The following is a 115343-nucleotide window of genomic DNA, read 5'->3' as shown; positions in this document are numbered from 1 at the left end:
ATTGCAGGGCATAGGACGAATTAAATCGCTTCTTCATCCTGCTCACCAGTACGAATACGCACTACGCGAGAAACATCAAATACGAAGATTTTGCCATCGCCTATCTTACCGGTCTGAGCTGTTTGCATAATCGCTTCGACACAGGTATCGACAATATCGTCAGCAACCACGATCTCAATTTTAACTTTAGGCAGGAAGTCCACCATATACTCAGCGCCACGGTATAGCTCGGTATGCCCTTTCTGGCGGCCAAAGCCTTTGACTTCTGTCACTGTCATCCCAGTGATACCCACCTCGGCCAGCGCTTCACGCACGTCATCGAGTTTGAATGGCTTAATAATCGCGTCAATTTTTTTCATGGTGAATCCCTGTTTTACCAATTCTTGCGGCCAAAGCCTGATGTAATCGGATAGCGTCTATCTTTACCAAAATTGCGGGCAGTAATTCGCGGCCCGACAGCTGACTGACGCCGTTTGTATTCATTGATATCTACCAGGCGGATGACCTTACGCACGATAGTTTCATCAAAACCGTCTGCGACCAAATCGGCCACGGACTTATCCTGCTCGACATAGCCTTCGAGAATGGCGTCCAAAATATCATAAGGTGGCAGGCTATCCTCATCTTTCTGATCAGGTGCCAATTCCGCTGACGGTGGACGAGTAATCACTCGCTGTGGGATCACGTAAGAAACCGTGTTGCGGTATTCCGATAGTTTGAATACCAATGTCTTTGGCACGTCTTTCAGCACATCAAAGCCACCCGCCATATCACCGTACAACGTCGCATAGCCCACAGCCATTTCGCTTTTGTTACCGGTGGTTAATACAATGCTGCGGCGTTTATTGGACAGCGCCATCAACACCACGCCACGGCAACGCGCTTGCAGGTTTTCTTCCGTGGTATCGCGCGCAGTGCCAGCAAACATCGGAGACAACTGCCCCATAAAAGCATCGAACATCGGCTCAATAGAAAGCACATCGAATTCAATGCCCAAAATTTCAGCTTCTTCTTTGGCGTCAGCGATGCTGATATCGGCGGTGTATCGGAACGGCATCATCAATGCCTGAACCTTATCTTTACCCAATGCATCTACCGCAATTGCCAGCGTCAGTGCCGAGTCAATCCCGCCAGATAAGCCCAGAACCGCGCCATTGAAGCCATTTTTAGTGACGTAATCGCGTACGGCTAACACCAGTGCTTCATAGACCTGCGCCAATGGCGGTAATTCTGCAGCCGGTGCCATCATTGGCACGACTTCACACTCATTAAGCTGTAATAACGTTGTTTGCTCAGCGAATGCCGCTAAACGATGAGTCAGGTTACCTGCGGCATCAAAGACTTTAGAACAGCCATCAAAAATCAGCTCATCCTGCCCACCAATCTGGTTGAGGTACACCAGTGGTAAGCCGGTACGCTGACAATGTGCCGCCATCAACGTTTTGCGGATATAAGGTTTTTCACGGTTATACGGGGACGCATTGATTGACAGTAACACTTCTGCCCCCGCCGCTTTCACAGCATCAACTGGGCCGTCGAACCATAAATCTTCACAAATAAGTAAACCCAGACGATAGCCTTTCAGCTCAACGACGCAACTGTCATGACCGGCAGAGAAATAACGTTTCTCGTCGAATACACCATAGTTAGGCAATTGCTGCTTAAAATAGCGCGCCAGCAATTTCCCCTCAGAAAACAGTGATAGGGCGTTATACAGGTTACCGGCCTCACGCCATGGATGACCCACCAGCACTGCAATCTGCTGCGTTGCGGCTTGTAAGCGATCCAATTGGGCTTCACATCGCTGATAAAAATCATCGCGATACAGCAAGTCTTCTGGCGGATAACCGGACAAAGCCAGCTCTGAGAACATCACCAGATCGGCACCCGCCTTCTGCTGCTCATTGAGGGTTTGCAACATGCGTTCAGTGTTGCCTTCGATATCGCCCACTAGCCAATTCAACTGGGCTAACGCAACGGAAAGTGATCTGCTCATTGTATTTAAACTCAGTTATCAGTTTCATACCCGCTATCGTTCAAACTACTATTGGGTATATCAGGGATATAGTGACTACCAATAATGACTGTTACAGCCAGTTATTCTTTAAAATCATTGGCATCCAGTTCATGGCGTGACAACAATTTGTAAAATTCAGTACGGTTACGCCCCGCCATCCGCGCCGCTTGGGTAACATTACCTTTGGTGATTTGCAGTAGTTTACGCAAATAATTCAATTCGAATTGATTGCGCGCCTCCACAAAGGTCGGTAAAGCGGTATTTTCCCCCTCCAACGCCTGCTCAACCAGCGCTTCACTGATGACAGGAGCTGAAGTTAATGCCACGCATTGCTCGATGACGTTGACCAATTGGCGCACATTACCCGGCCAACTGGCCGTCATTAACCGTTTCATGGCATCGGTTGAGAAGCTACGGACAAAAGGTTTATGCCGTTTGGCAGATTCCCGTAGCAAATGATTCGCCAACAGCGGGATATCTTCTGAGCGCTCATGTAGCGCAGGGATTTTCAGATTCACTACATTCAAACGATAGTAGAGATCTTCGCGGAATTCATTTTTCGCCATGGCTTTTGGCAAGTCACGGTGGGTGGCCGAAATCACTCGAACATCAATGCTTAAGTCACGATTACTACCCAGCGGACGCACCTTACGCTCTTGTAGCACACGCAGCAGTTTTACCTGCAAAGACAAGGGCATATCGCCGATTTCGTCCAAGAACAATGTGCCGCCTTCTGCGGCTTGGAACAGCCCCTCTCGGCTACTGACCGCGCCCGTAAATGCACCTTTGGCATGGCCAAAGAGTTCTGATTCGAGCAGTTGTTCTGGTAACGCACCACAGTTAATGGCGATAAAGGCTTTTTTTGCTCGCGGACTGGCAGCATGGATCGCTTGCGCCAACACCTCTTTACCGGTGCCACTTTGGCCGTTAATCAGCACACTGACGTCGGATTGCGCCACCATTTTGGCTTGCTCTAACAGGCGTAGCATCACTGGACTGCGGGTCACTATCTCTTCGCGCCAAGAATCATCGCCAGCAGGAATAGAAAGCTCCAAAGCTGCATCGATTGCTTTATATAAGGCATCACGATCAACGGGTTTGGTTAGGAAGCTAAACACTCCTTGCTGGGTCGCAGCAACAGCATCAGGAATTGAACCGTGGGCTGTCAGGATGATCACCGGCATACCGGGTTGATGTTTCTGGATCTCAACAAACAGCGCCATGCCATCCATTTCATCCATCCGCAAGTCACTGATTACCAGATCAATCTTCTCACGCATTAGCAGCCGCAATGCTTCCTGACCGCTCTCCGCGGTGGTGACATTAAAACCTTCACTGGTTAACCGCATCCCCAACAGCTTGAGCAAGCTGGGATCGTCATCAACCAGCAGTAGATTGGCCGGTTTGCGTTGCGTCATGGGATTCCTTATTTGTTGCAGGAGAGGCATCAGCAGGTGGCACCACTGACGGTGCTGATTGAGGTGCTACAGATTTTGTCTCTGCTGGCTTAGCTTCTGTCGGTTTGGCCTCAGCAGGTTTGGTTTCTGCTGGCTTAGCTTCTGCCGGTTTGGCCTCAGCAGGTTTGGTTTCTACTGGCTTAGTTTCTGCCGGTTTAGCCTCAGCAGGTTTCGTTTCTGCCGGTTTGGCCTCAACAGGTTTCGTTTCTGCTGGCTTCGTTTCTGCCGGTTTGGCCTCAGCAGGTTTCGTTTCTACTGGCTTAGCTTCTGCGGGTTTTACCTCTACTGGCGCTGCTGGCTGAGGCTGAACTTCCGTCGGCTTAGGTGCGGCTACCGCAGGTTTGTTGTCTGTGTCTGTTTCCGGAATTTCATTTTGCAACTGTTTGCGCGATGAAAGCTGCCGTTCAATGTCGGTCAAGTTTTCCAACTTACGGGTGGTATCCAATAAATTGTATTGCAACCGAACTTGGCTTTCCCGTAGACGGTCAATCTGGGTATCCGATTCGTCTTGTAAACGCTGATAACGGGTACGCTCTTCAGCCAGAGAGATACGCAGAACTTGTTGCTCACGCCACAACTGAATCAATGGGCGCACAGCGCCAGGGATGGTTTGACTGAAACTGTTCAGGCGCTCGACCACCTGACGCCGTTCTGCAATTGATGGCTCGGCGCTGCTGATTAAAATCCCCTGCTTAAAGGCCGTGGACCACGTAGTGACCGGTAATGCTTTGGCTAACGCACGAGCCTGCGTAGAGCCAAGACGCTCAGCACAATCCATCGCACGCAACCAGTAAAGTGAGTTTTCCAACGTCTCTTTATCTTCAAGATCCCACAGTACATCACAAGGTAACGTACGATAATCTACGATTTTCGTCTCAGGTATCACCATTTGAACCGCTTGCGAAAAACGGCTGCTTGCTGGGTTATCCGTACACCCTGTGAGTAAAAGTGGGGCCAGCAATAAGGCTCGCCAAAAAATACCCGAACCAAAGCGACCAGCAGGCATCGCTGCCGTAGCGGGTGTCGGGCGTGATAAAAAGGCGGTCTTTTTAATGATGCGACTCATCGACCATTTGTACATTATTTATTCATTCTCGGCAGTTAATGGCAATTCAACACGGAAACAGACTGCGGCGTAATCCACTGACACTAGTTGCAAATCGCCCTGCATCCTTCTGATGCAGTCCTGAGCAATACTCAATCCTAATCCACTGCCTTTGACGGCCCCTTTTCGCTGATGGCTCCCTTGGAAAAAAGGCTCAAAGATCATTGTCTCTTCTGAATTCGGGATGGGTGCTCCGGTATTGGCAATATCAATTTGTACGCGGTTATCGACCTGACGGCTACGAATCCAAATGGTACCGGATTCCTCGCCATAGTGCACCGCATTGGAGTAGAGATTATCTAATACCCGCATTAATAATGTCGGATCTGCCCAACAAATGTCCGCCTGCAAATCTTGCTCGGTGCGGATCATCTTGGCTCTTGCTGGTAAACTGTGCGCAGCAATCACCTCTTCAACCATGTTAGGCAGTTCAACATTTTCAAGCTCGCCAGGGCCATCCGCTAATTTACGGTTATAGTCCAGCAATTGCTCAATCAACAGTTGCAAATGACGGCTGCTATTATCAAGGATTGCCACCACCTCTTTTTGGTCTTGGGTTAGTGGCCCCGCCACTTCGTCAGCCAGAAGTTCGGTTCCTTCACGCATACTCGCTAATGGGGTTTTTAATTCGTGGGAGATATGGCGCAAAAACTCATGGCGTTGTGATTCCAACCAAGCTAAGCGTTCGCTGAGCCAAATAATGCGCTGTGCCAGCGAGCGTAACTCTCTCGGCCCTTTAAAGAGCACCGTATTACCCAACGAACGCCCTTCCCCCAAGCGATTAATCATTCGCTCAATACCTTTAACTGGCCCGATTATCATGCGGGTAAATAGCACAACCAATAGCACACTCACTAAAAACAGTAGCAGAGATTGCCAGCCAAAGAATTGTCCACGTTCAGCGATATCTTTTTGCAACTGCTGACCACGAGAGAAAATCACATCGCGAGTGGCTTGTACCATCTCGACATTCGAACGGGAAAACTTCTCTAAGAGCGTCGCAGCATTTTGTTCAGGACCACTGTTTTTACACTTAATATCAGAAAGTTGTGTGAGAAGCTCTCGCAAATTCTGGTAATAGCGGGGATCGGGCAAGATTGATGCATGCGCATCGAGCATTTGGGCATACTGCTTACGCTGATGCTGGTACAGCGTAGCCAATGTGGGATCATCTAATACACAGTATTGGCGGTAACTTCGCTCCATTTCGAGTGCCACACTGGTCATTGCTTCACTTCGTCGGGCATCTGCTAGCGTGGTGCGGTTAACATCCGCCGCTTGAGTGCTCAAGTGATCCAAACTTTGATATGCCTGATACGCCAGGACCAATAGCGGCAATAGCACCAACAGAAATGCCATGAGCACCAGTTGACGTAAAGATCGGGGGAATAAGCGCCATCTTTTCAACGAAATCATCTCATTACCTATCATTCTGTTGTGATGCTAACTGACTTTGTCAGGATTACAATGCTTGATGCCAAATTACTGCTCATCTTTCACTTGGTAGGGTGTGGGCGACGAGCTTACCACCTATCTGCATCAAGAAATCTATTGGGCATGTGACAAGGTTTGCACCTCTGGGCTGAGATAAAAAAAAAGCACTCGCCGGTGGCTAAGTGCTTTAAATTGAATTTTTTTGGCTCAAAACCGTCAGCATCATTATCAAATCCACCTGTTACACAGTGACGAAATGGCTAACTAAGAATGAGACAACGGGGCAATAAATGCCCCGTCGCAGAATATGTGGATGCCCTTAAAAATCGTCTCCAGTTTGATGAAGCCGAGGCAATCATCGGGAGGATGAGACGAATAGCATCCAGACATGTCCAATATTGATGAATGGTTCATCACAGCAGGACATAGGCGGTGCCTCACTCAACGTGTCGTCCGATGTTTGATAATGTGCATTCACACAATATCGGTTTAGGTGGACGATAGGCACCAGTCTTAGGCATCATTCGGTGGCTTATGAAGCGCATATTCCGCTTAACCGCGGGACTATCATAAAAAGGTGAATGAGCAACTGTATAAGATAATGCAGCTTGCGTGCCAACTTTTACAAGTTAAACTCAATTAATTGATTTTAAATCAAAAAATAATTATTACTCTCAAGATGAAAAACCATACTCAACCAATAATTCAGCAATCATTGACTCTTTGTCGCTTAATCACGACAGCAAAATCCTCATAAAATAAAATATATATAAATCAACAAATTAAGTGTCTCCAATTTGAGACATTCATTTTATGGTTTGTCGCGATTTGCCGACAGTAAATTAAAATAGATTAAATTCAATAAGATGAGACCTTGCTATTGCAGATTAGCATAAAGCTTTATCCAAAATGGCGTAACATCCGTCCGAAAATTTCTATAGTGTTATAAATTATGCTATTTCATTTCCAATACAGATGATTCACGATCCTGCTTGAACTCAAACGCGACGACCAAAAAGAGGTACCCATAATAGTCAATTGACCAAGGATGATGCCGTTTAACCTTAACTTGCAGGTAACATCCATGAAAATAGCTGTCATTACATTTCTTTGTACTCTATTTATCGTTATCCCCTCGTCAGCCACGTTCTCTTTGACACCAAAACCTTACCCTGTTTGGTTTTCCGCCGTCGACTATCAAGATAATGATAACTTTCCAGAGTTTTCCATTGAGGACTTTAACGTGCAACAAAACGTCGCCGGTAGAGAGGCCGAAATTAAGTTCACATTAAAAAGCAATGGGTTGTTGTATTACCATGTATCTCTGAAGGATAAAGATAATGAAGAAATCAAGGATATATCAGGTTTCGTTAACAGCAACAGCCAGTATGTATCACTAAAGAAAACCAGCACTCAGCCTGGAGAATATAAGGTCACGATTGAGTTAGTCGATAACAATAAAATGACAGTAACAAGAAATTATCATATTACGCTGAATTAAAAAGGCTCAGGGGATCACTCCCCTGAGCCTGTTTTTTCTAACTTAAGAGATTAGCCTAGTTGCTTACGTGCATTTCGGAACATACGCATCCACGGGCTATCTTCGCCCCACTCTTCTGGGTGCCATGAGTTACTGACAGTACGGAAGACACGCTCAGGGTGCGGCATCATCACCGTTGCGCGGCCACTGGTACTGGTTACAGACGTAATACCGTTAGCTGAACCATTCGGGTTAGCGGGATATTGCTCAGTGGCTACGCCTTCATTATTCACAAAGCGTAATGCCACCAAGTTGTTTTGTTCCAATGCCGCTAAATGTGCTGCGTCACGTACTTCGACTAATCCTTCACCGTGTGAAACAGCAATTGGCATACGTGAACCTGCCATATCTTGCATAAACAGAGACGGGCTATTTGCCACTTCAACCAGACTGAAACGCGCTTCAAAGCGATCAGACAGGTTACGGACAAATCGCGGCCAGTGCTCAGCACCAGGAATCAGTTCGCGCAGATTAGACATCATCTGGCAGCCATTACATACGCCCAACGCCAAGGTTTCAGGACGATGGAAGAAAGCTTCGAACTCATCACGAACGCGGTCATTAAACAAGATGGACTTCGCCCAACCTTCACCCGCGCCCAGCACGTCACCATATGAGAAACCACCACAAGCCACCAAGGTTTGGAAGGCACGTAAATCAGTGCGCCCGGCCAGAAGGTCACTCATGTGCACATCGACAGCATCAAAACCGGCACGGTGGAAAGCGGCCGCCATTTCAACGTGGGAGTTAACCCCCTGCTCACGCAACACCGCGACTTTTGGTCGCGCTTGCTTGATGATGTATGGCGCGGCAATATCTTGCGCAGGATCGAAGGTCAACTTCACATTTAAGCCTGGATCGCGTTCATCCTTTTTCGCTTCATGTTCTTGATCCGCGCAGGCAGGGTTATCACGCAAACGCTGCATTTGCCAGGTAGTTTCTGCCCACCACAAACGCAGAGTGCTGCGTTTTTCACTGTAAACCACGTCAGTGCCACTGCGAATATCGAAAGTATCCCCTTCCATCGCACGGCCCAAGAAGTGAACGCAGTCTGCCAAGCCGTGGTCAGCCAATATTTTTTCTACTGCAGCACGCTGTTCAGCACGGACCTGAATAACAGCACCCAGCTCTTCATTGAATAATGCTGCCAATGAATCATTACCCTGAGACTGAATATCAACATCTATACCACAGTGACCAGCAAAGGCCATTTCAGCCAGTGTGACCAACAAACCGCCATCTGAGCGATCGTGATAAGCCAGCAACAGCTGATCAGCCACTAAACGCTGCATGGCATTGAAGAAGCCCGCAAGTTGTTGTACATCGCGCACATCTGCAGGTTTGTCCCCTAACTGGCGGTACACTTGCGTCAGTGCAGTCGCACCCAGTGCGTTGTGGCCTGCGCCTAAGTCGATCAATAGCAGCGCATTGTCGCCTTTATCTGTACGCAGTTGTGGTGTCACGGTATGGCGCACGTCTTCAACACGAGCAAAAGCGGTAATAACGAGTGAGAGTGGCGAAGTCATTTCACGCTGCTCGTTACCTTCCTGCCAACGTGTTTTCATCGACATGGAATCTTTGCCCACTGGAATGGTAATTTCCAGCGCAGGGCAGAGCTCTTCGCCGACAGCGCGTACCGCGTCATACAAACCAGCATCTTCACCGGGATGACCGGCAGCTGACATCCAGTTAGCAGAGAGCTTAATGCGTTTCAGCTCACCAATTTGGGTAGCCGCAATATTGGTCAGGGCTTCACCGACGGCCAAACGAGCGGAGGCGGCGAAATCGAGTAAGGCAACGGGCGCACGTTCACCCAGCGACATAGCCTCACCATAATAGCTATCAAGGCTGGCACTGGTCACGGCGCAATCAGCAACAGGGATCTGCCATGGCCCCACCATCTGGTCACGGGTCACCATGCCAGTGACGGTACGGTCACCGATCGTAATCAGGAAAGTTTTCTCTGCGACAGCAGGCAAATGCATCACACGTTTCACGGCATCTGCAATCGAGATATCAGCACGCGCTAGTGCCTCACCTGTTGCCTGCAAGGTTTTCACGTCACGCAGCATTTTCGGGGTTTTGCCCAGCAACACATCTAATGGCATGTCGATAGGTTGATTATCGAAATGGCGATCATTAAGTGTGAGGTGTAGCTCTTCTGTGGCTTCACCAATCACCGCATAAGGGGCGCGTTCACGGCGACAAATCTCATCAAACTGAGCCATTTGCGCGGGGGCGATTGCCATGACATAACGTTCCTGAGATTCGTTACACCACACTTCTAATGGGCTCATGCCCGGTTCATCGTTAAGGATATCGCGCAGTTCAAAACGGCCACCACGACCGCCATCACTGACCAGTTCTGGCATGGCGTTGGACAAGCCACCCGCACCGACATCATGAATAAACAGAATCGGGTTGTGATCACCTAGCTGCCAGCAACGGTCAATCACTTCCTGACAACGACGTTCCATTTCAGGGTTATCACGTTGTACTGACGCAAAATCCAGATCCGCATCTGACTGGCCAGAGGCCATAGAAGAAGCTGCCCCGCCACCCAGACCAATATTCATCGCTGGGCCACCGAGCACCACCAGCTTAGCACCAACGGTGATTTCACCTTTTTGCACGTGATCCGCACGAATATTCCCGATCCCACCCGCCAGCATAATCGGCTTATGGTAACCGCGTAATTCCATGCCGTTATGGCTGTTAACACGCTCTTCATAGGTACGGAAGTAGCCCAAAAGCGCAGGACGACCAAATTCGTTGTTAAATGCCGCGCCGCCCAGAGGGCCTTCGGTCATGATATCTAACGCGGTAACAATGCGTTCTGGCTTACCGAAATTCTCTTCCCATGGCTGTTCAAAGCCAGGGATACGTAAGTTAGAAACGGAGAACCCCACCAAGCCTGCTTTCGGCTTCGCGCCACGCCCAGTCGCGCCTTCATCGCGGATTTCACCACCTGAACCCGTCGCAGCACCCGGCCAAGGTGAAATAGCCGTTGGGTGGTTATGGGTTTCAACTTTCATCAGGATATGCGCCGCTTCCTGATGGTAGCCGTAAACACCGTTTTCTGGCGCAGCAAAGAAGCGCCCAACCTGCGAACCTTCCATCACGGCCGCATTGTCTTTATAGGCAGACAGCACGTAATCCGGCGTGTGTTCAAAGGTATTTTTGATCATTTTGAATAGAGACTTCGGTTGAGCAACACCGTCGATGACCCAATCCGCATTAAATATCTTATGGCGGCAATGCTCTGAGTTTGCCTGAGCAAACATGTACAGTTCAATATCCGTTGGGTTGCGCCCAAGCCCAGTGAAAGCGGCCAACAGATAGTCAATTTCATCCGATGCCAGTGCCAGACCGAGTTTTGTATTGGCCTGCTCCAGTGCACTACGGCCCTGCGCCAGAATATCCACCCGTTGTACTGGGGCTGGCTGGTGATGAGAGAACAGCTGCTCGGCCTGCTGCAAATCAGTAAAGACTGTTTCCATCATGCGATCGTGCAGTAACGCCGATAATTGTTGCCATTGGCTTTCAGACAGACTCGAGCCTTGAATATAAAAGGCTAAACCACGTTCCAGACGCAGAACTTGCGGCAAGGCGCAGTTATGCGCGATATCCGTCGCTTTAGATGACCACGGAGAAATCGTCCCCGGTCTTGGTGTCACCAAGAGTAAACGCCCTTCTGGCGCATGTTCAGGGAGAGATGGTCCGTATTTCAGCAGCCGTTGGAGTCTGGCGTGTTCATCAGCACTCAGTGGTGCGCTAACATCGGCAAAGTGAACATATTCGGCGTAGATATCACTTACCGGTAAGTGAGCATCTTGGCAGCGGGACAACAGTTTGGTAATACGAAAAGCCGACAAAGCGGGCGAACCACGCAGTATTTCCATAATCTTAGTTTCTCTCGTCTTCGAAGCGACTGGAACAGCACTTCATTGGGCGCAACAGGGGAAAACGCGCGCCATTATAGTGAATCTAAGCCGCCGACGAAACCGTTTGCGTAGCTATTATTCATAATTGCGTCAGAAACTGGCGTCTGGGTTATCGGTGGAATACCCAATAAATAAGCTCGTAATAAAGTTGCACACTGACGATTTGTTGCGCAAAATGCCACTCCACTGGGGATTTAACCATGTCGATTTACGTTTCACGACACACCTATAAAGAGCGCTGCCGAGAGATAACTATTTGACGCGCATAAAATTAAATTACTTTGTTATCGGTGTAGTTGCTATGCTTCTGGCCCTCGCGCTGTGGCCCAATATTCCTTGGCGCAGTGGTCAAGAGGGGCAACTCGATCGTATAAAAGCCCGTGGTGAGCTGCGAGTTAGCACAATTAGCTCACCACTGATTTACGCACCCGGAAAAGATGGCCCTACCGGCCTTGACTATGAGCTGGCGAAACGTTTTGCCGATTATTTGGGCGTCAAACTGGTCATGACTCCACGTCATAATATTGACGATCTGTTTGATGCTTTAGATAGCGATGACGCCGATATGCTGGCTGCTGGGCTGATTTATAATCGTGAACGTCTTAATCGGGCGCGCACTGGCCCTGCCTACTATTCCGTCTCGCAACAACTGGTGTACCGCCTTGGCTCGCCACGACCAAAATCATTCAGTGATCTGAAGGGGCAATTGATCGTAGCTTCCGGCTCTGCTCATATGACCACCCTTAAGCAGCTCAAGCAGAGCAAATACCCTGACCTTAACTGGGGTTCTTCTATCGATCGCTCAGGTAAAGAGTTACTGGAACAGGTTGCCGACGGCAAACTTGACTATACCCTCGGTGATTCCATCACCATTGCCCTGCTACAACGTATCCACCCGCAACTGGCGGTCGCTTTTGATGTGACAGATGAAGAACCGGTGACGTGGTATTTTCCTAAAGGCAAAGATGACAGTCTGTATGCTGCCATGCTCGATTTTTATAGTCAGATGGTGGAAGACGGTAGTCTGGCGCGGCTGGAAGAAAAATACATCGGCCATGTAGGTAGCTTCGATTATGTCGATACCAAAACATTCCTGTCTGCCATCGATAATGTGCTGCCAACTTTCAAGCCTCTATTTGAAAAACATGCAGGCGATATCGATTGGAAATTACTGGCCGCGATTGCTTATCAAGAATCTCATTGGAACCCACAGGCCACCTCACCGACCGGCGTGCGCGGGCTGATGATGCTAACCCGCGCCACCGCAGATGGTTTAGGGGTCAAAGACCGAGTTGATCCAGAGGAAAGCATCAAAGGTGGCTCCGTTTACTTGCAGCGGTTAATGCAGAAAGTGCCGGATACTATCCCTGAAGATGAGCGAATCTGGTTCGCACTGGCCGCATATAATATGGGCTATGGGCATATGTTGGATGCTCGTCGTCTGACCAAAAATCAAAATGGCAATCCCGACAGTTGGGTTGACGTCAAAATGCGCTTACCGATGCTGAGCCAAAAACGCTACTACCCGAGTACCACCTATGGCTATGCTCGGGGCCACGAAGCCTATAACTACGTCGAAAACATCCGCCGTTATCAGGTGAGCTTAGTGGGATATTTGCAGGAAAAAGAGAAAAAAGCAGCGCAGCATGCCGCTATCGAAGCCGAACTGGGGAAAGCTTATCCTGTCGTTGGCCCTGGCTGGTCAATCAATAACTAGACTATATAAGTCATAAAGACATAAAGACATTCCGTATGCGGGCTAAGGCTTTTCAGGCATTGCCCGCTGCGCAAGTTTCAACGCCTTCTGCTGCTCGCGGCGTAAGCGAAAGAATGCGCTTAACTGATGTGAGCATTCATCTGCCAGCACGCCTGAGCTGATTTCGACCTGATGATTCATCCCTGGGTGGCGCAAAATATCCACCAGCGAGCCCGCTGCACCAGTTTTGAGGTCATTTGCACCATACACTAAACGGCGTATACGGCTGTGAATCATTGCACCAGCACACATCACGCACGGCTCTAGCGTGATGTACAGCGTAGCTTCCAGCAGGCGATAGTTTTGTACCGCTTGCCCACCTTGGCGCAGTGCCATGATCTCTGCGTGGGCGGTGGGATCATTATCGCAAATAGAGCGATTCCAACCTTCGCCGATCACTTTATTATCGAGCACCAACACGGCTCCGACGGGAACTTCACCTTCCTCTTGCGCACGTAAGGCCAGCGTCAACGCATGCCGCATCCAGTACTCATCACTGTACTCAGCCGTTGTATCACGCTCAGTAGACAAATTATTTTCAGCAGACACATTAACCTCTCTGGCTTTTTTGCGGCCTGCATTATACACAGTTAACGATAGCCTCTACACCCGTTATCCGGCCACCATGACAAGGATTTCACCCATTAGGGGCCGGGCCGATTAGTGAGGCGAATGCAGTCACCCTTGTTACTCTAGCTGCTGCAGCTCGCCCGTTTTACTGACTCGCCAACGATGCTCGCAGAAAAACAACAGCGGGTTATCCTGCTTACTGTCGCTATATCCACTGTACAGTTTTAATGGAGAACCTAGGCGTTGCTCCAATTGAACAACTTTCTCAGGCCCTAAACAACGCATCGGCAATACCCAACCGCCATTGCGCCGTGCCATACGGCTACCCACCAGCCGTAATTGATGAATAAACATGGAGTCATGATATACCTGTTCAACCAACCGCTGTGGCGAACCAGTGATGAGCCAAACCTCTGCGTCATTACTCTCCAGATATTGACGCAACCGCATCACCACCACTGGAAACTCAGTCACTTTCTGGCGAAATTCGTTCACGAAGCGCAATTCCAAATCTTTCAAGTGTGCTTCACGTCGCCCAAACGTAATCGCCCATAGTAGGAGGCTCATCGGCCATCGAGCACAACGCCCGCCCACCAATAATCCCAATCCGATGACGGGCAGCAGTGGGATCACTAGCAGAAGATTCAATGGCAAATGACGTATCAAAAAACGGACAAAACTGCCAAACATATCCTGCTGATGCAAGGTGCCATCTAAATCAAAAAAGACAACACGTTTGTTATCAGCCTCTTGCGGCTCGTTTACTGACTTTGGGTTAATGTCAGCCTGCTCAGTGGCGAATGTCGACTGCTCTACGCTCAAAGGTCACTCCTCAGGATCATTGAATCCCATAAACCAGATAAATAGAAAACTAGGCCGGTATGGTGACAACCCTTATCATTAAATACAACATCACTTTGCCTGTTACGGAGAGAACAAGCAGATCGTAAAGACACCGTGAAATCATCCCTGGTGACTCGATCCGCGCCATTTTCTTGTTGTATTCATCGGTTGATCACAAAAAAAGGGTGCTATGCTTCCTCACTTAGCTTTTACCCCCCAGACGCTTTCGTAAAGAATATGGCGTTGCTGAAAGGCGATGAGCAAACACCAGCACGGAAGATAATAGGTGGATGGGTACTCTTAACTAACACAGCAGAATTTCAGGAACTGATTTATGAGCAGTCTTTTACGCATCCGTCAGCTCTACCCAACTCTGGCACAAAATGACCGTAAGCTGGCCGATTTTCTACTGGCGAATCCTGAACAAGCACGCCATCTGAGTTCTCAGTTACTGGCACAGAAAACAGGTGTCAGCCAGTCTGCCGTGGTCAAGTTCGCCCAAAAATTAGGTTATAAAGGCTTTCCTGCCCTCAAGTTAGCACTGAGCGAGGCTGTTGCCTCCCCAATACAACCTGTCACTCTCCATAACCAAATTTTGAGTACTGACAGCTTAAAAGCAGTGGGCGAGAAGTTATTGAGTGAAAAAACAGCCGCGCTACGGGCGACTCTGGACATCAATAGTGAACAGCGCCTCACCCAAGCGTTAGAGATGCTGCGAGCAGCTAGATGCATAATCCTGACCGGCATTGGGGCTTCTGGGCTGGTAGCCAAAGATCTGGCCTTTAAGTTGCTAAAAATTGGTGTGATGGCGGTATCAGAAACAGACATGCATGCACAGTTAGCGGCCGTACAAGCATTAGATTCGCGGGATTTACTTTTGGCCATCTCGTTCAGCGGTGAGCGGCGTGAGGTCAATCTGGCGGCGGAAGAAGCCCAACGATGCGGTGCCAAAGTACTCGCATTGACCAGTTTCTCCCCTAACAGCTTGCAACAACGCGCTGACCATTGCTTATATACCATCTCCGAAGAACCGGTCATTCGCAGTGCCGCTATCTCCTCAAGCACCGCGCAGTATGCGCTAACGGACTTGCTGTTTATGGCGATGATTCAACAAGATCTTGAAAGTGCACAGGATCACATTAAGCACAGTGCGGCACTGATGAAAAAACTGGTCTAAGGACTTCAGAGGCGTATAATCCTCGGCTGTTGAGAATGCCCGACCTAAGGTAAGAGAACCATGGCCCTGTTGATCACTCGTAAATGTATTAATTGCGATATGTGCGAGCCAGAATGCCCTAACGAGGCGATTTCCATGGGTGCAGAAATCTATCAGATTGACCCGATGCGTTGTACTGAGTGCGTCGGTCATTACGAAACCCCAACGTGCCAGTTGGTCTGCCCTATCGATAACACTATTGCTATCGATCCTGCGTGGGTTGAGTCAAACGAGCAATTGTGGGATAAGTTTGTTCAATTGCATCACGCTGATCGTCTGTAATACTCCCCTGCGCCGCATAAAAAAGGCGGCATTTTCATGCTCGCCTCTTATTTTACTTTTGCCCCGAAAACAGCCAAAACGACGTTAGCTTTCAATAATGACTGTCGCGCAAGCGTAACGCCGTTCATCCGCTAAAGTGACATGCAAGGATTTAACCCCTAGCTCAGCAGCCAATTCAGCCGCACGTTGATGCAGATGGAGTGTCGGTTTACCCAATGCATCGTTAACCACTTCAAACTGATTGAATGCCAAGCCATTACGGATACCGGTACCAAACGCTTTGGCCGCCGCTTCTTTCACCGCAAAACGTTTAGCCAGAAAACGGATCGGCTGCTGGTGTTGTTGATAATGCTGCCATTCTGATGGGCTAAGGATACGCCGCGCCAGCTTGTCACCACTACGCTCAACCACGGCCTCTATTCTTGAGATTTCAACAATATCAGTGCCTAATCCAAGGATAGCCATTAACGGCGCGCTTCCCGCATCAAGACTTTCATATCACTTACCGCAGCGGCAAGACCTGTCATCACAGCCTGCCCAATAATCGCATGGCCAATATTTAGCTCATGAATTTCTGGCAAAGCCGCGATCGGTTGCACATTGTGATAAGTCAGACCATGGCCAGCATTAACTTTCAGCCCTTTATTCGCCGCATAAGTCACTGCTTTCGTAATTCGCACTAATTCGGCCTGACGCGCCAAATCGGTAGTGGCATCCGCATAAGCACCGGTGTGAATTTCGATGTAAGGTGCGCCAACGGTAACCGCTGCATCAATCTGGCGCATATCGGCATCGATAAATAAGGACACCAAAATACCCGCGTCAGCTAATCGGCTGATCGCGACCGTCATTTTATCGATTTGCCCTGCGACATCCAAACCGCCTTCTGTTGTCACTTCCTGACGTTTTTCCGGCACCAAGCAACAAAAATGGGGTTGTAACTCACAGGCAATCCCTACCATTTCATCGGTCACTGCCATTTCCAGATTCATACGAGTCTGAATAGTTTGACGTAAAATACGTACATCGCGATCCGTGATATGGCGACGATCCTCACGTAAATGTACCGTAATACCATCGGCACCAGCCTGCTCAGCAATAAAAGCGGCCTGAACAGGATCAGGGTAGATAGTCCCACGTGCATTTCGTAATGTCGCAATGTGATCGATATTAACGCCCAACAACAAATCAGCCATGACAGCCCTCCAGTTATGGATGCATCTTGAATAGGTCAATAAGCACGCAAAAAGCCTGCTATGAAACGCATTAGTGCTCCGAGTTTACACTGAGTGAGCGGTTTGCGGATAGGTTGCAATAAGTGAAAATTGACGAGGGACAGCTTAAATATTGGAAGGTTGCCCTAAGTTAAGGGTTCCGTTGGCGGCTTAATGACAAATTGACGGAATAGTTCACGACTTTTTAGCGGCTTCCCGCCTAGATAGGGTTTCAGCGCGATACGAGTAAACCGCTTAGCGGCACGTAAAGTATCAGCATCAGGAAATTCGCGGTTAGCCAACGCCAACAATTGCCGGCCAGTAAAGCTGTAATGATCAATAACCAGACTGGCGATAAAACCTTTTTCTTCTCGATATCGGTAAGTCATCGTCTCCGACACTGGCTGCCCGCTGCCAGCACAATGAAGAAAATCAACGCCATAACCAAGATGTGCCAATATCGCCAATTCAAATTGGCGCAAGGCATATTCAGGCGTCCCTTCGCTGCCCGCTAAAGCTTGCAAACAGTGCAGGTAATCGAAGAATAAAGCAGAGTAATTAGTTTGATGTTCCAACACGCGAGAAAGCAACTCATTGACATATAAGCCGCTGTACAACATAGAACCGCTCAGCGGAAGCGCTAACGATACGGCCTCGGCACTGCGTAAGGTTTTCACTTCACCACGCCCAGTCCAGCGGACCAATAGTGGCGTAAAAGGCTGCAAGCAGCCTTTTAAATTAGAACGGCGACCCCGCGCACCTTTTGCTAGCACCCGCATGCGGCCTTCCCCTTCCGTGAATAAATCCAGCATCAAGCTGGTTTCACTGTAAGGTCGCCCATGCAGGACAAATGCGCGTTGCCAACCGTCCATCGGCAGTCTTACTTCAGATCGTCGGTATAGCCTAAGCTGCGCAATGCACGTTCATCATCTGCCCAGCCTGATTTCACTTTCACCCACAATTCAAGATGCACTTTAGCCTCGAACATTTTTTCCATGTCCAAGCGAGCTTCAGTACCAATCACCTTGATTTTTGAGCCTTTATTACCAATAACCATTTTCTTTTGGCCATCGCGTTCAACCAAAATTAGGCCGTGAATGTCATAACCACCACGGTCGTTTGGTACAAACTGCTCAATTTCAACCGTCACTGAGTAAGGGAGTTCCTCACCCAAAAAGCGCATCAGCTTTTCACGGATGATTTCAGACGCCATAAAACGCTGTGAACGGTCAGTGATGTAATCTTCTGGGAAATGATGTTCCGCTTCTGGCATATGCTTGCGCACAATGCTGGCAATGGTATCAACATTCATCCCTTTCTCAGCCGAGATTGGCACAACATCCAGGAAGTCCATCTGCTGACTTAAGAACTGAATATGTGGCAACAGTTTGCTTTTGTCAGTGACGTTATCAACTTTGTTGATCGCCAATAAAACGGGGCAATTCAAGCTGCGTAGCTTATTCACCACCATCTCGTCATCGGGTGTCCAATTGGTGCCTTCGACGACAAAAATAACTAACTCCACATCACCCAGTGAGCTGCTGGCCGCACGGTTCATTAAGCGGTTAATAGCGCGTTTTTCTTCTATATGCAGCCCTGGAGTATCAACATAAATAGCCTGATAAGGCCCTTCAGTATGAATCCCCATAATACGGTGACGCGTGGTTTGCGGTTTACGTGAAGTGATGGAGACTTTTTGCCCCAGCAATTCATTCAGCAAAGTAGATTTACCCACATTTGGGCGACCTACAATTGCAATAAAGCCACAATACGTTTTTTCTACTTCGCTCATTCAAGCTCCAACTGTTTCAGCGCTTGTTCCGCTGCCGCCTGCTCGGCTTTACGTCGGCTTGAGCCAGTACCAATCACTGGTTCATTCAAGCCACTTACCTGGCAGTGGATAGTAAATTCCTGATCATGTGCTTCTCCGCGAACCTGCACAACCAGATAAGAAGGTAATGGCAGATGACGGCCTTGCAAGTATTCTTGCAAGCGCGTTTTTGGATCTTTCTGCTTATCACCGGGGCTGATTTCTTCTAAACGACTGCGATACCAGTCGAGAATCAGCCGTTCAATCATATGTATATCGCTATCTAAGAATATACCGCCAATCAAGGCTTCTACCGTATCCGCTAAAATTGATTCGCGGCGGAAACCACCACTCTTCAACTCACCCGGCCCAAGGCGTAAACATTCACCAAGGTCAAATTCACGGGCCATTTCAGCAAGTGTATTGCCTCTGACCAAGGTTGCACGCATCCGGCTCATATCCCCTTCATCAACACGAGGGAAACGACGGTACAACTCATTGGCGATAACAAAACTTAATATAGAGTCACCCAGGAACTCCAAACGCTCATTGTGTTTGCTACTGGCACTACGATGAGTCAGTGCTTGCAGCAAGAGCTCCTGCTGTTGAAAAGTGTAGCCCAGCTTCCGCTGTAGCCTGTTTATTACGATGGGGTTCATGAGTTACCAATAGATCAAGAATGCGTCAAAAACTACAGCAGACGGAACAGGTCTGATCCACCAAAAAATATCAGGACAAAACTGTTTCGTTTGCAGTGGCCCCCATAAAAGAGCCAACTCTTATCGCTCGAAAAGTTATTCTACAACGAGTGGAAATATAATGCTGCGTTTAAATACCCTGCTCACCTGACTCACCGTAAGATTAATGGTATTAACGCACCCGAATCACGGACGTTTGCCTGTGATTCGGGATTTATTAACTGACTACTTAGCTGCGATAACCATAAATCTAAGTATGGTCATCGTCATTAATGAATGCCACCAATTCGACTTAAACGCACACCTGTTGGCCATTCACCTTCTTGTTTTTCAAAACTCATCCAAATCGCTGTCGCTTTACCAACCAAGTTACGCTCTGGTACAAACCCCCAGTAACGGCTATCAGCACTATTATCTCGGTTATCGCCCATCATAAAGTAATGGCCTTCTGGCACGACCCAAACCCCTAAAGGCTGATTCGGTTGCTGATAATAGCTACCAATCTGGTCCTGACGCCCTGGAACAGTCAGAATGTGATGCGCCACTGTCCCTAGCGTTTCACTACGTTCGCGCAAACGCACTCCGCCATCAGGTACTGCCTGATTGGTTGGGATTTGGAAGAAACCAGCAGACGCCTCGCCATTGCCGCTATAGCGGAATGTCTGCACAAAATCACTTGGCTCAGAAGCACTGTAAGTAATTGGCAACGCGCTATCACAAGAAGTCCCAGTGTGGCACGAAGGTTGAACCGTAACTTCTTTGCTAATTGGGTTATAACTCACCCGATCACCCGGTAACCCTACAACCCGCTTAATATAATCCACACGTGGATCTAGTGGATATTTAAATACGGCAATATCACCACGTTTAGGATGACCAGTAGGAATCAGCGTTGTTTGCGTTATAGGATCTTTAATGCCATATGCAAACTTCTCAACCAATATAAAATCGCCGATCAATAGCGTAGGCATCATTGAACCAGATGGGATCTGGAAAGGTTCGTAAATAAACGAACGCACAATAAATACCAGTGCTAATACAGGGAAAACAGAGGCACAAGTCTCTATCCAGCCAGGTTGTCTTGCTGCCTGCGATAACGTTTTATTATCAGCACCACCAACCGTTTGAGCATTAAGTTCTGCCGTTTGCGCATGCACTGCCGCAATTTTCGCCTTACGGGCTGGGCCCCATTTAAACCGCTCGAAGCACCAGATAATCCCTGTAAACAGCGTTGCTATCGCTAGAATCAAAGCGAACATGTTAGCCATCAAAACTCCTTATTTACTGTCTTTTCCGACGTGCAGAATGGCCAGGAATGCTTCTTGCGGTAATTCGACGTTACCGACCTGCTTCATACGTTTCTTACCATCTTTCTGTTTCTGCAGAAGTTTTTTCTTACGGCTAACGTCACCGCCATAACACTTCGCCAGTACGTTTTTACGTAACTGTTTCACTGTTGAGCGGGCAATGATGTGGTTACCGATAGCGGCCTGAATCGCAATATCAAACTGCTGACGTGGGATCAGTTCTTTCATTTTTTCAACCAGATCACGCCCCCGATATTGCGCATTATCGCGATGAGTAATCAATGCTAAGGCATCGACACGTTCGTTGTTGATCAATACATCAACACGGACCATGTCTGAGGTTTGGAAACGTTTGAAATTGTAATCCAGCGAAGCATAACCGCGTGAGGTTGATTTCAAGCGGTCGAAGAAATCAAGTACCACTTCAGCCATTGGAATTTCATATGTCAACGCAACTTGGTTACCGTGGTAAACCATGTTGGTCTGTGTTCCGCGTTTTTCGATACACAATGTAATGACGTTACCCAAGTACTCCTGTGGCAACAACATATGACATTCAGCAATGGGTTCGCGCAGCTCTTCAATATTATTCAGCGCAGGCAACTTGGAAGGGCTATCAACATAAACCGTTTCCTTATTGGTGGTGACGACTTCATACACTACCGTTGGTGCCGTGGTAATGAGTTCGAGATCGTACTCACGCTCCAAACGTTCCTGAATGATTTCCATGTGCAGTAAGCCCAGGAAGCCACAACGGAAACCAAAGCCCAATGCTGTGGAGCTTTCTGGTTCGTAGAACAAAGAAGCATCGTTTAGACTTAACTTACCCAGCGCGTCACGGAAGGCTTCATAGTCATCAGAGCTAATCGGGAACAAACCGGCATAGACCTGCGGCTTCACTTTTTTAAAGCCCGGTAATGATTTCTCCGCTGGGTTACGCGTTAGCGTCAAGGTATCACCGACCGGCGCACCCAAAATATCTTTGATTGCACAGACCAGCCAGCCTACTTCACCACAGTTCAGGACATCACGGTCAATACGTTTTGGCGTAAAAATACCTAGGCGCTCAGCGTTATAGCTCTGGCCGGTACTCATCACCTTAATTTTATCGCCTTTACGCAATGAACCATTCTTGATGCGGATTAATGATACAACGCCCAAATAGTTATCAAACCATGAGTCAATGATCAATGCCTGCAATGGCCCCTCAGGGTCACCTTCAGGTGGCGGAATGTCACGAACCAAACGCTCAAGGATATCAGGGACACCGACACCCGTTTTAGCCGAGCAACGGACGGCATCTGTCGCATCAATACCGACGATATCTTCGATTTCTTCCGCTACACGTTCAGGATCAGCGGCAGGTAAGTCGATTTTGTTCAGAACCGGAACAACTTCCAGATCCATTTCCATTGCGGTGTAACAGTTTGCCAGCGTTTGTGCTTCAACGCCCTGCCCTGCATCCACCACCAATAAAGCCCCTTCACAAGCCGCCAAAGAGCGGGAAACTTCATAAGAGAAGTCAACATGACCTGGGGTATCGATAAAGTTAAGCTGGTACGTTTGACCGTCTTTAGCATGGTAATCAAGAGTCACACTCTGCGCCTTGATGGTAATACCACGCTCACGCTCCAAATCCATGGAGTCCAGTACTTGAGCGGCCATTTCACGCTCAGTTAATCCACCACAAATCTGAATAATACGATCCGACAGGGTCGATTTACCGTGGTCAATATGGGCAATAATAGAAAAGTTTCTTATGTGCTTCATTTATATGAATTTTCTCTAGTCGTTGTCTTTAATTAATTATTGGTGGACACAGCGATGGACTCAAACCCAAAACTACCCACATAAATATGCAGGCATCTTACACTGTAAGTTAGCCTCGTGAAAGGCATCACACTTAGCTTGTTAGCGGATTTACGCTGTTAAAATGTATCCATACCCTACTGTTCGCAGTCACAATGCGACCTGAACTTGACCTCTTTTGTGCCAGATATCTGATAAAACAGATAATAACCATGGTATTAATAGGTATATAACTTCAATTTATAAACTCTAAAAATGTCTTTACTGAAAATAATCAGTGCCGTAGCGGGTATCGTCCACTTGGTTAAGTAACTCCTAATTCCTAATTTATATCTTTTCTTCCATTAACTCACTTTAGGAAAATACTTATTTACCTCACGTATAAAAAATCTAGAGTATTTATTAACCCAAGTGAAATATTCTCTTGGCGGCAGAAAGGAAAATATTATGATTGATGAAGGAAAAATAATTAGCCGCCATGAATTTAAAAGAGATAACGCATGGCTAACTATCTCAGCAATAACACTTTTATTATTTCTTATATTTTTAATCCTTATATCATCCCTAACAGACTCTATTTTTCCGATACCATCAGTCCTTTCTATTTTATTTGTCATTATTATCGCCATATCATTGAGTATGATAGTTTATTTCCATGTGAATAATAATCGAAAATTTACCTATTTTTTGTATGAAAGAGGCGTGCGTATTTTTGATCATGATAGTGGCAATGTATTTTTCACTCCATTTAATAAAATACAGTACATTCATAAATATCAAACAGGCATAAATCCTAATGGTAAAATTAACACCATGGCATTTCGCACATCAAAAAATAAGCACTGGAATATTATCGTTAATAACATAAATAATGCTTACCCACTGATTAACACAATTATTCATCACCAAATTATACATATTGGCATCATCAGCTTAAATAACTTATCGCTAGGTCAATGTGTTGTCTTTGATCTGATTAAAAACAATAACTACTGGCTAAACTTTCCTATACTCAGCGATCTTTTAAATCTGATGAAGTTGAGATGGCTTCAGATGGATACAGTTCCACTGTCGCTAAGTGCGCACACATTAGTCACGATAGACAGAATTATTTGTATTGAAGATATTTTTCGTATCGAGATCGCCCGTGAAAAACGTCATGACAAAATAAGGCTATTTGACAAAGATGGTAACATACTATTTTCGCTGGATTATTCAGCACTGATAAACGCAGATCTTTTTATTGCGTTGATTGAGCACATGATTCAAAACCGTATTCCAGCCTATTACGAATAGAATAAGATGAGTGCTATTATTCTTGCTGAATACGAATTGCAGTAGGTGGTAGACCAATTTGTAAAACTGTAGGTTGATACTCACTTTGGCTTTCAATTTTACTGGCTAATTTCTTGGCTAATAAAAAACCGACACTAGCCCCCATAAAAGCACCGAGAGCAGTAAAAGTATCAGTGATAAATAGGGTCTGAAATAAGGCTCCACCACCAATTAACCCTACTAGTGGGGTTAAATAAACCAAAGAAGCAGAGCGTAATAAGCTACCTTCACTGATACCAACTTCAACTTTCTGCCCAGGTTCTAGTGGTTGCAGAATTGCGATTTGTAGTTGGTGATCAGTTTCCGGTCCTAATTCATTTAATAGGTGGCTGCCACATCCGCTTCGCGCATGACAACTTCCGCAACCTGCTTGAGGCTCGCAGCGAAGAAGTGCAATGCCGTTATTCCACGAAATAACCGTGGCCCATTCTTTCATCATTTTGCAGACTCCAGAACCACGCTGTCAGCAATACGCTTCGCCGTTGCAGGAGGCAATTCTCCGACGACGGTGATTTCAACATTATTGCGAGCTTCCGTATGAACTGTGCGACGTCCCTGACGCAAAGATTGTTCTGAAGGAACATCTTTACCCAGTGGATTTATGTTCACCGAAAAACTAAATAAGCCATCGCTATACAAACGCGATTCTGTTGGCGTATCCATATTCGGCAGTGTACGGCGACTACGCGAAACCTCAGTAACACCTTCGGGTAACCAACGTAGGGACCAAGCAAAATCCACTTTATTCTTAGCAGGCAATGCCAATAAAGGAGGTAACGACAGTTTGACCAAATCTTTGAGAATCTCTTGGATCGGTTCCCCGACAGCAAAAGAAATCACCCGAAACTGTTCAAGTGTTTCGCCATCTTTGTCTAGCAAGTCAACACGCATTGGAAGTTTGGTTGTTTCATCCATCCAAATAATATAGCTATAACGGGTGCTATCTCGGGATACCACTCGAATAACCTGACAGGGTCTATCCGCGATCCGAGCTCGACCTAGCGCAATGTAGTTATAGTATTTCGACAGTTTTTCAAAATCGGGGAAGACAACAGAAGGCAATGCATCAACGATATGCTCACCGGCAAGGGTGAAAGAATCAAAACCTGGCTCGAAATAACTGATTTCATTTCCACGCTGTAGGATTTCAGTTCGTGGACCATCCATACGCAGTAATTGCGCCAAGGTTTTTTTATCTAAAATAGCATGTCGATAGCGAAGAGAATCAATCCCTTGCTTGTTAACATTGATATACGATAGCTCATAGTTGAGCGACTGGCTGGCATTGCTCATTTCCTGCAACATAGCTATCGGCGTAGTTTCCGCCGAAGCTAGTGTTGGCATGAATAGGCTGCCCGCCAATAAACAAACGGAGAACCAAAATTGCTTCATTACTGCTGTTGCATTCCTAAGGACTGAGTTCCTGGGACTTGAATTGCAGCTTGCGTTGATGTCGAAGGCTGCTGCAACACATCAGTTTGCGGTAAACGACGTTGCAATTCAAAATCTTGCAACTGGGTCATCATATTGACGCGTCTACGTTGCTCTTGAACTTGATGCTGTTGAGATGTTCCGAAAGAACCATCAGCAGGCACACCAAAACTCACAGGTGAGGCTTTGCCCATCATCGGTAATGTATTAAACGCCGGTGACTCAGGCTGTAAATTACCCGATGCAGGTTGGTTATACTGCTGTACCCCAACAATAACGGCAAGCGAAACACAAGCTGCCACACCCACTTGAGTAATCTGGCTGGCCCAAGGGCGAACTTTGTGCCAGAAAGGCATTTTCTGCCAAGTATGTGGTTGTGGCTGAGATTCAGGTACAGCAATAGGAACAAAACGAGTTGGCTCGTTTTTGAGCGCTTCTGCGACACGGCTGGCGATATCTAGGTGCAAGACTTCACCAACGTCCCCCCGCAGGGTGTCACGGATTAAGTGATAGCTCTCCCAGCTTTGCTGCAGCGTTTTATCTTTCGATAAAGACCCCAACAGCTCACTATCAAGAGTTTCTCCGTCCATCAGAGCGGAAAGCTTTTCTTTCTGCATGCCAAATACCCTTTATGTGTCCGCTTATCGCTGAATTAGCGGCTGAACTTTGTTATCGATAGCTTCTCTGGCGCGGAAGATACGGGAACGAACAGTACCCACCGGACAGTCCATAATTTCGGCTATCTCTTCATAGCTTAGACCATCTAACTCCCTGAGTGTAATCGCCATCCGGAGATCTTCAGGAAGTGACTCTATGGTTTTAAAAACTATCTGCCTCAATTCTTCAGACAACATTAAGTTCTCAGGGTTCGATATTTCTTTCAATGCACCCGCATTTTCGTAATTTTCAGCATCATTTGCATCCACATCACTGGATGGCGGGCGCCGCCCCTGAGCGACTAAGTAATTTTTTGCTGTGTTAACAGCAATACGGTAAAGCCACGTATAAAAAGCACTATCGCCACGGAATGATGCCAATGCGCGATACGCCTTAATAAAAGATTCCTGCACAACATCAGGGACATCACCCTGAGGTACGTATCGGGATACGAGGCTCGCAACCTTATGCTGGTATCGAACTACCAGTAAATTGAACGATTGCTGATCACCTTTCTGGACCCGTTCAACCAGCATCTGATCCGTTAACTGCTCGCTCATCCGAGGTGAACTCTCCCGAAATCTATCCCCATGCTAAAAATAGTACTGCCAGCCATAATGTTATTTTCCTGAGCAAGCACACGCTTGGAGTTCATAAAAATTGCAAAGTTCCATGTTGCCAGATTTTTTGTCTGAATATTATTTAGACATCTTATAGCCATAGCTTTTGCGCTGGCAGATAGGCTAACATGAAATTCACTCTTCTTCTGCACACATCATACGATATGCAATCATCATCTGAACACGTTAGCGATGTATTGATCATCGGGAGTGGCGCTGCCGGTTTGTCATTAGCTCTGCGCCTCGCACCACATTGTAAAGTCACCGTTCTGAGTAAAGGGCCACTGAATGAAGGAGCCACTTTTTATGCTCAGGGAGGTATAGCTGCCGTTTTCGATGAAACCGACAGCATCAGTTCCCACGTTGATGACACCCTGATCGCCGGGGCTGGGCTTTGTGACAAAGACGCCGTCGAATTTATTGCCAGCAATGCCCGCTCTTGCGTGCAATGGCTAATTGATCAGGGCGTGCTGTTTGATACTGAAACCAGTGCCAGCGGCGAAGAACGCTATCACCTCACTCGCGAAGGCGGTCATAGCCATCGCCGTATACTGCATACCGCTGATGCGACAGGTAAAGAAGTAGAAACTACCCTCGTAGGTAAAGCAAGTACTCACCCTAACATTTTAGTTAAAGAACGCTGCAATGCCGTCGATTTAATTACATCGAACAAAATCGGCCTAACAGGAACTAAACGTGTTGTTGGCGCTTACATTTGGAACCGTGAACTAGAGAAAGTTGAAACTTTTAGGGCCAAAGCCGTGGTGTTAGCAACAGGTGGGGCTGCAAAAGTTTATCAATACACCACGAATCCAGATATCTCCTCTGGTGATGGTATTGCCATGGCTTGGCGCGCAGGATGTCGAGTCGCCAATCTGGAGTTCAACCAATTTCATCCTACTTGCCTGTTTCATCCGCAAGCACGTAACTTTTTGCTGACTGAAGCACTACGTGGTGAGGGGGCTCACCTTAAGCGCCCGGATGGCAGCCGTTTCATGCCTGATTTTGATTCGCGAGGTGAGCTCGCGCCACGTGATATCGTCGCTCGCGCCATTGACCATGAAATGAAACGGCTGGGCGCGGATTGTATGTATTTAGACATCAGCCATAAACCCGCTGAATTCGTGATACAGCACTTCCCGATGATTTACGAAAAACTGCTGTCATTGGGTATCGATCTGACCAAAGAAGCTATCCCTATCGTGCCAGCCGCCCATTATACCTGTGGTGGTGTGATGGTCGATCAGCATGGACGTACCGATCTTGATGGGCTATATGCCATCGGTGAAGTCAGTTACACCGGTTTGCATGGCGCGAATCGCATGGCGTCCAACTCGCTACTTGAATGTTTAGTTTATGGTTGGTCTGCCGCTGAAGATATTCTCACGCGCTTACCGCATGCCAAGCTAGCTAAGCATTTACCAGACTGGGATGAGAGTCGAGTCGATAACTCGGATGAACGCGTTGTTATTCAGCATAACTGGCATGAATTACGCTTATTCATGTGGGACTACGTCGGTATCGTCCGCACCACGAAGCGCCTAGAGCGAGCCTTGCGCCGAATTAACACCTTGCAGCAGGAAATTGATGAGTATTATGCCAATTTCCGGATCTCTAATAATCTGCTGGAGTTACGTAACTTGGTACAGGTTGCTGAGTTAATCGTTCGCTGTGCAATGGAACGTAAAGAGAGCCGCGGGTTGCATTATACACTTGATTATCCTGAGCAAATAAGCGATCCAAAACCGACAATCCTCCATCCTTAATCCATCTCTGGGCGCAGTCAGCGGATTGCGCCCAACTTACTTTTTATCTCTTCAGCCTTAAAACATCACTAGTAATTAAGATAAAAATCACTGATTAGTGCGCAGAATTCGGGTGAATAGACGCCTTCAGATTGGCGCAGATCCAAATGCTGGAAGTCGGTTGTTCCGGATTGGCGCGATAACGTCAGTAACATCCGGTGCAATGGTTTACCAGGACGATCCCTAATATCAACCCGAGAACGGATAAACCAGTTTCTTTGCTCTGCTAATCGCACAAGTTCGACACCTAAGTCATGAGGTAACACGACACAAAACACACCGTCCTCAGTGAGGAGTTTCTCAGCGCAATCTAGTAAAGCATCATGTGTTAGAGAACCGGTATAGCGTGCGGTATCACGAGCCTCATCGCGACAAGCAACAGCCGGTGCAAAATAAGGTGGATTACTCACAATGAGGTCATATTGATGAAGGTGATTTTTGGCAAACTCGTGTACATCTTGGGCATAGATATTTATCCGTTCAGCCCAAGGTGACGAAGCCACGTTACTGCTTGCTTGTTGCGCTGCTTCAGGTTCCAATTCAACACCATCAATAATAACTTCTGGTGATGATCGTTGTGCAATCATCAAGGCAATTAACCCACTGCCGCAGCCAATATCCAGTGCTTTGCGGGCTTTTTCTACCGGCACCCAAGCGCCAAGCAGCACACCATCAGTACCTACTTTCATTGCACAACGGTCGTGCGCCACAAAAAATTGCTTAAAAGTGAAGCCACCGCCACGCAATACTGGTTTTTTTTTCAATTGTTCGCCCACATTAGTCGCCAGAATCTATAACCGGCGTAGCATAGGGCAATATGATTGAAGGGAAAAGACATCAATACCGCTTAAACAGGTGAAGAATTCGGCTAACCCGTCTATAATCGGCGCCCCAAGTAGAGGAAGACCATGACTGTAACCAATTTTTCCGAACTCGATCTCGATGAACGCCTGATTGACGCACTGCGCGACAAGGGCTATGAGCGCCCAACCGCTATCCAAGCTGCTGCCATTCCGCCAGCTATGGATGGGCGTGATGTTTTGGGTTCGGCCCCAACAGGTACTGGCAAGACTGCCGCCTTTTTGCTGCCTGCTTTGCAGCACTTGCTGGATTTTCCACGTAAAAAATCTGGCCCACCGCGAATTCTGATCCTAACGCCAACTCGTGAATTAGCCATGCAAGTGGCGGATCAAGCGCGTGAACTAGCCAAACATACACAGCTGGATATCGCGACAATTACCGGTGGTGTGGCTTATATGAACCACGCGGAAGTCTTTAGTGAGAATCAGGACATTGTGGTTGCTACCACAGGCCGCCTGTTGCAATACATCAAAGAAGAAAACTTTGACTGTCGGGCAGTAGAAACCCTGATTCTAGACGAAGCTGACCGTATGTTAGATATGGGCTTTGCGCAGGATATCGAAACCATCGCGGCAGAGACTCGCTGGCGTAAACAAACATTGCTGTTCTCTGCGACGTTGGAAGGTGAAGCCATTCGTGAGTTTGCCGAGCGCATTCTCGAAGAGCCGGTAGAGTTAGAAGCCGATCCTTCTCGCCGCGAACGCAAAAAGATTCAGCAATGGTATTACCGCGCAGATAATATCGAGCACAAAACAGCGTTGCTAGTGCACTTGTTAAAACAACCCGAAGTGCAGAAATCCATTATTTTCGTGCGCACACGGGAAAAGGTACACCAACTCGTCAGTTGGCTACGTGAAGCTGGCATTAACGCTTGGTTCCTCGAAGGCGAAATGGTTCAGGCTAAACGTACCGAAGCCGTTATTCGTTTGAGTGATGGTCGAGTCAATGTGTTAGTTGCTACTGACGTTGCTTCACGTGGTTTGGATATCGATGATATTAGTCACGTATTCAACTTTGATCTGCCGCTAACCGCTGATGTCTACCTTCATCGCATTGGCCGCACTGGCCGTGCCGGTCGCAAGGGTGTTGCTATTTCACTCGTTGAAGCGCATGACCATTTATTACTGGGCAGAATCGGACGCTATCTCAAAGAACCGTTGAAGCCACGCGTTGTTGATGAACTACGCCCAACCAGTAAAGAGCCAAGTGCAAAATCAACCGGTAAACCATCGAAGAAAGTTTTGGCTAAGCGTAAAGAGCTAAAAGAAGCCAGCAAAGAAAAAGCGAAGGTAAAGGTACGTCATCGCGATGCTAAGAACGTCGGTAAACGTCGCCAACCAAAGGCAAAATCAGATACCTAAAGCGCCAGATATTTCAATGCAGTGACTAAAAGCCGCTTATCAATTGCGGCTTTTTTATTAACAAAAAAGGGAGCCGAGGCTCCCTTAGAATTTTCACAACATCATCGTTGTGATAAAGAATTATAAGCTTTCAGTGAAAGTACGAGTAATCACATCACGCTGCTGTTCTGGCGTCAAAGAGTTGAAGCGCACAGCATAACCAGAGACACGAATAGTCAACTGAGGATATTTTTCTGGGTTTTTCACAGCATCTTCTAACGTTTCGCGGCGCAGAACGTTAACGTTCAAATGCTGGCCACCTTCAACACGGACAGTCGGTTGCAGTTCCAGTGGAACTTCACGATATTCGATCTGGCCTAATTCACTTGCTGGTACGATCTGGTCCTCTGCATATCCTGATTTGGCACAAACACAGCGCAGCTCATTTTTTTCATTATCCAGCAACCAGAAAGAGTTCAACAGTGCTTCATTGCTAGCTTTAGTAATTTGAATACCAGTAATCATTTGGGGCCTCCGTAATACGGCTAAAATTCCTAAGGGAAAAACCATTTTGGTTATTTGGTAAAACCATTGTTGTCTTATTGTTCTATATACCAGTCACACAGCCGCGATTCCTTGACTTAAATCAACATTTTTACCGCATCAATAAGAACCATAGCGCCAAATTTATGTTTTATATCAATTTTATCAATAGCGACCGTAGCAATTTTTTTTGTAAATTTTCAACATTTTTTATATTTAGCGGTCAAAAAAGCATCATCACGTCACAGACTCAGGTTTAACAGTTTCACTCCTAGGATTGAACCGGTAAGCTAACGCACATCAACACCTTACATAAATCAAGGAGTGTGTTTATGTCCGCCTCCCTAAGCTGGCACGATGTTATCGGCCAGGAAAAAGAACAGCCCTATTTTAAAGATACATTGGCCTATGTGGCTGCGGAACGTCATGCTGGGAAGATTATCTATCCCCCGCAAAAAGACGTGTTTAACGCGTTTCGTCTCACTGAATTAGATAGAGTTAAAGTGGTCATTTTGGGCCAAGACCCATACCACGGACCTAATCAGGCTCATGGGCTATCATTTTCAGTGTTACCTGGCGTCCCTGCCCCGCCATCTTTAGTGAATATGTATAAAGAGCTGGTAACTGACATTCCAGGCTTCGAACGCCCTAATCATGGCTTTTTACAAAGTTGGGCCGAGCAAGGCGTGTTATTACTCAATACTGTGCTCACTGTCGAAGCAGGCAACGCGCACTCTCACGCTAACCTTGGCTGGGAAACCTTTACCGATAAAGTGATTGCAGCGCTGAATGAACACCGTGACGGCGTGATTTTTATGCTGTGGGGAGCACATGCGCAGAAAAAAGGCCGTATCATCGATACTCAACGCCATCATATTCTGAAAGCGCCACATCCATCCCCACTCTCCGCACACCGAGGTTTTCTTGGCTGTCAGCATTTCTCGCAAGCAAACGTATTGTTGCAACAGCAAGGTTTACCGCCAATTGATTGGCAGCCCAAACTGCCTTCTTAAGACGAATGGCCTAACTCACTAATCAGAATCATAAAAAAAGGCACCAAAGAGGTGCCTTTTTTACGTTAGAGCACCTTAAGCTTTCGCTTTAGATACCGCAACCATCGCTGGGCGTAACAGGCGGCCATTCAGCGTATAGCCTTTTTGCATCACCATCATCACATTGTTAGGTTCGTGATCGGCAGATTCAAGCATCGTCATTGCCTGATGAACTTCAGGATTAAATGGAACGTTAGTCTCGCTGACAACTTGAATGCCGAATTTACCGACCGCATCGAGCAATGATTTCAGCGTTAACTCAACACCTTCAATCATCGAAGTCAGTTCGGTATTGGCTTTGTCAGCTGTATCTAGCGCACGTTCCAGATTATCGATAACTGGCAATAATTCAGCAGAGAATCGTTCCAAAGCAAACTTATGGGCTTTTTCAACATCCAATTCAGTACGACGACGGATATTCTCAACTTCAGCCTTGGCGCGTAGCAAGCTCTCGCGCTCACGCTGTACAGCTGCAGCCAACTGCGCTTCGAGCTCGGCAACACGCGGATCTACACCTTCACCCGTCTCTTGTGTTGCTTCCACTTGTTGCTCTGCTGCATTTTCCATTTCTTCCGAGACTTGCTCGTTTGGTGTTTTCTGTTCTTTACTACTCATGGATATCTCCGCGTTTTAGCATTAATCTCGCTACTTGGCTTATTATGGGGATCAAAACCGGGGATTCAAGGGAACCGGTCATAATGTGGGGTAAAAGATGCCCCCAGTAAGGAAAATCACGGCAATGAATAATAAAAGATTCAATTGTATTGGTATTGTCGGTCACCCACGGCACCCGGCCGCACTTGCCACTCATGAAATGCTCTACCACTGGCTAAATACCAGAGGTTATGACGTGATGGTTGAACAACAAATTGCAAAAGATCTCAATTTAACCGGTGCAGTCACTGGCAGTTTGGCTGAAATCGGCCAAAAAGCCGATTTAGCGGTCGTCGTCGGCGGTGATGGCAACATGCTTGGCGCTGCTCGTGTTCTGGCCCGTTATGATATCAAAGTGATTGGCGTCAACCGCGGCAACCTGGGTTTTCTCACCGATTTAGACCCAGATAACGCTCAACAACAACTTTCCGATGTGTTGGAAGGTGAATACATCAGCGAGCAGCGTTTCTTACTGGAAGCCCAAGTCACACGAACAGCTCAACAAAGCCGCATCAGCACAGCCATCAATGAAGTCGTTTTGCACCCCGGCAAAGTTGCACATATGATCGAATTCGAAGTCTATATCGATGATCGCTTCGCATTCTCTCAACGCTCTGATGGCTTGATCATTGCCACGCCAACCGGTTCGACGGCTTACTCTCTTTCCGCTGGAGGGCCTATTCTGACCCCCACACTGGATGCCATCGTTTTAGTTCCAATGTTCCCCCACACCCTAACTGCAAGGCCACTGGTAATTAATAGTAGCAGTACCATTCGCCTGAAGTTCTCGCAAATTACCAGTGACCTGGAAATTAGCTGTGACAGCCAGATAGCGTTGCCGATCCAAGAGGGGGAAGAGGTTCTCATCCGACGCAGTGATTTTCATCTCAATCTGATCCATCCTAAGGACTACAGCTATTTCAATACGTTAAGTACGAAATTAGGTTGGTCAAAAAAATTATTCTAAAAAATGCCCCAAGGACTTTACTGTATATAAAACCAGTTTATACTGTATTCAAATACAGCCATGTGTTTATGTACAGGAGATTTACCATGCTGGCCCAATTAACCATCAGTAATTTTGCAATTGTGCGTGAGTTAGAAATTGATTTTCAACCCGGAATGACAGCAATTACTGGCGAAACAGGGGCAGGTAAATCCATCGCTATAGACGCATTAGGGTTATGTCTCGGTAGCCGTTCAGACGGCAGTATGGTCCGCTTGGGGGCGACACGTGCTGATATTTGTGCTCGCTTCTCACTGGTAGATACTCCCTCAGCCCGTCTGTGGTTGGAAAATAACCATTTAGACGACAGCAATGAATGTCTATTGCGCCGCGCCATTGGAGCAGATGGCCGCTCAAGGGGCTTTATTAATGGTACAGCAGTGCCTTTGTCACAATTACGTGAACTGGGCCAACACTTGATTCAGATTCACGGCCAACATGCCCATCAATTACTGTTAAGGCCTGATCACCAGAAACAATTGTTAGATGCTTACGCAGGTCAATCAATTCTGTTGTCTGAAATGAAAGCAGCCTATCAAATCTGGCATCAAAGCTGCCGTGCTCTGGCACTCCATCAACAACAATCACTGGAACGCAACGCCCGCCATGAGTTATTGCAATATCAGTTAAAAGAGCTAAATTCATTTGCCCCACAAGCAGGGGAATATGAACAGATTGATGTTGAATATAAACGCCTAGCGAATAGCGGTCAGTTGCTATCAATCAGCCAACAAGCTTTACAACTGCTTTCAGACGATGAACAAAATAACATTCTTAGCCAACTTTATTCCGCTAAACATCAGCTAACCGAACTGGCGAGTATGGATGAGCAATTTAATAATCTGCTTAATATGCTGGAAGAGGCCTCAATCCAAATTAGTGAAGCGAGTGATGAGTTACGCCATTATGCAGAACAGCTAGATATGGACCCTAACCGCCTATATGAACTAGAGCAACGGCTATCCCGCCAATTAGCTTTGGCTCGTAAGCATCATGTCGCACCGGAAGAACTTCCACAATTCCATCAGCAATTGCTTGATGAACAAGAACAACTCTCACAACAAGAGAGTGATCACGAACAACTTAGCCATGAAGTTAATACTCACTACCAGCATGCACTCGCTATTGCCAAACACCTGCATGAGGAACGCGAGCATTATGCGAATGAGCTAGCGGCATTAATTACTAAAAGCATGCACGAGTTATCAATGCCACACGGCAAATTCACTATTGATACTCACTTTGAACCAGAACACCTCAGCGCTGAAGGTGCAACTCGGATTGAATTCTGCGTCACCACCAACCCAGGCCAACCGCTGCAACCGCTGGCAAAAGTCGCTTCTGGTGGTGAACTATCTCGCATCGCCTTAGCAATTCAGGTCATTACAGCGCGTAAAATGGACACTCCTGCGCTTATTTTTGATGAAGTCGACGTGGGTATCAGTGGACCAACCGCAGCCATTGTGGGCCGCCTGTTGCGTCAGCTTGGCGAGTCGACTCAAGTCATGTGCGTCACTCACCTTCCGCAAGTTGCCGGTTGTGGCCATCAACATTTCTTTGTGAGTAAACAAACCGATGGCACTGAGACCGAAACGCACATGCACCGGTTAGATAAAAAAGCTCGTTTACAAGAGTTGGCGCGCCTTCTAGGGGGTAGCGAAGTGACGAAAAATACCTTAGCAAATGCAAAAGAATTGCTCGCAGCGTAGAAAAGATTAACTTTTTTCCTTTCTAGAGGTCATACAGGTGCTCTGTAAAGGTTTCCAACTGCTGCAAGGTCTATTATCATCGTCATACTACGCCCTAAAGGAATGTGATTACTATGCGCTGTAAAATGCTGACTGCCGCCGCTGTGATGCTTGCGATGCTTACTGCGGGTTGTTCAACACTGGAGAAGGTGGTCTACCGGCCTGATATTAATCAGGGTAACTATTTATCACCTAATGATGCATCCAAAATCCATAAGGGTATGACCCAGCAACAAGTGGCATATACCTTAGGCACCCCAATGTTACAGGATCCATTTGGTACTAAAACTTGGTTCTATGTATTCCGTCAGCAACCTGGCCATGAGAAAGTGACGCAGCAAACATTGACGTTGACCTTCGATAGCAGCGGTGTACTTACTGATATCAAAAATGAACCAACGCTAGCAGGGAATTGATTTTTCCGAAGATTGCCATTTAAATTGAAGAGACGAATTCTGACTAGGATAGTTACATGTTGAGCCTGCTGGTATTAGTGGCAACGTGTAGTAGAGCCGGTTTGTTCAATAGCAATCAGGGGCAGCAACAAAAAATAAGGCGCAAATGTGCCTTATTTTTTTGCGTGCTCAGCGCGCTGGCGGCGTAGCTCTTTAGGATCAGCAATAAGTGGACGATATATCTCAACCCGATCACCGTCATTCAATTTATCGCTAAGTTTTACAGGACGGCTGTAGACACCCACTTTATTTTTGGTCAGATCGATATCTGAGCGCAACTCAAGCAGGCCCGACGCATTAATAGCGTCCTCGACAGTACTTCCCGCTACAAGTGAAATAGAACGTAGATATTGGCGTTCAGGCAAGGCATAGACCACCTCAACACGAATATCAGACACTATAAACCTCTTTCGCCCGCTGGGTGAATGCTTGAACCATATTCCCAACCAACTCTTTGAATATCTTACCAAAAGCCATTTCGATTAACTTATTGGTAAATTCAAAATCCAAATGCAACTCGACTTTACAGGCGTCTGCACTCAGTGGCGTAAAATGCCACCCGCCCATTAGTTTACTAAATGGCCCATCCACTAGTTGCATATTGATGCTCTGGTTATCAGTTAACGTATTACGCGTCGTAAACGTTTTACTGATTCCAGCTTTGGCAACATCAACGGCTGCTGTCATTTCATTTTCGGTAGCTTCAAGTACACGACTTCCGGTACAACCCGGTAAAAACTCTGGATAAGAACGAACATCGTTAACCAGTTGATACATCTGTTCTACGCTAAATGGAACTAACGCAGAGCGGCTAATCTGTGGCATATCATTTCCTGTGAGACATAATACGCACAGATAATACCATTTATCTGTCACCAGACAAAAAATCTGCTATGCATGCAGTGCAACAAATGAGACAAAATGCATCGGCTTCCTGCGGGAAAGGATTTCATTCGCCTTCACATACAGTATAATGATCAACATTATGACAAAGAAAAAAGCATACAAACCCGGTTCCGCCACCATTGCGCAAAATAAGCGCGCCCGCCACGAATACTTTATCGAGCAAGAATTCGAAGCAGGCCTGTCTTTGCAAGGTTGGGAGGTCAAGTCTCTTCGTGCTGGTAAAGCCAACATCAGTGATAGCTACGTCACTTTTAGAAACGGTGAAGCTTTCTTGTTTGGGGCAACCATCACGCCGCTTAACGTCGCTTCAACTCATGTTGTCTGCGAACCCATGCGTACACGCAAATTGCTGCTAAATAAGCGCGAACTGGATTCGCTTATTGGCAAAGTTAACCGCGATGGTTTTACCGTTGTTGCCCTTTCCGTCTATTGGAAAAATGCATGGGTTAAAGTTAAAATCGGTGTCGCGAAAGGTAAAAAAGATCACGATAAACGCGATGACATCAAAGATCGTGAATGGCAGCTTGATAAAGCCAGAATAATGAAGCACTCAAATCGTTAAGTCACTGGCTTAACAGACGATAGTTCTGGTATACTACCTAAGTTCTTTGGGGCTGATTCTGGATTCGACGGGATTCGCGAAACCCAAGGTGCATGCCGAGGTGCGGAGGCCTCGTAAAAAACCGCAAAAAAAATAATTGCAAACGACTCGCAATACGAATCTGCTGCTTTAGCAGCTTAATCAGCCTAAGAAACTGAAGATTCCCTCTCTCCCTAGCCTCCGCTCTTAGGACGGGGATCAAGAGAGGTCAAACCCAAAAGAGATCGCGTGGACACCTTGCTTGGGGTGAAAGCGTTAAACCCAATCAAGCTAGTTTGTTAGTAGCGTGTCCGTCCGCAGCTAACCGGCGAATGTAATGACTGGACTAAGCATGTAGTGCCGACGGCGTAGTAATTTCGGACGGGGGTTCAAATCCCCCCAGCTCCACCAAATTATCTTCTAAGGACGTCCAAAGAAGACTGAAAAGCCCGCTAACTCAATGAGTTGCGGGCTTTTTTATGTCCTATGCTGTCCTATTTTATCCCACCCAAGCTAATTCCTTTAGGCCCATTGATAGGCCCAACGAAAAGAACTAACATCTTTGTTGGGCCTAAACGCATGCAGATTTTTCATGGCAAGAAAAACTAAGCCATTAACCGATACCGAAATCAAAGCAGCTAAACCGCAGGACAAAGACTATCAGCTGTATGATGGTGATGGACTCACACTGCTAATCAAATCTAGCGGAAGCAAGTTATGGCAATTCCGTTACTACCGCCCTTATACAAAACAAAGAACCAAACAAAGTTTTGGTGCCTACCCTGCTGTCACACTTTCAGATGCTAGAAAACTTAGAGCAGAATCTCGCTCATTACTGGCGAAAGATATTGACCCTCAAGAATATCAAAAAGATCAAATAAGAAACTCTCAAGAGGCCAAAACCAATACCTTTCAACTTGTCGCTGAACGTTGGTGGGAAGTGAAGAAGTCCACCGTAACCGAAGATTACGGTAATGATATCTGGCGTTCACTTGAGCGAGATGTGTTTCCTGCTATAGGCGATATCAGCATTACTGATATCAAAGCGCATATATTGGTCCAAGCAATACAGCCCGTTCAAGCTAGAGGCGCATTAGAAACTGTTCGTCGCCTTTGTCAACGTATCAACGAAGTGATGATCTATGCTCAAAATACTGGATTAATTGATGCTGTTCCAAGTATCAACATTGGTAAGGCTTTTGAAAAACCAAAGAAAAAAAACATGCCAAGTATTCGCCCTGAGCAGTTACCGCAACTCATGCAAACAATGCGTACAGCTAATATTATCTTACCTACCAGATGTTTGTTTATGTGGCAGCTGCTTACCATATCCCGCCCTGCCGAAGCCGCTGAAGCCCGTTGGGACGAAATCAACTTTGAAACCAAGGAATGGAAGATACCGGCTGCTAGAATGAAAATGAACCGTGAGCACACTGTTCCGTTATCTGACGCTGCTTTAGCTATCTTAGAACTAATGAAACCACTCAGTGTTAATCGTGAGTTTATCTTTCCTAGCCGTATCAAGCCGACTCAACCGATGAATAGCCAAACCGTCAATGCTGCATTAAAACGCGCTGGATTCGGTGGTGTACTGGTCTCACACGGCCTACGCTCAATTGCTAGTACCGCTCTCAATGAGCAAGGCTTCCCACCTGATGTGATTGAAGCCGCTCTAGCCCACTGAATCGCCACGGGTTTAACACACACCTCAGAGTCATTTAAAATGACTTGAAGAGAGGTGCCCATGAGCGGTAAGCGTTATCCCGAAGAGTTTAAAACTGAAGCAGTCAAACAGGTTGTTGATCGCGGTTATTCTGTTTCCAGCGTTGCAACATGTCTTGATATCACCACCCACAGCCTTTACGCCTAGATAAAGAAGTACGGTCCGGATTCTTCCACCAACAAAGAGCAGTCAGATGCTCAGGCCGAGATCCGCCGTCTTCAGAAAGAGCTGAAGCGGGTTACCGACGAACGGGACATATTAAAAAAAGCCGCGGCGTACTTCGCAAAGCTGTCCGACTGAGGTACGCCTTTATCCGTGACAACTCCTGTTGTTGGTCCGTTCGTCTACTCTGCCGGGTGCTGAATGTTCATCCGAGTGGGTTTTACACCTGGCTTCAGCAGCCGCATTCACCACGGCTTCAGGCGGATCTCAGACTGACAGGACAAATCAAACAGTTCTGGCTGGAGTCCGGTTGCATTTATGGCTATCGCAAGATCCATCTCGACCTACGAGATAGCGGGCAACAATGTGGGATTAACCGGGTCTGGCGGCTGATGAAGCGTGCCGGGATAAAGGCTCAGGTCGGGTATCGAAGCCCACGAGTGCGTAAAGGTGAAGTCAGTATCGTGACACCCAACAGGCTCCAGCGACAGTTCAACCCGGACGCTCCGGATGAACGTTGGGTAACGGACATAACTTACATCCGAACCTACGAAGGCTGGCTGTATCTGGCCGTAGTTGTTGATCTGTTCTCGCGCAAAGTTATCGGCTGGTCAATGCAACCCAGGATGACAAAAGATATTGTTCTGAATGCGCTTTTGATGGCCGTGTGGCGACGTAATCCCCAAAAACAGGTGCTGGTTCATTCTGACCAAGGTAGTCAGTACACAAGCCATGAGTGGCAGTCGTTCCTGAAATCACACGGTCTGGAGGGCAGTATGAGCCGTCGCGGTAACTGTCACGACAATGCAGTTGCAGAAAGCTTTTTCCAGCTACTGAAGCGTGAACGGATAAAGAAAAAGATCTACGGAACACGGGAAGAAGCACGCAGCGATATTTTTGATTACATCGAAATGTTTTATAACAGTAAGCGTCGGCATGGTTCGAGTGATCAGATGCCACCGACGGAATATGAAAAACAATATTATCAACGGCTCGGAAGTGTCTAGATTATCCGTGGCGATTCAGTATACCGTTGTTTTTCTCCTTCCAGACCTAGCAAGTACGATGCTAAAGATAGATACTGGATGCTGTATTCCACCTTTATATTTGACATCGAACATGTCCTGACAGGACAAAGCCATAACGCCCAACATTGTAGGGAAAATAACCTCAGCTGCTGCGCCTGTTTTAGCATGGATCTCAACAATCAAATCTTGAAAATATTTTGGTAATACATCTAGCTTGAAGCACAGTTCTTTTTTTTGTTTAGACATTTCATACCCCTTTATTAATTCAACTAAGCAATTCGTGAAACTAACCATTTTTCGATAGATGCGTACTGCCATCCCACAGATGCCGCACCAAGCTTGATAGGCTTAGGAAAGTCTTGATCGTAGTATTTCGATCGAGGATTAAGCTTTTCATAGATACTTGATCTGGATATACCAAGCATTACCGTTAACTCTGTCATTCGCAGGATACGTATAGGTGAGTTTGATTGATTTACATTTTCTTTTGGATTCAGCATTTCGTTCTCTCTTATCAGCTTTGTTTACATGCTTCGACTTTGCCATAAGTTATGAGAAAATAACTCGTAAAAATCCCGAGACCAATAGAGAAGAAAATGTATACACACAAGTTTGCCAATATAATGATTGATGTCTGTAAAATTCTAGGGTTACTATCAAAAGAACTTGACAAGAAAGAATTGCGGAACCACACAGATTTTATATCTCATCAAAAATTTTTAGATGATGCTTATAATGGGATAATCGAAATTATCGATCATAATAAAGTGATAAATAAAGATGAAAGGAGGGAATATTTTTATAAATATGAAAAACCATATAATCAACTAAATAGCGAATTTATTTTATCTAAATTGTCAAAAAAAGAAATAATAAAAAACTTACTGAGATCACTATTCCAGCAATTATTGCTCTAGATATGCATATAACACTCAACACTTCATCTAAAGATAACTCCATTCATTTCTATAGTTATATTGAGGCCTTTCTATTCAGTGACTGTTATCCTCACAATTTACATGATCCTAAAGAACTCCCAAAAGGAGTTAGAAAGTATCTTAAAAGAATTATCAAAAACATGAAATTTCCATTAATTATAGATACAAAGCTACTTGAGATCCAAATTGGAAATATCAGAGCCAGTGCAAATCAAAATACAAAAACGTTCATCCAAAAAATAAAAATTTGCAAATCAAATGCAAAACGTGCAAATTTAAACTATGATAATGCGTTTGAAAAAATAAAAATGGCATATACTTCCTTAAATTCAATGCTGACATTTCAAAATGAAACATATTTAGTACAATTAGTAAAAGATAATTATGAAAAAATAATAAATGAAAATACCCCTTTAAGTCATCCATTAAAGTCTTTATATGCATATATATATAAATATGTATATAATGAAGGGAACGTTAAACTCTGTTCAGATGAAATTATTTCTTATGCAAAGTTATCTAATATAAAAGACGAACCACTACATGCTAGATATGTTATTCGAAAAATAAATGAAATAGTTTATGTATATATATTTCGTGAGAATTATACTGAAAATAATTTTCTTAACATTTATAAAAAACTAAGAGAGTGTAAGCAATACCCCATATTTCATACGTATGAACAATTTTTAGACATTTTATATTTACTAAGGCACCAAAATTTAAATGAAGCCTATAGACTTATAAATGGAATAGACTTAGACGAAATCCAATCAAATAAATTAATATCCTCAATATCAATCATAAAGCTTGCACTAAAAATAAAATTAGAGCCAAAAAAATAAAAAATGGTTCATTAATACCATTAATAAATCCTATTTTAAATAATCAAAGTCCGTATTTTAGTTATGCATTCTTAAGGCCAGAACAGCTAAAAAACCCTATTATTTCAAACTCTAACAATATGATAATAATGCGTTCAATTAAATTATATAACGTAATGATAGATAAAATAAGTAGCCTAGATGGTGATAATCCTGATGAGTTTTATCCTCACTCGATTTCAGGTTTTCTCAAAAAAATTAGCATCGCTACAACTAAATTGAACCATGCTATTAATAATCTAAAAGAACCGCTTACAAGCGAAAATCTCGCAAAGTACATTTTACATAATAAAACATTAAAATTACAAGAAGTTACGAACAATTACTTTAATATCATTAAACATTCCAATCTATATAATTGCCTTGATTGTATGTCAGTTTTATTTGATTTATTAAGAGCTAATGGCGAAGGTAATAATTTAAGAAATTTACTTCCTTATACTGATGATATATCAGAAAAAATTTATCAGCGAAAAATTATAATATGCAATGCATTGGTAATAGTAGAAAACGAATTACGTAAAAATATATAAATTTTATTTTTTAGATCTCAGCTACAACTGCTACATGTAGCAGTTGTAGCTGTGGTTATAAGTTATTTTCCTTCTGTTTCCACTAGAAAAACCAGCTAAATATTCAATCCCCTGCACAACCACACTTTATATATTAATTATACTTATCAAATCGCTGAGTGTTTTGGAGTAGCCTAATGTAGGCTAGTAATACTAATTTTTAACTGTAATATTATAATTAATCTAAACAACCTTATTATTTTTATGTTTATAAACAGTAAGTATTTTAACCAACTCCCTAGCAACAGCCTCTACCACTTTAACACATACGGAATTGCCAAATTGTTTATAAATTTGGCCTTGTGATACAGCATCAACAATATAGTTTTTGGGAAAGCCTTGGAGATTCGCACATTCTCTAGGCGTTAGTTTTCTTGGATTTTTACCAAGATGACTTTGGTCAATTAATATCTCAGAACCATCTTTATAATAGCGAGCACTAATTGTATTCGTATATTCGCTTTCGGAATTAAATAATGTATAACCGAAACCATTTCCTTTCATCTTGTGCTCTTCTTTTCTTTTTTTATGTCCATTCCATAGTTGATCAGAAATAGTATATTTGTCTTTACCTATTTTTTTGATCTCGGCTTCTAATTCTTCCTGTGGTTGAAGAATATCGCCAACTCGAGTATCTGATTTTGGTGGAATAGGCCATTTAAATAGGCTATCAAAGTCTATATCTTTAAAATAATCCCTGTCATAGCCTACGATGAAAATTCGTTCTCTATTTTGAGGGATGCCAAAATCTGCCGCACGAAGTATTTTAAAATCAACCCAATAATTAAGTTTTACTGAGAGTGCATGGCGTGATTCTTCACTCATTGGAACATCATCAGGTATAGCCTGATTATGCTTCCCTTGTAATATGTTAATTATAGTTTGTAGTGTTCGGCCTTTATCGTGGCCTTGAAGTTGCTTTACATTCTCTAAGAGAAATGCTTTCGGTTTTTTTTCTGCTAGTATCCGCTGTATCTCAAAAAACATTGTTCCTCGAGTATCGTTAAAACCTTGCTTTAATCCAGCTTGTGAGAATGCTTGACATGGGAAGCCACCTAATAAAATATCATGGTCAGGAATATCTTTTGCTGAGATTTGAGTGATATCTCCGTTCGGCATTTCTCCATAATTCGTTAAATACGTTCTTTGAGAAAATTTATCCCATTCGGATGAAAATACACAATGCCCATTAAGATTTTGGAATGGCAAACGTACCCCTCCGATCCCTGCAAATAAATCAATAAAAGTAAAATCAGCTTCTTCTAAAGATTTTTGTTTGAATGGTGCATTTTTTGAATGTTTGACTAACGATTTTTCTAAATCAAGTATGCTTTGCCATTTTGCAGGTGTTGGTGTATGTTCACCATTCTCCCAACCACGTATAGTTCTTTCTCCTGTCGCATTCATGCCTAGAAGATTTGCCATTTCTGTTGGACCTAATCCAAGTTTTTTTCTCAATAGTCTGATATATTCTGCTTTATCTAGGATTTCAATTGTCATACGTGCCTACTTATCCGGTTTTACTCCCGGTGATATTAGCACTGTATATCTAAACAGGCAAGGTGAATTGTGCTAAAAGATCTGAGTTTAGTGATTGATGAATGCAGAGAATTTTTTGATAACTTGGAATACCGCGGAGATATACGCATTAATAAGGTATTCGCTGAAGCATTGACAGATACGCTGTCTGAAGTAGATGCAGAATCAGAATATGATGTTAGACCATTTTCAATTCATCAAAAAAATAAAGAGGGACTATATACAAACTTATCATCTTCACTACTTTGGTATGGTTTCACTTTCTGGCCTTTAGTTTCAGCTCTAAGTGAGTACCAACAAAAATTAGACGAGTTAAAGAGCCAATTGCAAAGTAAGAAGCATGCAAAAGACAGTATTGATGAATTCTTCAGCCAACTTCCGTTGAAAAAAGTTGATAAATCAGTCTACTCCTCACCAATAGGGAAAGATGTTCAGCTTTTTATCAATAGCTTATCACCACAAGATTCTAACTTTTTTGATAAATTTCTTACTGATAGAGACTGGTGGTATAAACCACTTAAAAAAAGTAAAAGAGAGGTTGGTAAAAAGCTAAATAGAGATGATTTTCCTCAGTCATCTTTTGATCTTGCATCACGAGTCATTGTTGCAAACTCTTCTCGACTTTTTACACTTGTAAAAGCTTTCTCTATTTCTAATGAATTAAGAGACTACTTTTTACAAATAGAAAAGCAGCCAATTACTTTTATAGAAGAAGATAATAAAGCCAAATCATTAGTATCCACCTCATCATCAAAAATAGGAGTAAATTACATCTATTATGGGGCCCCAGGTACAGGTAAAAGCCACCAACTTAATGAGCTAACAGAAGGTAATAGAAAAATTGTTACCGTTTTCCATCCTGATACACAAAATTCAGATTTTATTGGTTCTTTGAAGCCAACAAATGTAAGTGGTTCTGTTACTTATGCTTTCAGACCCGGTCCTTTTACCACAGCATTACTTGAAGCACTAAAGAATCCAAAACAAAATGTTTACCTAGTTATTGAAGAAATTAATCGAGCACCTGCTGCTGCTGTTTTTGGTGAATTGTTTCAACTCTTAGATAGAGAAAACGGGGCAAGTAAGTACGAAATTGATTTCACTGATCCAGATATGCAGGCTTACATTAATGAACAACTTAAAGCTGCGGGTCTAGATGAACGTTCAAAATTATCAATGCCTGCAAATTTGTCTTTACTTGCAACTATGAATAGTAGCGACCAAGCCGTTATGCCTTTGGATACTGCATTTAAAAGACGTTGGTCATTTAGATATATGAAGCTTGATTTTGAGAACCCTGCAGTTAGTTCACAAAACCAGCGAATTATGACTACTCAGGGTGTTTATTATATCACTTGGAAAGATTTTGCTAATAAAGTGGTCAACCATCAACTAAAAGAAATGAAAGTTCCAGAAGATCGCTTAATCGGCCCATTTTTTCTCAGTAGTACTGAATTATCAAATAGTAAGACATCTAATGAAGCAATCAGCGGAAAACTGTTTGTGTATCTCTGGGATGATGTATTACGTCATAAGGGACGGAATATCATTTTTGATAAAAATATTGGCACATTTGGTGAATTGCATGAACAGTTCATTGAGGGTAAAAAACCTGTTTTCAGCGAAGTAATTGAATCTCTAATTATCTCGAATGGCAACACGGCTGATGATACTACAGGGGTTACAGAAGGAGATGAGTAACCTTCAATTTTACAGAGATCGTTCTATCATCAGTCAGTTGCCTGATGAATTGTCTTGTAAGATGCGTGAAATGGGGTTAATAGCCCCAGATCATTATAAGGTTCGTTTTTGTGGTTTCTTTTCTTGGTCTGGGACTACTGCTGTTTTCTTGCCAGTAAACAGCGCGTTAACAGATAATAAAGAGTTAGCCGCTCATTATTTGTTCCAGTCATTAAATCGTTACTATTCAGACAAATTAACAGGTATACAAGATACTGATGGTGATACATTGATTGGGGGAAATTTAATTTTTACTTCAATCAGTATATTTGAAGACTATATAACAAATGGTTTATATGTCAGGAGGCATAAAATTCAGTCGGTTAATAAAGGCAAAACAAACTGGTCCCGTACAGTATCTCGACATATGCCATTTATATCCAACTCATCTCCTGTTTACTTAGAGCTTGAATCATCTCAGATAAAGAATATATCAGATAGTGAAACCGCTAGGATCCATGCTGCAATCATTAGAGACATTAAGAAAAAATTTGGTGTGCTTATAAATGGTGAAGAGATTCATTTTGATGTAAGTCTAGAGGAAATGCCTACCCCCTCCGGCGACCAAGAAACTCAACTCGCTCATTTAAATCGCGAGCTCTCTTTAAGTTATTCTGAACGAGATATTAATTTAATCAGATTATTAAAACAGTATATTGAAAACATGGATGGTACGAACAATAATATACTGATAATAGGCACTCGTCATTTTCAGAATGTATGGGAGTGTATGCTACATAAAGTACTACTCGGAGAAAACGCTTACAATCAAAAATTACCTGTTCCTTATTATCTACAAAATTCTAAATATCATGAGGTTGCAGAAAAAGGGCAAAGAACTGATATAGTCATTAGTGACAAGTCTAATCAACGAGTTGCCGTCGTCGATGCTAAATATTATACCGCTTTGACACCAAAAGATGCCCCCGGTTGGCCTGATTTAGTTAAGCAATTTTTTTATGAGAAAGCGGTCAAATCTACAGTAAATAATGATGTGAAAGTTACAACTCATTTTGTATTTCCTGGAGTAGAACAAAAATTAATATCGGCTCATGTTGGGGAAAGAGGACAAGGGGGAACTGATTTATTTATTGCTGAATTAGAATACCCTGTTATTTATTGCCATTATTGCGAGCCAATATCTGTGATGAAAGCCTATATCAATCATAAAATTTTACATGAATTTAAAAAGCAAATTTTTGAAGCTTAACTGTATGTTAAACTATCGCTTAATTATGATTGAACAATAATTAAACGGAAACTTAAAAAATTTCAGATATATATTATTAACTTGAATAATAACAATGATTCTTTCAAGGAAGTAATATGAACGAACATCCTGAATTAGGAAGGGTTATTTCAGCCTTTCCTGCTTCATTTAAAAATCTGTTTTTCAACCAACTCAACCACCTAATCAACTACTCTCCTACCATCGGCCTGATGGGTAAAACAGGGGCTGGAAAATCCAGCTTAATCAACGCACTATTCCAATCCCAACTATCCCCCGTCAGTAATATCTCAGGCTGTACGCGCCAAGCCCAACGCTTCAGTATGTCGATGAACAACCATACACTCACCTTTATTGATTTACCCGGTGTAGGGGAAAGCCTTGAGCGAGATAAAGAATACCACCAGCTCTATCGTAACTTATTGCCAGAATTGGATTTAATCATCTGGGTACTCAAAGCGGATGATAGGGCATGGTCTTCTGATGAACAGTGTTATCGCTTTCTTACTGGGCAATGTGGTTATCAACCGAACCGATTTCTATTTGTGCTGAACCAAGCCGACAAGATAGAGCCCTGCCGCCAGTGGGATGAACTGTGCCAGCTGCCATCCTCTGAGCAAGCAGCTAATTTAGTTTTGAAGCAACAAGCAGTGATAACAGCATTTAAGCCGCATCATCCTGTGATGACGGTTTCTGCGGCAGAAGGTTTTCAGCTCACTGAATTAGCGGAGCAATTAATACAGGCGTTACCGGCGCAAGCCAGTAGCGGGGTAGCCAGCCCACCAAATAATGATCCGGGTATTACCAGATAAGTCCGGAGAAGTACGGAAAGCCCGCACCCCATTTAGGTTTGCGGGCTTTTTTGTGTCCTCAATTTGTCCCGTGAAGTCAGAAGCCAGCTCATTAAATCCGAACCTTTTAGGCCCATTGATAGGCCCAACGAAAATCTCTATTGCTTCCGTTGGGTCTAAACGCATAAGACTACCCGTAGCAAGAGAAACCAAACCGTTAACCGATACGGAAATCAAAGCCACCAAACCTAAAGGTGCCGATTAAGATAGGAAGTTTTATAACATATTTCTGTGATTTTTTTAGGTGGCAAAATTCAATGCATAATCAATCTATTACGTATCACCTGTGTGGGTTCCCAGTATTCCCATTATGACATTCACAGTTTCTTCAAAAGAATCATTATTTGGGACGGTAAAAACAGGACAGGTTATTTTTTTGAGCCAGTCTGCATGCTTTTGAGCGCTACGACTTACCTCAACATCCGAATCGTAAGCCTCTGCCCAATTCAAGAATATCTGGCTTTTTTGCCACATATTACCGCCAGGATAAATGGCCGAACCGTATCTTTCGGTTTCCCGCTTCCGAAGTCGCTCCATTCTCAGATTTTGATCGACTATGAGCCAGATAACCAAATTAAAGCGAGGTATCAAAAAATCACCCCATCCGCAGAGCGACCCACTGAGGATCCAGGCCCCAGATTCTGGCAGAGCTTCTAACAATAGTTTTTTCCTGTCAGATTCGGGACGGGGTTGGCTGTAGGGTACGAAAGAGTCCTGCCAATAAAAGCTATCTGTATCGAGATGCTGAATGCCTGACAATCTTTCTAGTTCGCGACCAACCGACGTTGTTCCTGAGCCTGATGCGCCTAACAAGTGGATGGCAGTGTTATGTCTCACGTGTCATTTATCCTCACGTAATGGGAAATAACCTCTGGCCTGGGCGGGAGGCAACTGCCAGCATTCGTTACTTCCCAGTTATTCTTATGCAGGTCGTTATTGACAGGCTATTTACCGCAGGTACTTAATCACTGATTCTCTTTGCATCGATATGCAACTCCATCAACCATACACAAACAGGATTCGTTAATAAAATCAGTAAATACAGTCATCCTCGCGGGGTAGAGCCCATCCGTAAAAAATTCAAGGAAAACTTCGCGGGCTATAGAAAAATCATTCTTGTTCTTAAGATAAAGGGTGATTTGAACTAGATCATTTAAGCCCGCATTCGCTGATTGCAGTGTTTTGGTCAAAGCAGTAAGGGCTGCCCTAGTTTGATGCGTTACGTCAGTTGAGCTATGCCCTCCAGCGTGATGAGAAAGGAAAATAAAATCTCCAGCAATAACACATGCAGGACAAGTGTCATCATTACAGTGCGTTTCTATTCGTTTAATCATAGTTAACCCCTCATTTCACATGGTTAATACTACTGTATATAAAAACAGCATTAAGAGTAAGGGGTTATTATCATAACTGTGAGCTTTCACCATGAACTGTTAAAAATGGAGGGTATATTTTTGATTGCGCTGGACTCAAAACCTGAAGCCCAGCAAACAAATAGACGAATCCTTCTATAGATTTGTTCTAGAGGAATCAATACGAAAAGCGGCATTTGCACCCCAAGTTGCCACCGTCAAACTTCCATCAGGCGCGAGTGCCATCCCTACTGGGCTACGCAGACCATCGGCTATCACCGTGCGCTTACCGTTCCTGTCGACGTGACTCACCGTAGTGCCACCATAATCAACGATATAGACTGAATCTGCTCCCGCACGCACGATACCAGGTCCGGGGCTTGCCAGATCGTTGTTAATACTGCGAGCAAGAATATTGTCTGAAACCAAAGAGATACCACCGGCGATATTACTCACCATAAGAGCGCCATCAGGCAATTCGATAGCCCCCACCGGTGTTTGCAGCCCCTCTGCGACCACATCGATTTGACCATCCGGATGAGCCGCTAGAATCTGGTTGGTTCGCCTGTTAGCAATAAGCAAACGGCCCTGCGCATCAAATGACAAGCCAGCCGGTGTGGCAAGCCCGCGGATAAAAACGCTTTGTTTACCGGAAGGTGTAAAACGCCAAACCAAATCTTCACTGTATGAGGCGACATAAATATCCCCATTAGCTGAGATAGCAAGGCCTGAGGGGCCGCGCAGTCCTTTAGCAAAAACGCTGCGTTGACCATCAGGACCAAAGCGCAAAACAGTACCTGCCGACCAGTTGGCAACATAGAGGTTACCACTGGTATCGTAGGCCATTCCAACCGGAGAACCCAACCCGTCATGGATAAGTACGGGAGCCTGCTGAGTCATTGTTTGAGTCGTACTGTCTGTCCGCGCCTGGATAGGCAAGGCCGCAAGAGCCATGCTGGCAATACTGAGAGTCAATACTAGTTTTACGGTCGTATTGTTCACTGAGCTTCTCCTTGCGCGAATACCTCTTTTGCCACTGCCAGCCCATTCAATGCGGCTGGAAATCCCGTATAGACCGCCATCTGCATAATGGTTTCAACAATTTCTGATTGTGTCACACCTACATTAAGCGCCCCTTGGATATGCACTTTTAGCTGAGGTTGTGCATTGCCAAGTGCCGTGAGTGCAGACACGACAGCAATCTCCCGACTTTTAAGATCCAGCCCTGGCCTGGAATAAATATCACCAAATGGGAATTCAATTAAATAGCGAGCGAAGTCTGGAGCGATATCCTGCAAACTTTTCAGTACGTTTTCTCCAGCCTGGCCGTCGATTTCACGCAGTTTTGCTAATCCTTGTTGGTAGCGGTTTTCGGTATTCATTATCATGCCCTTCATCAGAAAACGAATCCGGCGCTAAAGACTGTTCATACGAGCGGTAATACTCGATTTTTGCCTGCAAAGCATCTGCGGACTGGCGCATCACTTCAATTTCTGCAAGAACCTCAGTTAAGTGCTGTTCCAGCATCTGACGTCGCTCCAATACCGTCTGGTCCCCAGCGCCGCGGAGTTTTGCGAACCTGAGCATCTTGCCGATAGGCATGTTTGTGGTTCGCAATCGCAGCAGGAATTCAATCCAGGCCATGTCCGATATCACATAACGCCGTTGACCTCCTGGTGCACGTTGAATTGAAGTAATCAACCCGATACGCTCGTAGTAACGTAAGGTGTAGGCCGTAAGGCCCGTGCGGCGTGCAACTTCATTAATGGTCAGATTGGATTCCATGGGTCATCCTAAAAGTTAGAGTGCGCTCTAAGTCAAGCAATTTACTCCAGATAAATGTCATGCGAAACACTCAATCGTCCTCGGTAAAATGTCTTAAAGTTCAAAATGCTAATATTGACATTAAGGTCAATTTTTTGTGCAGGCGAAATAAGCGTATGCCTATTTTCAGCCAATATTTATGACACAACATTCAAGGTTATTGATCGACTTAGACTTTTATTCCAGTTAAAAGCAGTATATTTATTAGACAGTAAAAATATAAGGAGAAAACCATGTCACAACACGAACAGTTCTGCCAGGCTTGCGGTATGCCAATGTCTGCAGAAGATGCGCGTAGTGCGAGTGATAAATACTGCGCGTATTGCAGCGACAGTGCCGGTAACCTTAAGTCCTGGGATGACGCCGTTTCTGGCCTTGCTGTATTTCTCGATTCTTGGCAAAAGGTCGGTTTAAAGGAAGCGCGTAAACGTGCGAAACGCTATCTGACGGCAATGCCCGCTTGGGCACATAAAGCCGATGACTAATCCATCCAGACATATCATTAACAGTAATGCTGTGGTTTTACTGCATGAAATCTATGGTATCAATGACCATATCCGACGCATACGTGATGAGTGGCTAGGACGAGAGTTCGATGCCCATCACGGGTTTTGTGATGCCGACAATCCCGTATTTGATGATGGGCTTGAGCGTCAGGCATCTGCAAAAGTCAGCACGTTCACGAACACAATTCTCTCAGCAAAACTATTGACTGAATTTGTATAAACGAGAGGCCAACTAGAAGATGCAAACCAATCTGATATTAAGTAAAGATTGCGATGCCGGCTGGTTGCTTAAATGTGAAGCATATTGACTAAGCGGCATCACGATCGTTTATACCGATCAATATGACGTTATTGATCTGCCTAACCCATTGGACGCTATCTATCACGGCACTTATAGTTGCGTTGTACAAACCTCATACCTCCAACACCGGGGAGCAATGTCTTGGTGTGTACTCGGGCCTGCTTGCAGGCCTTTCTTTTATCCCCAATTCTTTCCCACCGGTCTCAGCACCGCAAATATCTTCATACCGACCGAGCTGGGCCTTAACCTCTGTGTTAGGCCTTCTCTAAAGAATGATACACATAGGGGTGCCTGATACGGGGTCAGGATGAATCTCTGCCTCAACCCCAAATACCTGTTTTAGATTTCTCGGTGTAATGACTTCTTCAGGCGTCCCTTCGGCGACAATACTTCCGGCAGACATCATCACCAAGTGGTCACAATAGCGACTGGCCTGATTGAGATCATGCAAGACAGTAATCAGTGTTTTCCCTTGCAGATTCAAGCGTCTCAACAAGGCCATCAACTCAGCTTGATGATTTATATCCAGATAAGTCGTTGGTTCATCGAGTAAAATCATTGGGGTGTTCTGGGCAAGTGTCATTGCGAGAAAAGCACGTTGGCGCTGTCCACCAGAAAGCTCGCTGACCCGCGTTTTAGCGAATTCAATGATATGTGCATCTTCCATTGCCTGCTTAATCAAACGGCGATCGGCACGACTAAGCCGCCCCCAAACACCAAGCCATGGGCTACGTCCGTAGCTGACCAGCTCTTCGACACTTATTCCTTCAGGTATTACATGTTGCTGAGGTAATAAGGCTGAGCCCTGTGCCAGCGCTCGCATTGATAATGAAGTAATATCCTGACCGTTACATGTGATCTGACCTGAAGATGGCGTGACCAAACGCGAAAAACACTTCAGCAGCGTTGATTTACCGCAGCCATTAGGGCCAACCAGCGCTGTTATCTTGTTAGCGGGAAGCTGAAGTGAGATGCCCTTTAAAATAGAGCGATTGCCATAACCGGCATAGAGATTGTCAGCGTTGAGTATCATCGTCAGCGAGTTCTCATGAGTAACCAGAAAAAGTAAGGTGCACCAATCACGGCGGTCAAAATACCGGCTGGAAGTTCAAGCGGAGGGGCAAGTGTCCGTGCTAATAAGTCTGAAAGTAACAAGATTAACGATCCTATGAGCATGCTGGCGGGTAACATCCAACGGTGACGACCACCCACTAGACGACGAGCTAAATGGGGTGCAACCAAACCAATAAAACCAATCGGTCCGCATATCGCCACGCTCACAGCCGCCAACGCGACAGCCAATAGCAGGGACAGTGAAACAACCCATCTGACCGACGTACCAAGTGTCGCGGCGCTCACTTCCCCCAAAGCCATGACATCCAGACTACGGCACAGGCAAAAACTTAGGGGCAGAAGTAATAGTAACCAAGGAAGCGCAACATAAATAAAGCCCCATCCTCGGCCCCAGAGGCTTCCCGTCAACCACAACAGTGCGGTATTTATCTCTAATGGATGGGAAAGCATGATGAAATCGGTGAGGCTGGCATAAAGTGCGGTCAGTGCCACACCAGTCAGTGCAAGACGCACGGGAGGAGATGTTCTACCGGCAGCTAAACGCAGTAGCAGAAAAGCCAAAAGACCACCTACAAATGCCAGCGGAGGTAACCAAATGACTGATAACGCCGGAAATAATGTCAGTGCGATAACGGATGTCAAACCTGCCGCATGATTCACGCCGAGAATATCCGGTGAGGCTAAAGGGTTACGGATAACACCCTGTACCAATACACCAGAAACAGCCAGTGAGGCACCAACCACCAGCGCTAACAGTGTACGGGGCAAGCGATAGTCAAAAAGGGTGAAATGGTGGCTGTCCTGCACGTTAAAGGCTGAGACAATTTGTCGCCATCCTAATGTCTGAGTACCAAAACTAAGTGAGCAATACACCGCGAGTAGAAGCAGCAATACCATGACGCCACAGGTTAGGCTTTGTTTCTTCATCCGCGTGTCCTCACTAGCCATACGAAGAATGGCGCGCCAATCAGCGCCAACATCGCACCTGCGGGCAGTTCCCGAGGCCAACCCAGTGCGCGGGCTAACAGATCGGCTAATAACATCAAAATTGCGCCTAACACCATACTCATCGGCAGGCTTTTTCTGAGGTCATAACCTACCCAGTAACGCGCCATATGTGGGACAAGTAGGCCAATAAAGGCCAGTGGCCCCGCCACGCTTACGCATGTACCGACCAGCAACAAAACGAGCAGATTAATGTAGATCTTTAGTCGCCACAGGTTGACCCCCAGCGAATGGGCACTTTGGTCACCTACTTGCAGCAAATTGATACGACTGGCGAGCAATTGGGCTAGAGGCGCGGCAATCAGTAGCAATGGAAATAAGCGCCAAAACTCAGGCCAGCGAACATTCGCCACACCACCCGCTAACCAATGCAGGATACCGTAGGCATTATCTTCCGAGAGGATAAGCGTTGCTTTTGTCAGCGCAGCACAAAGGGCCGAGACGGCCACTCCAGCTAAAATAAGGCGGCTGCGATCGCCTGACTGAGACCACCCTGCCCCCAATAGCATCACGATACCCCAACTCATGCCGCCACCGATTGCTGCGGCAAGCGATAGACTCACACCGGACATCCAAGCAGGACTAAACGCAGTCAGGATCACCATGCCCAGTGAAGCTCCGGCATTGATGCCCAGCAAGGAGGGTGAAGCCAGCGGATTGCGAGTTAGCGACTGCAAGAGTGAACCGGATAACGCCAAACTTGCGCCGAGCAGCAATGCAACCAAGCTGCGAGGCAAGCGAATGCTACGGACCAGCGTTTGCGGTAATGATGAAGGTTCCCATGGTAGTAATGCGCGTAACGCCTGAGTCGCTGAAATGGGAATGGCCGACCAACAAAATAACGTTAGCCAAAAGACTAGAGCCAAGAGCAGCAAAGGCAATGCCCAGCGCCATCGAGTGGTCAGCCGATGTTGAGTAATCATGGCTCACTAACGACGGCTTGATGGTTAAAAATGTTCACTAGATCGGCAGCAATATGTTCGGCGGCAAATAGACCGCGCATTCTTGCCCAGACGTTGCTGTCTACCGCAGCCACCTGATCTTTTTGCGCCGCAGTCATCGCCTGCCACAATGAATCTTGTTGCCAACGCCGCACCACGCTCTCCTGACGATAATGCGCCACAATCAGCCAGTCTGGATTGATTGCCAGTAACTGTTCTAGGCTGATATTAGCCAGTGGTTGGTGACCCGTTGGACCAACCACATTTAACCCCAGTGCGTTAAGCACGCTTCCGGTATAGGAGTCGAGGGTATGCACATTAAATTGCTGCTCGCGTGAGGTGCCAAACATCACGCTTGTCCCCGCCGGTAAGCGACTGGCAAAGGCTTGCATACGTTGGTGATGCAGAGCCAGTCTTTGCTGCATTGCAGCTGTTTTACCCATAACTTGGCCAATAATGACTGCTGATTGCAGATTTTCGTCATAAGTTTCGGCGCGAGATTTCAACAGCAGTGTCGGAGCGATACCTTGGAGTGTGGTGTATATGCCGGCATGACGACTGCTGTCGGCAATGATTAAATCGGGCTTTAGCGCTGCAATGGCTTCAAGGCTTGGCTGAGATCGCGTTCCCACCGATGCCCATGGCTGAATATGTTGGCGAATCTCACTTAGAATACGTTGAGGGTCATTATCATCCGCCACCCCAACGGGGCTCACGTCAATTGCGGCAAGCGCGTCAACAAATGACAATTCCAATACCACCACTCGCTTAGGGACCGTATTCAGCGTAAACGTACCCTGTTGATCGGTTACGGTGACTGCCTGAGCGAAATTAGCCATCCCGACGGACAAGCAGACTGAGAGGAAAAAGCGAAAAATTAAGGGCACAGTGCACTCCTAGCAATTCTGTCGAAATCAAAAAGCACACCGCTATCTGAACAGCGGTGTGCCTGGAAGGGTCATTCGGCGTTTTAGAATTTCAACGATCCCTGAACATAGATAGTACGCGGCTGACCGGCGTAGATTCCTTTGTTGTTATCGTCATAAGCGCGGGTGAAATAGGCTTGGTCGAAGATATTTTTCAGACCTACAGCAAGATTCAAATTGGCCATCTGTGGACCAAAATCGTAGTTTGCACGCACGCCCCAGAGCATGAAGCCAGGAATACGACCGGTGCTGCCGTCTGCACTTTCGGCGACGGTATTGGCGTTATCAGCAAATTGGCTAGATTGATATTCACTGTTGAGGTTAAAGGTCCAACTGCCTGGCGTGTAGTCCACACCCAGCGTGCCTTTATGCTTTGGCGAAAAGGGGACTTGATTGCCTTTATAGGCACCATCTTCACGGATCACCGCATTGATGTAGGCATAGCTGGCGTAGGCACTGATATTTTCCAGCTTGGGTGACAACGTTGATAAGTCGTAGCGAATCTGACTTTCGAGTCCTGTGTGACGCGTTTTGCCGCGTGCAGTGACGCTGTCCGTCACCTGATTGGAGTCATATTGGTTGTTAAAGTTAATCAGAAACAGCCCAGCTTCAGCTTGAACTTCGCCATTATCAAACCGAGTACCCAACTCCCACGTACGCGCTTTTTCAGGCTCAATATTGCCGCTGTTTACAGCCTTACCAATTTGGCTATATTGCACCGTACCAAATGAACCTTCTGTATTGGCATACAGATTCCATGCACTGTTGAGGCGATAAACGATGTTCAGTGCAGGCAACGGAGCATTGTAGCTAATCTCCTGCTTAGTTTTTTTAATGTAATTATTTTGATAAGACTGAATGTGCTCGTAGCGCATCCCGGGGGTAATGGTCCAATCGCCAATATCAATGCGGTCGTCGATATACCAAGCGTTAGCTTGTGTCCCAGACTGAGTATCGCGGTCATATGGGCTGTTCGTGCTCGGTAGAATCCCGCTTGAGGCGAGGCTGGTATAGCGTAATTCGTGGCTTGATTCGCTGACATAGCGGTAGCCGATCCCCACTTCATGCGCCGATTCACCTAAGTTAAAACTTTGGCTGTAGCGCGGCTCGATGCCACGAACCCAGTATTCACGCGGTGAGAGGGTTAAATTCTTGCCTTGATCCAGAAAACCGCTTCGTAAGGTGTAGGTATAGAAGCTCTGGACATTAAATTTATGTTGGGCGTCAGGTTGGTATTGATAGCCGAAATTAGCCAGTTGGCGGCGGCCCCAGAATTTATCGTATGGACGTGTTGATTGGAAACGATCAGCGTTGTAATCCGCCCGCGACAGGCCGCCAGGCATATCGGCACGACCTTCATAATATTGCAGCAGGCTGTTAAACGTGTGCACGTCGTTGGGTGCATAGCGCGTTTTCAGCATCACATCATCAATTTTGGTTGAGCTGTGTTCACGCCAGTCGCTACCACGTGTGCCAGAGTAAAGTAGTGCGCCGCCAAAACCGTTATCAGCAGTACCACCGATCATCAGGTTGCTGGTGCCTTTGGGGTGATTCTGGCTTGATGATGGGCTGAGTTGGCCTTCCATTCCGGCTTCAATCGCGAAATCTTTCGGGATCGCGCGTGTCACAAAGTTAACGACCCCGCCCACGCTTTGCGGTCCATAACGGACAGCGCCGCCGCCACGTACCACATCGATCGCATCCATATTGCCCAATGAGATCGGCGCTAAAGATAATTGGGGTTGCCCGTAAGGCGCGAAAGGAACCGGGATCCCATCCATTAACACCGTTGAACGGCTAGCCAAACGCGGATTTAGGCCGCGAATACCGAAGTTCATCGCCATATCATGACTACCGGTACCGTTATTCTCTGGGGCATAGACTCCGGGGATGCGATTTAATACGTCGCGCGCCCGAGTGGCCCCTATTTTGGCAAAGTCTTTACGTCGAATAACATCCCGTGCGCCACCATGTTCAAATACATCATTTTCTCGGGCGCTGCCTAACCAGTCACCGACAACGGTCATTGACTCTTCTTTTGCAGCAGGGGTTAACTCTAGCGTAAAGGCATTATTACCCAGCGATTTTGGCTGCAACCCGCTGCCGGAAAGAAGTTTTTCTAACCCACCAGCCACGTCATATTGCCCGATAAGACCGGCGGTTTTTTTACCACGGGTTAACGATGCATCAACTGACAGCGTCATCGATGACTGCGCTGCAAAGTGGTTGAGCGCAGAATCTAAATCCCCTGCGGGTATCTGATACTGCTGTTGAGCGGCTGCTTGCTGTGTAGTGGCTGCTTGCTGTGTAGTGGCCGCATAAGTTGCTGGCACTAGCACCGCCAGCGGAATGATGGCGCATTGGATAGCCAGAACCAAAGGTGTTGTCTTCAAGGTGTGAATTGCGCGAACGCATAAATCAGGCATACCGTCTCCATGAGAAGTTATTTTTATGTGGTGTTAATTAGGAGTCGGATGAGAAATTAAAAAGGACAATCGAGAATGATTTTTTTTATCATCAAGCTGCGGCAACTTTAACCCAATACCGGGTAACTGATTGAATTTTGATAGGAAGTGTTTGCGCGAGCACATCCAATATGCGGTCGGTATCTTTTAGCGGGAAGGTACCACTAACACGTAAGTGAGCCACTTCTGGCGAACAAGTGATACTACCGTGACGATATCGGGCGATTTCTTCAATGACCTGTGAAAGCGGTCTGTCGCTGACGGTCAGTACACCTTGTGTCCAATCAGCACTGTTAGATTCCGCTGCCATAAGCTCGCCGAATCTATCGGCTGTGAAGCTTACCTGTTGGCCTTGAGAAACAATCAATGCCGCCTCGGGCGCATTGCGCAGGCTAACTTCTACTGCGTGCTGTTGTACTGCCAGCACAGTTTCATCCCCAAGGGCGCGGACAGTAAATTGTGTGCCGAGCGCACGTAACTTACCCTGTGCGGTGGAAACCAAGAATGGGCGCGGTATGGAGGACGGATCACTTGCGGTACGAATGGCGATTTCCCCCTGATAAAGCAGGATCATTCTTTGCTGTGCCGTAAACTGAAGGTCGGCGGCAGTGGCGGTATTCATGACCACCAGCGAACCATCACTGAGATGAAGTGGCTTTATCTCCCCCGTTGCAGTACGCAACTCGGCTCGATATCCCAAAGCCGCCGGTGATTGCCATAGTCGCCAACTGGTTCCAACCCCCAACAATACCAGCAAACTTTTCAACACTCGTCTACGCGTCACCGCGACTTGCTGGTTTGCATTGTTAAGCACCTGGTAGCTCATTTTCCCAGGCATAGCTTGTAATTGCCCTTGCAGAGCTTCTACCTTACTCCATGCCCAGCGGTGATCAGTATGCTGCTCGAGCCACCGCTGCCATTGCTGATTCTGCCTCGCAGTGACATCTTCTGCCCCCAGAACAGCAAACCAATACGCCGCCTGACTTAACGCCTGACGCTGGTTCTCAGTGATGATACTGGCGGCCATTAACTGGCCTGCTCGAGGCTGAAAAGCAGACAGTGTTCTGTCGCTTTGGCGATATATTTTTTCACCGAACTCACTGAAACGCCGAGCTTAATAGCAATATCAGCATAAGGCATTCCTTCGAGTTGGGAGAGTAGAAATGCCTGACGTAATTTGCTGCTGAGCTTATCCAGCATGGTGTCGATCTGTTGCAGCGTTTCCCGCCAACATTGCTGTTGTTCGGGCGAAGGGTGTGTTTCTTCCGGCATTAAGGCCAGCATATCAAGCCACGCCTGCTCCAGCGCATTACGACGGAAAAAGTCGATCATCACGCGTTTGGCTACCGTGCTCAAAAAAGCTTTCGGTTCTCGTATCTGCGCGACGGAACCGCCGGTGAGTATGCGCATGAAAGTATCTTGCGCCAGATCCTCAGCATCGAAAGCTGATCCCAGCCTGCGATGAAGCCAGTTTTTCAGCCAGCGATGATGCGAGCTGTACAGACTTGCCAATGGATCGGCTAAAGTGGACATAAGAAGTGACTTTCATCAATAGAGTAGAAACGCAGGATGATAATTGAGAATAGTTATCATTACAATAAGATTGCGCGTTTCTGACTATCAATTTAAGCCACTATCATTCAATTTAAGCCAACCTCTTTCAACTCAAGCCACTCTCTTTTAGCTTTAGCCACTAAGCGTTGAAATCCAGAACACGACCATCAGCTAAGTTGGCCCGCAGGCTATGGGCTGCGATACCGTTGAACGCGCGGTCAGAAAAATTGGCAATCAATACTGAGCCGTCGCTGAATGTCGTTTGTTGTACCCAACCAGCTTGGTCTAACCAGCGAAAATCTGTGAGTCCTTTGTTCCAAAGTATTTGATGCAGAGGACGGAAATTGGCATCTGCTTTGATGATTTCAGGTAAACGCGCATTGAGGGTGCTACGGCTGAGATTGAAAAGCGGGGGCGTGTTGTATAACTGGCTAAGTAACTCACGCGCTATTTTTACGTCACTAAATTTGAGGTTGTCGTAGGTCCAGTGATGTGTGCTGATGACCGAGTCATGAAAAACGGCCTGATACAGAGGAATACGATAGCGTGGGTCAAACTCGACGGTAAGATAAGGCTGTTTCACCTTTGCTGGCTTAAAGAAGGTCGCCGGTTGAGCGTTGGGCCACCAAGCTCCTAGATAGTAAGGCGATTTTTTGTTCTGGCGCATGTCTTTATCACCCCAGCCAAATCCCCAAGTCTCCATGCCGTGTGCAAACATGATGTGACGAGCAGTCACCGCATTACCGTCTTCAGATCCTAACGGTAATTTGAGCGTCTTGCTGTACCAAGCCATACGGGCGTTGCGCGCATCTGCCATCTGAGCAGCGCCGGTAGGATGCTCTGGTTGGTAATCGTCTGACACCATGCCAGTACCGTCAACGTCGAGAAACAGGCTGTTTAGTCCAGCCAATGTTGTTAATTCCTGCATGCGTTGCTGCGAATAAGGGAGGACACAGCCGGGATTGAGGTAGTAACCCTCCCCACCAAAACCCGGTTTTTTATTACCATTAGCTTGTACTATGGCGCATTTTTCCCGAATTTCAGTGGGTAGTTGGGCTGTCAGCCAACTGTCGTTAACACCCAGCGGAATGCCCGTGTCGTAGGAGTCATAACTCGCTATTAGATAACCTGACTTTATCGCATTCGCGACGGCCTCTGGGTGTAAGAACTCAGCAGTCCAGTTATCCGTACCTAGCCATAATCGGGCTAAGCCAGCCTTATGCAATGATTCAATGACCGGCTTAGACAGCCCAAGCCCCCAGCTATCAGGGGAAGTCAGATAAGCGCCAAGCTGAGATTGTGCCAGTTGGCGTACTTTAACCGCTTGCTGTTGTTGTGCCAGCAGGAACGTATCCTGCTCCGGTGAAGCGTTAAGAGGAACCTGTGCGACAAGTGCATTATTGATAGATTCAATCAGTGATTGCTTCTGCCAACCCTCAGGCTCACGCCCTTGCCATTGCTGCAACGCTTTTTGGGCTTCAGCATCTAGGTGCCGCCAAAGGGGTGCCCCAGCGGGCGTTTGCAGATAACTCGCCAGCCCTGCCCAATTTTTTACATCTTCCTGCGCCAGCAACATACTGCCCCACAGATAGATATGCGTTGCACCTATCAGCTTTTTACCCTCGGGCGCAATTTTGATCTTCTCTTCCAGCGAACTGAACTGGCCGCTTTGTTGCAGGTACTCACGATAACGTATCGCACCGGAGAGTGGAGTGGTGCCAACATGCAGTAAAACCTCGAAAGGCTGCTGCTGGTTAAAGCGATTAAACTCATGGCCGCTTTGCATCTGTAAATGCTGGTCGGCCTGACTGAAAGTGACCTGATTACTAAAGGGAGTGAGGTGTAGCCAACTGTAGAATTTCCCGTTCTGTTCTTGACTCCACAGTGGCAATTTCAGATCAAAGTTAGTGTCTAGAGGGGTCTGCTCGTCAACCAGATAGGATTGCCATACGGGGCTATCCAGTGGAATTCGGCTGCCTTCACCCAGAGGGAGCAACAGCACTTTGGCTTGTGACGGTAAGCTGAACCAGTTCAGTATTTGTGGTTGCTCGCTGCTGAAGCTTAAACGAAGGTCATCCCCCTCCAATTTAGCGCTAACATGCATGCGGTGCTGCGGCCAGTACCAGTTTGCCAAGACAGCGGAAGAGGTTAACTCACTCACTTTTTGTGATGTTTGAGGCGAGTTTATCACTGCATCGCCAGCACTAATTTGTAGTGTTGCGGGATCAATATCGAACTGTGCCGTCCCTTGTTGTAACCGAACGGCACTCGCGGGTAAGCAATAAAACAGAAAGAGGCTGGCGAGCGAAGCAATACATAAACAAGACTTTCTCATGACTTTATTTGCACCACAATAGAATGGATTTAATCCTAGGCTACAGTGCAAATTATAAACTGCTCGTTAATAGCGTGGATGTAAATGGTGTTATTGCGTAGCCTCTTTATAGAAACAGACGCTGAGTGATTCATTTATTATTGGCCGGTAAGCGGGATGTCATTCAACAATCCAAATAGGATCCCAATCGATAACCGCGCTGTATGATAGCCTGTTTTAGCGCTGACGAGGTGAGAACATCGAGTTCATTCAGTCGCGGATAGCAGTAACCACTGGTCATCAGGGTTTTATCAACAAATGCCGGGTGGCACATCACTTCTAGCGAACGAAACCCTTGCTGATCCGCCAGATCCAATCGCTGTAAAAATGTTTGTTCCGAGAGATCTTCGCCATAAAAACCCGCATCAAACCAATCAGTGCTGCGTGGCTCATTGAGCGTAATGCCATGTTGCTGTGCTTCGTGACGATCAATACGTAATGCCACTGACTTTTCGCGCGCAAAAGCTTCAACCAATGGGTAAATTTGCGGCAGCATATGGACGTGGTGATGGCTGTCGATGTGGGTTGGCGAGCGGCCAAAAACAGCAACAAATTGATCAAATTGAGCCGCGAGTTCCTGCGCAATTTCAGTCAAATTTAACGCGCCAGCTTCAGCACGCTGCCACAACACTTTACTCAGTAGACCATTGGCATCCACTAACGATGGCATGGCGGTTAGTGGCCGACCGTAGGTCAACACAAAATGCATCCCAATGGGCAATGCTGGATTTTGCCGGCTCAACTCTGCTGCATGATGAATATCCGCGCAGTTCATCATTGCAGTAGTCGATGAGACGATACCATGGCGGAATGCATCAATAATTCCATAATTTTGGCCTTTGCATAGACCAAAATCATCCGCATTAACAATAAGTAACTTTTCCATCAATGGTGCCTTATATGCTATTCCGGCGAGCAAAATCTCACCGGAAACTAATCGGATAACGCCTCTCCGGCGCAGTGGAATTTCTTACGGTAGTTGCCTGGCGTAAAAGAGGTCAATTTCTTGAAGTTTTTGATAAATAACGTGGTATCACTATAACCCGCATCAAAAGCAATATCTGAGACTAAGTAGTTCGTCACTTCCAGTTGGGTTTTAGCAAAATTGATTCTGATCTCATTAATAATTTGCATCGGCGTTTTCTGATAATAACGACGCGTGGCGCGGGTCAAATACTCTTGCGTTTTGCCAGAAAGCTCAATCATATTCACCAAGGCTTTATCACCAAACATCGATTTGTCGTGCATTTTGTCGATACTTGTTTTTAGCCACAGAGGAATATCGTCGTTGACCTCACTCTCTTTGTAGTGACTGATACGGTTGGTGACATAAAAGGTCAGTAACTCGACCAACTCGGTGAGCTCGTCTTGCCTAAAATGCGGGGCAGAAATCGCGGATTCGATATAAGAAAGAAAATCACCTTTCAACCGATAAGCTTGCGAGGCCACAATGGGCTGCGATAGCAAATGAAAGTAATGCTCTTCGAAAAAAGATTTGCTAATACCAACGTTCAATATACGCGTCGCGCCAAATTCATAAGCGCTTTTATGATGAGAACCAATAGGAATGAAAACAACATCACCACGTTCTAAAAAGACCCGTTTGCCATTAATCTCCTGATAGCACATTCCGGTGAGTATCAACGTATATTCATAATAATCGTGCTGATGCAGCCCCGTCGCACTCTCCGTTTTGTTATAGATAAACAGATGGAATTCTTTTCCGTTAAAAAAGTCTTTCTGACGTACTAACCTGACTTCCATCTTATTTACCTTCACTCTCTCGTTCACAATAGCGAATACGTTGTACTAACGTTCATCCTAATTTTTGATGTAATTCAATGAGTTCTGCAATTAACTCTCTGGCCAGCATCGCGTTCATTAAATGATCCTGTGCATGCACTAAGACTAATGTGACACGAGTTTTGCCCTCACCTTGATCGGATTCGATTAACTTGGTTTGAACCAAATGCGCTTCATTGAGTGCAAGGCGAGATTGCGCCATTAATGCTTCTGCTTGAGCGAAATCACCACTTTTAGCCTGCTTCAGCGCCTTATAAGCCAAACTGCGAGCCTGCCCTGCGTTGATAATCAGCCCCATGATGACATCTTCCATTTCATCGGTGGGTGGGACTTCATCAACGATTTTATCTAAATCAAACATACTCTTGCTCCGTTAATTAAAATCATTTTGTCTTGCAATACCTTCAAACCCATCAAGGTCAGTACAGGTTTAAAAAAGGTGACGGCGTTGGGGCTAAGTATACCGTCACCCTTTGGTGATCACTCTCGTCGGTTAAAACTTCAAGCTATCAGCAATTTCTTCTTCACTCTCAGCCTGACGATCAATTTCGTTTTGTGCCTTATTAGCAATAATAACGAACGGCAGATACATCAGTGTAGCAATGCCCAAGTTGAACAAGCTTAATAACATCGCAGCAATACTGCCGTTGGTATTAAAGAATGCCCCCAAACCGACGGGCATGGTCCATGGTGCAATATTGGTGATTGGCGGAATAAAACCTGTGTAATAGGCAATAGAGGTAATGATTGCCAAGACCGGCTGAACCAAAATAAAGGGAATAAAGAACAGCGGGTTCATTATGACCGGTAAACCAAACAGGATAGGTTCGTTAATTTGGAAAATACTCGCCGGTGCGCCCAATTTTGCTACTTGACGATAATCTGCACGACGCGAACCGATAAAGATAGCAATCACAAGTCCTAACGTTGCCCCAGTCCCGCCTAAGAAGATGTAGGAATCAACGAAAGGTTTCGCCCACATATGGAACTCTTTACCTGCGGCTACTGCTGCAGCAACTGAACCATATTGGGTGTAGGTGGCGACGTTTTCTAGCGCAAACGGCATCATGATGCCACTTTCCAGCGCCGATAGGGCCATGGCTCCGTGTATCCCGAAGAACCACAACAGCGAGGAACACATAACATATACCCACCCCACCACACTGCCCATTTTGGATAGTGGTGCTGAAATGGTGTCCATAATGATCTGGTGGAAGTTCGTGCCATACAGCCCTAGGACGTAGGCCAAAACCCCCATGAAGGAAAGAATGATAAACCCTGGGATCAGCGCTGAGAAAGAGCGGGAAACGGACGTTGGCACACTATCCGGCAGGCGAATGATCCAGTTGCGGCGAGTGATAAAGGTAAAGACCTCAGCCACCACTAAACCGATGATAATACCAGAGATAATATTCGCACCACCTAACCAATTAGCCCCCACCGCATAGGCTTCTCCCACGCTATACGGCGTCACGGTCATAAAGGCGGCAATAGCCAGTAACGCCGCAGCAAGAGGGTCGACTTTCTTCTCTTCAGCTAAGGCCATACTGATAAAGAACGGCGTCATTAACGACATAATACCGAGAGTACCGTTATAAACGTTGCCACCGATTGCTTTCAAACCATTGAGCGTAGCGATGGTGTCAGCATCAAGGCGTACGCCCATCGAGAAGAAGAATGACCCCTCACCGAAACTTAAAAACACGTTATTAATCAGAACGAACATCGCCCCTGTCAGGGTCAATGGCATCAACCGAATAAATCCGTTCTTGATAGCATTGATATGTTGCTGTCTGCCAATCTTAATCGCAAAAGGCAAAATGGCCTTTTCCAGAGAATGAATAAATGCGCTCACAGTGCTCCCCTTATTGTTTTGCTTTTTTTATGGCAGCGACAGCCGCTTTTAATACCCCTAAACCATCGACTTTGCCGTACAAGAGCGCATCGATCACTTCAACGGGCTTATGGGGGAACATTTTGGCAATTTCAGGCAACATGTAAGCAATTTGCGGCCCTAATAAAATCACATCAGCCTGAGCGCCATGCTCTGCTGCCATCGCTTCAGGGTAAGCACTGATAACGACGGGTACGTCATATTTTTCTGCTTGTACTTTCATCTTGGAAACCAGTAGCGAGGTGGACATACCGGCAGAACAAAATAGATAAATTTTTTTCTTTTCCATACCCAACACCTTTTGATGTTCAAAAGAAACAAGTTATTTATATGCCAGTGCAATGGTGAATTCCCTTTATCTGTACTTTATCGTGCCCCTTGCCCAGCCCATTGTTTCTGGTTGTCGTCAGTATACGGCGTCGATAGCTAAGCCAGTAATTCACTTCTATCAATAATCGTCTCTAATTGACTTCTGACATTGATGCCCTTCACATTTCTCAGTGATTACAATGTGATGCTTATCGCAAAATTGTTATTTTTTTGCTCGGCGAATTAAGTTTAATTCATTTACATTTCATATGCTTAATTTTATTTGAGAAAAGTAGTCGACCAATCTGCGGCGAAAAAAATGCATTAAAATCAGTGATGAGACAAATTAGTCATGCTTATTGATTGGAGAATTATCCTAGCGAAGTTTTTCACTCTTTGGCAGGGATTGAGTGACAGAGTTTTATGCAGGGAGAGTAGGACATTTTGACGCTTCACATGTTAGTACGTCGTTATCATGGGGTCACAAATACTCAATACGTTGACGCCATTATTAGCTGAATACCCATTAATATTCTAAAGTTAACAGGTGTTTACCTATTGAAGGAGTGACTGATGACGGTATTCGGCAATATCACACCGATCCATAGACGCAGATTAATGTGCGTAGGATGGCAATCATCAACCTTGAAATTCGCAGTATTGGCGTTATTCAGCTTGGTGATTTCGATGTCAGCCATTGCGGCACCCGCCGTGACGGTAACGGAATTACAACGCGGCTTAGATCACCCGTGGTCACTGGCCTTCTTGCCTGATAATGGCGGTATTTTAATTACCGAGCGTTCTGGGCAACTACGTTTGTGGCAACCAGGGAAAGCGATTTCAGCACCGTTAAAAGGGGTACCCACCGTCTATGCCAAAGGGCAAGGTGGCTTATTGGAAGTGGCGCTATCACCTAAGTTCTCTCAGGACCGCCGCGTATACCTCAGTTTTGCAGAAGCAGGAAAAGACGGAAAAGCAGGTACCGCCGTGGGCTATGGCCGCCTTAACCCACAGGGCACGGCTATTGACGATTTCACCGCATTTTTCCGTCAGCAGCCGAAGCTATCTACTGGCAACCACTTTGGTGGAAAATTGGCTTTTGATGATAAAGACCATATTTTTATCACGCTAGGCGAGAATAATCAGCGCCCAACCGCTCAGGATCTGAGTTTGCACCAAGGTAAAATTGTTCGTCTCACACTCGATGGGAAAGTGCCGACAGATAATCCTTTTGCCAATCGTCCTCCGGCAAAACCCGAAATCTGGTCCTATGGCCATCGTAATCCACAAGGATTGGCCTTAAACCCTTGGAGTGGAGTGATGTGGGCAAATGAACATGGCCCTAAAGGAGGCGATGAAGTGAATATCCCAGAGGCAGGGAAAAACTACGGCTGGCCACTTGCGACCCACGGCGTGAACTATTCAGGCTTAGCGATTCCCGAAGCCAAAGGCACGCATGTCGATGGCACTGAGCAGCCCATTTATTATTGGGAGAAATCACCTGGGATCAGTGGAATGGCTTTCTATGATAACCCCCGTTTTCCTAGCTGGCAGCATTCACTCTTTATCGGCGCGTTAGCGCAAGAGGCATTGATTCGCCTGCAATTGGAAGGCGATAAAGTGATTTCAGAGGAACGGTTGCTGGAAGACCGTGGTGAACGAATTCGCGATGTTCGCGTGGGGCCTGACGGCTATCTTTATGTCTTAACCGATGAGCGTGACGGTAAGTTGCTGAAAGTCGGCCTCGACACAAAATAGCCAAATCTTAGCGCTTGTATTTGTACTACAATTATTCTGATTCTAACGAATGGCCATTGAGGGCTTTGTTATGACAGCAATAGATGTAATGTGGGTAGGATTGGGTGGCGGTATCGGTTCTCTTTTACGGTGGTGGATAGGGTTAGGCGTTGGAAAGATATATAAAGGCAATTTCCCACTCGGCACTTTTCTGATCAATATCTCCGGTGCATTTGTAATTGGCTACCTGAGTATTCTATTTAGCGTGGATTGGCGTGATCGTTACGGTGATTTCATGAATGCAGCGATCTTAACCGGCATTTTAGGCGGCTATACCACCTTCAGTAGCATGCAATTAGATGCAGCAAAATTGGCAACTGCCCGCAGTCGAGCCATTGCAGCCGGATATCTGATTATTTCTGTCGTGGTCGGTCTAATTGCCGCAGCATTCGGTGCTTGGTTAGCTTATTGATCGAGTCACGGACTAATTCATAGGAAAATGCTATGCCAAATCTTATTATTCTCGTTTTTGTTGGTGGGGCTTTTGGTGCCATGTGCCGTGAATTCATTATGCTATCAGTACCCAGATTAGCGGATGGATTCCCGATGGATATCTTTGTCGCCAATATCATCGCGGCATTTTTATTAGGACTAGCCACCTCTCTGTTTAAAAAAGATATTATTAATCAGTATGTGCATCTGATGGTTGGTACGGGGATTATGGGGGGGCTTTCCACATTCTCCAGCTTTGTATTTGGTGCTGTGGAAATGATGAAAAACCCGACGGGCGTATTGGTTTCAATCTGCTATTTGGTGATAAGCCTTATTGTCGGTTTTATTGCGGTCGAGCTGGGCTTAATGGTCGGGCCAAAAGAGAAGCCCAAAGATCCACAAGCCGCCGTTGAATAACGCCAATGACTTATTAATCCGCATAAAAAAACACCCGAGACAGCTGATAAAGTGCTCATTGCACAGAGGACAAGCAGATCGTAAAGACGCCGTAAAATCATCCCTGATGGCTCGAGCCATCCTTGGTGCGGACGCTTTACTCTTCTGCCTGCCCTCACCGTTCTAGGTCGAGTCATCGATGTTTGTCAGCATTGACTCGTTCAGAACGGCACTAATCCAACTTCTGACATTTACCGAAGAACATTTCTGTAATCAGCGAGTTATTAATGGTGTCGCCGTTCAGGGTTCTCACTAGAATTTCACTGCCTAATAATGGCAATGAGAAAACCATATCTGGGTTAACTCGTTTTACTTTTTCCACGTTCTGCGTTTCATTGACCAGTGCCAGTGTCTTGGTCCCCTCTCCTGCAATTTCTTTGGCGGCCAGAATAATAAAGGTGTTATCAGCATCGCTGTTGCACAAGGCAATGATATATTTCGCCTTGGCAGCACCGGCCAGCTTCAATGTTGCAACCGAAGAGGGATCACCTTCGATGATATCGGTATGGGGCGGAAAATTATGTTGGCTACCGACGGCACAAACGACCGTGACATCATCACCTCGGTCACGAAGACCATTATAGACATTCAGCGCCAAGGAACCGGAACCAACAATAATAAAATGATTTTTACGTTCCACGTGAGAAATCCTACCTTTGACTATGCGTTTAATATTATTACTGATGATCGGACCGGCAACAGAAGCAATCGACGTCGCAAAGACCGTAATACCAGCAATAATCACCGTAAGAGTAAACATTCTCGCGACAGTAGTATGCGGAATAATATCCCCGAACCCCACTGTGGACATACAAACGATGGCGAAATAAAAGGCCGTCGGTAAATCGGTCACAACAGGCGCGAATTCATCGCCCATATAAAGTGTGCCCAACATGCTATAGACGATTAATGAAAAAATACTCGCGATCGCAAAGAATGTTGCACTGCCGAGACTGTAGTGGTCAAACTCTCGCCAATAGAATATCAGCGCGACAATGACAATAATGGAATAAGTCGTCAGCTTATTCTGATCTTTCAGAATAAAGATATTGATGGCCACCAACGTAAACAGCAATAATACGGTCAAAAACCATGCTGTACGGATCTTCATCGATACTGCGAATGCCATCAGTATCAATAGTAGACCGATGATAAACTGTGGGATCTCAAATAAATCAAGAAAACTTAGCGCCTCCTTCCATGTACTAAAATTCTCTATTGCCTCGGTTGAATGAGTAATCGCCCGAAAAAGCACGGGGCTTAAAACCAAAAGCCCATTAATGGCCACTAAAATAGCCAATAAAAGCGGTATTGATACCTTAGTCTTAATTTCCTGTAATATTTTCATCAATAAAGTGACTAAAATTGTTATAGGTAAATAAAGTATAGATAATAAATGAGATATTTCATCTTAAAAGACTCTTTTTTTGACAAAAATCAAAAGGTAAGTTTATCTAACACTATGATGGAAACATTAACTCATAGTCTTCTAATATTTGCATTGAGAAATCAAAGAGACCAATCATTTATTTAAAGCTAGATTTACAGGTTGTAAAGCCCTCTATACTTATTCAATATTGAAATAATAAGTCAAATAATTGGCATAAGTGCCCATCATGGACAATAATATACTCGCACTCCGGCAGATAATGCTGCTGGCGTTCTCATTGTTGAGTGATATTCATCACCCTTAATTTAATGCTGGAAATATTCAACAGTATTGAAAAGATAAATAAGGAAATAAGCATGTCCTACAAATCACTTCGTAATATTGCATTGACTGGTTTATTACTTTCCGCTGCCGCAACAAGTTTTGCAGCAACCACTAAAGCAACAACAACGACCCCGAGTGATATGACCTGCAAAGAGTTCCTGGATCTGAATCCAAAGTCATTTACTCCTGTCGTTTATTGGGTATTGAATGATAATACTCAGTACAAACAAGGCGATTATGTTGATTTGCATGAAACTGACACTATCGTGACACCGAAAGTCGTTGAGGTCTGTAAAAAGGCACCTGAGAGTAAACTGTCTGAAATTAAGCAAGATATTCTAGGTTTTGCGAAAAAACACATGTAACTTAACACAATAGACTTAATCAATCAGGCGCTTATATCTTGTATAAGCGCCTGATTGTTTTTAGTGTTCTATTTAATTAATCATGAGTTAACGAGTGATACTCAAATTATCATAACCACGAACATAGTAATTAACGGCGGAAATCAACCAGCAGAGAATAAACATCCCAATAATCCAATAGCCTATCTCCCCCATATTCTCGCTAATATTATTGATAGGTGTCCAAATGCCGCCAGTGAGACTCAGTTTATCGGCGATTAATCCCAACGCTTCTATGCCACCAATAAAGAAAGCGATAATAACGGAAGCGGCTGTAATGGTAATGTTGTAATACAATTTCCGTACCGGTTTAGAAAATGCCCAACCATAAGCACCTATCATCACAAAATTATCGAGTGAATCGATCAATGCCATCCCAGCAGCAAATAAAATGGGGAAGACCATAATCGACCATAAATTCATGCCATGGGTCGCACTGGCAGCCGAAATACCTAACACCCCAATCTCAGTAGCGGTATCAAACCCCAAGCCAAATAAAAAACCAACCGGATACATATGCCAGCTTTTATTGACCATATTAAAGACACGCTTAAACAGTCTGGCTAAGACTCCGCCATTATTCGCCACCAGTAAATCGAGCTCTTCATCTTGGTAAACTTTGCCCGCTTTGACTTGCTTGAATTTTTTGTACACTGATATCAGGATGGTCAAATTAAGAAAGGCGAACAATAGCAAAAAGAGGGATGAAACCAAGGTGCCAATCAAGCCGCCCGTTTCATGGAACCACGTCATATTATTTTTAAATGCCATTGCTGTCGCAGCAATGGCTAATGAAGCTAATATGACGATGGTGGAATGACCAAGAGAAAAGAATGTCCCAACGGCGATCGGCGTTTTACCCTGCTGCATCAATTTTCGTGTGACGTTATCAATGGCGGCAATATGGTCAGCATCAACTGCATGACGTAAACCAAAGCTATAAGCCAGAAACGCCATCCCCATCAATACTGCATTATTATTGAATTCAATAAATGCCCAAACCCATGCCAGAGCGTTAACAACCACTAATCCAATCAGTAAGTAGATAGCACGAAGCTTTGTCTCCCGATTGCCAAATGCGCTGGTTCTCTCTATTCCTGTCGCCATGTTTGTACTCCAGAATAATATCGTTATTGTCTGTGCGCCGGCATGACATCTTTATTAGGAACCAGGAATAACCATGAAGCGAGAACAAAAGGCATTGTGAGGGTCGGAATACCGATCGGGGACAATAATATGTTCAGGGCACCCTGCACGATAACCGTGAAAATAACGCCGATAATGGTATAAGCCAATACACGCCAACTGGGTTTATTGAAGGTTGAACCCAGCGCAATTGCAGTTAATACCGCACTGAATGCATACATGCCAGCATCAATACTGCTCGGGTCCGCGCCAAGGAACATGGCAGTGAAAATAGCAAGAATTGAACCGCCGATAGCAAAGACCGCAGCCCAGAGTGATTCCACGGCTAGCCCAATGACAAAGAGAATGCCGCCAACCAAGCTACTGAGTAAGAACACCTCAGAAATACCATTAAACAGGGTGACAAAAATATTAGCACCCGTCGCTGTTCCCGCCGCTAAAACAAATGGGTGCGGGAGTGCAGGCGTGGGTAATCCACTGCTATGCAAACCGGCAAAGGCGTAGCTGGCCAGCAATATCATCCAAGTCGTTAAAACAAAAGGGGCTGTTAATGCTGCGACTTTCCACGTTTTTAAAATGTCGGCAATACAAGCCATGACGATAACCGACACAATGCTGCCCAAGATAATACAGGCCCAAACCACCGGTGTAGCGACCAAAAATGTCGGTAACGCCGCGCCAACTAGGCAGCCGTTATAGCCGTATAATCCAGAGCGCCAAGAGGCGCGATCACGCATGGTGAGCCCAGTGAGTGTCGCCACCGCCGTCCCCAACACACAACCGAAGGCGACTGCCGGATTCCCTTCACCGTAAGCACCCACAAATATAGCGATAAAAAAGAATAACCCCGTCAATGGGTTATTTTGGAACATAACCTGAGCACAGCCGCGCAGTGTTGTATCGATAAATTCAATGAAAACATTCGAATTGCTGAGCTGCGCCCAGCCAGATAAATTGCCGGTTTTAGTATTCATCATGTTTACCTTTCTAACTTAAAGTTGCATGCAGCCATACCGGTATCCATGAAACTGGATACCGTTGGGTTACACTTAGCGCCACAAGAATTTTTCCGGCAATGTCACACCCAGAATTTCCTCACGCGCTATCTTCCAAAATTGCCTGATTTCTTCTTTAACACCTGCGCTATCGATACCCAGTGCTTTAAACACGATGCCGCAGTCATTAGGTAAGCGTGTCGCACCACTGGCAATACCGCCCTTGATATCAAAACGCGCCGGAACCCGCGCTAAAATGCGATCATGATGCTCTTTTGGCGTCAATAAAATCACGTTACCAAAGGCATCAAATGACTGCATAACACCAATGGCATCAAGGCTCTCGGTCTTTGGCTCTAACACATACTTTTCAACAAACAGCTCTTTACCCGCCAAATGGTGAGCAGCGACTCGGGATGAATAGACATCGAAACCGAAACGTTCATCCTCGTGGTGATATTTACGTCCTGATATCAACACTTCTGAATAAATTGCCGTCGCCGTCGGATGAATATTAATGGTGGTATCGGTGATAAACCGTGAATTCCGATGAGGGATCAATGGGTCCGGCATAAACTCCAAATAGCCCCCCTCTTCTACCCTGAAGTTTTGAATTTGTGACGCGTAATTGGCATTCATCATATGAACTTTAGTGGCCGACTGAGTGGTGACATGGGCGCAAGCGCCTGCTTCCACGTGTACATCTGTTGCCAGCCGATCACCTTGCAGAATGCACCCTGATGTTGAAATCATGGTGACACAGGGTAATTCGGGCATTTCTTCATCCCAATACAACGCTTTTTGCACCATCGAGGGCACCCGCCGTTCCATTTCTGCCAAAATACTGCGGTGCTCACGTTTAACAAATCTCAGGTAAAGATAGCCACTTTTTCCTACGGCCCCGCTACGCATTTGCGCCGGTTCGTCCTGATATTCCGCGAGTTCAGGCGCGTGAGTCCCTAATGCGTGAGCACGAACCCGTGAAGGTGTTTCCACGATATTCTGGCTCTGGAATGTCATGCATTCGCTCCTTGCGGTTGTACGTGAGTAAATAAGAAGTCACGCATAATCATGTCCACCAACTCTTCAATGCCCTGCCCAGTTTTGCAGTTGGTCAAAATATAGGGGCGCTCACCGCGGACCACTTTGGTATCACTTTCCATCACATCCAAACTCGCCCCAACGTAAGGTGCCAAGTCGATTTTATTAATGACTAAGATGTCTGCCTGAACTAAGCCTGGACCGTTTTTACGCGGGATCTTTTCCCCTTCGGCCACATCGATAACATAGATATAGAAGTCTGCTAGCGCAGGGCTGAACGTCAGTGTCAGGTTATCGCCGCCACTTTCAATCATAATCAGGTCGCTGTCAGGGAAGCGTTCTTCCATCTCTTCTACCGCGGCGATGTTCATACTCGGGTCTTCACGTACCGCGGTGTGTGGGCAAGCTCCGGTTTCCACCCCGAGGATCTTTTCCTCTTCCAAAATGCCTTTCAGTGTCCGTTTTACTTGCTTAGCATCTTCAGTGGTGACGATATCGTTGGTAATAATGAGTGGCTTAATGCCCCGCTTAATCAAAATAGGGGTGATCACTTCAATAATGGCGGTCTTACCTGACCCCACCGGGCCACCAATACCAATGCGAGTAATCTTTTTGCGTTTATCGGTTGAATGGCTATTCACGGAGTAATCCTCTTCGTTTTTATCTGATATTGCCTATGCGCCAAGTGAACACGTTCACTCAACACTCAGAATTCATTGTGTATCGGGAGCCTCGCCATAAATGGCGGCTCAATTACTAAAGAGACGAACGTGTGCCTTCACATGCACCGCCGCCAACACATCCACAATAGGGACATAAGATGACATCTGATTGATATCGCCAATCTCGGCAATATCGCAAAATGTCTCAATGTCATGGTTCAACTCAAACAGAATGTGCTGAGTATCGAAATGGGTAACGCGCATCAAACGCATGGCCGCACTCAGAATGGTCATCGCCACACCGTATTGATGCATCACCACCACTTCACGTTGCCCTATTCCTTGAGCAGCCATCACCACCGCTTGAGTGACCGGATACGTCCCGGCAGCGTTGCCGCTTTTGATCTGCTCCAGCCACCAGCTAATCAGTGGATGCTCCACCACGTGGATTGACATCTCTGCCAGCTTTTTCCCCATACGGGTCGCCATTAAGCGGCTTTCTTCATTGAGCTTGCGGTTATTCACGGCCCAATCAGCACGGATGATGCCATCCCTATCATCGGCCATCACGGCACGGTGGGCGGCTACCACCCCCATCCCATCACAACTGGCGGCCTGTTTAAGCGCCGTCAGGACAAAACCTTTTAATGTCGCCACATCATGAACGACGCCGGTCTGAATGGCGGATTCCACGCCATTGGAAAACGTAAAGGCCCCGACCGGCAGTACGGAATCACCAAATTGCATAATACGAATGAGATCTGATGCGTTCATCGCGGTGCCCTCATTCCTAATCAGTGTTTATGGTCGTGATCATGGTCGCTATGACTGTGATCATGGCCGTGGTCATGGTCATGACTATGCCCGTCGCCATGGGAGTGAATGGCGTGAATATGCAGACCGGAACCATGGGGTTCATCTAGAGGGCTGGCGACATGAACGTGAGTATCCGTATCTTCCGCGCCACCAAACAGCAGCCGAGCTTCTGAGTTACTTAACAGGGGAAGAATTTCTGCGCCTTTTACAAAACGGAAAGGAAGATGCTGGAAGCCATGAGTTCTCATCACTGAATCCATCATGGTGGTGGCTACGGTCAGCGGTACATACACCTCATTATTTTTGGTGACCGCTTTCCAATGCTGATTACCCAACGCATGTCCCAGTTCAAAGCAGGTCTTAATCAATTCATCTGTTGAACGGCTTTTCAACTCGCTAAGATCAATCACCATGACATCACGCAAATTGATCTGTACCACCACAGCAACACGACTTTCTTCATCCCAAGCCAGCACATCACCATCGGCAAGTACAACATTTCGATCGAGAGAAATCCCCAAATCCAAACCTTGTGTACTGGCTTTACGGCAGCGACTTTTTTGCGCTTCCCGCTGATCCAATACCAAGAAGTCTAAAGTGGCACCTTTGAGTTTTTCCTGCCAAACCGGATCTTTTTTTACATTGCCAAGAATGTGTTCTATCAAAATCATGTTGTCACTCCTTGCGTTTATCCATTGCCAGTCGTCAGTTGCCCACAGTCATGAAATCCGTTTCTGTGCCACACATCCCCGTCATTGTTGGTCGCCCCATCCAAAGACGAGATGACACTGACCATGGGCAAGCTGAATTCTGAAAGGGACGGGCCCGTCAAATCGAGAGGCCACGTCCAACAACATCAGCCGACGTGTCTGTGAACCAAAGAAACGTCGGTATCAACCAAAGGCATCAACCAAAGAAATAGCGCTGGTTCATAGAGGCTGTTTCAATCGGATCACAGGTGGCATGTACGCCATCCACTTTCACCGCAAAGGTCTCAGGGTCCACTTCAATATTTGGTGTTTGGTCATTACGCACTAAATCGCGTTTAGAGATGGTTCGGCAGTTTTTAACCGCCATCACTTGGCGATCCAGCCCAGCTTTCTCTTTCACACCATCTTCTAGTGCAGCCTGAGAGACAAACGTAACGCAGGTGTCTTGCATGGTTTTACCCAGGGCGCCAAACATTGGACGATAGAACACCGGCTGAGGGGTCGGTAATGAGGCATTTGGATCCCCCATTGCTGCCCAGTTAATCATGCCGCCTTTGATAACCAGTTTTGGTTTAGCACCAAAGAAGCGAGGATCCCACAGCACCAAATCGGCCATTTTGCCCACTTCAACTGAACCGATGACATGGCTAACACCTTGTGCAATCGCTGGGTTAATGGTGATTTTCGCGACATAACGCAGTACGCGGAAGTTGTCGTTGTTGGCATCATCTTCTGGCAATTTACCGCGAGACGCTTTCATCGCATTCGCAGTTTGTATAATGCGCAACCAGTTTTCCCCCACACGCCCCATGGCTTGAGAGTCACTGGAGAACATGGAGATAACCCCCATATCGTGCAGGACGTTTTCTGCTGCGATGGTTTCCGGCCGCACGCGACTTTCCGCGAAGGAAACGTCCGCTGGCACATTCGGGTTGAGGTTATGGCACACCATGATCATGTCGAACAGCTCAGCTTGGCTGTTAACACCATACGGCAGTGTTGGGTTAGTGGAACTTGGTAGTACGTTCATTTGGCTGGCAACGCGGATAATATCCGGCGCATGGCCCCCACCCGCCCCTTCGGTATGGAACGTATGGATAGTGCGGCCTTCGAAAGCATCAATAGTATCTTCCACATAGCCACATTCGTTCAGACTGTCGGTGTGCACGGATACTTGAATATCCATCTCGTCAGCCATCCGCAATGAATGTCGAATAGCGTTAGCCGTCGCGCCCCAGTCTTCGTGAACTTTAAAGCCCACCACGCCAGCAACCGCTTGTTCTATCAATGGACCACGGCCAAAGGCATTACCTTTCCCGAGAAAACCGACGTTGATCGGTAGACCTTCAGCGGAACGTAGCATCTGGCGGATGTTCCATGGGCCTGGTGTCACCGTGGTGCCGTTGGTGCCATCGGTTGGGCCAATCCCGCCGCCGAAGAAGGTCGCCACGCCATTGGATAACGCATGGTAAGCCTGTTGAGGTGAAATAAAATGAATGTGTGAGTCGATACCTGCGGCGGTAAGAATCAAGTGCTCACCTGAAATCGCATCGGTACTCACACCGACGACCAGACCCGGTGTCACGCCATCCATCACACCGGGGTTACCACTTTTACCGATACCGACAATTTTACCATCACGGACCCCCACGTCGGCTTTCACCACACCCAGACGAGCATCCACAATGGTAACGTTGGTAATCACTAAATCCAGAACACCATTATCACGGGTCAGTTGGTTATTCGCGCCCATCCCGTCACGCAGGGATTTCCCCCCACCGTAAACCGACTCTTCACCATATCCGCGCAGGTCTTTTTCGATTTCGATAAATAGATTGGTGTCACCCAACCGGATTTTATCGCCCGTCGTTGGGCCAAATAGACCCGCGTATTCTTGCCGAGAAATTTGAGGCATCTGTCGCTCCTTTCTTTTTCCGGTGCGTGTCATGGTTTTTTCATCACACGTCTGCGAATTTCGATGATTTGCTAGATAGATAACGTTTTATTTAGACGATTTAAAACCACGTGCAGCCGCTCGGCGGATAGCTTCAAGCTTATCTGGGCGCTCACTATTCGGCACCACGCCTTCACCGGTCCAGCCATCGACCAGATTGTTAAAACCGTACAGGGTTTGTTTACCACCGTAAGGAATCAACGAAACTTCAGTTTCATCGCCGGGTTCAAAACGGATTGCGGTGGTTGAGGAGATATTCAGGCGTTTGCCATAGGCCGCAGCACGATCAAATTCCAGTGCGCGGTTAACTTCAAAAAAGTGGAAATGTGAGCCTATCTGAATAGGGCGGTCACCGGTATTACGTACTTTGACTTTGGTAACGGGCTTATTTTCATTAAACGTGATCGGGGCGTCAGCTAAAATACAGCCACCCAGTGGGGTATTTGTTTCTGACGTCGCTTTAGTACTTTTCTTCGCGCTCATGCTTTAATCCTCTACATTAATCAGTTCAGGTTTTACTCGCATGCTGCCATGACTTATTTAATTGGATCGTGCACCGTAACCAAACGGCTTCCGTCAGTAAAAATGGCTTCAACCTGAACGTTCGGGATCAGATCAGCTACCCCATCCATCACATCATCTTTAGTCAGAACTTTACTGGCTTCTTTCATCACATCTTCTACGGATTTGCCATCTCTGGCCCCTTCCATTGCAGTCACTGTAATAATCGAAACAGCTTCCGGATAATTAAGTTTCAAGCCACGCGCTTTGCGTTTGAACGCCACATCAGACAGCGTGTAGATCATGAGCTTTTCAACTTCTCTTGGGGTGAGCTGCATAAGCCCTCCTGTATCGTGTTAAGAAAGTGAAAGTGAGAAAATAACGTACTGAAAATGACAAATAACCACGATGACACCGCTGTAAATAACAACAGCTAGAGTGAGTCGAGGTTATCCTGTTAAATCAATTTGTATGATGATTTGTTTCGGTGAGTTTTTTTTACCGCTTTTCGTTATTTCAATCAATAAGAAACTTGCGTTCAGTAATAATTTTTTACTAAAACAAAAATGAGTGACTGTAATAATCCACAGTAAGGCATGCAGGAAAAAATCGATTAAACGTTTGCCTTGTCTAGCGAATGCCATAACTTATGAATCCTTTTATTTCACACGGGATTTCGATATAACATTTCTGTAACAGTCAGCTATAAATCAATAAGTTGCCGTAAAAACATAGCCTTTAATCAATATAGACTAAAATTCTGTAAAGGGATCATTAATTATCAATTTAAAATTAATCGCGCCATGAAAAATAAAAATAAACTTAAATATCAGAATATTATGAGGTTATCCTAGTGTATTTAGGCTCATAAAAAATTAAGTTATAGAGATCTGAAAAGTACATTTTCCCCATAGCCAAATAAGACCATGATCTTAATCAACGTGATTAAAATAATCAGCCAAGAAATACTCTTGTAGTAGCTAATTATCACGCTGATTTATTAAGCGATGGTTAAAATTATCTTATCAATTATTATTCCACACGATATAAATCCTACCCCGTTTTTACCATTGCCAAGCCAATATGGGGCTTTCCCTGTGATCCACCCGTTATCGAAACATTATTTTCCCTTTCCGGTATCCATATCCGCGAACACACTTTTTCTAATAAAGCTTTATTATGGCTAAAAACGATTAACCCGAGTGGCCGATGGGCCGCTTCTGACAACAGAACTTGCCAAATTTGGGCCTGAATATGAGCATCTAATTGCGCGGTGACTTCATCAGCAATTAAAAAACGCGTCCGTGGGTCCAATGCCCGTAATAACGCTATCCGGGCCAATTCCCCACCGGAGAGTTCATCGGGCCGACGCTTCAGCCAAACAGGATCCACCACCATCCGCTCGAGCCAATAGGCATCAGGCCGCCAAGCATCATGCAAACTTTCCCCCGTCGTTCGATAAGGATTGAAACTTTGTTCAGGGTGCTGCGGCACCAGTTGGACAGGGCAATACCCTTTTTTTGCTAAGGGTGCACCGCCCAGTAGGATTTGCCCTGAAGTGGCAGACTGCCATTGCGCCAATACCCGGCCAAGGGTCGTTTTACCAAAACCGCTCGGGGCTGATATACCTAATCTCTCACCCGCTTTGAGTGAAAAACTGATCGTATCCCATAGCCGCTTTCCCCCCTGATCAATGGTCAGGTTCTCGACACTAAACATATCCAGCTACCTCCGAGGGTGATATCGCCTTGCTCACAAATTGCTGCTCCGGCAATGCGGCCCACAACGATTGCAGCCACGGACTACCACCGTTATTTCTCAGCTCATCAGCGCTCAGTGTTTCGTGCAACTCCCCTTGATGTAATACCGCGATTTTATCGGCGAAGCGTGCAGCCAACGAGAGGTCATGTGTGACCCATAAAATACCGCGCCCTTGCTGACAAAACGCCCGTAAGTGGGTCAGTAGCTGGCAGGCATGTTCATCATCTAACCAAGAGGTCACTTCATCGGCCAAGATATAACGGGCATTGGTCAGCGTTGCACAGCTAGTCAGCACTCGCTTGGCCATACCGCCAGAGAGTTGGCGCGGGAAATCATTTATCAGCCCCGGTGCTAAATTGTAGTTTTGCAGTTGCATAGCCACATCTTCTAACCGCAGTTTTACCCCGCTCAGTTGCGCTGCTCGGGTCATTTGTGAGCCGACTTTAATCAATGGATTCAGGGCGCTAACGCCTTGGGGGACGTAACACAAGGTTTTGCCACGCTGCTCAATTTTGTCTTGAGCGCACAGGACTTCACCATCAAGGATAATCTCACCGTGGCAGCGCATATTATCCGGCAATAAGCCCAGTACACTTTGCAGGAGCAAGCTTTTACCTTCACCACTCCCACCGACTAACGCGACCAACTCCCCAGGATTGATCTCCAATGAAATATGACTGAGCAATGGATGCCAAGTTTTTCGCCCTAACCAGCGATAATGCGCAACATCAATGGCAAACCTATCAAATTTCAACATCAGGTTATCCTCACCCAGAGCTGCTGCAAAGAACGGGCAAACTGGTCAAATGTCAGCACTAATCCGACTAAAATGAGTCCTGGGAAAAATGCCAACCACCATGCCCCACTACTTAGGTAACGTAATGCATCCGCCAATAATATGCCCAACGACGGCTCATGAGGGGACAGCCCAAATCCGAGAAAACTCAGTGCCGCGCTGTGTAACACCGCATGTGGGAACATCAACAGCGTACCCACAATCCATTGTGGCAGTAATAACGGTAGCAGATGGTGACGCCATCGGTAGAAATTGCTGTTGCCTAACCGATGCGACAACATCACATAGTCGGTTTCACGAATACGTAAAATTTCCGCACGTAGGATCAAAGCTAACTTTGGCCAATGGGTTAACGCCACCGCCAGAATGACCCCTTGTTTCCCCCCGCCTAGCGTGAAGCAAATCAGCACTAACAATAGCAAATGTGGCAATGCCAGCATGCTGTCAATCAACCCGCGAATCAGGTAATCCAGCGTTTTATTCACTGCACATAAACTGGCAGTCAGCATGGCCAGTATGCCGCTGGCAAAGGCGGCAATTAGACCTATCTGTAAGCTGGTGGTCATGCCCTGAAAACAGCGCATCCACAAATCACGCCCCAGACTGTCGGTGCCAAACCAATAAGCCAGCGAAGGCGGCTGACGGCGAGCCATTAGATCCATTGGGACTTCGAGGGGATAAATAGCCCAGCCATAAATAATCAAAATAGACAGTAAAGCTAATGATACAAACAACCGGAACAAAGCTTGATTGGGGTTATAGGTCATAGTTGCCGCGCAGCCCCCCTGTTGAGGCGATGTAACAGCACATTGGCGATGCTATTACCGCAGAATACCAAGATGGCGCAAAACATCACGATCCCCATCAAGAGTGGAATATCGCCATGAAGCCCAGCATCAATAGTGGCCTGCCCTAACCCAGGATAAGCAAAGACTTTTTCAGCCAATAATGATCCCCCAAGCAATTCGCCAACCGAGGCAAATTGCAGGCAAAGTGCCGGTGTAATAGCGTGGCGCAAAATATGAAAATTCACCAATGACCACCCTTTATCCCCCTGCGCTTGCGCATAGCGAATAAACTCACTGTTCATCACTTCGGCAACACGCGCGCGGGTATGCAGGGCAATATTGCCGACCCCTAATAGCCCCAGAGCCAGCATCGGTAAAATAAGATGATGCAGCTTATCACTCCAACTGGCCGTCTCTGCATTACTACCCGGTGTCCAAGCACAACAAATGGGTGCCCAATTCAGTTTCACCGCGAATAATGACAGCAGTAATAAGCCAATCCAGAAAGTGGGCAGTGAAGCCAATAAATAGGACAGTGTTGAAATCAACCGATCAGGCCAACGATTGAGATAGCGCCCCGCCGTCAGCCCTAGCAATAACCCGACAATCCCTGAGAACAACCACGCCGAAACCAGTAACGCAAATGAGGTCGCAAAACGCTCACCGATAACTTGTGAAACTGGCGCGTTGTAAAGCATCGAATAACCAAAATCCCCTTGTAAGACTTGGGTAAACCAATGCAGAAAGCGCTGCCATAAAGGGAGATCCAGTCCCCAACGCGCCGCGATCAGCGGATATTGCTCTGGCGGAACATGCAACAAATCACTGCCAATGTAGGCGCGGATGGGATCGACTGGTGAGAAACTCAATAGCGTAAAAGTGCCTACTGCGGTGACCAGCAGCAGGCAGATTAAACGCACAATGAAAAGTGAGACACCCTTCATTACTGACAGGTCCATTTCCAGCTATCAAGGCTATTGAGCAGTGACCAAGAGCCATGAATCTCCGGCGCTCCCTTACCGAGATCAACACATTCGTTCGCCAGATAAGTATGCTGAATATTCAGTAACCAAGCCCATGCCGCATCACCACGAATACCGGCCCCTGTCGTACCATCCCAATCCACCTGTTGCCAGAACGGCACGGCTTGCTGCCAAGTTGGGGCGTCGAGCGCCTGTTGCAGGTGCTTATCCACCACTGGGTTTTGGTAATACCCAGGATTGTAATACTCCACCCCAGCCGCTTTGCTGCTGTAATGATGGTAAAGCTCCATTGGGTCTAAACTGCCCCAGCCAAATAGCGTTGGGTTAGCATGCATATTGCGCTCGACGGTTTCCCAACTGCCGGATTTTAAATCGACGTCAATACCAATAGGTTTCAGCATTGATCGCACGGCTTGGGCTAAATCACGACGAGTGGTGTCACCACTGGTATACCAAAGCGTTATTTTCGCTGGCACACCATTTTTCTCGCGAACACCATTTTTGTTCACTTTCCAACCGGCTTCTTCCAATATCTGTTTGGCTTTCTCGATATCACCATCTTTGATATCTGAATCTGGGCTATTCCACGGTAACCCCTGTACGCCGGTATAGGCCGGGATGGCATGGCCTTCCATGATTTGCTCAGCTAATAGTTGGCGATTGATGGCATAGTTAATGGCGCGGCGGATCGCAACATCAGACGTGACATCATTGCCAATCGGATAACCATTCGCATCTTTTTTGCCCGATGGCGTCGTTGGGAACACAATGCCTCGGTTTTCGACACTCGGTCTGACCCATAACTTCATGTTATTGACTGGACCGGCCGACATGGACGGTGGAATACGTACGACACCCAACTGGCCGCTTTGCGCGGCAGCAAAGGCACTATCCTCATCGAGGAAGACAAAAATCAGCTTGTCGAAGTCATTTTTATTCCCCGCGTAATAGGGGTTCGCTTCCACGATCATTTGCTGACCTGGTTGGAAACTGATTAAACGATAAGGCCCCGCACCAATTGGTTTTTGCGCATACGTCTTAGCATCATATTTATCCGCGGAAACAATCCCCAAAGAGCCTAATACATTCACAAAGGTACTCTGCGGGGCTTTCAACTGAATACGCACATTGAGGGGGTCTATCTCTTCGGCACTCAGAAAGTTCCCCATATCCACTTTACCGCCACTGGCGGCAGCATTGTTGTATGTGAACACCACATCTTTGGCCGTCAGCGGTGAACCATCAGAGAACTTAAGATCAGGTTTCAGCGTCAGTAACCAAGTTTTACCGTCGTCACTGGTTTTATAGTCGCTCAGCAAAAAGCTGTTCCAGCTAAGGTCATCATTTTGTTTCAGTAATGGGCTGTGGAGTAGCAAATAACTGCCATGACTCCACCCTAACATAGGGTCAAAACCTTCGGTGGGTTCATCACCGATAGCCAGTTGCAGTGTGTGGGGGGTTGCAGCACTAATCGGAAGAGACAAAGCACTCAATAAAGCCGCGGTTAGAAAGGTATTACGAAGCCATAGACGTTTAGACATGTACCATCCTTTGATTATCTAGCTAGCGAATATAGGGCATTCTCTGTCAGGAAAATATTCAATAAATAGTTAAGCGTAGCACCAAATATTAATAGGGGTAATGTAGACTCAATTCAGTGCAATTCACTAATTTTCCATCCATTTGTTAGAATTAAAAAGTATTTATGTGATAAATGTCAGTTTTAGATGAGGTAAATCAAAAAAATGATAATGGAATACAAAGAATTGCAATCAAATAATATTATTTACAATTCGAAAATTATCATAATAAAAAGATGAAGAGAGTGATTGAGTGGGCACTATTGAATATAGGAATATCGCCAGTAATACACATTCGACCTCATCACCCCACAATAGGATTTAAATATGGCAACCGCAGCTTGGGGTACCTGATTGGGGAGTAGTCAACCCCTCCCTTCGAGTTAACACAGGAGGACTCAGATTCTAGCGGATGAGCTTATGCTCAAATTTCGTTATACTCCCAGTGAAATTCGGAAGCCGTCATAAAGGAAAAGCAATGACAATGCGTGAGCTTGAAGTACAGTTTCTCAATGCAATGAGTGAGTTGCAGGCAACTTTTGAGAAGCAGCACCAAACATGGCAGGCGAGTTATACGGCACTGCAACATGAGCTGGAGCAGTCAAAAGCGCGGGAAACAGCATTGCGTGCTAAGAATGATATGTTGCTGAGAAAGCTAAATACGGCCAATACCTTGCCCGAGCAACATTCACTGGTCAGGCAGATAAAAATGTTGGGCGCACACCTTGATGCTTTGGCTAATGATGCAGCAGCGTTTAATCATCATCTGAACAATCAGCAAAAAAATAGCGATAGCTTCAGTGGCAACACGCCTTAACTTCTTCGTTGAATTTATCGATTTGGGCGATTTTACAGCCAGATAATTTTACGTTGTCAATTTCACTTTATATGGCGCAAAGAAACACTCAATGACGTGGATAATGATTGCTGTTTTGATCGTGGTTTTTATCGTGGGCTACCGTGTATTGACATCTGATACCCGCAAGGCGGTGGATACGCTGGCAAATTTACTGAAGATTAAGCCCATTTATATTGAATCGATGTTGCAAGAAATGGGACAACGCCCAACTCAAATGTTCATCCGGTCCACCAGCAATGGTTACGCTGAAGATGTGCGAAAGGCGGCCTATTTGGTATTCATCTATCAAACCTTTGTTAAAGACCCTTCCGACGAAAACGTGATGCAATGGCGTAATACGCTGATTCGCGCCCATATATCGCCTATCCTTTCCGCTGAACACACAGAAGCAGCATTGTTCTATTTTGCTGAGTTGGATTTAGACGCCTTTGAATTAGCGCAATTTCGCCGCCAATATAATCTGCGATTTAATCCGGAAGCTGACGCCGTACTGCATTGATAGCGGCACGACGGCGCAATTAATTTTATGTCGGTAGGCTTGCGCGTCAAATTTACTGAAACATACTGTTCAGATAGCGCAATAACATTTCTCTTGAGCTAAAACCGTGGGCGATACCATAACGGTCTTCCGCCTCACCCGCCAGATAGAGTGGGAACTCTACATATTTATCACTGATACGAAGCGTTGCTGTCGGCGTGGCAAACAGTAAGCTTTTATCTTTGTGTGCAGGATGTATCACCAATGCAGTTCTGCCCATGCGGGCTTCGCGGTTAACATAAACGTAGTGTTCTGCTTTGCGGTAGCCGTATGCCTGATCAACCGTGTAATCCCGCTCAAAGCCAGCATTCTCCAACACTCTAGCCACTTCATCTGGCCGTAAATACATTGACTTCCCCTCTTTTTAACTACTATTGGGCGACCTTACCGCAATAAATAAGGGAAACCACGTATTTATTGGTTCAAAACGGCTATTTAGGAATAGTCTACACGCGCGTAGCGTCTGTATTAGGGGCCAAGAAACGGAAGAAAGCAGCAAGCGCGGATCAAATGAAAGCACGAAAAACACCCGATCTTCATCAGGTGTTTGGAATAGGTTAGGCGGTGCGGGGCTCAACCCCGCATTCCGAGATCCTTATGCAGCAGGTGCAGTCACTGATTTTTTAGCAGCTTTATGGTGTTTTTTAGCGGCTTGTGCTTTTTGAGCTGGTGCTTTTTTCACGTGTTTTTTAGCAGCCTGTGCTTTTTGAACGGGTGCTTTTTTCTCGTGTTTTTTAGCTGCCTGTGCTTTTTGCACTGCGGCTTTCTTCTCGTGTTTTTTGGCTTTTGCAGCCTGTGCTTTCTGTTCTGTTGTCTGTTTGGTGGCTTTATGTTTTTTATGTTTAGTTGGAGCTGCTTTTTCTACAGCAGGCGCTGCGGTGGTGCTGGTTGCAGCGGGTGCTGTTGGTGTTGCAGCAGCTGCAGTTGTTTCAGCAGCGAAAGCAACAGAAGACAGACCCATAGTTGCAGCAACGATCAGCGCTAATACTTTTTTCATTTTCAAATCCTCAGAGTTTGTTTCGCTAAGCCCCTGATGGGGCCGTTGGAAAGAATCATAGAGGAATGAATTTGCTCTTTCCGTGAGTCATTGGTTTCGCTAAGTAACCAAATGTACAAAGTGACCCCTGTCACGATGGGTGCCATTCGTGCGGCTCACCTTCGGATTACTCCTGAAGCCGATTTACCTGCTGATTGTTAGTCTATGCTTAATGTTCATCAAGCAAATGGAGAGTCAAATGTTCAAGAAATCAGAAAAAGTTGAAAGAGATCTCGATCAGGACGTGACCCTTCTGGCAGATACCCTCGACGATGTCTTGCGTTCATCAGGTGAGAAAACGAAAGAGGAACTGACCAAGGTTCGCCAGAATGCTGAGGGTGTATTACGTGATGCTCGAGCGCGCTTCAGCGGTTCCACCAGCCTGAAGCAACATGCTCGCGACGTGGCTGGCAATGCTGACAACTATATTCGCGATAAGCCATGGCAAGGCGTTGGTATTGGTGCCGCAGTGGGTATCGTACTGGGTGTGCTATTGGCGCGCCGCTAACTCATGTGATTAACCGATTAGCCCATCAATCAATAGCCCTCATTGCTGTGTCTACTTCAAATGTGGTTAATGGTCGTTGGTTCATCAGTGGCCCAGATGTGCTACATCTTGGGCCAACACTTTTTATCCCTCCGTTTTATCCCTCAGAGACAGAACGAATTATTTTTGCCAAGCGTGCCACCAGTTGATCGGTTTCTGCCTCCGACGTCAGATTCGTAAACCCCATCAACAAGCCATTCTCACGTTCATTGCGTTTGGCTCTCTGCACCAATCCCCAGTCAGATAGTGCTTGAATCGCCAATCCCTGACGTTGAGCTTCAGCAGCGATCTCCCTATCAACAAAATGGCTGTCCAATCGAGCCAATAACTGAATGCCCCCTGATTGGCGTTCAACCTCAACGATACCCGCAAGCTGGCGCATTAGGATGACCGATAACCGCTCGCGGCGCTCAGCATATAAGTGGCGCATGCGCTTAAGGTGACGATAAAAATGCCCCTGATTCATAAACTCCGCCACACTGGCCTGTATTAGTGGTGGACAAGCACAGGTTCGTAACTGACAGCGGTGATTAAAAATCGCCACCAACGCGGGTGGAACCACCAGATAGGCCAATCGCAACGCTGGAAACATTACTTTGCTGAATGTACCGGCATAGAGCACCCGCCCTTGCCTATCCATGCTCTTCAGTGGAGGCAGCGGCCGCCCTTGATAGCGGAACTCACTGTCATAATCATCCTCGATGATCCAAGATTGCTGTTGTTCCGCCCAATCCAATAGCGCCATACGCCGCACTAAGCTCAGCGCAACACCTAACGGACTTTGATGTGCTGGCGTAACAATAGCAAAACGCGCGTGTGGGCAAGACTGAATAGCGGTAGCCACATCCATCCCTTCGTCATCCACCTTTACCGGATACGGGATCAACCCAGCCTCGCGGATCAAGGGTTCAGTGGCAGGATAGCCAGGATCTTCTAGCCAGCCGCAATCTCCCGGTTTGAGTAAGGTACTCACCACCAAATCCAGTAATGCTTGATAACCGGCGCAAATAAAAACTTGCTCAGGCTGACAACTGAATCCCCGAGAAAGTTGTAAATAGTGGGCAATAGATTCACGTAAGGCAGGTAATCCGGTGACGGGTGGATGCCCGAGAGATGCGGCGGTCATATTGTGCAACTGCTTAGCCATCATTCGCCCCCACTGCGCGCGGGGGAAAGCATCCAATGCAGGCAGGCCTAACTGAAACGGCAGCGCCATCATACGATTAGCCGATAGCGCATTGTTGACGGCTATCGGTGGGCAACTCTCCACGACACTGTTCAAGGGCAATAAAGGGGCATCAATAAGCTGGGGCGATACGTAAGTTCCCCCTTGCCCACGGCTTTGCAAATAACCTTCGGCAATCAACTGGGCATAGGCATTTTCTACCGTCCCTCGCGCCACCCCCACTTCACTGGCCAATGCGCGCACCGATGGCACTCGCGTATCAGGTAACAATGCGCCCTGAACAATAGCATCTTTAATACGTTGATAAATCTGGCGATAAACCGGTTCGTTTTGGTGACGATCCAAGTTCAATAGGCGCGAGAATACCTTCATCATGCCCCACTAAAATAAGTCATTTATGGCCCTATAGTATAGGCCATGGTGTTGCTAAAGTAGCGACCTGTTTCGCAGCAAACCTCACAGGTAAATATCATGGTTAAACAACGTCTTTATTTCTCCGAACTCTCTCCAGTGACTTACAAAGCATTGGTGAATACATCCCTAACGCTCGATAAAAGTTCATTGCCAAAAGCAATGATAGAAATGATCTTCATGCGAGTTTCACAGATCAACGGCTGTGCATTCTGCCTCAATATGCACGGCAAATTCCTGCGTGAGAATGGCTTTGATGACGCCAAAATGGACACTATCGCGGGGTGGCGGTTGAGTCATGCTTTCAGTGAAGCGGAACGAGCGGCATTGGATTGGGCAGAAGCAGTAACGAATATCACCACCAGCGGTACGCCTGACAACACTTTCGAGGCGTTAAAAGCGCATTTTACCGATGCTGAAATTTCTGATTTAACTTTCGCCATCAGTATCATGAATGCCTTTAACCGCTTAGCGGTTAGCCTGCGTCAGTAAGAAATTCCTCCAGCCACTATTTTGCATTAAGCATAATTCCGCATTAAAAATATTTTTAGCCTGCTCATTATGACTCATCTCGGCTGTCAGCCCCGTGCTGGCAGCTTCGCCACTGTGCCACTAGTAAATTGCACACAAATAACTACATGTAGTGTGGTTGAATTAAATAAATACTAGATATAGTATTTATTCATCACCTACGGAAATAAAACTGTGGATGATTATCAGGGGCCGGTCGTCATGACACACTAACAACCCGCCTAATTCCGCCTTTCCTCAATGCAAAAGGTAAATGCGAATCATGAGCATTATTATTTACAGTAAGCCCGATTGTGTCCAGTGCAATGCCACCTACCGCGCCTTAGATAAGCAAGGAATCACTTATCAGGTAGTTGATTTAACAGAAGATCCTCAAGCATTAAATCATGTTAAATCACTGGGCTATCAGCAAGTTCCTGTGATTATTACCCATGACGACCATTGGTCTGGTTTTCGCCCCGACAAAATAAGCGCTCTGGCTCAAGCTGTCGGTGCTTAACGGGGGCAATGGCATGAACCCGCTGGTCTATTTTTCCAGCTCTTCACAAAACACTCATCGTTTTGTCGAGAAACTGGCGCTCCCTGCGATACGCATCCCCATCGCAGGTGCACGAGAAAAGTTACGGGTTGAGCAACCCTATATTTTGTTAGTACCCAGTTATGGAGGTGGTAGCCCGATAGGTGCTGTGCCGATTCAGGTTATTCGATTTCTCAATGATCCCCATAACCGTTCATTCATCCGCGGCGTTATTGCCGCGGGTAACACTAATTTTGGCGACGCCTATTGCTTGGCAGGAAAAATCATTTCCGAGAAGTGCCAAGTTCCTTATCTGTATCGCTTTGAACTACTGGGTACAGCAGAAGATGTGGCAAACGTGCGCAAGGGAGTAACTGAATTTTGGCAACGACAGAACTGAAAATCACCGATCCATCCAACAATGAGCTGGATTATCACTCACTGAATGCGATGCTGAATCTCTATGATGCTGACGGGCGTATCCAGTTTGATAAAGACCGACTGGCGGCGCGGCAATACTTCTTGCAACACGTCAATCAAAACACCGTTTTCTTCCATAACTTGCAAGAGAAACTTGATTATCTGGTGGAAGAGGAATATTACGAAAAAGAGGTGCTGGATCAGTATGATTTTAGCTTTATCAAGAGCTTATTCCAGCAGGCTTACAGCAAGAAATTTCGCTTCCCGACCTTCCTTGGCGCGTTTAAATATTACACCAGCTATACCCTAAAAACCTTTGATGGCAAACGCTATCTGGAACGCTATGAAGATCGTGTTTGCTTAGTCGCCCTGACACTGGCGGCCGGCAACCCACAGCTTGCCCGAGAATTGGTTGAGGAAATCATCTCTGGCCGTTTCCAACCCGCGACCCCAACCTTCCTCAATTGTGGTAAAAAACAGCGTGGCGAGCTCGTTTCCTGCTTCTTGCTGCGCATGGAAGACAACATGGAGTCCATTGGCCGCTCGATAAATTCAGCGTTGCAACTATCCAAGCGAGGTGGCGGCGTTGCCTTTCTGTTGAGCAATATTCGTGAGGTCGGCGCGCCTATCAAGCGAATCGAAAATCAGTCATCCGGCGTCATTCCAATCATGAAAATGCTGGAAGATGCGTTCTCTTATGCCAACCAGCTGGGTGCGCGCCAAGGGGCGGGAGCGGTCTATCTTCATGCCCACCATCCGGATATTCTACGTTTTCTCGATACCAAACGAGAAAACGCCGATGAAAAAGTCCGGATAAAAACCCTGTCACTTGGGGTGGTTATTCCTGATATCACGTTTGAACTGGCGAAGAATAATGAAGAAATGTACCTATTTTCGCCTTACGACGTCGAACAGGTTTATGGCATGCCGATGTCTGAAATCAGCATCAGCGAAAAATACCGTGAAATGGTCGATAACAAGCGCATCCGCAAAAGCAAAATCAAGGCTCGTGAATTCTTCCAGATCCTCGCAGAGATCCAGTTTGAATCCGGCTACCCCTATATGATGTTTGAAGATACGGTAAATCGTGCCAATCCGATTAAAGGCCGGATCAATATGAGTAACCTGTGCTCAGAAATATTGCAGGTAAATTCCCCTTCCGAATATAACGATGACCTTGGTTATCGCCACATTGGCAAAGATATCTCCTGTAATCTGGGTTCATTGAACATTGCCCACACCATGGATTCACCCGATTTTGGCAAATCCATTGAAACCGCGATCCGAGGGCTAACAGCAGTCTCAGATATGAGCAATATTCGCTCAGTGCCTTCTATTGATAAAGGCAATCAGGAATCCCATGCCATTGGTCTGGGGCAGATGAATCTGCACGGTTATCTGGCACGAGAACGTATGTTCTACGGTTCAGAAGAAGCACTCGACTTCACCAATATGTACTTCTATACCGTGGTATATCACGCCATCCGTGCCTCTAACTTATTGGCGATAGAACGAGGTTGTCACTTTAAAGGCTTCGATGAATCAACCTATGCTTCGGGAAGCTATTTCACTCAATATCTTGAACAGCACTGGCAGCCTAAAACCGCCAAAGTACAGGCACTCTTTGCCGACGCAGGTATTCATATTCCCGACCAACAAGATTGGGCGGCATTGCGCCAATCCGTGATGGCACATGGCATTTATAATCAGAATTTGCAGGCCGTTCCACCGACTGGTTCAATTTCATATATCAACCATTCGACATCAAGCATTCACCCCATCGTCTCCCCGATTGAGATCCGCAAAGAAGGCAAGATTGGACGCGTCTATTATCCTGCGCCTTTTATGACTAACGATAACCTTGAGTATTATCAAGACGCTTATCAAATTGGGCCGGAGAAGATCATCGACACCTATGCGCAAGCGACCCAACATGTTGATCAAGGGTTATCACTGACACTGTTTTTCCGCGATACCGCCACCACCCGCGATATCAACAAAGCGCAGATATATGCGTGGAAAAAAGGGATCAAAACGATTTATTACATTCGGTTGCGTCAGATGGCACTCGAAGGCACGGAAGTCGAAGGCTGTGTTTCTTGCTCGCTGTAAATTTTCCTGCTCGCTGTAAATAAACAGAATTGGCTTAATAAGGAAGTCTCTCTATGAACACAGTAAAACCAATCTCGCGTGTCAGTGCTATCAACTGGAATAAAATTGAAGACGATAAAGACTTAGAAGTCTGGAACCGTTTGACGGCAAACTTCTGGCTACCGGAAAAAGTCCCACTATCAAATGACATTCCCTCTTGGGCTACACTCACCCCCCATGAACAGCAACTGACTATTCGTGTTTTTACTGGGCTAACATTGCTGGATACGATTCAAAATACATTAGGGGCACCCGCACTGATTAAAGATGCGATCACGCCTCATGAGGAAGCGGTATTCTCGAATATCAGCTTTATGGAAGCGGTGCATGCCCGTTCCTACAGCTCCATTTTCTCGACACTTTGCCTAACATCAGATGTTGATGATGCTTACCGCTGGAGTGAGGAAAATGGCCCACTGCAAAAGAAAGCCGATATTATTCTTCAGCATTACCATAATGATGACCCACTGAAGAAAAAAATTGCCAGTGTATTCTTGGAATCATTTTTATTCTATTCGGGATTTTATTTACCGATGTATTGGTCTAGCAGAGCAAAGTTAACCAATACTGCCGATCTTATTCGCCTTATTATTCGCGACGAAGCAGTACATGGATATTATATTGGATATAAATTCCAAAAAGGTTTAGAAAAAGTTGATAATAACCGCCGGCAAGAAATAAAGAATTTCGCATTCGATCTGCTGCAAGACTTATATGATAATGAAGTCCGCTATACCGAAGACCTGTATGATAACGTCGGCTGGACAGAAGATGTTAAAAAGTTCCTGCATTACAATGCCAATAAAGCATTAATGAATTTAGGCTATGAGGCCTTATTCCCATCAAATCAGGCGGCGGTCAGCCCCGCGATTTTGGCCGCGTTGTCCCCCAATGCAGACGAAAATCACGATTTCTTCTCCGGTTCAGGCTCTTCATATGTGATCGGTAAAGCGGTCAATACTGAAGACGAAGATTGGGATTTTTAAACTTTTTCACCCCGGTTTTCACCCTCAACACCTGGGTGTAAAAAATCGGCATCTAAGGCCAATAGGCAGCCGCTATGAGGTTGCCTCTTTTTTTCCTCTCATTCCCCCTCTTTCTCACCCCAAAAAACGCTCGTTTCCCCCACTCTCCTTTTGGCTGTCCAGAGCCTCCATTTAGCAGTGGGATCTGAAATTATTATCAGGCGATACATTTAGCGACAGAGCAGAGTATAAGGGGGACTCAGCGTTTCATTCTTGATGGAAAAGGAGCCTTCTCCAAGCTTAAAACGATGCTTTCCTTCGAGGTTAATGAGCACCTAAAATCAGGTAAAATATAATCAGTAATAACCCGTATAATTATTAATCCTATATGTTCGATATTCACCCCAATAACAACCTAATTATCGATAGGATTTATCGCCAATATTAGTCAATTCACAACACCTAGAAAACCACAATATTAACGCATGTAAATTAACCCTTCGGGAAGATATATATAGCTGTCGTTATCGCGCTGAATTTGATTATAAGAACATTGAGGGTTGTCTCAGATTCTCATTGTGTTAGGGTATATGGCGCTCTATTTTTTCATCAGGATAATATCGATCGAATAAACATAATTCAAAATTGACAGAGGAATACACCAGCTGCATGGCAATTAAACTCGAAGTAAAGAATCTATATAAAATATTTGGAGAGCATCCCGAACGGGCTTTTAAGCTGCTTGAATCCGGTAAGAATAAAGAGCAGATATTTGCTAAAACAGGTTTGTCCGTTGGCGTTAAAGATGCCAATCTGGCCATTGAAGAAGGCGAGATATTCGTCATCATGGGGTTATCCGGTTCGGGTAAATCCACCCTGGTACGCCTTCTCAATCGTCTGATAGAACCTACTCGTGGTGAAGTCCTCATCGATGGCGAAGATATTGCCAAAATATCTGATAGTGCACTGCGCACTGTTCGCCGTAATAAGATCAGTATGGTCTTTCAATCCTTTGCATTAATGCCTCATTTAAACGTGCTCGATAATACCGCATTCGGTATGGAGCTGGCTGGCGTCCCTCAACAAGAGCGCCATGAAAAAGCCATGGAGGCATTGCGTCAAGTTAGTCTGGATAATTACGCCCATTCTTATCCCGATGAACTCTCTGGCGGGATGCGCCAACGCGTTGGTTTAGCCCGAGCCATGGCGAATAACCCCGATATCCTATTAATGGATGAAGCATTTTCTGCGCTCGACCCATTAATTCGTACCGAAATGCAAGATGAGCTGGTCAAGTTACAGGCCAAACATCAAAGAACCATTGTTTTTATCTCTCATGATCTGGATGAAGCCATGCGCATTGGCGATCGTATTGCCATTATGCAGGGCGGTGAAGTGGTACAGGTCGGCACGCCGGATGAAATATTGAACAAACCGGCCAATGACTATGTGCGCACCTTCTTCCGTGGTGTGGATATTAGCCATGTCTTTAGCGCCAAGGATATTGCACGCCGTCGCCCAGTATCCTTAATCCGTAAAACACCAGGTTTCGGCCCGCGTTCAGCGTTAAAACTGCTGCAAGATGAAGACCGCGATTATGGCTATGTGCTGGAGCGCGGGCAGAAGTTTATTGGCGTGGTATCGATAGATTCACTGAAAAAAGCCTTGGCTGAGAACCAGTCGTTGGACAGCGCTTTACTGGCTGATCCCGCACCGGTTCCCGCAGAAATGCCCCTCAGTGAGCTGATTTCTTTGGTCGCTCAAGCACCGTGCGCGGTGCCAGTCGTCGGTGAAGACAGCAGTTATATCGGTATTATTTCCAAAGCCATGCTGTTGCAGGCTCTGGATAAGGAGACGCCAAATGAGTGATCAAATCCAGGTCAATGACCAAACAGTCAATAACCCGTGGGCAACCGATGCCGCTGCGTCTACAGCACCGGTGGTGACGGATACCCCTACTCAGAGCCTGTCAGCCGCTGCTGACCCTTGGGGCGCAAGCATGGCCGAGGGTAGCCGCGCCGCGGGGAATGCAGGCCATGAGGTTGCCGCTCAGGCAGCACAGGGCCAAATGGACAATACCGACTGGCTGAACAGCGCGCCAACCGCAGCACCTGAACATTTCAGTCTGATGGACCCGTTCCATACCACATGGGTGCCACTAGACTCATGGGTTACCCACGGTATTGATTGGGTCGTTATGCATTTTCGCCCACTGTTCCAAGGTATTCGCGTACCGGTAGACTTTATTCTCAGCGGTTTTCAACATCTATTACTGGGCATGCCTGCGCCAGTGGCAATACTGGTTTTCGCCCTGATTGCTTGGCAGTTCTCCACCTTGGGTATGGGCGTGGCGACGCTCGTCTCCCTGATTGCCATCGGCGCGATCGGCGCATGGTCACAAGCCATGGTGACACTGGCGCTGGTACTGACTTCGCTGTTCTTTTGTATCCTTATCGGGCTACCGCTCGGGATATGGCTGGCGCGCAGCAATAATGCCGCTCGTATCATTCGGCCCTTGTTGGATGCCATGCAAACGACCCCTGCCTTCGTTTATCTGGTGCCAATCGTCATGCTATTTGGTATCGGTAACGTCCCAGGCGTCGTCGTCACCATTATCTTTGCCTTACCACCGATTGTCCGCCTGACTATTTTGGGTATCAAGCAAGTGCCGGAAGATCTTATCGAGGCCGCAGAGTCATTCGGTGCTAATCCGCGCCAATTGCTGTTCAAAGTACAGTTACCGCTGGCAATGCCCACCATTATGGCGGGGGTGAACCAAACGCTCATGCTGGCGCTGTCGATGGTCGTTATCGCCTCGATGATTGCCGTTGGCGGATTAGGTCAGATGGTACTGCGCGGTATTGGTCGTTTGGATATGGGGCTAGCTGCCGTCGGTGGTGTCGGTATCGTCATTCTGGCGATTATCCTTGACCGCCTGACTCAATCATTAGGCCGCGATCGCCGCAGCAAAGGCGTTGGCCGCTGGTACACCACTGGCCCGATTGGGCTACTCACCAAACCATTTAAAAATACTCAGTAATTTTAAATATTCATTCGTTTTAAATCATTGCACTAAATATGACACCCAAAGTCATTGGCGTGGCGTCGAGTTAGCCGCGCCAATAACAATGGGAATAAGGGGAAAATTATGCGCACGACAGGAATCTGGGCTTTGGCCCTTACCACACTGATCAGCACTCAGTTATCTGCCGCAGAATTACCAGGTAAAGGCATTACCGTCCAACCACTGCAAAGTACTATCTCGGAAGAAACCTTTCAGACCTCACTGGTCAATAAAGCCCTTGAGAAGCTCGGTTACGATGTCCAGCCAACCAAAGAAGTTGACTACAATGTCGCCTATGCCTCCATTGCGGCCGGCGATGCGACCTTTCTGGCCGTCAACTGGGAGCCGCTGCATAACGACCAATATGCTTCAGCCGGTGGCGACGCCAAATTTTATCGTCAAGGCAACTATATTGAAGGGTTAGCACAAGGCTATTTGATCGACAAAAAAACAGCCGATAAATACCACATCACCAATATTGAGCAGCTAAAAGATCCCAAAATTGCCAAGTTGTTTGATGCGAATAACGACGGTAAAGCTGACCTGACAGGTTGTAACCCAGGTTGGGGCTGCGAAGCGCCGATTAACCACCAAATCAAGGCTTACGGTCTGAGCGACACTGTGGACCATAATCAGGGCAACTATGCTGCCATGATTGCCGATACCATCACCCGCTATAAAGAAGGTAAGCCAATCCTCTATTACACGTGGACGCCCTACTGGGTCAGCGATGTATTAGTGCCGGGACGTGATGTCGTGTGGTTGCAGGTGCCGTTCTCTTCCCTGCCCGATAAGACTATCGACACGCAGCTTTCTAATGGCGCGAATTACGGCTTTCCACCGAGTGTGATGCATATCGTCGCCAACAAAAAATGGGCTGAAGCCAACCCCGCAGCCGCGAAGCTGTTTTCCGTCATGAAACTATCCATTAATGACGTGAACGCTCAGAACATGCGGATGCACGCTGGTGAATCATCAGATGCGGATATCGAACGTCACGTGAACGGCTGGATTCAGGCGCATCAGGCCACCTTTGATGGCTGGGTGAATACCGCTGCTCAAGCGGGCAATGCAAAAGTAACCCAGTAAAAAGTGAGTTTTCCCCAAATAACTTGACGTTACAGTCAAACGGCAAGTTGGCTGGGGATCGTTTGCAGAGGACTTTTTGTAGATAATTGTTTGTAGATGATTGTTTGGAGATCATTGCTTGTAGATGATTGCCAGCAGAGTTTTTTACTGCGAAGATTTTTTACAGCGGATAGAAACAACGAAGCCCTGAGTTATTGCTAACTCAGGGCTTCTGAATGTTGGCGGTGCGGACGGGACTCGAACCCGCGACCCCCGGCGTGACAGGCCGGTATTCTAACCGACTGAACTACCGCACCACGCTGCTGTTCCGGTTAAGAACGAGACGGATATTACGTACGGAAGGTAAAAACGTCAACACTTTTTCCAGCAAAATAAGCCATTTGCACAGTTTTTCAACTGAGTGCTGTTTTATTCTGCGTTTGCCTCATTTTCTGATTCAAGCGGCATCCGCCACATACAGCTGCCCCCCTTTTTCATGACCAGATCAAGGCGCGACTCATGAGCCGCCAATTCATCATCGGCAGCATAAATAATTTTCAGTGCTGACGCTGGTCGAGTAATGCGCTGAATATCTTCTGAAGATTCGTTCTGAGACTGATCGCCTTCCATCGAGAAAGAAAGCGATGTCTGACCGCCGGTCATTGCCAGATAAACTTCTGACAGAATTTCGGCATCGAGTAATGCGCCGTGCAACGTTCGCTTGGTGTTATCTATCAGGTAGCGATCGCACAAGGCATCGAGGTTATTACGCTTGCCAGGGAACAGGCGACGCGCCATTAACAGGCTATCGGTGATGGTACAGAAGGTCTCCGTTTTCGGAATGTCCTGCTGCAACATGCGGAACTCATGATCCATAAAGCCGATATCAAACGCCGCGTTATGGATGACTAATTCCGCGCCACGGATAAATTCGAGAAACTCAGGTGCGATATCAGCAAATGTGGGTTTATCTGCCAAAAATTCATCACTGATACCGTGCACGCCGTACGCCTCGGGATCAACCAGACGATCGGGTTTCACATACACATGGAAGTTTCTGCCGGTAAGACGGCGGTTGATCACCTCTACAGCACCAATCTCAATAATCCGATGGCCTTCATAATGAACGCCCATCTTATTCATACCGGTGGTTTCAGTATCCAGAACAATCTGTCTGGTTGGTGTAACGATCATATTGCCAGTGCTCATAGCGCTCGTTTATGTCAGACTTAACGTTTAAACAGATAGGAAGAGTCTACCAGAGATGACTAAGCAGGTAGAGATTTTCACCGACGGATCTTGCCTTGGCAACCCCGGGCCCGGTGGTTATGGCGCAATTTTGCGTTACAAACAGCATGAAAAAACCTTCAGTGCGGGTTACCGCCTGACCACAAATAACCGCATGGAGCTTATGGCGGCCATCGTGGCGCTTGAGGCATTGACCTCACCTTGCGAAGTTACACTGAGCACCGACAGCCAGTATGTACGCCAAGGTATTACACAATGGATCCACAACTGGAAGAAACGCGGTTGGAAAACAGCAGATCGTAAGCCTGTGCGCAATGTCGATTTATGGCAGCGTTTGGATAACGCTATCCAAACTCACACCGTGCAATGGGAATGGGTAAAAGGCCACGCCGGCCACCCAGAAAACGAACGCTGCGATGAACTTGCACGCCAAGGCGCTAACGCCCCGACGTTAGAAGATACTGGCTATATTCCTAATTAATCGATTGCCGTCTTCAAGGTCGATCACGATAACTTTTAGTGGCACCCACTGCACGGCTGAACCAAGGCTTACGCGCGCCAAATTTCATCGGGTTAAAAGTCAGTGGAATGGTCCGCTTACGGGCAACAATCAAGCTAACACAGCCTAACGCAGGTAAATGGGTGCTGATAAAGCGCCCACCACCTTTATGCCAAGGCAAAACGTGAAAGCGTGATAAATACATGACTTCGTAATTCAATAAACTCAACCAATCCAACAAACGCATCTGGGTAAACATACGGCTAACATAAGGCTGCTGTTGGCGTAATAGCGGGACCAGCTTTCCAGCGCCCAATAGGCTCATCGGATTAAAATTACTGATAACCAACCAACCATCATCGATAAGCACCCGATCGACCTCACGTAAAATACGGTGTGGATCAGCGGAATAGGCTAAAGTGTGGGACAACAAACAGGCATCGACTGATTTCTCGGCAAAAGGCAACTGGTACGCACTAGCAAGTACCTGCATATTTTGGCCAGCTTCTGCGACATTAACCTGATGAGATATTGCGCATGTATCACTGGCGATTTCAGCGCTTAAATGGCCTATTTTCAGTAGATGAAAACCAAAGAATTTGGGCCACCAAGGTTGTAACTGTTGCTCAATCGCCGCGCGATAATACTCTCCCCAAGGTAATTCAGCCCAGGATGCGGGTGCATCTATCTTTCGGCGTGTTTGCGCTGGTTTCATATTTCTACCCGATGGATGTCAAAGTGCGGGAAAGACAAGCAAGAGACGAATGAGCCAGAAGCCAATTTGAACACTGCTTGACGGGTATATTATCTTATTCAATTAGTTGTCGACAAAAGAGGTATCCAATGAATCTTATCAGCATTCCTGCATTTCAAGATAATTACATTTGGCTTTTAGCAAACCCGCAAAAACACTGCATTATCGTTGACCCAGGGGAATCTGCTCCAGTATTAACCGCGCTGAGCCACGGCCAATACACGCCTCAGGCCATATTACTCACTCATCACCATCACGATCACGTGGGAGGTGTGGCTGATTTACGCCACCACTTCCCCAATATTCCAGTGTATGGTCCGCAAGAAACAGCAAACAAGGGTGCCACCATTATTGTAAATGGGGGGGATAACCTGACTATTGGCGACCAAAACTACCATGTTTTTGCTGTACCCGGTCATACCCTCGGACACATCGCATACTACAGCAAACCTTATCTTTTCTGTGGTGATACACTTTTTTCTGCTGGCTGCGGTAGGTTGTTCGAAGGCACTCCTGAGCAAATGTACACGTCAATTCAACAGCTCGCGCAACTCCCAGATGAAACCTTAATTTGCAGCGCGCATGAATACACTCTCGCAAACCTTAAGTTTGCCCGCTCTATCTTGCCTTCAGATCAAGAGATAGCAACATATCAACAGGAAATCATGCAATTACGGGCAAAAAACCTACCTAGCCTACCGGTAAAATTGCATTTAGAACGTAAAATTAATGTTTTTTTACGCTGCAATGACATTGATTTACAAAGAGAAATAGGCGTAAGCTCGCCACCAAGCTCACTTGCCTCAGTTTTTTCCGAATTACGTGCCCGGAAAGACCGATTCTAAGCTTTTTGTTGTGTTTTTTGTCGAAGCAAAGTATGATTGCTCGTCTTTTAAGCAACTACATTGACACACACATGAAGACCAAAGCGATAATACTCGCCTCAGTCTTGCTTGTTGGGTGCCAGACGTCCAAGCAGGATGTGAAGGCACCAGAACAGCATGCACAGAGTTTGTCTTCGGCAGGTCAAGAAAGTGAAGCAGGAAAGTACACAGATAGTGCCCGAGTGGGTAGCGCGCGATGGCTGGATAGTGAAAGTAGCCTCGCGCAGCAAGATTTGTGGAACTTCATTAGCGACGAGCTGAAGATGAAGGTTCCGGAAAATTCCCGGATCCGTGAACAGAAGCAAAAATACTTAAAAAATAAGAGCTATCTCCACGATGTAACATTACGGGCAGAGCCGTACATGTACCTGATAGTCGAGCAGATTAAGAAACGTAAGATGCCGATGGAGCTGGTACTGCTACCCATAGTGGAGAGCGCTTTTGACCCACACGCGACATCATCCGCCAACGCCGCAGGGCTATGGCAGATAGTGCCGAGTACAGGTCGAAATTATGGCTTAAAACAGAACCAATGGTATGACGGCCGCAGAGATGTGGTTGCTTCTACCAAAGCAGCGCTTGATATGATGGAGCGCCTGAACAAAATGTTTGACGGTGACTGGTTGTTAACAGTCGCTGCGTATAACAGCGGTGAAGGCAGAGTCATGCAAGCGGTGAAAGCCAATAAGGCTAAGGGTAAACCGACGAATTTTTGGGCTTTGTCGCTTCCACGTGAAACGTCAATTTATGTTCCAAAAATGCTGGCCTTGGGTGATTTAATCAAGAACAGCAAAAAGTATGGTTTAGCCTTACCTGAAACCGACAAAGACCGTGCACTTGCGCGTGTTGATGTTGGTCAGCAGATACAGCTAACTCAGGCGGCTGAGATGGCGGGGATGTCACTGACAAAGTTGAAATCCTTTAATTCTGGGTATAAGCGCAATGTAACAGCACCTGATGGTCATGGTCCTCGTTATATTATGTTGCCGAAAGCCCATGCTGAGCAGCTTAAAGATTCATTGGCAGATACCGATATTGCCGCAGTTCAACCCACTAAACTGGCGCAGAACAGCACAAAATCAGCATCAAGTTCGCAGTATAAAGTTCGCTCTGGCGATACTTTATCTTCGATAGCCAAGCGGTTGAATATCAAGACCAGCGATTTGCAGAGTTGGAACAACTTACGTGCCAAGAGTACCTTAAAAGTTGGGCAAACCCTGCAACTGGCAAGCAATACAACCAGCAACAGCATCACCTATCAAGTTCGTAAGGGTGATTCATTTGCCAGTATTGCCAAGCGTCACGGTGTAGACACCAATGATGTGATGCGATGGAATTCGGTAGTCAGCAAAGCTAATAACTTACAACCAGGCTTAAAATTGACGTTATTCGTTAACGGCAAATCGACCCCGGATACGTAAAGCTAGAATCGCGATTAATGCTGTTAAAAAGCACCCTTCGGGGTGCTTTTTTTATGGCTCAAATTCGACTAAAAGTGGGTTATGGTCAGAGGCTCGAGTCACTAACACAGAGGCATCAGCCAGCGTGAGTCCCCGATAAAACACAAAATCAAGTGGTCGCCCAAATGCTCGGCTGCGATTATCCGCTAGAAACTTAACCTCCTCCAGCCCCACCCCTTGGGCGAAACGCTGCAACGCATTCACTCGCTGACGACTCCAAGCATTGAAATCTCCAGCCAAAATAACAGGACCACGATGCATGGCGATTTGCTCGCCGATCGGCTCAAGCTGCTTACTATAGACATCAACACCAAGACTGAAATTTACCGCATGAATGTTTACGACCATCAATAAGCGACCATCATGGATGGGATAGACCGTGACTAATGCTGATTTAGACAAGCGTAGTAATGGCTCTCTCTCACGTAATGGACAGCAGTAGACTGGGTGGGTCGCGGCTAAGGTCATGACACCAGAAGGATGCTGAGGCAACGCAAAAGCAGGAACTTGGTCTGCGGCCTGATAGTGAGACGTAGCAAACCTCACCAGCTCGGGTGTTGTTTGTGCTTCTTGCAGTAACATCAGTTGAGCATCACGCCCGAACTCTTTAAGCACAGACAGCCATTCGGCTCGCTGCTGTTTAAAGATATTCCACACCATTACACGAAGAAATTCAGATGTCGGTAATGGCGCTCCTGGCGGTAGCCCCTGCCCCAACTGTTTTGCTGAGCCAGGGAAAATCTGTTCAACCGGTTGACCTGCAACATACCGCATTGCAAATGTTCGTTTCGGCACTTTGGTGGTCTATTCCTTATTCGAAATCACATTAGCTTTTGAAGTGACAGCTGCTGATACTGCTCTGATTATACGCTCACTTTTTCCACCCAGTAATTTCTTTTGCCCACCACATCGCGGCGTTCTCTTAATGAGCAAAGGTAGATTCAGGCTATGTCATTCATAATGCACTAATAAGCCGCCAATTGATAAGAAACCCGCAAAATGAGTAAGAGTCTATTTCTACAACTCCCGCTCTAACATGGCGATACTTGATTTTTAATCAAAAGTATTATGTCTAATATCACGTTTTTTGCTGATAACTCACTTGTCATAATTCATTCAGTTTTTCATCGGACGGGCATTGCTTAGCTCTATCTCTGGTCGATTGAAGATTATTCATTGTCTCTTAAACAAAACAACTATCCGCGAAACAAGGAATTATGATGAGCATACCTGTATTTGGCCTAGGAACTTTTCGTCTTCAAGACCAAGTTGTTATCGATTCCGTAAGCCAAGCCTTAAAGTTGGGCTATCGTGCTATTGATACCGCTCAAATCTATGAAAATGAAGCTGCCGTCGGCAACGCTATCGCACAAAGTGGTATCAAACGTAGTGAATTATTTATCACAACTAAAATCTGGATTGCTAATTTGGCACAAGGAAAATTGATTCCTAGCCTGCGAGAGAGCTTGCAGAAGCTAAAAACAGACTATGTTGACTTAACATTAATTCACTGGCCTTCACCAAATGGCGAAGTTTCAGTTTCTGAATTTATGACCGAGTTAATGGAAGCCAAAGCATTAGGGTTAACACGCCAGATTGGTATTTCCAATTTCACCATCGATTTGATGAAACAGGCCATCGCTGCAGTAGGCAAAGAAGCCATAGCGACCAACCAGATTGAACTCTCTCCACTACTACAAAATAGAAAAGTGGTTGAGTTTGCAAAAGAAAATGATATTTCTATCACTTCTTATATGACTCTAGCCTATGGTAAGGCATTAGATGAACCTGTTATCAAAGCCATTGCAAAGCAGCATGATGCCACACCTGCACAGGTGATTTTAAGTTGGGCAATTCAGTTAGGTTATAGTGTTATCCCGTCATCAACCAAAGTGAATAATTTGGCTAGTAACTTGTTGGCGCAAACTTTACACCTAAGTGCTGAGGATATGGCGTTAATTGCAACGCTGGACCGTGGGGAACGACTGGTTAGCCCAGAAGAACTGGCCCCCCAGTGGGATGTATAGCTTTCAGCATACTTATTCGACCACCTCATACGAGGTGGTTTTTTATTTAGTCTGGATTACCGGAGATAAGCGTTCATTTATGAAATCAATAAAGCAACGCAGACGGTTACTCACTGCTTGATCACTGTAATACACTGCATTAATGGGCATCGCCACGGGCAAGGTATGCTCTGCCAATACTGGAATCAAATCCCCGCGTTGTAGATCTTGCTGAACCATGAAATCCGATAAGCAAGCAATTCCATTTCCTTCAAGACATAACCGCCGTTGGGTTTCACCATTGTTTGACGTTATATCTGACTTTATCTCATAGAGTTGACCATCAGAATCAGTCAATGGCCAGCGATTAAATGTCGGTAAATCATTAAATCCCAAACAAACATGATGCTGTAAGTCTACTACCGTCTGTGGAGTTCCATGCTGTTGGAGGTATGCAGGTGAGGCTAGAATATGGCGATAACTGGTCATTAGCTTCCTAGCTCGTAAAGTTGAATCTTGTAACGTGCCCACCCTGATAGCGATATCGACCTTTCGCTCAATAAGATTAATAAAAGTCTCAGATGATACCAACGACAAAGTGACCAAAGGGTAACGTTGGCGAAACTCGGCTACTAATGGCGCCAAAATGTGTAATACCACCGGTGTAGAGGCATCAATGCGTAATAGCCCTTTAGGATTCAATTGGTTGTCTAATATTTCATTCTCTGCTGTCGCCATTTCCCGCAAGATACTTTGTACACGCCGAAAGTAGTGCTCACCTTCGTGAGTCAAACTGATTTGTCGAGTTGTACGGTTTAGCAACGTCACACCAAGTTTACTCTCCAACTTTTTGACGGTACGGCTCACAACTGAATTTGCTTGTTCCAGTTGCTCTGCAGCACGACTAAAGCTGCCACATTCTACAACGGTGACAAAGGTCATCAATTCATCTGAGTTAGCTTTCATTATTGCCACTCCAGCAAAAATATTTTGATATTTTAAGCATTTTTGTCATTTAACCATGAGCAGATAATGGCCGCTATTAACTTGACTCATTTTGGAGTAAATAATGCCACTTGCTTTACTGGCACTGACCATCAGTGCATTCGCTATTGGAACCACAGAGTTTGTCATCATCGGGTTAGTACCGACTATTGCGGAACAATTAGGGGTTTCTATCCCTTCTGCTGGCTTATTAGTTTCAATCTATGCACTGGGTGTTGCTATCGGTGCTCCCGTATTAACGGCATTAACAGGGCGTATCCCACGTAAGATGCTATTGATTGGATTAATGGTGTTATTCACCTTAGGCAACCTACTCGCATGGCAATCGCCAGGTTATGGATCATTAGTCTTTGCGCGTTTATTGACGGGTTTAGCCCATGGGGTATTTTTCTCCATCGGATCAACAATTGCCACCAGTCTAGTCCCTAAAGAGAAAGCTGCCTCAGCGATTGCCATTATGTTTGGGGGATTGACAGTAGCATTGGTGACAGGGGTTCCACTCGGAACATTTATTGGTCAGCATTTCGGCTGGAGAGCAACCTTCTTGGCCGTCTCCTTGATTGGTGCTGTTGCTATTCTTGCCAGTGCCATTCTGGTGCCCAATAATATCCCGAATAAATCCACCTCCAGTATCAAGCAACAATTACAGGTATTCACTCATCCACGCTTGTTACTGATATATGCCATTACCGCGTTGTGATACGGTGGGTTCTTCACTATGTTTACTTTTTTAGCTCCCGTCATGCAAGAGCTCGCAGGGTTCTCAACAAGCGCGGTGAGTTGGATCTTATTGGCGTATGGTATATCAGTCGTAATTGGTAATATCTGGGGTGGGAAATTGGCAGATCGTCATGGTGCAGTGCCGGCTTTAAGTTTTATTTTTACCGCATTGGCAGCTTTGTTATTTATTTTCCAACTCAGTGCCAACAACAGTATTGCCGCATTAATTACGCTGCTGATTATGGGGGTTTTTGCCTTTGGTAACGTACCCGGCTTACAGGTCTATGTCGTCCAGAAAGCTGAAGAGTATGCGCCACATGCTATTGATGTTGCTTCCGGCTTGAATATCGCAGCATTCAACGTAGGTATTGCCTTAGGATCAATCATTGGCGGTCAGGCTGTCAGTAGTGTTGGGTTAGCCCAAACCCCATGGATCGGTGGTGTGATCGTGATCGTAGCCCTGCTATTGGTTGTATTAAGTGGGAAGCTAGATAAAAAACACCAACGTCAACTGGCCTTCAACCGGCCCTAATAGCTTCAGACCAAGTCATCGGAGTTCACCAGTAATCTGAGGCAACTTGTTAAGGAGCCTCATTTTTTCGTAATTGGTTTTTGGTAGTAGAAAAGCAAAAAAGGCCACCCGTTAGGGTAGCCTCTTTTGTTTATTTGATGCCTGGCAGTGTCCACTGTATTCGTCTCATCTTAAAGATGAGTCTCACCCCTGAAGGGGCCAGCGCAAGCGCTGTTCAAACTGCATTCGCAGTAGTATTCGTCTCATCTTTAGGATGAGTCTCACCCCTGAAGGGGCCAGCGCAAGCGCTGTTCAAACTGCATTCGCAGTTTGTCGCATGCCATGCTCGAATAGCACTCCGCGAAAAACCATAAACAAAAAAGGCCACCCGTTAGGGTAGCCTCTTTTGTTTATTTGATGCCTGGCAGTGTCCTACTCTCGCATGGGGAGACCCCACACTACCATCGGCGCTACGGCGTTTCACTTCTGAGTTCGGCATGGGATCAGGTGGGACCACCGCGCTATGGCCGCCAGGCAAATTCTGTCTAAATCAACCCGCTACACGTCTCTTCGCGCAGCCAGTCAACCCAATCTCGGAACTTCGCTGAAAATCTCTCTCTCAATACCACCAAAACACCTTTGGTGTTGTAAGGTTAAGCCTCACGGATCATTAGTACTGGTTAGCTCAATGCATCGCTGCACTTACACACCCAGCCTATCAACGTCATCGTCTTTAACGTTCCTTCAGGGGGCTTGAAGCCCCAGGGAAGACTCATCTCGAGGCAAGTTTCCCGCTTAGATGCTTTCAGCGGTTATCTCTTCCGAATTTAGCTACCGGGCAATGCCATTGGCATGACAACCCGAACACCAGTGATTCGTCCACTCCGGTCCTCTCGTACTAGGAGCAGCCCCTCTCAATCTTCCAACGCCCACGGCAGATAGGGACCGAACTGTCTCACGACGTTCTAAACCCAGCTCGCGTACCACTTTAAATGGCGAACAGCCATACCCTTGGGACCTACTTCAGCCCCAGGATGTGATGAGCCGACATCGAGGTGCCAAACACCGCCGTCGATATGAACTCTTGGGCGGTATCAGCCTGTTATCCCCGGAGTACCTTTTATCCGTTGAGCGATGGCCCTTCCATTCAGAACCACCGGATCACTAAGACCTACTTTCGTACCTGCTCGAGCCGTCACTCTCGCAGTCAAGCTAGCTTATGCCTTTGCACTAACCTCACGATGTCCGACCGTGATTAGCTAACCTTCGTGCTCCTCCGTTACTCTTTGGGAGGAGACCGCCCCAGTCAAACTACCCACCAGACACTGTCCTCACCCCAGATTATGGGGCCGAGTTAGAACATCAAACATTAAAGGGTGGTATTTCAAGGTTGGCTCCATGCAGACTGGCGTCCACACTTCGATGCCTCCCACCTATCCTACACATCAAGGCTCAATGTTCAGTGTCAAGCTATAGTAAAGGTTCACGGGGTCTTTCCGTCTTGCCGCGGGTACACTGCATCTTCACAGCGAGTTCAATTTCACTGAGTCTCGGGTGGAGACAGCCTGGCCATCATTACGCCATTCGTGCAGGTCGGAACTTACCCGACAAGGAATTTCGCTACCTTAGGACCGTTATAGTTACGGCCGCCGTTTACTGGGGCTTCGATCAAGAGCTTCGCCTTGCGGCTGACCCCATCAATTAACCTTCCAGCACCGGGCAGGCGTCACACCGTATACGTCCACTTTCGTGTTTGCACAGTGCTGTGTTTTTATTAAACAGTTGCAGCCAGCTGGTATCTGCGACTGGCTTCAGCTCCGAGAGCAAGTCTCTTCACCTAGCGCCAGCGTGCCTTCTCCCGAAGTTACGGCACCATTTTGCCTAGTTCCTTCACCCGAGTTCTCTCAAGCGCCTGAGTATTCTCTACCTGACCACCTGTGTCGGTTTGGGGTACGATTTCATGTTACCTGATGCTTAGAGGCTTTTCCTGGAAGCATGGCATCAACTACTTCTGCACCGTAGTGCATCGTCATCACACCTCAGCGTTGATAAGCAACCGGATTTACCAAGTCACTCCGCCTACATGCTTAAACCGGGACAACCGTCGCCCGGCTAGCCTAGCCTTCTCCGTCCCCCCTTCGCAGTAACACCAAGTACAGGAATATTAACCTGTTTCCCATCGACTACGCTTTTCAGCCTCGCCTTAGGGGTCGACTCACCCTGCCCCGATTAACGTTGGACAGGAACCCTTGGTCTTCCGGCGTGCGGGTTTTTCACCCGCATTATCGTTACTTATGTCAGCATTCGCACTTCTGATACCTCCAGCAGTCCTCACAGACCACCTTCAACGGCTTACAGAACGCTCCCCTACCCAACAACGCCTAAGCGTCGCTGCCGCAGCTTCGGTGCATGGTTTAGCCCCGTTACATCTTCCGCGCAGGCCGACTCGACCAGTGAGCTATTACGCTTTCTTTAAATGATGGCTGCTTCTAAGCCAACATCCTGGCTGTCTATGCCTTCCCACATCGTTTCCCACTTAACCATGACTTTGGGACCTTAGCTGGCGGTCTGGGTTGTTTCCCTCTTCACGACGGACGTTAGCACCCGCCGTGTGTCTCCCGTGATAACATTCTTCGGTATTCGGAGTTTGCATCGGTTTGGTAAGCCGGGATGGCCCCCTAGCCGAAACAGTGCTCTACCCCCGAAGATGAGTTCACGAGGCGCTACCTAAATAGCTTTCGGGGAGAACCAGCTATCTCCCGGTTTGATTGGCCTTTCACCCCCAGCCACAAGTCATCCGCTAATTTTTCAACATTAGTCGGTTCGGTCCTCCAGTTAGTGTTACCCAACCTTCAACCTGCCCATGGCTAGATCACCGGGTTTCGGGTCTATACCTTGCAACTAGACGCCCAGTTAAGACTCGGTTTCCCTACGGCTCCCCTATTCGGTTAACCTTGCTACAAAATATAAGTCGCTGACCCATTATACAAAAGGTACGCAGTCACACCACGAAGGTGCTCCCACTGCTTGTACGTACACGGTTTCAGGTTCTATTTCACTCCCCTCGCCGGGGTTCTTTTCGCCTTTCCCTCACGGTACTGGTTCACTATCGGTCAGTCAGGAGTATTTAGCCTTGGAGGATGGTCCCCCCATATTCAGACAGGATGTCACGTGTCCCGCCCTACTCATCGAGTTCACAAGCAGTGTGTTTTGGTGTACGGGACTATCACCCTGTACCGTGCGACTTTCCAGACGCTTCCACTAACACACCACTTGATTCAGACTCTGGGCTCCTCCCCGTTCGCTCGCCGCTACTGGGGGAATCTCGGTTGATTTCTTTTCCTCGGGGTACTTAGATGTTTCAGTTCCCCCGGTTCGCCTCGTTAGACTATGTATTCATCTAACGATAGTGCAACGAATTGCACTGGGTTTCCCCATTCGGGTATCGTCGGTTATTACGCTTCATATCAGCTTACCGACGCTTTTCGCAGATTAGCACGCCCTTCATCGCCTCTGACTGCCTAGGCATCCACCGTGTACGCTTAGTCGCTTAACCTCACAACCCAAAGATGTTTTATCGTGAAGATAAAGACCTTCATGCTGTGATTATTGAGAGACTCTCATACAGGTTACTGATTATCCCGATACTTCTACGGTGAGATAACGTTCAGCTGTATGGTTTCAATTTTCAGCTTGTTCCAGATTGTTAAAGAGCAATATTTCACAACACACTGAGGCCTTGCGACCGCAGTACGTTTTGAAATAGTTTTTTATATGGTGGAGCTAAGCGGGATCGAACCGCTGACCTCCTGCGTGCAAGGCAGGCGCTCTCCCAGCTGAGCTATAGCCCCATATAAAAAGCAAATCACCTTATTGCTGCAACTCAACAGGGAATGGTGAGTTGGTGGGTCTGAGTGGACTTGAACCACCGACCTCACCCTTATCAGGGGTGCGCTCTAACCACCTGAGCTACAGACCCAACAAGGTACTAAAGCCCGACTAATTTCTCAGTCCGGCCTTATTTGCTCGTTACTTTCTATCAGACAATCTGTGTGGACACTACGCAATGCGTATCGTGAGGTAAGGAGGTGATCCAACCGCAGGTTCCCCTACGGTTACCTTGTTACGACTTCACCCCAGTCATGAATCACAAAGTGGTAAGCGCCCTCCCGAAGGTTAAGCTACCTACTTCTTTTGCAACCCACTCCCATGGTGTGACGGGCGGTGTGTACAAGGCCCGGGAACGTATTCACCGTAGCATTCTGATCTACGATTACTAGCGATTCCGACTTCATGGAGTCGAGTTGCAGACTCCAATCCGGACTACGACAGACTTTATGTGGTCCGCTTGCTCTCGCGAGTTCGCTTCACTTTGTATCTGCCATTGTAGCACGTGTGTAGCCCTACTCGTAAGGGCCATGATGACTTGACGTCATCCCCACCTTCCTCCGGTTTGTCACCGGCAGTCTCCCTTGAGTTCCCACCATTACGTGCTGGCAACAAAGGATAAGGGTTGCGCTCGTTGCGGGACTTAACCCAACATTTCACAACACGAGCTGACGACAGCCATGCAGCACCTGTCTCACAGTTCCCGAAGGCACCGAAGCATCTCTGCTAAGTTCTGTGGATGTCAAGAGTAGGTAAGGTTCTTCGCGTTGCATCGAATTAAACCACATGCTCCACCGCTTGTGCGGGCCCCCGTCAATTCATTTGAGTTTTAACCTTGCGGCCGTACTCCCCAGGCGGTCGACTTAACGCGTTAGCTCCGGAAGCCACGCCTCAAGGGCACAACCTCCAAGTCGACATCGTTTACAGCGTGGACTACCAGGGTATCTAATCCTGTTTGCTCCCCACGCTTTCGCACCTGAGCGTCAGTCTTTGTCCAGGGGGCCGCCTTCGCCACCGGTATTCCTCCAGATCTCTACGCATTTCACCGCTACACCTGGAATTCTACCCCCCTCTACAAGACTCTAGCTTGCCAGTTTCAAATGCAGTTCCCACGTTAAGCGCGGGGATTTCACATCTGACTTAACAAACCGCCTGCGTGCGCTTTACGCCCAGTAATTCCGATTAACGCTTGCACCCTCCGTATTACCGCGGCTGCTGGCACGGAGTTAGCCGGTGCTTCTTCTGCGAGTAACGTCAATCACTGTGGTTATTAACCACAATGCCTTCCTCCTCGCTGAAAGTGCTTTACAACCCGAAGGCCTTCTTCACACACGCGGCATGGCTGCATCAGGCTTGCGCCCATTGTGCAATATTCCCCACTGCTGCCTCCCGTAGGAGTCTGGACCGTGTCTCAGTTCCAGTGTGGCTGGTCATCCTCTCAGACCAGCTAGGGATCGTCGCCTAGGTGAGCCATTACCCCACCTACTAGCTAATCCCATCTGGGTTCATCCGATGGCGTGAGGCCCGAAGGTCCCCCACTTTGCTCTTTCGAGGTCATGCGGTATTAGCTACCGTTTCCAGTAGTTATCCCCCTCCATCAGGCAGATCCCCAGACATTACTCACCCGTCCGCCGCTCGCCGGCAAAGTAGCAAGCTACTTTCCGCTGCCGCTCGACTTGCATGTGTTAGGCCTGCCGCCAGCGTTCAATCTGAGCCATGATCAAACTCTTCAATTTAAGATTTGTTTGATTTGCTACCGAGGTAGCGATGCTCAAAGATTACTTTCTGCAAATATGCATTCGAACCGAGGTTCAAATGTTTACTGCTTTGGTCACTCTTCAAGACTTTGATATTGCTTCTGCCTGTCGAAACAGGCTTCGATATCGTCTTGCGAGTGCCCACACAGATTGTCTGATAAATTGTTAAAGAGCGTTCGTTACCTGTTAACCTTGCGGTTAATCTGACGGTAACGCGGGAGGCAGATAATACGCTTTCCCGCTACAGAGTCAATCACTTAATTTCCTCTGTTCGACTCGTCTACTTTGTGAAGTTGCTCACAGCGCCGTGTCGATGGATGCGCATTATAGGGAGCCGCTTCAGAATGGCAAGGGTTTATATTAAAGTTTATTTCGTTTGCTGATTATTTAGACACAATGATTATTTGTGCCGCATTTTTATTGCTTTTGGCAGGTCCGCTAGGCTATTAAGCACCCAATCTGCCGTCGCTTCGCCTTCTGCGGTAACTGGCTTACCTGTGCGCACCAACACTTTAGTACCAATATTTGCTGCTAATGCTGCCTGCATATCTTCAATTTTGTCACCAACCATATAAGAAGCAGCCATATCGATGTTCATTTCGTTCTGTGCTTGCAGTAACATGCCCGGTAATGGCTTGCGGCATTCACACACTTCACGGAACTCTGCGACACTACCATCGGGGTGATGCGGGCAGAAATAGATACCATCCAAGTCGACACCACGGTCAGCAAGGGACCAATCCATCCACTCTGTGAGGCTTAAAAATTGCGCTTCGGTAAACATACCGCGAGCAATGCCCGATTGATTGGTGACTAAGACCAAGGCAAAACCCATTTCTTTCAATTCACGACAGGCATCTATTACACCGTCTATAAATTGAAAATTATCTATTTCGTGAACATAACCGTGGTCGACATTAATTGTGCCATCACGATCTAAAAAAATTGCGGGAACGGGCTGAGTCACTTATATGCTCCTGAAGGCTGTAAACCCCGCTAGTATCGCATGTTTCATTACCGATTGAGAATGGAAGAGAATCAGTGTTGCCAGTTGACTTAGCCGTCTAGACGCCTTAACATCCAATCCATACTTTGGTTCTGCTGAAGTTTACTTTTTATCTAGCCACGGAAATAACGATAAAATAAGAATAATATGATTAAACTTTCTCACATCAGCAAAGTGTTCCAGCAGGGTTCGCGCACGATTACCGCGCTTTCAGACGTGAGTCTACACGTCCCCGCAGGGCAAATTTATGGCGTTATTGGGGCGTCAGGTGCCGGTAAAAGTACGCTAATTCGGTGCGCCAATATGTTAGAACGCCCGACTAGCGGACAAGTTCTGGTCGATGGGCAAGATCTTACCGCTTTATCTGAAGGCCAACTAACACGCGCTCGCCGCCAAATCGGCATGATTTTTCAACATTTTAATCTACTTTCTTCTCGTACCGTGTATGGCAATATTGCGTTGCCACTCGAATTGGACAACACACCACGCGCAGATATAAAGAAGAGAGTTATCGAGTTATTGGATTTAGTAGGCTTGACCGATAAGCAAGATGCCTATCCCGCCAACCTTTCGGGTGGCCAAAAGCAGCGTGTCGCTATCGCTCGTGCACTAGCTAGCAACCCTAAAGTTCTGTTGTGTGATGAAGCCACCAGCGCACTGGACCCAGCAACGACTCGCTCAATTCTGGAATTACTGAAAGACATTAATCGCCGTTTGGGCCTGACTATTTTACTGATCACCCATGAAATGGATGTTGTAAAGCGCATTTGTGATCAGGTTGCCGTTAT

At 46.4% G+C, this 115343-nt stretch carries 108 protein-coding genes, 3 tRNA genes, 3 rRNA genes, 1 other RNA gene and 4 pseudogenes (1 of these 119 cut by a window edge); 44 read left to right on the top strand and 75 right to left on the bottom strand.

Annotation, left to right across the window (positions count from 1 at the left end):
- Positions 1 to 20: 20 nt before the first annotated feature.
- From glnB to DA391_RS05575, 5 genes are all read right to left on the bottom strand, one after another.
- A complete protein-coding gene (gene glnB, locus DA391_RS05595) occupies positions 21 to 359 on the bottom strand; it encodes a nitrogen regulatory protein P-II (RefSeq protein WP_002231018.1) in 339 nt (112 codons plus the stop codon).
- Positions 360 to 373: 14 nt separating this feature from the next.
- On the bottom strand, positions 374 to 1996 hold the full coding sequence (locus tag DA391_RS05590) for an NAD+ synthase (RefSeq protein WP_050286240.1): 1623 nt from the start codon (positions 1994 to 1996) through the stop codon (positions 374 to 376).
- A 101-nt stretch (positions 1997 to 2097) separates the two neighbouring features.
- Positions 2098 to 3435, bottom strand: coding sequence for a two-component system response regulator GlrR (glrR, locus tag DA391_RS05585; protein ID WP_019212198.1), 1338 nt, complete (start codon positions 3433 to 3435; stop codon positions 2098 to 2100).
- Positions 3398 to 4540, bottom strand: coding sequence for a two-component system QseEF-associated lipoprotein QseG (qseG, locus tag DA391_RS05580; protein WP_167311453.1), 1143 nt, complete (start codon positions 4538 to 4540; stop codon positions 3398 to 3400). Before qseG ends, glrR begins: the two co-directional genes overlap by 38 nt.
- Before the next feature lie 18 nt (positions 4541 to 4558).
- On the bottom strand, positions 4559 to 5995 hold the full coding sequence (locus DA391_RS05575) for a sensor histidine kinase (RefSeq protein ID WP_050082000.1): 1437 nt from the start codon (positions 5993 to 5995) through the stop codon (positions 4559 to 4561).
- Positions 5996 to 7097: 1102 nt separating this feature from the next.
- Here DA391_RS05575 and DA391_RS05570 point away from each other — a divergent pair.
- A complete protein-coding gene (locus DA391_RS05570; protein WP_050082001.1) occupies positions 7098 to 7514 on the top strand; it encodes a hypothetical protein in 417 nt (138 codons plus the stop codon).
- A gap of 50 nt (positions 7515 to 7564) precedes the next feature.
- On the opposite strand, the gene purL is transcribed toward DA391_RS05570, so the two are convergent.
- The gene (gene purL, locus DA391_RS05565) at positions 7565 to 11455 is read right to left on the bottom strand and encodes a phosphoribosylformylglycinamidine synthase (protein ID WP_098904868.1); all 3891 of its coding nucleotides are present in this window, start codon (positions 11453 to 11455) and stop codon (positions 7565 to 7567) included.
- A 298-nt stretch (positions 11456 to 11753) separates the two neighbouring features.
- Between purL and mltF the strand changes: the two genes are divergently transcribed.
- A complete protein-coding gene (gene mltF / locus DA391_RS05560) occupies positions 11754 to 13214 on the top strand; it encodes a membrane-bound lytic murein transglycosylase MltF (protein ID WP_050286237.1) in 1461 nt (486 codons plus the stop codon).
- A gap of 42 nt (positions 13215 to 13256) precedes the next feature.
- On the opposite strand, the gene tadA is transcribed toward mltF, so the two are convergent.
- Both tadA and yfhb read right to left on the bottom strand, forming a co-directional pair.
- Positions 13257 to 13841: a tRNA adenosine(34) deaminase TadA gene (gene tadA / locus DA391_RS05555; RefSeq protein WP_050082004.1), complete on the bottom strand. Its 585-nt coding sequence runs from the start codon at positions 13839 to 13841 to the stop codon at positions 13257 to 13259.
- A 99-nt stretch (positions 13842 to 13940) separates the two neighbouring features.
- On the bottom strand, positions 13941 to 14645 hold the full coding sequence (gene yfhb / locus DA391_RS05550; protein WP_050082005.1) for a phosphatidylglycerophosphatase C: 705 nt from the start codon (positions 14643 to 14645) through the stop codon (positions 13941 to 13943).
- Between the two features lie 355 nt (positions 14646 to 15000).
- On the opposite strand from yfhb, the gene DA391_RS05545 reads away from it, so the two are divergent.
- Both DA391_RS05545 and DA391_RS05540 read left to right on the top strand, forming a co-directional pair.
- A complete protein-coding gene (locus DA391_RS05545; RefSeq protein ID WP_050286236.1) occupies positions 15001 to 15843 on the top strand; it encodes a MurR/RpiR family transcriptional regulator in 843 nt (280 codons plus the stop codon).
- A 60-nt stretch (positions 15844 to 15903) separates the two neighbouring features.
- Positions 15904 to 16164: a YfhL family 4Fe-4S dicluster ferredoxin gene (locus tag DA391_RS05540; RefSeq protein ID WP_019212207.1), complete on the top strand. Its 261-nt coding sequence runs from the start codon at positions 15904 to 15906 to the stop codon at positions 16162 to 16164.
- 84 nt (positions 16165 to 16248) lie between these two features.
- On the opposite strand, the gene acpS is transcribed toward DA391_RS05540, so the two are convergent.
- From acpS to lepA, 7 genes are all read right to left on the bottom strand, one after another.
- The gene (gene acpS / locus DA391_RS05535) at positions 16249 to 16629 is read right to left on the bottom strand and encodes a holo-ACP synthase (protein ID WP_049607664.1); all 381 of its coding nucleotides are present in this window, start codon (positions 16627 to 16629) and stop codon (positions 16249 to 16251) included.
- Positions 16629 to 17360 carry a pyridoxine 5'-phosphate synthase gene (gene pdxJ / locus DA391_RS05530; RefSeq protein ID WP_019212209.1) on the bottom strand — a complete coding sequence of 244 codons (732 nt, stop codon included), beginning with the start codon at positions 17358 to 17360 and terminating at the stop codon, positions 16629 to 16631. Before pdxJ ends, acpS begins: the two co-directional genes overlap by 1 nt.
- A gap of 164 nt (positions 17361 to 17524) precedes the next feature.
- Positions 17525 to 18250: a DNA repair protein RecO gene (recO, locus tag DA391_RS05525; protein ID WP_050082009.1), complete on the bottom strand. Its 726-nt coding sequence runs from the start codon at positions 18248 to 18250 to the stop codon at positions 17525 to 17527.
- An 8-nt stretch (positions 18251 to 18258) separates the two neighbouring features.
- A complete protein-coding gene (era, locus tag DA391_RS05520; RefSeq protein ID WP_050082010.1) occupies positions 18259 to 19170 on the bottom strand; it encodes a GTPase Era in 912 nt (303 codons plus the stop codon).
- The gene (gene rnc / locus DA391_RS05515; RefSeq protein ID WP_019212212.1) at positions 19167 to 19847 is read right to left on the bottom strand and encodes a ribonuclease III; all 681 of its coding nucleotides are present in this window, start codon (positions 19845 to 19847) and stop codon (positions 19167 to 19169) included. Before rnc ends, era begins: the two co-directional genes overlap by 4 nt.
- A 308-nt stretch (positions 19848 to 20155) precedes the next feature.
- Positions 20156 to 21154, bottom strand: a complete 999-nt coding sequence (gene lepB, locus DA391_RS05510; RefSeq protein ID WP_050286235.1) for a signal peptidase I — start codon at positions 21152 to 21154, stop codon at positions 20156 to 20158.
- A 9-nt stretch (positions 21155 to 21163) separates the two neighbouring features.
- Positions 21164 to 22963, bottom strand: a complete 1800-nt coding sequence (gene lepA / locus DA391_RS05505) for a translation elongation factor 4 (protein ID WP_050082013.1) — start codon at positions 22961 to 22963, stop codon at positions 21164 to 21166.
- Positions 22964 to 23449: 486 nt separating this feature from the next.
- Between lepA and DA391_RS05500 the strand changes: the two genes are divergently transcribed.
- Positions 23450 to 24298, top strand: a complete 849-nt coding sequence (locus tag DA391_RS05500) for a hypothetical protein (protein ID WP_050879091.1) — start codon at positions 23450 to 23452, stop codon at positions 24296 to 24298.
- A 16-nt stretch (positions 24299 to 24314) separates the two neighbouring features.
- Here the strand turns inward: DA391_RS05500 and rseC are convergent, their stop codons facing one another.
- The 4 genes from rseC to rpoE are packed head-to-tail and all read right to left on the bottom strand — an operon-like array spanning position 24315 to position 26985.
- Positions 24315 to 24776: a SoxR-reducing system protein RseC gene (gene rseC / locus DA391_RS05495; protein ID WP_050082017.1), complete on the bottom strand. Its 462-nt coding sequence runs from the start codon at positions 24774 to 24776 to the stop codon at positions 24315 to 24317.
- Complete coding sequence (gene rseB, locus DA391_RS05490; protein ID WP_050082019.1) at positions 24773 to 25729, bottom strand: sigma-E factor regulatory protein RseB; 957 nt, start codon at positions 25727 to 25729, stop codon at positions 24773 to 24775. Before rseB ends, rseC begins: the two co-directional genes overlap by 4 nt.
- Positions 25729 to 26385: an anti-sigma-E factor RseA gene (gene rseA, locus DA391_RS05485; RefSeq protein ID WP_050286231.1), complete on the bottom strand. Its 657-nt coding sequence runs from the start codon at positions 26383 to 26385 to the stop codon at positions 25729 to 25731. The genes rseB and rseA overlap by 1 nt, the downstream gene beginning before the upstream one ends.
- Positions 26386 to 26409: 24 nt before the next feature.
- A complete protein-coding gene (rpoE, locus tag DA391_RS05480; RefSeq protein WP_019212219.1) occupies positions 26410 to 26985 on the bottom strand; it encodes an RNA polymerase sigma factor RpoE in 576 nt (191 codons plus the stop codon).
- A 224-nt stretch (positions 26986 to 27209) separates the two neighbouring features.
- Here rpoE and nadB point away from each other — a divergent pair, with 224 nt between their 5' ends.
- Positions 27210 to 28811 (top strand): L-aspartate oxidase, encoded by a 1602-nt coding sequence (gene nadB, locus DA391_RS05475; protein ID WP_172986950.1) that lies wholly within the window; start codon positions 27210 to 27212, stop codon positions 28809 to 28811.
- A gap of 68 nt (positions 28812 to 28879) precedes the next feature.
- Here the strand turns inward: nadB and trmN are convergent, their stop codons facing one another.
- Positions 28880 to 29626: a tRNA(1)(Val) (adenine(37)-N(6))-methyltransferase TrmN gene (trmN, locus tag DA391_RS05470; protein ID WP_050286229.1), complete on the bottom strand. Its 747-nt coding sequence runs from the start codon at positions 29624 to 29626 to the stop codon at positions 28880 to 28882.
- Between the two features lie 132 nt (positions 29627 to 29758).
- Here trmN and srmB point away from each other — a divergent pair, with 132 nt between their 5' ends.
- A complete protein-coding gene (gene srmB, locus DA391_RS05465; protein ID WP_049607684.1) occupies positions 29759 to 31072 on the top strand; it encodes an ATP-dependent RNA helicase SrmB in 1314 nt (437 codons plus the stop codon).
- A 120-nt stretch (positions 31073 to 31192) separates the two neighbouring features.
- Here srmB and grcA read toward each other — a convergent pair whose 3' ends face one another.
- A complete protein-coding gene (gene grcA / locus DA391_RS05460; protein WP_050082025.1) occupies positions 31193 to 31576 on the bottom strand; it encodes an autonomous glycyl radical cofactor GrcA in 384 nt (127 codons plus the stop codon).
- A gap of 350 nt (positions 31577 to 31926) precedes the next feature.
- Here grcA and ung point away from each other — a divergent pair, with 350 nt between their 5' ends.
- Positions 31927 to 32607, top strand: coding sequence for a uracil-DNA glycosylase (gene ung / locus DA391_RS05450; RefSeq protein WP_057644927.1), 681 nt, complete (start codon positions 31927 to 31929; stop codon positions 32605 to 32607).
- A 75-nt stretch (positions 32608 to 32682) separates the two neighbouring features.
- On the opposite strand, the gene grpE is transcribed toward ung, so the two are convergent.
- Positions 32683 to 33261 (bottom strand): nucleotide exchange factor GrpE, encoded by a 579-nt coding sequence (gene grpE / locus DA391_RS05445; RefSeq protein WP_049607686.1) that lies wholly within the window; start codon positions 33259 to 33261, stop codon positions 32683 to 32685.
- 124 nt (positions 33262 to 33385) lie between these two features.
- Here grpE and nadK point away from each other — a divergent pair, with 124 nt between their 5' ends.
- The 3 genes from nadK (at position 33386) to bamE (ending at position 36470) form a co-directional block, all read left to right on the top strand.
- Positions 33386 to 34267, top strand: coding sequence for an NAD(+) kinase (gene nadK, locus DA391_RS05440; protein ID WP_019212228.1), 882 nt, complete (start codon positions 33386 to 33388; stop codon positions 34265 to 34267).
- Between the two features lie 86 nt (positions 34268 to 34353).
- A complete protein-coding gene (gene recN, locus DA391_RS05435) occupies positions 34354 to 36015 on the top strand; it encodes a DNA repair protein RecN (protein ID WP_167398163.1) in 1662 nt (553 codons plus the stop codon).
- 113 nt (positions 36016 to 36128) lie between these two features.
- Positions 36129 to 36470 (top strand): outer membrane protein assembly factor BamE, encoded by a 342-nt coding sequence (gene bamE / locus DA391_RS05430; RefSeq protein WP_019212230.1) that lies wholly within the window; start codon positions 36129 to 36131, stop codon positions 36468 to 36470.
- Between the two features lie 152 nt (positions 36471 to 36622).
- On the opposite strand, the gene DA391_RS05425 is transcribed toward bamE, so the two are convergent.
- Together DA391_RS05425 and DA391_RS05420 are read right to left on the bottom strand one after the other, a co-directional pair.
- Positions 36623 to 36907 (bottom strand): RnfH family protein, encoded by a 285-nt coding sequence (locus DA391_RS05425; RefSeq protein WP_019212231.1) that lies wholly within the window; start codon positions 36905 to 36907, stop codon positions 36623 to 36625.
- The gene (locus DA391_RS05420; RefSeq protein WP_050082033.1) at positions 36900 to 37334 is read right to left on the bottom strand and encodes a type II toxin-antitoxin system RatA family toxin; all 435 of its coding nucleotides are present in this window, start codon (positions 37332 to 37334) and stop codon (positions 36900 to 36902) included. The genes DA391_RS05425 and DA391_RS05420 overlap by 8 nt, the downstream gene beginning before the upstream one ends.
- Positions 37335 to 37494: 160 nt before the next feature.
- Here DA391_RS05420 and smpB point away from each other — a divergent pair, with 160 nt between their 5' ends.
- The 4 genes and pseudogenes from smpB to DA391_RS05400 all read left to right on the top strand — a co-directional run bounded on the left by smpB (position 37495) and on the right by DA391_RS05400 (position 40887).
- The gene (gene smpB, locus DA391_RS05415; protein WP_042806903.1) at positions 37495 to 37977 is read left to right on the top strand and encodes an SsrA-binding protein SmpB; all 483 of its coding nucleotides are present in this window, start codon (positions 37495 to 37497) and stop codon (positions 37975 to 37977) included.
- 48 nt (positions 37978 to 38025) lie between these two features.
- Positions 38026 to 38406: a transfer-messenger RNA gene (gene ssrA / locus DA391_RS05410) on the top strand.
- Between the two features lie 181 nt (positions 38407 to 38587).
- A pseudogene (locus DA391_RS05405) lies at positions 38588 to 39676 on the top strand (integrase domain-containing protein); the annotation flags it as partial.
- A 63-nt stretch (positions 39677 to 39739) separates the two neighbouring features.
- A pseudogene (locus DA391_RS05400) lies at positions 39740 to 40887 on the top strand (IS3 family transposase).
- 15 nt (positions 40888 to 40902) lie between these two features.
- Here the strand turns inward: DA391_RS05400 and DA391_RS05395 are convergent.
- Together DA391_RS05395 and DA391_RS05390 are read right to left on the bottom strand one after the other, a co-directional pair.
- Positions 40903 to 41154, bottom strand: coding sequence for a DUF3987 domain-containing protein (locus DA391_RS05395; RefSeq protein WP_159074556.1), 252 nt, complete (start codon positions 41152 to 41154; stop codon positions 40903 to 40905).
- Between the two features lie 23 nt (positions 41155 to 41177).
- A complete protein-coding gene (locus DA391_RS05390) occupies positions 41178 to 41408 on the bottom strand; it encodes a helix-turn-helix transcriptional regulator (RefSeq protein ID WP_108088246.1) in 231 nt (76 codons plus the stop codon).
- A gap of 96 nt (positions 41409 to 41504) precedes the next feature.
- Between DA391_RS05390 and DA391_RS05385 the strand changes: the two genes are divergently transcribed.
- The 3 genes from DA391_RS05385 to DA391_RS05375 all read left to right on the top strand — a co-directional run bounded on the left by DA391_RS05385 (position 41505) and on the right by DA391_RS05375 (position 43263).
- Positions 41505 to 41825, top strand: coding sequence for a hypothetical protein (locus DA391_RS05385; RefSeq protein WP_108087434.1), 321 nt, complete (start codon positions 41505 to 41507; stop codon positions 41823 to 41825).
- A 161-nt stretch (positions 41826 to 41986) separates the two neighbouring features.
- Entirely contained in the window at positions 41987 to 42691 is a 705-nt protein-coding gene (locus tag DA391_RS05380; RefSeq protein ID WP_108087433.1) for a hypothetical protein, read from the top strand.
- A 128-nt stretch (positions 42692 to 42819) separates the two neighbouring features.
- Positions 42820 to 43263: a hypothetical protein gene (locus tag DA391_RS05375; protein ID WP_108087432.1), complete on the top strand. Its 444-nt coding sequence runs from the start codon at positions 42820 to 42822 to the stop codon at positions 43261 to 43263.
- A gap of 222 nt (positions 43264 to 43485) precedes the next feature.
- On the opposite strand, the gene dcm is transcribed toward DA391_RS05375, so the two are convergent.
- Positions 43486 to 44802, bottom strand: a complete 1317-nt coding sequence (dcm, locus tag DA391_RS05370; protein ID WP_108087431.1) for a DNA (cytosine-5-)-methyltransferase — start codon at positions 44800 to 44802, stop codon at positions 43486 to 43488.
- A 69-nt stretch (positions 44803 to 44871) separates the two neighbouring features.
- On the opposite strand from dcm, the gene DA391_RS05365 reads away from it, so the two are divergent.
- The 3 genes and pseudogenes from DA391_RS05365 to DA391_RS05355 form a co-directional block, all read left to right on the top strand.
- Positions 44872 to 46542, top strand: coding sequence for an AAA family ATPase (locus DA391_RS05365; RefSeq protein WP_206186973.1), 1671 nt, complete (start codon positions 44872 to 44874; stop codon positions 46540 to 46542).
- Positions 46535 to 47791, top strand: a complete 1257-nt coding sequence (locus DA391_RS05360) for an LlaJI family restriction endonuclease (protein ID WP_159074555.1) — start codon at positions 46535 to 46537, stop codon at positions 47789 to 47791. The genes DA391_RS05365 and DA391_RS05360 overlap by 8 nt, the downstream gene beginning before the upstream one ends.
- Before the next feature lie 116 nt (positions 47792 to 47907).
- Positions 47908 to 48600: pseudogene (locus DA391_RS05355) on the top strand (GTPase family protein); the annotation flags it as partial.
- 333 nt (positions 48601 to 48933) lie between these two features.
- On the opposite strand, the gene DA391_RS05350 reads toward DA391_RS05355, so the two are convergent.
- The 5 genes from DA391_RS05350 to DA391_RS05330 form a co-directional block, all read right to left on the bottom strand.
- Positions 48934 to 49497, bottom strand: a complete 564-nt coding sequence (locus DA391_RS05350; protein WP_108087429.1) for an AAA family ATPase — start codon at positions 49495 to 49497, stop codon at positions 48934 to 48936.
- Between the two features lie 128 nt (positions 49498 to 49625).
- On the bottom strand, positions 49626 to 49994 hold the full coding sequence (locus DA391_RS05345) for a RidA family protein (RefSeq protein ID WP_050082072.1): 369 nt from the start codon (positions 49992 to 49994) through the stop codon (positions 49626 to 49628).
- A 174-nt stretch (positions 49995 to 50168) separates the two neighbouring features.
- Complete coding sequence (locus DA391_RS05340; RefSeq protein ID WP_057651194.1) at positions 50169 to 51014, bottom strand: Vgb family protein; 846 nt, start codon at positions 51012 to 51014, stop codon at positions 50169 to 50171.
- A complete protein-coding gene (locus DA391_RS05335; protein ID WP_108087428.1) occupies positions 51011 to 51394 on the bottom strand; it encodes a carboxymuconolactone decarboxylase family protein in 384 nt (127 codons plus the stop codon). Before DA391_RS05335 ends, DA391_RS05340 begins: the two co-directional genes overlap by 4 nt.
- Entirely contained in the window at positions 51348 to 51797 is a 450-nt protein-coding gene (locus tag DA391_RS05330; protein ID WP_050082076.1) for a MerR family transcriptional regulator, read from the bottom strand. Before DA391_RS05330 ends, DA391_RS05335 begins: the two co-directional genes overlap by 47 nt.
- A gap of 314 nt (positions 51798 to 52111) precedes the next feature.
- Between DA391_RS05330 and DA391_RS05325 the strand changes: the two genes are divergently transcribed.
- A complete protein-coding gene (locus DA391_RS05325) occupies positions 52112 to 52321 on the top strand; it encodes a hypothetical protein (protein WP_240624828.1) in 210 nt (69 codons plus the stop codon).
- Positions 52314 to 52562, top strand: a complete 249-nt coding sequence (locus tag DA391_RS05320) for a hypothetical protein (RefSeq protein WP_050082078.1) — start codon at positions 52314 to 52316, stop codon at positions 52560 to 52562. The genes DA391_RS05325 and DA391_RS05320 overlap by 8 nt, the downstream gene beginning before the upstream one ends.
- A gap of 346 nt (positions 52563 to 52908) precedes the next feature.
- On the opposite strand, the gene fecE is transcribed toward DA391_RS05320, so the two are convergent.
- From fecE to DA391_RS05255, 13 genes are all read right to left on the bottom strand, one after another.
- On the bottom strand, positions 52909 to 53676 hold the full coding sequence (fecE, locus tag DA391_RS05315; protein ID WP_108087427.1) for a Fe(3+) dicitrate ABC transporter ATP-binding protein FecE: 768 nt from the start codon (positions 53674 to 53676) through the stop codon (positions 52909 to 52911).
- Between the two features lie 2 nt (positions 53677 to 53678).
- The gene (gene fecD, locus DA391_RS05310; RefSeq protein WP_108087426.1) at positions 53679 to 54644 is read right to left on the bottom strand and encodes a Fe(3+) dicitrate ABC transporter permease subunit FecD; all 966 of its coding nucleotides are present in this window, start codon (positions 54642 to 54644) and stop codon (positions 53679 to 53681) included.
- Complete coding sequence (gene fecC, locus DA391_RS05305; RefSeq protein WP_050874210.1) at positions 54641 to 55645, bottom strand: iron-dicitrate ABC transporter permease FecC; 1005 nt, start codon at positions 55643 to 55645, stop codon at positions 54641 to 54643. The genes fecD and fecC overlap by 4 nt, the downstream gene beginning before the upstream one ends.
- A complete protein-coding gene (locus tag DA391_RS05300; RefSeq protein ID WP_240624827.1) occupies positions 55642 to 56502 on the bottom strand; it encodes a Fe(3+) dicitrate ABC transporter substrate-binding protein FecB in 861 nt (286 codons plus the stop codon). The genes fecC and DA391_RS05300 overlap by 4 nt, the downstream gene beginning before the upstream one ends.
- Before the next feature lie 131 nt (positions 56503 to 56633).
- Positions 56634 to 59015: a TonB-dependent Fe(3+) dicitrate receptor FecA gene (fecA, locus tag DA391_RS05295; protein ID WP_108087424.1), complete on the bottom strand. Its 2382-nt coding sequence runs from the start codon at positions 59013 to 59015 to the stop codon at positions 56634 to 56636.
- 91 nt (positions 59016 to 59106) lie between these two features.
- A complete protein-coding gene (gene fecR, locus DA391_RS05290; protein ID WP_108087423.1) occupies positions 59107 to 60081 on the bottom strand; it encodes a ferric citrate uptake sigma factor regulator FecR in 975 nt (324 codons plus the stop codon).
- Positions 60081 to 60587 carry a ferric citrate uptake sigma factor FecI gene (gene fecI / locus DA391_RS05285; protein WP_050082090.1) on the bottom strand — a complete coding sequence of 169 codons (507 nt, stop codon included), beginning with the start codon at positions 60585 to 60587 and terminating at the stop codon, positions 60081 to 60083. The genes fecR and fecI overlap by 1 nt, the downstream gene beginning before the upstream one ends.
- A 160-nt stretch (positions 60588 to 60747) precedes the next feature.
- Positions 60748 to 62943, bottom strand: coding sequence for a glycoside hydrolase (locus DA391_RS05280; protein ID WP_108087422.1), 2196 nt, complete (start codon positions 62941 to 62943; stop codon positions 60748 to 60750).
- A gap of 163 nt (positions 62944 to 63106) precedes the next feature.
- Positions 63107 to 63868 carry a chitin disaccharide deacetylase gene (gene chbG, locus DA391_RS05275; RefSeq protein WP_050082093.1) on the bottom strand — a complete coding sequence of 254 codons (762 nt, stop codon included), beginning with the start codon at positions 63866 to 63868 and terminating at the stop codon, positions 63107 to 63109.
- Between the two features lie 47 nt (positions 63869 to 63915).
- Positions 63916 to 64746, bottom strand: a complete 831-nt coding sequence (gene chbR / locus DA391_RS05270; protein ID WP_049607966.1) for a transcriptional regulator ChbR — start codon at positions 64744 to 64746, stop codon at positions 63916 to 63918.
- Positions 64747 to 64798: 52 nt separating this feature from the next.
- A complete protein-coding gene (gene chbA / locus DA391_RS05265) occupies positions 64799 to 65146 on the bottom strand; it encodes a PTS N,N'-diacetylchitobiose transporter subunit IIA (protein ID WP_049607970.1) in 348 nt (115 codons plus the stop codon).
- A 132-nt stretch (positions 65147 to 65278) separates the two neighbouring features.
- Positions 65279 to 66640 (bottom strand): PTS N,N'-diacetylchitobiose transporter subunit IIC, encoded by a 1362-nt coding sequence (gene chbC, locus DA391_RS05260; protein ID WP_050082096.1) that lies wholly within the window; start codon positions 66638 to 66640, stop codon positions 65279 to 65281.
- Between the two features lie 10 nt (positions 66641 to 66650).
- Complete coding sequence (locus DA391_RS05255; protein ID WP_057644683.1) at positions 66651 to 66968, bottom strand: PTS sugar transporter subunit IIB; 318 nt, start codon at positions 66966 to 66968, stop codon at positions 66651 to 66653.
- A gap of 593 nt (positions 66969 to 67561) precedes the next feature.
- On the opposite strand from DA391_RS05255, the gene DA391_RS05250 reads away from it, so the two are divergent.
- The 3 genes from DA391_RS05250 (at position 67562) to crcB (DA391_RS05240) (ending at position 69634) form a co-directional block, all read left to right on the top strand.
- Positions 67562 to 68746 (top strand): PQQ-dependent sugar dehydrogenase, encoded by a 1185-nt coding sequence (locus DA391_RS05250; protein WP_409994403.1) that lies wholly within the window; start codon positions 67562 to 67564, stop codon positions 68744 to 68746.
- 70 nt (positions 68747 to 68816) lie between these two features.
- Positions 68817 to 69197: a fluoride efflux transporter CrcB gene (crcB, locus tag DA391_RS05245; protein ID WP_042806907.1), complete on the top strand. Its 381-nt coding sequence runs from the start codon at positions 68817 to 68819 to the stop codon at positions 69195 to 69197.
- A gap of 32 nt (positions 69198 to 69229) precedes the next feature.
- Positions 69230 to 69634: a fluoride efflux transporter CrcB gene (gene crcB, locus DA391_RS05240; protein ID WP_019212257.1), complete on the top strand. Its 405-nt coding sequence runs from the start codon at positions 69230 to 69232 to the stop codon at positions 69632 to 69634.
- A 211-nt stretch (positions 69635 to 69845) separates the two neighbouring features.
- Here crcB (DA391_RS05240) and kch read toward each other — a convergent pair whose 3' ends face one another.
- Positions 69846 to 71021 carry a voltage-gated potassium channel protein gene (kch, locus tag DA391_RS05235; protein ID WP_050082101.1) on the bottom strand — a complete coding sequence of 392 codons (1176 nt, stop codon included), beginning with the start codon at positions 71019 to 71021 and terminating at the stop codon, positions 69846 to 69848.
- Between the two features lie 398 nt (positions 71022 to 71419).
- Between kch and hdeB the strand changes: the two genes are divergently transcribed.
- The gene (gene hdeB / locus DA391_RS05230) at positions 71420 to 71752 is read left to right on the top strand and encodes an acid-activated periplasmic chaperone HdeB (RefSeq protein WP_019212260.1); all 333 of its coding nucleotides are present in this window, start codon (positions 71420 to 71422) and stop codon (positions 71750 to 71752) included.
- A gap of 87 nt (positions 71753 to 71839) precedes the next feature.
- Here the strand turns inward: hdeB and DA391_RS05225 are convergent, their stop codons facing one another.
- The 15 genes from DA391_RS05225 to DA391_RS05155 all read right to left on the bottom strand — a co-directional run bounded on the left by DA391_RS05225 (position 71840) and on the right by DA391_RS05155 (position 85485).
- Positions 71840 to 72898, bottom strand: coding sequence for a HoxN/HupN/NixA family nickel/cobalt transporter (locus DA391_RS05225; RefSeq protein ID WP_050287091.1), 1059 nt, complete (start codon positions 72896 to 72898; stop codon positions 71840 to 71842).
- A gap of 23 nt (positions 72899 to 72921) precedes the next feature.
- Positions 72922 to 73911 carry an urea transporter gene (gene yut / locus DA391_RS05220; protein WP_049607983.1) on the bottom strand — a complete coding sequence of 330 codons (990 nt, stop codon included), beginning with the start codon at positions 73909 to 73911 and terminating at the stop codon, positions 72922 to 72924.
- A 75-nt stretch (positions 73912 to 73986) separates the two neighbouring features.
- Positions 73987 to 74952 carry an urease accessory protein UreD gene (locus DA391_RS05215; protein WP_108087421.1) on the bottom strand — a complete coding sequence of 322 codons (966 nt, stop codon included), beginning with the start codon at positions 74950 to 74952 and terminating at the stop codon, positions 73987 to 73989.
- Complete coding sequence (gene ureG, locus DA391_RS05210) at positions 74949 to 75614, bottom strand: urease accessory protein UreG (protein WP_050082107.1); 666 nt, start codon at positions 75612 to 75614, stop codon at positions 74949 to 74951. The genes DA391_RS05215 and ureG overlap by 4 nt, the downstream gene beginning before the upstream one ends.
- Before the next feature lie 108 nt (positions 75615 to 75722).
- A complete protein-coding gene (locus DA391_RS05205) occupies positions 75723 to 76409 on the bottom strand; it encodes an urease accessory protein UreF (protein ID WP_019212265.1) in 687 nt (228 codons plus the stop codon).
- Between the two features lie 20 nt (positions 76410 to 76429).
- Positions 76430 to 77122: an urease accessory protein UreE gene (gene ureE, locus DA391_RS05200; protein WP_050082108.1), complete on the bottom strand. Its 693-nt coding sequence runs from the start codon at positions 77120 to 77122 to the stop codon at positions 76430 to 76432.
- Between the two features lie 235 nt (positions 77123 to 77357).
- The gene (locus tag DA391_RS05195; RefSeq protein ID WP_049607991.1) at positions 77358 to 79076 is read right to left on the bottom strand and encodes an urease subunit alpha; all 1719 of its coding nucleotides are present in this window, start codon (positions 79074 to 79076) and stop codon (positions 77358 to 77360) included.
- Between the two features lie 87 nt (positions 79077 to 79163).
- The gene (ureB, locus tag DA391_RS05190; protein ID WP_050082110.1) at positions 79164 to 79598 is read right to left on the bottom strand and encodes an urease subunit beta; all 435 of its coding nucleotides are present in this window, start codon (positions 79596 to 79598) and stop codon (positions 79164 to 79166) included.
- 53 nt (positions 79599 to 79651) lie between these two features.
- On the bottom strand, positions 79652 to 79954 hold the full coding sequence (locus DA391_RS05185) for an urease subunit gamma (protein ID WP_002215288.1): 303 nt from the start codon (positions 79952 to 79954) through the stop codon (positions 79652 to 79654).
- A gap of 111 nt (positions 79955 to 80065) precedes the next feature.
- Entirely contained in the window at positions 80066 to 80260 is a 195-nt protein-coding gene (locus tag DA391_RS05180; protein WP_050082111.1) for a hypothetical protein, read from the bottom strand.
- 409 nt (positions 80261 to 80669) lie between these two features.
- Entirely contained in the window at positions 80670 to 81335 is a 666-nt protein-coding gene (locus DA391_RS05175) for an ATP-binding cassette domain-containing protein (RefSeq protein ID WP_050082112.1), read from the bottom strand.
- Complete coding sequence (locus DA391_RS05170; protein ID WP_050082113.1) at positions 81328 to 82134, bottom strand: ATP-binding cassette domain-containing protein; 807 nt, start codon at positions 82132 to 82134, stop codon at positions 81328 to 81330. The genes DA391_RS05175 and DA391_RS05170 overlap by 8 nt, the downstream gene beginning before the upstream one ends.
- The gene (locus DA391_RS05165) at positions 82134 to 82940 is read right to left on the bottom strand and encodes an ABC transporter permease (RefSeq protein WP_050082114.1); all 807 of its coding nucleotides are present in this window, start codon (positions 82938 to 82940) and stop codon (positions 82134 to 82136) included. Before DA391_RS05165 ends, DA391_RS05170 begins: the two co-directional genes overlap by 1 nt.
- Positions 82937 to 83905: an ABC transporter permease gene (locus tag DA391_RS05160; protein WP_072084747.1), complete on the bottom strand. Its 969-nt coding sequence runs from the start codon at positions 83903 to 83905 to the stop codon at positions 82937 to 82939. The genes DA391_RS05165 and DA391_RS05160 overlap by 4 nt, the downstream gene beginning before the upstream one ends.
- On the bottom strand, positions 83905 to 85485 hold the full coding sequence (locus DA391_RS05155; protein ID WP_050287094.1) for an ABC transporter substrate-binding protein: 1581 nt from the start codon (positions 85483 to 85485) through the stop codon (positions 83905 to 83907). The genes DA391_RS05160 and DA391_RS05155 overlap by 1 nt, the downstream gene beginning before the upstream one ends.
- Before the next feature lie 517 nt (positions 85486 to 86002).
- Between DA391_RS05155 and DA391_RS05150 the strand changes: the two genes are divergently transcribed.
- Together DA391_RS05150 and DA391_RS05145 are read left to right on the top strand one after the other, a co-directional pair.
- Entirely contained in the window at positions 86003 to 86341 is a 339-nt protein-coding gene (locus DA391_RS05150; RefSeq protein WP_050082117.1) for an MbeD/MobD family mobilization/exclusion protein, read from the top strand.
- Positions 86342 to 86432: 91 nt separating this feature from the next.
- Positions 86433 to 86882: a DUF1198 domain-containing protein gene (locus tag DA391_RS05145; protein WP_050082118.1), complete on the top strand. Its 450-nt coding sequence runs from the start codon at positions 86433 to 86435 to the stop codon at positions 86880 to 86882.
- A gap of 52 nt (positions 86883 to 86934) precedes the next feature.
- Here DA391_RS05145 and DA391_RS05140 read toward each other — a convergent pair whose 3' ends face one another.
- Together DA391_RS05140 and asr are read right to left on the bottom strand one after the other, a co-directional pair.
- Positions 86935 to 87270 (bottom strand): DUF2002 family protein, encoded by a 336-nt coding sequence (locus DA391_RS05140; RefSeq protein ID WP_019212277.1) that lies wholly within the window; start codon positions 87268 to 87270, stop codon positions 86935 to 86937.
- Positions 87271 to 87516: 246 nt separating this feature from the next.
- Entirely contained in the window at positions 87517 to 87918 is a 402-nt protein-coding gene (gene asr / locus DA391_RS05135; protein WP_049608014.1) for an acid resistance repetitive basic protein Asr, read from the bottom strand.
- A gap of 238 nt (positions 87919 to 88156) precedes the next feature.
- Here asr and DA391_RS05130 point away from each other — a divergent pair, with 238 nt between their 5' ends.
- Positions 88157 to 88465, top strand: a complete 309-nt coding sequence (locus tag DA391_RS05130) for a DUF883 family protein (protein ID WP_019212279.1) — start codon at positions 88157 to 88159, stop codon at positions 88463 to 88465.
- Positions 88466 to 88601: 136 nt separating this feature from the next.
- Here DA391_RS05130 and DA391_RS05125 read toward each other — a convergent pair whose 3' ends face one another.
- Positions 88602 to 90065 (bottom strand): PLP-dependent aminotransferase family protein, encoded by a 1464-nt coding sequence (locus DA391_RS05125; RefSeq protein ID WP_050082122.1) that lies wholly within the window; start codon positions 90063 to 90065, stop codon positions 88602 to 88604.
- A 96-nt stretch (positions 90066 to 90161) separates the two neighbouring features.
- Between DA391_RS05125 and DA391_RS05120 the strand changes: the two genes are divergently transcribed.
- The 8 genes from DA391_RS05120 (at position 90162) to proX (ending at position 98838) form a co-directional block, all read left to right on the top strand.
- Positions 90162 to 90593 carry a carboxymuconolactone decarboxylase family protein gene (locus tag DA391_RS05120; RefSeq protein WP_050287096.1) on the top strand — a complete coding sequence of 144 codons (432 nt, stop codon included), beginning with the start codon at positions 90162 to 90164 and terminating at the stop codon, positions 90591 to 90593.
- Positions 90594 to 90894: 301 nt separating this feature from the next.
- Complete coding sequence (locus tag DA391_RS05115; protein ID WP_050287097.1) at positions 90895 to 91131, top strand: redoxin NrdH; 237 nt, start codon at positions 90895 to 90897, stop codon at positions 91129 to 91131.
- Positions 91132 to 91144: 13 nt separating this feature from the next.
- Positions 91145 to 91549 carry a class Ib ribonucleoside-diphosphate reductase assembly flavoprotein NrdI gene (gene nrdI / locus DA391_RS05110; RefSeq protein WP_050082126.1) on the top strand — a complete coding sequence of 135 codons (405 nt, stop codon included), beginning with the start codon at positions 91145 to 91147 and terminating at the stop codon, positions 91547 to 91549.
- Positions 91531 to 93681 carry a class 1b ribonucleoside-diphosphate reductase subunit alpha gene (gene nrdE, locus DA391_RS05105; RefSeq protein ID WP_050874234.1) on the top strand — a complete coding sequence of 717 codons (2151 nt, stop codon included), beginning with the start codon at positions 91531 to 91533 and terminating at the stop codon, positions 93679 to 93681. Before nrdI ends, nrdE begins: the two co-directional genes overlap by 19 nt.
- A 53-nt stretch (positions 93682 to 93734) precedes the next feature.
- On the top strand, positions 93735 to 94706 hold the full coding sequence (gene nrdF / locus DA391_RS05100) for a class 1b ribonucleoside-diphosphate reductase subunit beta (protein WP_057651221.1): 972 nt from the start codon (positions 93735 to 93737) through the stop codon (positions 94704 to 94706).
- Between the two features lie 648 nt (positions 94707 to 95354).
- On the top strand, positions 95355 to 96554 hold the full coding sequence (gene proV / locus DA391_RS05095) for a glycine betaine/L-proline ABC transporter ATP-binding protein ProV (protein ID WP_019212287.1): 1200 nt from the start codon (positions 95355 to 95357) through the stop codon (positions 96552 to 96554).
- Positions 96547 to 97725: a glycine betaine/L-proline ABC transporter permease ProW gene (gene proW / locus DA391_RS05090; RefSeq protein ID WP_108087420.1), complete on the top strand. Its 1179-nt coding sequence runs from the start codon at positions 96547 to 96549 to the stop codon at positions 97723 to 97725. Before proV ends, proW begins: the two co-directional genes overlap by 8 nt.
- Positions 97726 to 97833: 108 nt before the next feature.
- The gene (gene proX / locus DA391_RS05085) at positions 97834 to 98838 is read left to right on the top strand and encodes a glycine betaine/L-proline ABC transporter substrate-binding protein ProX (protein ID WP_049608030.1); all 1005 of its coding nucleotides are present in this window, start codon (positions 97834 to 97836) and stop codon (positions 98836 to 98838) included.
- Positions 98839 to 99057: 219 nt separating this feature from the next.
- Here proX and DA391_RS05080 read toward each other — a convergent pair.
- Positions 99058 to 99134, bottom strand: a tRNA-Asp gene (locus tag DA391_RS05080).
- A gap of 112 nt (positions 99135 to 99246) precedes the next feature.
- The gene (gene dnaQ, locus DA391_RS05075) at positions 99247 to 100011 is read right to left on the bottom strand and encodes a DNA polymerase III subunit epsilon (RefSeq protein WP_050287099.1); all 765 of its coding nucleotides are present in this window, start codon (positions 100009 to 100011) and stop codon (positions 99247 to 99249) included.
- 70 nt (positions 100012 to 100081) lie between these two features.
- Between dnaQ and rnhA the strand changes: the two genes are divergently transcribed.
- Positions 100082 to 100546, top strand: coding sequence for a ribonuclease HI (gene rnhA, locus DA391_RS05070; RefSeq protein ID WP_019212290.1), 465 nt, complete (start codon positions 100082 to 100084; stop codon positions 100544 to 100546).
- Positions 100547 to 100559: 13 nt separating this feature from the next.
- Here rnhA and DA391_RS05065 read toward each other — a convergent pair whose 3' ends face one another.
- Positions 100560 to 101279, bottom strand: a complete 720-nt coding sequence (locus tag DA391_RS05065; RefSeq protein WP_019212291.1) for a class I SAM-dependent methyltransferase — start codon at positions 101277 to 101279, stop codon at positions 100560 to 100562.
- A 128-nt stretch (positions 101280 to 101407) separates the two neighbouring features.
- Here DA391_RS05065 and gloB point away from each other — a divergent pair, with 128 nt between their 5' ends.
- On the top strand, positions 101408 to 102163 hold the full coding sequence (gene gloB / locus DA391_RS05060; RefSeq protein WP_050287100.1) for a hydroxyacylglutathione hydrolase: 756 nt from the start codon (positions 101408 to 101410) through the stop codon (positions 102161 to 102163).
- 71 nt (positions 102164 to 102234) lie between these two features.
- A complete protein-coding gene (gene mltD, locus DA391_RS05055) occupies positions 102235 to 103623 on the top strand; it encodes a murein transglycosylase D (protein ID WP_080986336.1) in 1389 nt (462 codons plus the stop codon).
- Positions 103624 to 103674: 51 nt separating this feature from the next.
- Here the strand turns inward: mltD and DA391_RS05050 are convergent, their stop codons facing one another.
- A complete protein-coding gene (locus DA391_RS05050) occupies positions 103675 to 104436 on the bottom strand; it encodes an endonuclease/exonuclease/phosphatase family protein (RefSeq protein ID WP_019212294.1) in 762 nt (253 codons plus the stop codon).
- 446 nt (positions 104437 to 104882) lie between these two features.
- On the opposite strand from DA391_RS05050, the gene dkgB reads away from it, so the two are divergent.
- Entirely contained in the window at positions 104883 to 105689 is an 807-nt protein-coding gene (gene dkgB, locus DA391_RS05045) for a 2,5-didehydrogluconate reductase DkgB (RefSeq protein ID WP_057651225.1), read from the top strand.
- A 42-nt stretch (positions 105690 to 105731) separates the two neighbouring features.
- Here dkgB and yafC read toward each other — a convergent pair whose 3' ends face one another.
- A complete protein-coding gene (yafC, locus tag DA391_RS05040; protein ID WP_050287102.1) occupies positions 105732 to 106634 on the bottom strand; it encodes a DNA-binding transcriptional regulator YafC in 903 nt (300 codons plus the stop codon).
- A 103-nt stretch (positions 106635 to 106737) separates the two neighbouring features.
- On the opposite strand from yafC, the pseudogene DA391_RS05035 reads away from it, so the two are divergent.
- A pseudogene (locus tag DA391_RS05035) lies at positions 106738 to 107925 on the top strand (MFS transporter).
- Positions 107926 to 108323: 398 nt separating this feature from the next.
- Here DA391_RS05035 and rrf read toward each other — a convergent pair.
- From rrf to gmhB, 6 genes are all read right to left on the bottom strand, one after another.
- Positions 108324 to 108439, bottom strand: a 5S ribosomal RNA gene (gene rrf / locus DA391_RS05030).
- 114 nt (positions 108440 to 108553) lie between these two features.
- A 23S ribosomal RNA gene (locus DA391_RS05025) occupies positions 108554 to 111460 on the bottom strand.
- Positions 111461 to 111679: 219 nt separating this feature from the next.
- A tRNA-Ala gene (locus DA391_RS05020) sits at positions 111680 to 111755 on the bottom strand.
- Between the two features lie 51 nt (positions 111756 to 111806).
- Positions 111807 to 111883, bottom strand: a tRNA-Ile gene (locus DA391_RS05015).
- Between the two features lie 102 nt (positions 111884 to 111985).
- A 16S ribosomal RNA gene (locus DA391_RS05010) occupies positions 111986 to 113528 on the bottom strand.
- Together the 16S, 23S and 5S rRNA genes with 2 tRNA genes alongside form the textbook arrangement of a ribosomal RNA operon.
- 421 nt (positions 113529 to 113949) lie before the next feature.
- Positions 113950 to 114516 carry a D-glycero-beta-D-manno-heptose 1,7-bisphosphate 7-phosphatase gene (gene gmhB, locus DA391_RS05000; protein WP_050286492.1) on the bottom strand — a complete coding sequence of 189 codons (567 nt, stop codon included), beginning with the start codon at positions 114514 to 114516 and terminating at the stop codon, positions 113950 to 113952.
- A 186-nt stretch (positions 114517 to 114702) separates the two neighbouring features.
- Between gmhB and metN the strand changes: the two genes are divergently transcribed.
- Positions 114703 to 115343: the 5' portion of a methionine ABC transporter ATP-binding protein MetN gene (gene metN, locus DA391_RS04995; protein ID WP_050286491.1), read on the top strand. The gene runs 391 nt beyond the window's last position; the window shows 641 of its 1032 coding nt (coding positions 1-641); its start codon is at positions 114703 to 114705; the stop codon falls past the right edge of the window.

The sequence above is a fragment of the Yersinia massiliensis genome, from assembly GCF_003048255.1.
GTDB lineage: Bacteria > Pseudomonadota > Gammaproteobacteria > Enterobacterales > Enterobacteriaceae > Yersinia > Yersinia massiliensis_A.
This window is presented reverse-complemented; position numbering and strand designations above follow the sequence as displayed.

Excerpts from the sequence above, each read along its gene's own strand:
- glnB (WP_002231018.1), bottom strand. The coding sequence starts at position 359 with ATGAAAAAAATTGACGCGATTATTAAGCCATTCAAACTCGATGACGTG.
- DA391_RS05590 (WP_050286240.1), bottom strand. The coding sequence starts at position 1,996 with ATGAGCAGATCACTTTCCGTTGCGTTAGCCCAGTTGAATTGGCTAGTG.
- glrR (WP_019212198.1), bottom strand. The coding sequence starts at position 3,435 with ATGACGCAACGCAAACCGGCCAATCTACTGCTGGTTGATGACGATCCC.
- qseG (WP_167311453.1), bottom strand. The coding sequence starts at position 4,540 with ATGAGTCGCATCATTAAAAAGACCGCCTTTTTATCACGCCCGACACCC.
- DA391_RS05575 (WP_050082000.1), bottom strand. The coding sequence starts at position 5,995 with ATGATTTCGTTGAAAAGATGGCGCTTATTCCCCCGATCTTTACGTCAA.
- DA391_RS05570 (WP_050082001.1), top strand. The coding sequence starts at position 7,098 with ATGAAAATAGCTGTCATTACATTTCTTTGTACTCTATTTATCGTTATC.
- purL (WP_098904868.1), bottom strand. The coding sequence starts at position 11,455 with ATGGAAATACTGCGTGGTTCGCCCGCTTTGTCGGCTTTTCGTATTACC.
- DA391_RS05545 (WP_050286236.1), top strand. The coding sequence starts at position 15,001 with ATGAGCAGTCTTTTACGCATCCGTCAGCTCTACCCAACTCTGGCACAA.
- DA391_RS05540 (WP_019212207.1), top strand. The coding sequence starts at position 15,904 with ATGGCCCTGTTGATCACTCGTAAATGTATTAATTGCGATATGTGCGAG.
- acpS (WP_049607664.1), bottom strand. The coding sequence starts at position 16,629 with ATGGCTATCCTTGGATTAGGCACTGATATTGTTGAAATCTCAAGAATA.
- pdxJ (WP_019212209.1), bottom strand. The coding sequence starts at position 17,360 with ATGGCTGATTTGTTGTTGGGCGTTAATATCGATCACATTGCGACATTA.
- recO (WP_050082009.1), bottom strand. The coding sequence starts at position 18,250 with ATGGACGGTTGGCAACGCGCATTTGTCCTGCATGGGCGACCTTACAGT.
- era (WP_050082010.1), bottom strand. The coding sequence starts at position 19,170 with ATGAGCGAAGTAGAAAAAACGTATTGTGGCTTTATTGCAATTGTAGGT.
- rnc (WP_019212212.1), bottom strand. The coding sequence starts at position 19,847 with ATGAACCCCATCGTAATAAACAGGCTACAGCGGAAGCTGGGCTACACT.
- lepB (WP_050286235.1), bottom strand. The coding sequence starts at position 21,154 with ATGGCTAACATGTTCGCTTTGATTCTAGCGATAGCAACGCTGTTTACA.
- lepA (WP_050082013.1), bottom strand. The coding sequence starts at position 22,963 with ATGAAGCACATAAGAAACTTTTCTATTATTGCCCATATTGACCACGGT.
- DA391_RS05500 (WP_050879091.1), top strand. The coding sequence starts at position 23,450 with ATGATTGATGAAGGAAAAATAATTAGCCGCCATGAATTTAAAAGAGAT.
- rseC (WP_050082017.1), bottom strand. The coding sequence starts at position 24,776 with ATGATGAAAGAATGGGCCACGGTTATTTCGTGGAATAACGGCATTGCA.
- rseB (WP_050082019.1), bottom strand. The coding sequence starts at position 25,729 with ATGAAGCAATTTTGGTTCTCCGTTTGTTTATTGGCGGGCAGCCTATTC.
- rseA (WP_050286231.1), bottom strand. The coding sequence starts at position 26,385 with ATGCAGAAAGAAAAGCTTTCCGCTCTGATGGACGGAGAAACTCTTGAT.
- rpoE (WP_019212219.1), bottom strand. The coding sequence starts at position 26,985 with ATGAGCGAGCAGTTAACGGATCAGATGCTGGTTGAACGGGTCCAGAAA.
- nadB (WP_172986950.1), top strand. The coding sequence starts at position 27,210 with ATGCAATCATCATCTGAACACGTTAGCGATGTATTGATCATCGGGAGT.
- srmB (WP_049607684.1), top strand. The coding sequence starts at position 29,759 with ATGACTGTAACCAATTTTTCCGAACTCGATCTCGATGAACGCCTGATT.
- grcA (WP_050082025.1), bottom strand. The coding sequence starts at position 31,576 with ATGATTACTGGTATTCAAATTACTAAAGCTAGCAATGAAGCACTGTTG.
- ung (WP_057644927.1), top strand. The coding sequence starts at position 31,927 with ATGTCCGCCTCCCTAAGCTGGCACGATGTTATCGGCCAGGAAAAAGAA.
- grpE (WP_049607686.1), bottom strand. The coding sequence starts at position 33,261 with ATGAGTAGTAAAGAACAGAAAACACCAAACGAGCAAGTCTCGGAAGAA.
- nadK (WP_019212228.1), top strand. The coding sequence starts at position 33,386 with ATGAATAATAAAAGATTCAATTGTATTGGTATTGTCGGTCACCCACGG.
- recN (WP_167398163.1), top strand. The coding sequence starts at position 34,354 with ATGCTGGCCCAATTAACCATCAGTAATTTTGCAATTGTGCGTGAGTTA.
- bamE (WP_019212230.1), top strand. The coding sequence starts at position 36,129 with ATGCGCTGTAAAATGCTGACTGCCGCCGCTGTGATGCTTGCGATGCTT.
- DA391_RS05420 (WP_050082033.1), bottom strand. The coding sequence starts at position 37,334 with ATGCCACAGATTAGCCGCTCTGCGTTAGTTCCATTTAGCGTAGAACAG.
- smpB (WP_042806903.1), top strand. The coding sequence starts at position 37,495 with ATGACAAAGAAAAAAGCATACAAACCCGGTTCCGCCACCATTGCGCAA.
- DA391_RS05395 (WP_159074556.1), bottom strand. The coding sequence starts at position 41,154 with ATGTCTAAACAAAAAAAAGAACTGTGCTTCAAGCTAGATGTATTACCA.
- DA391_RS05390 (WP_108088246.1), bottom strand. The coding sequence starts at position 41,408 with ATGCTGAATCCAAAAGAAAATGTAAATCAATCAAACTCACCTATACGT.
- DA391_RS05385 (WP_108087434.1), top strand. The coding sequence starts at position 41,505 with ATGTATACACACAAGTTTGCCAATATAATGATTGATGTCTGTAAAATT.
- DA391_RS05380 (WP_108087433.1), top strand. The coding sequence starts at position 41,987 with ATGAAATTTCCATTAATTATAGATACAAAGCTACTTGAGATCCAAATT.
- DA391_RS05375 (WP_108087432.1), top strand. The coding sequence starts at position 42,820 with ATGCGTTCAATTAAATTATATAACGTAATGATAGATAAAATAAGTAGC.
- dcm (WP_108087431.1), bottom strand. The coding sequence starts at position 44,802 with ATGACAATTGAAATCCTAGATAAAGCAGAATATATCAGACTATTGAGA.
- DA391_RS05360 (WP_159074555.1), top strand. The coding sequence starts at position 46,535 with ATGAGTAACCTTCAATTTTACAGAGATCGTTCTATCATCAGTCAGTTG.
- DA391_RS05345 (WP_050082072.1), bottom strand. The coding sequence starts at position 49,994 with ATGATTAAACGAATAGAAACGCACTGTAATGATGACACTTGTCCTGCA.
- DA391_RS05335 (WP_108087428.1), bottom strand. The coding sequence starts at position 51,394 with ATGAATACCGAAAACCGCTACCAACAAGGATTAGCAAAACTGCGTGAA.
- DA391_RS05330 (WP_050082076.1), bottom strand. The coding sequence starts at position 51,797 with ATGGAATCCAATCTGACCATTAATGAAGTTGCACGCCGCACGGGCCTT.
- DA391_RS05325 (WP_240624828.1), top strand. The coding sequence starts at position 52,112 with ATGTCTGCAGAAGATGCGCGTAGTGCGAGTGATAAATACTGCGCGTAT.
- DA391_RS05320 (WP_050082078.1), top strand. The coding sequence starts at position 52,314 with ATGACTAATCCATCCAGACATATCATTAACAGTAATGCTGTGGTTTTA.
- fecE (WP_108087427.1), bottom strand. The coding sequence starts at position 53,676 with ATGATACTCAACGCTGACAATCTCTATGCCGGTTATGGCAATCGCTCT.
- fecD (WP_108087426.1), bottom strand. The coding sequence starts at position 54,644 with ATGAAGAAACAAAGCCTAACCTGTGGCGTCATGGTATTGCTGCTTCTA.
- fecC (WP_050874210.1), bottom strand. The coding sequence starts at position 55,645 with ATGATTACTCAACATCGGCTGACCACTCGATGGCGCTGGGCATTGCCT.
- DA391_RS05300 (WP_240624827.1), bottom strand. The coding sequence starts at position 56,502 with ATGGCTAATTTCGCTCAGGCAGTCACCGTAACCGATCAACAGGGTACG.
- fecA (WP_108087424.1), bottom strand. The coding sequence starts at position 59,015 with ATGCCTGATTTATGCGTTCGCGCAATTCACACCTTGAAGACAACACCT.
- fecR (WP_108087423.1), bottom strand. The coding sequence starts at position 60,081 with ATGGCCGCCAGTATCATCACTGAGAACCAGCGTCAGGCGTTAAGTCAG.
- fecI (WP_050082090.1), bottom strand. The coding sequence starts at position 60,587 with ATGTCCACTTTAGCCGATCCATTGGCAAGTCTGTACAGCTCGCATCAT.
- DA391_RS05280 (WP_108087422.1), bottom strand. The coding sequence starts at position 62,943 with ATGAGAAAGTCTTGTTTATGTATTGCTTCGCTCGCCAGCCTCTTTCTG.
- chbG (WP_050082093.1), bottom strand. The coding sequence starts at position 63,868 with ATGGAAAAGTTACTTATTGTTAATGCGGATGATTTTGGTCTATGCAAA.
- chbR (WP_049607966.1), bottom strand. The coding sequence starts at position 64,746 with ATGGAAGTCAGGTTAGTACGTCAGAAAGACTTTTTTAACGGAAAAGAA.
- chbA (WP_049607970.1), bottom strand. The coding sequence starts at position 65,146 with ATGTTTGATTTAGATAAAATCGTTGATGAAGTCCCACCCACCGATGAA.
- DA391_RS05255 (WP_057644683.1), bottom strand. The coding sequence starts at position 66,968 with ATGGAAAAGAAAAAAATTTATCTATTTTGTTCTGCCGGTATGTCCACC.
- DA391_RS05250 (WP_409994403.1), top strand. The coding sequence starts at position 67,562 with ATGACGGTATTCGGCAATATCACACCGATCCATAGACGCAGATTAATG.
- crcB (WP_042806907.1), top strand. The coding sequence starts at position 68,817 with ATGACAGCAATAGATGTAATGTGGGTAGGATTGGGTGGCGGTATCGGT.
- crcB (WP_019212257.1), top strand. The coding sequence starts at position 69,230 with ATGCCAAATCTTATTATTCTCGTTTTTGTTGGTGGGGCTTTTGGTGCC.
- kch (WP_050082101.1), bottom strand. The coding sequence starts at position 71,021 with ATGAAAATATTACAGGAAATTAAGACTAAGGTATCAATACCGCTTTTA.
- hdeB (WP_019212260.1), top strand. The coding sequence starts at position 71,420 with ATGTCCTACAAATCACTTCGTAATATTGCATTGACTGGTTTATTACTT.
- DA391_RS05225 (WP_050287091.1), bottom strand. The coding sequence starts at position 72,898 with ATGGCGACAGGAATAGAGAGAACCAGCGCATTTGGCAATCGGGAGACA.
- yut (WP_049607983.1), bottom strand. The coding sequence starts at position 73,911 with ATGAATACTAAAACCGGCAATTTATCTGGCTGGGCGCAGCTCAGCAAT.
- DA391_RS05215 (WP_108087421.1), bottom strand. The coding sequence starts at position 74,952 with ATGACATTCCAGAGCCAGAATATCGTGGAAACACCTTCACGGGTTCGT.
- DA391_RS05205 (WP_019212265.1), bottom strand. The coding sequence starts at position 76,409 with ATGAACGCATCAGATCTCATTCGTATTATGCAATTTGGTGATTCCGTA.
- ureE (WP_050082108.1), bottom strand. The coding sequence starts at position 77,122 with ATGATTTTGATAGAACACATTCTTGGCAATGTAAAAAAAGATCCGGTT.
- DA391_RS05195 (WP_049607991.1), bottom strand. The coding sequence starts at position 79,076 with ATGCCTCAAATTTCTCGGCAAGAATACGCGGGTCTATTTGGCCCAACG.
- ureB (WP_050082110.1), bottom strand. The coding sequence starts at position 79,598 with ATGAGCGCGAAGAAAAGTACTAAAGCGACGTCAGAAACAAATACCCCA.
- DA391_RS05185 (WP_002215288.1), bottom strand. The coding sequence starts at position 79,954 with ATGCAGCTCACCCCAAGAGAAGTTGAAAAGCTCATGATCTACACGCTG.
- DA391_RS05180 (WP_050082111.1), bottom strand. The coding sequence starts at position 80,260 with ATGGCATTCGCTAGACAAGGCAAACGTTTAATCGATTTTTTCCTGCAT.
- DA391_RS05175 (WP_050082112.1), bottom strand. The coding sequence starts at position 81,335 with ATGTTTAGTGTCGAGAACCTGACCATTGATCAGGGGGGAAAGCGGCTA.
- DA391_RS05170 (WP_050082113.1), bottom strand. The coding sequence starts at position 82,134 with ATGTTGAAATTTGATAGGTTTGCCATTGATGTTGCGCATTATCGCTGG.
- DA391_RS05165 (WP_050082114.1), bottom strand. The coding sequence starts at position 82,940 with ATGACCTATAACCCCAATCAAGCTTTGTTCCGGTTGTTTGTATCATTA.
- DA391_RS05160 (WP_072084747.1), bottom strand. The coding sequence starts at position 83,905 with ATGAAGGGTGTCTCACTTTTCATTGTGCGTTTAATCTGCCTGCTGCTG.
- DA391_RS05155 (WP_050287094.1), bottom strand. The coding sequence starts at position 85,485 with ATGTCTAAACGTCTATGGCTTCGTAATACCTTTCTAACCGCGGCTTTA.
- DA391_RS05150 (WP_050082117.1), top strand. The coding sequence starts at position 86,003 with ATGACAATGCGTGAGCTTGAAGTACAGTTTCTCAATGCAATGAGTGAG.
- DA391_RS05145 (WP_050082118.1), top strand. The coding sequence starts at position 86,433 with ATGACGTGGATAATGATTGCTGTTTTGATCGTGGTTTTTATCGTGGGC.
- DA391_RS05140 (WP_019212277.1), bottom strand. The coding sequence starts at position 87,270 with ATGTATTTACGGCCAGATGAAGTGGCTAGAGTGTTGGAGAATGCTGGC.
- asr (WP_049608014.1), bottom strand. The coding sequence starts at position 87,918 with ATGAAAAAAGTATTAGCGCTGATCGTTGCTGCAACTATGGGTCTGTCT.
- DA391_RS05130 (WP_019212279.1), top strand. The coding sequence starts at position 88,157 with ATGTTCAAGAAATCAGAAAAAGTTGAAAGAGATCTCGATCAGGACGTG.
- DA391_RS05125 (WP_050082122.1), bottom strand. The coding sequence starts at position 90,065 with ATGATGAAGGTATTCTCGCGCCTATTGAACTTGGATCGTCACCAAAAC.
- DA391_RS05120 (WP_050287096.1), top strand. The coding sequence starts at position 90,162 with ATGGTTAAACAACGTCTTTATTTCTCCGAACTCTCTCCAGTGACTTAC.
- DA391_RS05115 (WP_050287097.1), top strand. The coding sequence starts at position 90,895 with ATGAGCATTATTATTTACAGTAAGCCCGATTGTGTCCAGTGCAATGCC.
- nrdI (WP_050082126.1), top strand. The coding sequence starts at position 91,145 with ATGAACCCGCTGGTCTATTTTTCCAGCTCTTCACAAAACACTCATCGT.
- nrdF (WP_057651221.1), top strand. The coding sequence starts at position 93,735 with ATGAACACAGTAAAACCAATCTCGCGTGTCAGTGCTATCAACTGGAAT.
- proV (WP_019212287.1), top strand. The coding sequence starts at position 95,355 with ATGGCAATTAAACTCGAAGTAAAGAATCTATATAAAATATTTGGAGAG.
- proW (WP_108087420.1), top strand. The coding sequence starts at position 96,547 with ATGAGTGATCAAATCCAGGTCAATGACCAAACAGTCAATAACCCGTGG.
- proX (WP_049608030.1), top strand. The coding sequence starts at position 97,834 with ATGCGCACGACAGGAATCTGGGCTTTGGCCCTTACCACACTGATCAGC.
- dnaQ (WP_050287099.1), bottom strand. The coding sequence starts at position 100,011 with ATGATCGTTACACCAACCAGACAGATTGTTCTGGATACTGAAACCACC.
- rnhA (WP_019212290.1), top strand. The coding sequence starts at position 100,082 with ATGACTAAGCAGGTAGAGATTTTCACCGACGGATCTTGCCTTGGCAAC.
- DA391_RS05065 (WP_019212291.1), bottom strand. The coding sequence starts at position 101,279 with ATGAAACCAGCGCAAACACGCCGAAAGATAGATGCACCCGCATCCTGG.
- gloB (WP_050287100.1), top strand. The coding sequence starts at position 101,408 with ATGAATCTTATCAGCATTCCTGCATTTCAAGATAATTACATTTGGCTT.
- mltD (WP_080986336.1), top strand. The coding sequence starts at position 102,235 with ATGAAGACCAAAGCGATAATACTCGCCTCAGTCTTGCTTGTTGGGTGC.
- DA391_RS05050 (WP_019212294.1), bottom strand. The coding sequence starts at position 104,436 with ATGCGGTATGTTGCAGGTCAACCGGTTGAACAGATTTTCCCTGGCTCA.
- dkgB (WP_057651225.1), top strand. The coding sequence starts at position 104,883 with ATGAGCATACCTGTATTTGGCCTAGGAACTTTTCGTCTTCAAGACCAA.
- yafC (WP_050287102.1), bottom strand. The coding sequence starts at position 106,634 with ATGAAAGCTAACTCAGATGAATTGATGACCTTTGTCACCGTTGTAGAA.